113 protein-coding genes and 1 tRNA gene (1 of these 114 running past the window's edge) are annotated in these 115,343 nt (G+C 34.4%); 97 read left to right on the top strand and 17 right to left on the bottom strand.

The genetic code is table 11. The features are described from left to right. The 7 genes from murC to IEV84_RS00540 all read left to right on the top strand — a co-directional run. Nucleotides 1-336: the final stretch of a UDP-N-acetylmuramate--L-alanine ligase gene (gene murC, locus IEV84_RS00570; RefSeq protein WP_188492932.1), read on the top strand. The gene continues 1,017 nt to the left of window position 1, outside the view; 336 of the gene's 1,353 nt are visible here — the last part of the coding sequence; the start codon falls outside the window, past its left edge; its stop codon occupies nt 334-336. Further along, entirely contained in the window at nt 320-1,045 is a 726-nt protein-coding gene (locus IEV84_RS00565) for a cell division protein FtsQ/DivIB (protein ID WP_188491406.1), read from the top strand. The genes murC and IEV84_RS00565 overlap by 17 nt, the downstream gene beginning before the upstream one ends. Nucleotides 1,046-1,051: 6 nt before the next feature. Beyond that, nucleotides 1,052-2,437 (top strand): cell division protein FtsA, encoded by a 1,386-nt coding sequence (ftsA, locus tag IEV84_RS00560; protein ID WP_188491404.1) that lies wholly within the window; start codon nt 1,052-1,054, stop codon nt 2,435-2,437. Nucleotides 2,438-2,489: 52 nt separating this feature from the next. After that, nucleotides 2,490-4,472 (top strand): cell division protein FtsZ, encoded by a 1,983-nt coding sequence (ftsZ, locus tag IEV84_RS00555; RefSeq protein ID WP_188491402.1) that lies wholly within the window; start codon nt 2,490-2,492, stop codon nt 4,470-4,472. A 145-nt stretch (nt 4,473-4,617) separates the two neighbouring features. Beyond that, complete coding sequence (locus IEV84_RS00550; protein ID WP_188491400.1) at nt 4,618-5,067, top strand: GatB/YqeY domain-containing protein; 450 nt, start codon at nt 4,618-4,620, stop codon at nt 5,065-5,067. Between the two features lie 85 nt (nt 5,068-5,152). Further along, a tRNA-Arg gene (locus tag IEV84_RS00545) sits at nt 5,153-5,226 on the top strand. Nucleotides 5,227-5,313: 87 nt separating this feature from the next. Beyond that, nucleotides 5,314-6,120 (top strand): zinc-dependent peptidase, encoded by an 807-nt coding sequence (locus IEV84_RS00540; protein ID WP_188491398.1) that lies wholly within the window; start codon nt 5,314-5,316, stop codon nt 6,118-6,120. A 38-nt stretch (nt 6,121-6,158) separates the two neighbouring features. On the opposite strand, the gene IEV84_RS00535 is transcribed toward IEV84_RS00540, so the two are convergent. From IEV84_RS00535 to gcvP, 6 genes are all read right to left on the bottom strand, one after another. Continuing rightward, nucleotides 6,159-6,920 carry an ABC transporter ATP-binding protein gene (locus tag IEV84_RS00535; RefSeq protein ID WP_188491396.1) on the bottom strand — a complete coding sequence of 254 codons (762 nt, stop codon included), beginning with the start codon at nt 6,918-6,920 and terminating at the stop codon, nt 6,159-6,161. Next, nucleotides 6,917-7,666, bottom strand: coding sequence for an MlaE family ABC transporter permease (locus IEV84_RS00530; RefSeq protein WP_188491394.1), 750 nt, complete (start codon nt 7,664-7,666; stop codon nt 6,917-6,919). Before IEV84_RS00530 ends, IEV84_RS00535 begins: the two co-directional genes overlap by 4 nt. Before the next feature lie 69 nt (nt 7,667-7,735). After that, on the bottom strand, nt 7,736-8,584 hold the full coding sequence (locus tag IEV84_RS00525; RefSeq protein WP_188491392.1) for a glycosyltransferase family 2 protein: 849 nt from the start codon (nt 8,582-8,584) through the stop codon (nt 7,736-7,738). Between the two features lie 88 nt (nt 8,585-8,672). Then, complete coding sequence (locus tag IEV84_RS00520) at nt 8,673-9,194, bottom strand: methyltransferase (protein ID WP_188492930.1); 522 nt, start codon at nt 9,192-9,194, stop codon at nt 8,673-8,675. Between the two features lie 280 nt (nt 9,195-9,474). Then, a complete protein-coding gene (locus tag IEV84_RS00515) occupies nt 9,475-10,533 on the bottom strand; it encodes a 3-oxoacyl-ACP synthase III family protein (protein ID WP_188491390.1) in 1,059 nt (352 codons plus the stop codon). 244 nt (nt 10,534-10,777) lie between these two features. Further along, entirely contained in the window at nt 10,778-13,627 is a 2,850-nt protein-coding gene (gene gcvP / locus IEV84_RS00510; RefSeq protein ID WP_188491388.1) for an aminomethyl-transferring glycine dehydrogenase, read from the bottom strand. Between the two features lie 137 nt (nt 13,628-13,764). Between gcvP and IEV84_RS00505 the strand changes: the two genes are divergently transcribed. Both IEV84_RS00505 and IEV84_RS00500 read left to right on the top strand, forming a co-directional pair. Continuing rightward, a complete protein-coding gene (locus tag IEV84_RS00505; RefSeq protein ID WP_188491386.1) occupies nt 13,765-14,577 on the top strand; it encodes a UbiA prenyltransferase family protein in 813 nt (270 codons plus the stop codon). 63 nt (nt 14,578-14,640) lie between these two features. Continuing rightward, on the top strand, nt 14,641-15,519 hold the full coding sequence (locus IEV84_RS00500) for an RES domain-containing protein (RefSeq protein WP_188491384.1): 879 nt from the start codon (nt 14,641-14,643) through the stop codon (nt 15,517-15,519). Between the two features lie 46 nt (nt 15,520-15,565). Here IEV84_RS00500 and IEV84_RS00495 read toward each other — a convergent pair whose 3' ends face one another. From IEV84_RS00495 to IEV84_RS00480, 4 genes are all read right to left on the bottom strand, one after another. After that, nucleotides 15,566-17,593: a M3 family metallopeptidase gene (locus IEV84_RS00495; protein WP_188491382.1), complete on the bottom strand. Its 2,028-nt coding sequence runs from the start codon at nt 17,591-17,593 to the stop codon at nt 15,566-15,568. A gap of 95 nt (nt 17,594-17,688) precedes the next feature. Continuing rightward, nucleotides 17,689-18,171 (bottom strand): 5-(carboxyamino)imidazole ribonucleotide mutase, encoded by a 483-nt coding sequence (gene purE, locus IEV84_RS00490; protein WP_188491380.1) that lies wholly within the window; start codon nt 18,169-18,171, stop codon nt 17,689-17,691. 68 nt (nt 18,172-18,239) lie between these two features. Next, nucleotides 18,240-19,397 carry a 5-(carboxyamino)imidazole ribonucleotide synthase gene (locus IEV84_RS00485; RefSeq protein ID WP_188491378.1) on the bottom strand — a complete coding sequence of 386 codons (1,158 nt, stop codon included), beginning with the start codon at nt 19,395-19,397 and terminating at the stop codon, nt 18,240-18,242. A 56-nt stretch (nt 19,398-19,453) separates the two neighbouring features. Beyond that, nucleotides 19,454-20,002, bottom strand: coding sequence for a hypothetical protein (locus IEV84_RS00480; RefSeq protein ID WP_188491376.1), 549 nt, complete (start codon nt 20,000-20,002; stop codon nt 19,454-19,456). Between the two features lie 99 nt (nt 20,003-20,101). On the opposite strand from IEV84_RS00480, the gene hpt reads away from it, so the two are divergent. The 4 genes from hpt (at nt 20,102) to obgE (ending at nt 23,664) form a co-directional block, all read left to right on the top strand. Further along, complete coding sequence (hpt, locus tag IEV84_RS00475) at nt 20,102-20,632, top strand: hypoxanthine phosphoribosyltransferase (protein ID WP_188491374.1); 531 nt, start codon at nt 20,102-20,104, stop codon at nt 20,630-20,632. Between the two features lie 28 nt (nt 20,633-20,660). After that, nucleotides 20,661-21,233 carry an adenylate kinase gene (locus tag IEV84_RS00470; protein ID WP_188491372.1) on the top strand — a complete coding sequence of 191 codons (573 nt, stop codon included), beginning with the start codon at nt 20,661-20,663 and terminating at the stop codon, nt 21,231-21,233. A gap of 115 nt (nt 21,234-21,348) precedes the next feature. Continuing rightward, nucleotides 21,349-22,572 (top strand): hemolysin family protein, encoded by a 1,224-nt coding sequence (locus tag IEV84_RS00465; protein ID WP_229732603.1) that lies wholly within the window; start codon nt 21,349-21,351, stop codon nt 22,570-22,572. A gap of 90 nt (nt 22,573-22,662) precedes the next feature. Continuing rightward, entirely contained in the window at nt 22,663-23,664 is a 1,002-nt protein-coding gene (gene obgE / locus IEV84_RS00460) for a GTPase ObgE (protein ID WP_188491368.1), read from the top strand. A 69-nt stretch (nt 23,665-23,733) separates the two neighbouring features. Here the strand turns inward: obgE and IEV84_RS00455 are convergent, their stop codons facing one another. Then, nucleotides 23,734-30,315: an alpha-2-macroglobulin family protein gene (locus tag IEV84_RS00455; RefSeq protein WP_188491366.1), complete on the bottom strand. Its 6,582-nt coding sequence runs from the start codon at nt 30,313-30,315 to the stop codon at nt 23,734-23,736. A gap of 121 nt (nt 30,316-30,436) precedes the next feature. Next, the gene (locus tag IEV84_RS00450) at nt 30,437-31,429 is read right to left on the bottom strand and encodes a glycosyltransferase family protein (protein WP_188491364.1); all 993 of its coding nucleotides are present in this window, start codon (nt 31,427-31,429) and stop codon (nt 30,437-30,439) included. Between the two features lie 141 nt (nt 31,430-31,570). Here IEV84_RS00450 and IEV84_RS00445 point away from each other — a divergent pair, with 141 nt between their 5' ends. The 5 genes from IEV84_RS00445 (at nt 31,571) to IEV84_RS00425 (ending at nt 35,970) form a co-directional block, all read left to right on the top strand. After that, the gene (locus IEV84_RS00445; protein WP_188491362.1) at nt 31,571-32,269 is read left to right on the top strand and encodes a tetratricopeptide repeat protein; all 699 of its coding nucleotides are present in this window, start codon (nt 31,571-31,573) and stop codon (nt 32,267-32,269) included. 32 nt (nt 32,270-32,301) lie between these two features. Next, nucleotides 32,302-33,657, top strand: coding sequence for a UDP-N-acetylmuramate--L-alanine ligase (locus IEV84_RS00440; protein WP_188491360.1), 1,356 nt, complete (start codon nt 32,302-32,304; stop codon nt 33,655-33,657). A 76-nt stretch (nt 33,658-33,733) separates the two neighbouring features. Continuing rightward, nucleotides 33,734-34,426, top strand: a complete 693-nt coding sequence (radC, locus tag IEV84_RS00435) for a RadC family protein (RefSeq protein ID WP_188491358.1) — start codon at nt 33,734-33,736, stop codon at nt 34,424-34,426. Between the two features lie 8 nt (nt 34,427-34,434). Then, entirely contained in the window at nt 34,435-35,124 is a 690-nt protein-coding gene (locus IEV84_RS00430) for a YjjG family noncanonical pyrimidine nucleotidase (protein ID WP_188491356.1), read from the top strand. A 78-nt stretch (nt 35,125-35,202) separates the two neighbouring features. Next, nucleotides 35,203-35,970 carry a hypothetical protein gene (locus IEV84_RS00425; protein WP_188491354.1) on the top strand — a complete coding sequence of 256 codons (768 nt, stop codon included), beginning with the start codon at nt 35,203-35,205 and terminating at the stop codon, nt 35,968-35,970. Between the two features lie 122 nt (nt 35,971-36,092). On the opposite strand, the gene IEV84_RS00420 is transcribed toward IEV84_RS00425, so the two are convergent. Beyond that, nucleotides 36,093-37,370 (bottom strand): replication-associated recombination protein A, encoded by a 1,278-nt coding sequence (locus tag IEV84_RS00420; RefSeq protein ID WP_188491352.1) that lies wholly within the window; start codon nt 37,368-37,370, stop codon nt 36,093-36,095. Nucleotides 37,371-37,540: 170 nt separating this feature from the next. Between IEV84_RS00420 and IEV84_RS00415 the strand changes: the two genes are divergently transcribed. Further along, nucleotides 37,541-38,317, top strand: coding sequence for a rhomboid family intramembrane serine protease (locus tag IEV84_RS00415; protein ID WP_188491350.1), 777 nt, complete (start codon nt 37,541-37,543; stop codon nt 38,315-38,317). A gap of 136 nt (nt 38,318-38,453) precedes the next feature. Here the strand turns inward: IEV84_RS00415 and rlmB are convergent, their stop codons facing one another. The 4 genes from rlmB to IEV84_RS00395 are packed head-to-tail and all read right to left on the bottom strand — an operon-like array spanning nt 38,454 to nt 45,060. Further along, complete coding sequence (gene rlmB, locus IEV84_RS00410) at nt 38,454-39,188, bottom strand: 23S rRNA (guanosine(2251)-2'-O)-methyltransferase RlmB (RefSeq protein WP_188491348.1); 735 nt, start codon at nt 39,186-39,188, stop codon at nt 38,454-38,456. A 60-nt stretch (nt 39,189-39,248) separates the two neighbouring features. Further along, entirely contained in the window at nt 39,249-40,142 is an 894-nt protein-coding gene (locus IEV84_RS00405; protein ID WP_188491346.1) for a BT_2262 family domain-containing protein, read from the bottom strand. Between the two features lie 15 nt (nt 40,143-40,157). Further along, nucleotides 40,158-41,861, bottom strand: a complete 1,704-nt coding sequence (locus IEV84_RS00400; RefSeq protein ID WP_188491344.1) for a SusD/RagB family nutrient-binding outer membrane lipoprotein — start codon at nt 41,859-41,861, stop codon at nt 40,158-40,160. Nucleotides 41,862-41,871: 10 nt separating this feature from the next. Beyond that, nucleotides 41,872-45,060: a SusC/RagA family TonB-linked outer membrane protein gene (locus IEV84_RS00395; protein ID WP_188491342.1), complete on the bottom strand. Its 3,189-nt coding sequence runs from the start codon at nt 45,058-45,060 to the stop codon at nt 41,872-41,874. A 252-nt stretch (nt 45,061-45,312) separates the two neighbouring features. Between IEV84_RS00395 and rpsL the strand changes: the two genes are divergently transcribed. From rpsL to IEV84_RS00005, 78 genes are all read left to right on the top strand, one after another. After that, complete coding sequence (gene rpsL, locus IEV84_RS00390) at nt 45,313-45,696, top strand: 30S ribosomal protein S12 (protein ID WP_007136570.1); 384 nt, start codon at nt 45,313-45,315, stop codon at nt 45,694-45,696. A 115-nt stretch (nt 45,697-45,811) separates the two neighbouring features. Next, nucleotides 45,812-46,288: a 30S ribosomal protein S7 gene (gene rpsG / locus IEV84_RS00385; protein ID WP_012022493.1), complete on the top strand. Its 477-nt coding sequence runs from the start codon at nt 45,812-45,814 to the stop codon at nt 46,286-46,288. A 10-nt stretch (nt 46,289-46,298) separates the two neighbouring features. Next, entirely contained in the window at nt 46,299-48,455 is a 2,157-nt protein-coding gene (fusA, locus tag IEV84_RS00380) for an elongation factor G (protein WP_188491340.1), read from the top strand. Between the two features lie 11 nt (nt 48,456-48,466). After that, entirely contained in the window at nt 48,467-48,772 is a 306-nt protein-coding gene (gene rpsJ / locus IEV84_RS00375) for a 30S ribosomal protein S10 (RefSeq protein ID WP_007803605.1), read from the top strand. Between the two features lie 156 nt (nt 48,773-48,928). Further along, nucleotides 48,929-49,546 carry a 50S ribosomal protein L3 gene (gene rplC / locus IEV84_RS00370; protein WP_066329372.1) on the top strand — a complete coding sequence of 206 codons (618 nt, stop codon included), beginning with the start codon at nt 48,929-48,931 and terminating at the stop codon, nt 49,544-49,546. Further along, nucleotides 49,546-50,175: a 50S ribosomal protein L4 gene (rplD, locus tag IEV84_RS00365; RefSeq protein WP_066329370.1), complete on the top strand. Its 630-nt coding sequence runs from the start codon at nt 49,546-49,548 to the stop codon at nt 50,173-50,175. Before rplC ends, rplD begins: the two co-directional genes overlap by 1 nt. Before the next feature lie 6 nt (nt 50,176-50,181). Then, nucleotides 50,182-50,472: a 50S ribosomal protein L23 gene (rplW, locus tag IEV84_RS00360; RefSeq protein WP_188491338.1), complete on the top strand. Its 291-nt coding sequence runs from the start codon at nt 50,182-50,184 to the stop codon at nt 50,470-50,472. Nucleotides 50,473-50,481: 9 nt separating this feature from the next. Continuing rightward, nucleotides 50,482-51,306, top strand: a complete 825-nt coding sequence (gene rplB, locus IEV84_RS00355; RefSeq protein WP_188491336.1) for a 50S ribosomal protein L2 — start codon at nt 50,482-50,484, stop codon at nt 51,304-51,306. 6 nt (nt 51,307-51,312) lie between these two features. Then, nucleotides 51,313-51,591, top strand: a complete 279-nt coding sequence (gene rpsS / locus IEV84_RS00350; protein ID WP_024981511.1) for a 30S ribosomal protein S19 — start codon at nt 51,313-51,315, stop codon at nt 51,589-51,591. A gap of 6 nt (nt 51,592-51,597) precedes the next feature. Continuing rightward, nucleotides 51,598-52,008 carry a 50S ribosomal protein L22 gene (rplV, locus tag IEV84_RS00345; RefSeq protein WP_071183843.1) on the top strand — a complete coding sequence of 137 codons (411 nt, stop codon included), beginning with the start codon at nt 51,598-51,600 and terminating at the stop codon, nt 52,006-52,008. Between the two features lie 6 nt (nt 52,009-52,014). Next, entirely contained in the window at nt 52,015-52,764 is a 750-nt protein-coding gene (gene rpsC / locus IEV84_RS00340) for a 30S ribosomal protein S3 (protein ID WP_188491334.1), read from the top strand. 18 nt (nt 52,765-52,782) lie between these two features. Next, nucleotides 52,783-53,208: a 50S ribosomal protein L16 gene (rplP, locus tag IEV84_RS00335; RefSeq protein WP_188491332.1), complete on the top strand. Its 426-nt coding sequence runs from the start codon at nt 52,783-52,785 to the stop codon at nt 53,206-53,208. A 13-nt stretch (nt 53,209-53,221) separates the two neighbouring features. Then, nucleotides 53,222-53,413 carry a 50S ribosomal protein L29 gene (gene rpmC / locus IEV84_RS00330; RefSeq protein ID WP_035659227.1) on the top strand — a complete coding sequence of 64 codons (192 nt, stop codon included), beginning with the start codon at nt 53,222-53,224 and terminating at the stop codon, nt 53,411-53,413. Nucleotides 53,414-53,429: 16 nt separating this feature from the next. Continuing rightward, the gene (rpsQ, locus tag IEV84_RS00325) at nt 53,430-53,687 is read left to right on the top strand and encodes a 30S ribosomal protein S17 (protein ID WP_024981515.1); all 258 of its coding nucleotides are present in this window, start codon (nt 53,430-53,432) and stop codon (nt 53,685-53,687) included. Nucleotides 53,688-53,689: 2 nt separating this feature from the next. Continuing rightward, the gene (rplN, locus tag IEV84_RS00320) at nt 53,690-54,058 is read left to right on the top strand and encodes a 50S ribosomal protein L14 (protein WP_026714640.1); all 369 of its coding nucleotides are present in this window, start codon (nt 53,690-53,692) and stop codon (nt 54,056-54,058) included. Nucleotides 54,059-54,069: 11 nt separating this feature from the next. Further along, nucleotides 54,070-54,384 carry a 50S ribosomal protein L24 gene (gene rplX, locus IEV84_RS00315; protein WP_188491330.1) on the top strand — a complete coding sequence of 105 codons (315 nt, stop codon included), beginning with the start codon at nt 54,070-54,072 and terminating at the stop codon, nt 54,382-54,384. Nucleotides 54,385-54,386: 2 nt separating this feature from the next. Then, nucleotides 54,387-54,938 (top strand): 50S ribosomal protein L5, encoded by a 552-nt coding sequence (rplE, locus tag IEV84_RS00310; RefSeq protein WP_071183841.1) that lies wholly within the window; start codon nt 54,387-54,389, stop codon nt 54,936-54,938. 3 nt (nt 54,939-54,941) lie between these two features. Next, nucleotides 54,942-55,211, top strand: a complete 270-nt coding sequence (gene rpsN, locus IEV84_RS00305) for a 30S ribosomal protein S14 (RefSeq protein ID WP_071183840.1) — start codon at nt 54,942-54,944, stop codon at nt 55,209-55,211. Between the two features lie 72 nt (nt 55,212-55,283). Next, nucleotides 55,284-55,682 (top strand): 30S ribosomal protein S8, encoded by a 399-nt coding sequence (gene rpsH, locus IEV84_RS00300; RefSeq protein ID WP_188491329.1) that lies wholly within the window; start codon nt 55,284-55,286, stop codon nt 55,680-55,682. An 18-nt stretch (nt 55,683-55,700) separates the two neighbouring features. Continuing rightward, nucleotides 55,701-56,243 (top strand): 50S ribosomal protein L6, encoded by a 543-nt coding sequence (gene rplF, locus IEV84_RS00295; protein WP_188491327.1) that lies wholly within the window; start codon nt 55,701-55,703, stop codon nt 56,241-56,243. Between the two features lie 11 nt (nt 56,244-56,254). Next, complete coding sequence (gene rplR / locus IEV84_RS00290) at nt 56,255-56,605, top strand: 50S ribosomal protein L18 (RefSeq protein ID WP_071183838.1); 351 nt, start codon at nt 56,255-56,257, stop codon at nt 56,603-56,605. A gap of 3 nt (nt 56,606-56,608) precedes the next feature. Next, the gene (gene rpsE, locus IEV84_RS00285; RefSeq protein WP_085949269.1) at nt 56,609-57,133 is read left to right on the top strand and encodes a 30S ribosomal protein S5; all 525 of its coding nucleotides are present in this window, start codon (nt 56,609-56,611) and stop codon (nt 57,131-57,133) included. 11 nt (nt 57,134-57,144) lie between these two features. Continuing rightward, nucleotides 57,145-57,327, top strand: a complete 183-nt coding sequence (gene rpmD, locus IEV84_RS00280) for a 50S ribosomal protein L30 (RefSeq protein ID WP_026707002.1) — start codon at nt 57,145-57,147, stop codon at nt 57,325-57,327. A gap of 11 nt (nt 57,328-57,338) precedes the next feature. After that, nucleotides 57,339-57,791 carry a 50S ribosomal protein L15 gene (gene rplO, locus IEV84_RS00275; RefSeq protein WP_188491325.1) on the top strand — a complete coding sequence of 151 codons (453 nt, stop codon included), beginning with the start codon at nt 57,339-57,341 and terminating at the stop codon, nt 57,789-57,791. A 13-nt stretch (nt 57,792-57,804) separates the two neighbouring features. Further along, nucleotides 57,805-59,151 carry a preprotein translocase subunit SecY gene (gene secY, locus IEV84_RS00270; protein WP_188491323.1) on the top strand — a complete coding sequence of 449 codons (1,347 nt, stop codon included), beginning with the start codon at nt 57,805-57,807 and terminating at the stop codon, nt 59,149-59,151. Nucleotides 59,152-59,154: 3 nt separating this feature from the next. Next, nucleotides 59,155-59,370: a translation initiation factor IF-1 gene (gene infA / locus IEV84_RS00265; protein ID WP_026714631.1), complete on the top strand. Its 216-nt coding sequence runs from the start codon at nt 59,155-59,157 to the stop codon at nt 59,368-59,370. An 11-nt stretch (nt 59,371-59,381) separates the two neighbouring features. Then, nucleotides 59,382-59,498: a type B 50S ribosomal protein L36 gene (ykgO, locus tag IEV84_RS00260; RefSeq protein WP_002987490.1), complete on the top strand. Its 117-nt coding sequence runs from the start codon at nt 59,382-59,384 to the stop codon at nt 59,496-59,498. 2 nt (nt 59,499-59,500) lie between these two features. Continuing rightward, entirely contained in the window at nt 59,501-59,875 is a 375-nt protein-coding gene (gene rpsM / locus IEV84_RS00255; RefSeq protein WP_128195184.1) for a 30S ribosomal protein S13, read from the top strand. Between the two features lie 8 nt (nt 59,876-59,883). Next, nucleotides 59,884-60,267 carry a 30S ribosomal protein S11 gene (gene rpsK / locus IEV84_RS00250; protein ID WP_026714629.1) on the top strand — a complete coding sequence of 128 codons (384 nt, stop codon included), beginning with the start codon at nt 59,884-59,886 and terminating at the stop codon, nt 60,265-60,267. Nucleotides 60,268-60,356: 89 nt separating this feature from the next. Then, nucleotides 60,357-60,962 carry a 30S ribosomal protein S4 gene (gene rpsD / locus IEV84_RS00245; protein ID WP_066329343.1) on the top strand — a complete coding sequence of 202 codons (606 nt, stop codon included), beginning with the start codon at nt 60,357-60,359 and terminating at the stop codon, nt 60,960-60,962. A gap of 21 nt (nt 60,963-60,983) precedes the next feature. After that, entirely contained in the window at nt 60,984-61,976 is a 993-nt protein-coding gene (locus IEV84_RS00240; RefSeq protein ID WP_071183834.1) for a DNA-directed RNA polymerase subunit alpha, read from the top strand. 62 nt (nt 61,977-62,038) lie between these two features. Next, entirely contained in the window at nt 62,039-62,518 is a 480-nt protein-coding gene (gene rplQ, locus IEV84_RS00235) for a 50S ribosomal protein L17 (protein WP_188491321.1), read from the top strand. 182 nt (nt 62,519-62,700) lie between these two features. Next, complete coding sequence (gene carA, locus IEV84_RS00230; RefSeq protein ID WP_188491318.1) at nt 62,701-63,801, top strand: glutamine-hydrolyzing carbamoyl-phosphate synthase small subunit; 1,101 nt, start codon at nt 62,701-62,703, stop codon at nt 63,799-63,801. Nucleotides 63,802-64,020: 219 nt separating this feature from the next. Beyond that, complete coding sequence (gene eno, locus IEV84_RS00225; RefSeq protein ID WP_066329339.1) at nt 64,021-65,313, top strand: phosphopyruvate hydratase; 1,293 nt, start codon at nt 64,021-64,023, stop codon at nt 65,311-65,313. A gap of 156 nt (nt 65,314-65,469) precedes the next feature. Beyond that, nucleotides 65,470-66,747, top strand: a complete 1,278-nt coding sequence (locus tag IEV84_RS00220; protein ID WP_188491316.1) for a citrate synthase — start codon at nt 65,470-65,472, stop codon at nt 66,745-66,747. 85 nt (nt 66,748-66,832) lie between these two features. Then, nucleotides 66,833-67,768 (top strand): citrulline utilization hydrolase CtlX, encoded by a 936-nt coding sequence (gene ctlX, locus IEV84_RS00215; protein ID WP_188491315.1) that lies wholly within the window; start codon nt 66,833-66,835, stop codon nt 67,766-67,768. A 39-nt stretch (nt 67,769-67,807) separates the two neighbouring features. Then, nucleotides 67,808-68,173, top strand: coding sequence for a CoA-binding protein (locus IEV84_RS00210; protein ID WP_188491313.1), 366 nt, complete (start codon nt 67,808-67,810; stop codon nt 68,171-68,173). 107 nt (nt 68,174-68,280) lie between these two features. Continuing rightward, complete coding sequence (recR, locus tag IEV84_RS00205) at nt 68,281-68,901, top strand: recombination mediator RecR (RefSeq protein WP_188491310.1); 621 nt, start codon at nt 68,281-68,283, stop codon at nt 68,899-68,901. A gap of 69 nt (nt 68,902-68,970) precedes the next feature. After that, nucleotides 68,971-69,759: a polysaccharide biosynthesis/export family protein gene (locus tag IEV84_RS00200; RefSeq protein ID WP_188491308.1), complete on the top strand. Its 789-nt coding sequence runs from the start codon at nt 68,971-68,973 to the stop codon at nt 69,757-69,759. Nucleotides 69,760-69,776: 17 nt separating this feature from the next. Beyond that, nucleotides 69,777-72,236: a polysaccharide biosynthesis tyrosine autokinase gene (locus IEV84_RS00195; RefSeq protein WP_188491306.1), complete on the top strand. Its 2,460-nt coding sequence runs from the start codon at nt 69,777-69,779 to the stop codon at nt 72,234-72,236. 354 nt (nt 72,237-72,590) lie between these two features. Next, complete coding sequence (locus IEV84_RS00190; RefSeq protein WP_188491304.1) at nt 72,591-73,574, top strand: SDR family oxidoreductase; 984 nt, start codon at nt 72,591-72,593, stop codon at nt 73,572-73,574. Between the two features lie 76 nt (nt 73,575-73,650). Further along, nucleotides 73,651-74,019: a four helix bundle protein gene (locus IEV84_RS00185; RefSeq protein ID WP_188491302.1), complete on the top strand. Its 369-nt coding sequence runs from the start codon at nt 73,651-73,653 to the stop codon at nt 74,017-74,019. Between the two features lie 98 nt (nt 74,020-74,117). Further along, the gene (locus IEV84_RS00180; RefSeq protein ID WP_188491300.1) at nt 74,118-75,509 is read left to right on the top strand and encodes a UDP-glucose 6-dehydrogenase; all 1,392 of its coding nucleotides are present in this window, start codon (nt 74,118-74,120) and stop codon (nt 75,507-75,509) included. 704 nt (nt 75,510-76,213) lie between these two features. Further along, complete coding sequence (locus tag IEV84_RS00175) at nt 76,214-76,678, top strand: UpxY family transcription antiterminator (protein ID WP_188492928.1); 465 nt, start codon at nt 76,214-76,216, stop codon at nt 76,676-76,678. 280 nt (nt 76,679-76,958) lie between these two features. Beyond that, the gene (locus IEV84_RS00170) at nt 76,959-78,248 is read left to right on the top strand and encodes a nucleotide sugar dehydrogenase (RefSeq protein ID WP_188491298.1); all 1,290 of its coding nucleotides are present in this window, start codon (nt 76,959-76,961) and stop codon (nt 78,246-78,248) included. A gap of 151 nt (nt 78,249-78,399) precedes the next feature. Beyond that, on the top strand, nt 78,400-78,747 hold the full coding sequence (locus IEV84_RS00165; protein ID WP_188491296.1) for a four helix bundle protein: 348 nt from the start codon (nt 78,400-78,402) through the stop codon (nt 78,745-78,747). Nucleotides 78,748-78,838: 91 nt separating this feature from the next. Beyond that, on the top strand, nt 78,839-79,843 hold the full coding sequence (locus IEV84_RS00160) for a mannose-1-phosphate guanylyltransferase (RefSeq protein WP_188491294.1): 1,005 nt from the start codon (nt 78,839-78,841) through the stop codon (nt 79,841-79,843). Nucleotides 79,844-79,851: 8 nt separating this feature from the next. After that, nucleotides 79,852-80,898: a dTDP-glucose 4,6-dehydratase gene (gene rfbB, locus IEV84_RS00155; protein ID WP_188491292.1), complete on the top strand. Its 1,047-nt coding sequence runs from the start codon at nt 79,852-79,854 to the stop codon at nt 80,896-80,898. Nucleotides 80,899-81,186: 288 nt separating this feature from the next. After that, the gene (locus IEV84_RS00150; RefSeq protein ID WP_188491290.1) at nt 81,187-83,610 is read left to right on the top strand and encodes an SLBB domain-containing protein; all 2,424 of its coding nucleotides are present in this window, start codon (nt 81,187-81,189) and stop codon (nt 83,608-83,610) included. 108 nt (nt 83,611-83,718) lie between these two features. Then, nucleotides 83,719-84,774, top strand: coding sequence for a Wzz/FepE/Etk N-terminal domain-containing protein (locus tag IEV84_RS00145; RefSeq protein ID WP_188491288.1), 1,056 nt, complete (start codon nt 83,719-83,721; stop codon nt 84,772-84,774). A gap of 1 nt (nt 84,775) precedes the next feature. After that, nucleotides 84,776-85,810 (top strand): flavin reductase family protein, encoded by a 1,035-nt coding sequence (locus IEV84_RS00140; protein ID WP_188491286.1) that lies wholly within the window; start codon nt 84,776-84,778, stop codon nt 85,808-85,810. A gap of 98 nt (nt 85,811-85,908) precedes the next feature. After that, nucleotides 85,909-86,685 (top strand): glucose-1-phosphate cytidylyltransferase, encoded by a 777-nt coding sequence (gene rfbF, locus IEV84_RS00135; RefSeq protein WP_188491284.1) that lies wholly within the window; start codon nt 85,909-85,911, stop codon nt 86,683-86,685. Then, entirely contained in the window at nt 86,670-87,770 is a 1,101-nt protein-coding gene (gene rfbG / locus IEV84_RS00130; protein WP_188491282.1) for a CDP-glucose 4,6-dehydratase, read from the top strand. The genes rfbF and rfbG overlap by 16 nt, the downstream gene beginning before the upstream one ends. Next, nucleotides 87,763-88,650 carry an NAD-dependent epimerase/dehydratase family protein gene (locus IEV84_RS00125; protein ID WP_188491280.1) on the top strand — a complete coding sequence of 296 codons (888 nt, stop codon included), beginning with the start codon at nt 87,763-87,765 and terminating at the stop codon, nt 88,648-88,650. Before rfbG ends, IEV84_RS00125 begins: the two co-directional genes overlap by 8 nt. A 15-nt stretch (nt 88,651-88,665) precedes the next feature. Further along, a complete protein-coding gene (gene rfbH / locus IEV84_RS00120) occupies nt 88,666-89,970 on the top strand; it encodes a lipopolysaccharide biosynthesis protein RfbH (RefSeq protein WP_188491278.1) in 1,305 nt (434 codons plus the stop codon). A 119-nt stretch (nt 89,971-90,089) separates the two neighbouring features. Continuing rightward, a complete protein-coding gene (locus IEV84_RS00115; RefSeq protein ID WP_188491276.1) occupies nt 90,090-91,277 on the top strand; it encodes a glycosyltransferase family 4 protein in 1,188 nt (395 codons plus the stop codon). A gap of 1 nt (nt 91,278) precedes the next feature. Further along, on the top strand, nt 91,279-92,829 hold the full coding sequence (locus IEV84_RS00110; RefSeq protein WP_188491274.1) for a lipopolysaccharide biosynthesis protein: 1,551 nt from the start codon (nt 91,279-91,281) through the stop codon (nt 92,827-92,829). A 58-nt stretch (nt 92,830-92,887) separates the two neighbouring features. Then, nucleotides 92,888-93,766: an alpha-1,2-fucosyltransferase gene (locus tag IEV84_RS00105; protein WP_188491272.1), complete on the top strand. Its 879-nt coding sequence runs from the start codon at nt 92,888-92,890 to the stop codon at nt 93,764-93,766. Between the two features lie 6 nt (nt 93,767-93,772). After that, entirely contained in the window at nt 93,773-95,062 is a 1,290-nt protein-coding gene (locus IEV84_RS00100; protein WP_188491270.1) for a glycosyltransferase family protein, read from the top strand. A gap of 62 nt (nt 95,063-95,124) precedes the next feature. Continuing rightward, complete coding sequence (locus IEV84_RS00095; protein ID WP_188491268.1) at nt 95,125-96,138, top strand: glycosyltransferase family 4 protein; 1,014 nt, start codon at nt 95,125-95,127, stop codon at nt 96,136-96,138. Nucleotides 96,139-96,141: 3 nt separating this feature from the next. Then, nucleotides 96,142-96,957, top strand: coding sequence for a glycosyltransferase (locus tag IEV84_RS00090; RefSeq protein WP_188491266.1), 816 nt, complete (start codon nt 96,142-96,144; stop codon nt 96,955-96,957). Nucleotides 96,958-96,964: 7 nt separating this feature from the next. Next, nucleotides 96,965-98,071: an EpsG family protein gene (locus IEV84_RS00085; RefSeq protein ID WP_188491264.1), complete on the top strand. Its 1,107-nt coding sequence runs from the start codon at nt 96,965-96,967 to the stop codon at nt 98,069-98,071. A gap of 6 nt (nt 98,072-98,077) precedes the next feature. Beyond that, nucleotides 98,078-99,187 carry a glycosyltransferase gene (locus IEV84_RS00080; protein ID WP_188491262.1) on the top strand — a complete coding sequence of 370 codons (1,110 nt, stop codon included), beginning with the start codon at nt 98,078-98,080 and terminating at the stop codon, nt 99,185-99,187. Nucleotides 99,188-99,189: 2 nt separating this feature from the next. After that, nucleotides 99,190-99,780 (top strand): DapH/DapD/GlmU-related protein, encoded by a 591-nt coding sequence (locus IEV84_RS00075; protein ID WP_188491260.1) that lies wholly within the window; start codon nt 99,190-99,192, stop codon nt 99,778-99,780. Further along, nucleotides 99,765-100,598 (top strand): 2OG-Fe(II) oxygenase, encoded by an 834-nt coding sequence (locus tag IEV84_RS00070; protein WP_229732549.1) that lies wholly within the window; start codon nt 99,765-99,767, stop codon nt 100,596-100,598. The genes IEV84_RS00075 and IEV84_RS00070 overlap by 16 nt, the downstream gene beginning before the upstream one ends. Nucleotides 100,599-100,620: 22 nt before the next feature. Then, nucleotides 100,621-101,439 (top strand): glycosyltransferase family 2 protein, encoded by an 819-nt coding sequence (locus IEV84_RS00065; protein WP_188491258.1) that lies wholly within the window; start codon nt 100,621-100,623, stop codon nt 101,437-101,439. Further along, nucleotides 101,440-102,333 (top strand): NAD-dependent epimerase/dehydratase family protein, encoded by an 894-nt coding sequence (locus IEV84_RS00060; RefSeq protein ID WP_188491256.1) that lies wholly within the window; start codon nt 101,440-101,442, stop codon nt 102,331-102,333. Nucleotides 102,334-102,352: 19 nt separating this feature from the next. Then, nucleotides 102,353-103,468, top strand: a complete 1,116-nt coding sequence (gene gmd, locus IEV84_RS00055; protein ID WP_188491254.1) for a GDP-mannose 4,6-dehydratase — start codon at nt 102,353-102,355, stop codon at nt 103,466-103,468. A gap of 392 nt (nt 103,469-103,860) precedes the next feature. Further along, on the top strand, nt 103,861-104,793 hold the full coding sequence (locus IEV84_RS00050; protein WP_188491252.1) for a GDP-L-fucose synthase family protein: 933 nt from the start codon (nt 103,861-103,863) through the stop codon (nt 104,791-104,793). A gap of 14 nt (nt 104,794-104,807) precedes the next feature. After that, on the top strand, nt 104,808-105,782 hold the full coding sequence (locus tag IEV84_RS00045) for an MraY family glycosyltransferase (protein WP_188491250.1): 975 nt from the start codon (nt 104,808-104,810) through the stop codon (nt 105,780-105,782). A gap of 388 nt (nt 105,783-106,170) precedes the next feature. Continuing rightward, complete coding sequence (locus IEV84_RS00040) at nt 106,171-106,464, top strand: GIY-YIG nuclease family protein (protein ID WP_188491248.1); 294 nt, start codon at nt 106,171-106,173, stop codon at nt 106,462-106,464. Between the two features lie 668 nt (nt 106,465-107,132). After that, nucleotides 107,133-107,558: a cupin domain-containing protein gene (locus tag IEV84_RS00035; RefSeq protein WP_188491246.1), complete on the top strand. Its 426-nt coding sequence runs from the start codon at nt 107,133-107,135 to the stop codon at nt 107,556-107,558. Next, nucleotides 107,551-108,690 carry a DegT/DnrJ/EryC1/StrS family aminotransferase gene (locus IEV84_RS00030; protein ID WP_188491244.1) on the top strand — a complete coding sequence of 380 codons (1,140 nt, stop codon included), beginning with the start codon at nt 107,551-107,553 and terminating at the stop codon, nt 108,688-108,690. Before IEV84_RS00035 ends, IEV84_RS00030 begins: the two co-directional genes overlap by 8 nt. Nucleotides 108,691-109,387: 697 nt before the next feature. Next, nucleotides 109,388-109,936 carry a dTDP-4-dehydrorhamnose 3,5-epimerase gene (gene rfbC / locus IEV84_RS00025; protein ID WP_188491242.1) on the top strand — a complete coding sequence of 183 codons (549 nt, stop codon included), beginning with the start codon at nt 109,388-109,390 and terminating at the stop codon, nt 109,934-109,936. Nucleotides 109,937-110,140: 204 nt separating this feature from the next. Further along, nucleotides 110,141-110,899 carry a hypothetical protein gene (locus IEV84_RS00020; RefSeq protein WP_188491240.1) on the top strand — a complete coding sequence of 253 codons (759 nt, stop codon included), beginning with the start codon at nt 110,141-110,143 and terminating at the stop codon, nt 110,897-110,899. A gap of 166 nt (nt 110,900-111,065) precedes the next feature. Then, nucleotides 111,066-111,932, top strand: coding sequence for a dTDP-4-dehydrorhamnose reductase (rfbD, locus tag IEV84_RS00015; protein ID WP_188491238.1), 867 nt, complete (start codon nt 111,066-111,068; stop codon nt 111,930-111,932). A gap of 140 nt (nt 111,933-112,072) precedes the next feature. Next, on the top strand, nt 112,073-112,945 hold the full coding sequence (gene rfbA, locus IEV84_RS00010; RefSeq protein ID WP_188491236.1) for a glucose-1-phosphate thymidylyltransferase RfbA: 873 nt from the start codon (nt 112,073-112,075) through the stop codon (nt 112,943-112,945). Between the two features lie 176 nt (nt 112,946-113,121). Further along, nucleotides 113,122-115,089: a polysaccharide biosynthesis protein gene (locus IEV84_RS00005; RefSeq protein WP_373282882.1), complete on the top strand. Its 1,968-nt coding sequence runs from the start codon at nt 113,122-113,124 to the stop codon at nt 115,087-115,089. The last annotated feature ends 254 nt before the right edge of the window (nt 115,090-115,343 follow it).

The following is a 115,343-nucleotide window of genomic DNA, read 5'->3' as shown; positions in this document are numbered from 1 at the left end:
GAATTGTATCCAAATAAAAAAGTTATGGCTGTTTTTCAGCCGCATCTTTTTAGCAGAACCAAAGATTTTGCCGATGATTTTGCAAAAAGTCTCTCGCAATTTGATGAAGTGTTGTTGATGGATATTTATCCGGCACGTGAGTTGCCTATGGAAGGAGTGACTTCGGAGTGGTTGTTTTCTAAAATAGATAATGAAAATAAAAAATTAGTTTCAAAAGAAGATTTGATAGCAACTATGTTGAAAAGTGATGCCTCAATTATGGTTACGATTGGAGCAGGTGATATTGGCGAAATGGTGGGAGCAATTAAAACAGCTTTAAATGAAAAAAATATTTAATTGGACAACTATCAGGTTAATCCTAATGTTTGGATTAGTAATTTTCCTTTTTTCGTTTACTTCTAAGCGAAATGAGAAGCGAAAATTAGCTAAAATCGACGTTGTTTTTGTAGGAGAAAACAATCTTTTTGTCAAGGAAGAAACGGTTAATAAATTGTTAATAGAAAATATGGGCGACCCATTAGCTATTGAAAAAGATAAATTAGATTTGAATAAGCTGGAAGGAAAGCTGAATTCAAATGCGATGATTGACGAATCAGATGTTTTTGTTAGTATTAATGGTGTTCTTAAAGCGGTTGTTAAGCAAAAGACTCCTGTAGCCAGGGTAATTAATGGTTCGGAATCTTTTTATATTGATTATAAAGGTGGTAAGATGCCACTTTCTGATAATTTTACCGCCAGAGTTCCGCTGGTTTCAGGGGATATCAATAAAGGTAATAAAGAAAAATGGACTCGTTTATTACGTGTGATTTATGAAGATGATTTTTTGAGAAAAAACATCATTGCAATTGAGATTATGCCGAATGAAAGCCTAAAAATGTTCAATAGGAATTATGATTATCTGATTGATTTTGGCAGTATGATGAATTTTGAGACAAAATTTAAAAATTACAAAGCCTTTTTTCAAAAAGCAGTTTTAGATAGTACATTGTATAAATATAAAAAGATTGACCTTAGGTTTACAAAACAAGTAGTTTGCACTAAATAATAGAAAATGGAAAAAGAGAATATTGCAGTAGGTCTAGATATAGGGACAACCAAAATCGTTGCCATGATAGGCAAGAAAAATGAGTATGGTAAGTTGGAAATTTTGGGAGTTGGAAAATCCAAAAGTCTAGGTGTGGCCAGAGGAGTGGTAAATAATATTACACAAACCATTCAGTCTATCCAGCAAGCAATAAATGATGCGGAAACAAATTCAGGTTACAAAATTAAAGATGTTGTTGTAGGGATTGCAGGACAACACATTCGTAGTATTCAACACACTGATTATATCAGCAGAAGCAATCCTGAAGAAGTAATTGGAGGAAACGATATTCAATTATTAATTGATCAGGTTAATAAATTGGCTATGTTGCCTGGGGAGGAAATTATTCACGTTTTACCTCAGGAATTTAAAATCGACGGACAATCGGAAATTAAAGAACCTATTGGAATGTATGGAGGACGATTAGAATCCAGTTTCCATGTGGTGGTAGGTCAGGCATCTTCTATAAGAAATGTAGGTCGTTGTATTCAGAGTTCAGGTATTGAATTGTCAGGATTGACTTTAGAGCCATTAGCTTCATCAGATGCGGTTTTAAGTCAGGAAGAAAAAGAAGCCGGAGTTGCCTTAATTGATATTGGAGGAGGAACAACTGATTTGGCAATCTTTAAAGATGGTATTATTCGTCATACGGCTGTAATTCCTTTTGGAGGAAATGTTATTACTGATGATATCAAAGAAGGTTGTTCTATTATAGAAAAACAGGCTGAATTATTGAAAGTAAAATTCGGTTCGGCTTGGCCGGGAGAAAATAAAGACAACGAGATTGTTTCTATTCCGGGATTAAGAGGAAGAGAGCCAAAAGAGATTTCGTTAAAAAACTTGTCTAAAATTATTCACGCCCGTGTAGTAGAAATAATTGAGCAGGTTTTCACTGAAGTTAAAGCTTACGGACACGAAGATCCAAGAAAAAAGCTAATTGCAGGAATTGTACTTACCGGAGGTGGAGCTCAATTGAAACACATCAAACAATTAGTAGAGTACATTACCGGAATGGATACGAGAATTGGATATCCAAATGAGCATTTAGCGGGTAATTCAGACGAAGAGTTCTCTAGTCCATTATATGCAACAGCTGTAGGATTAGTGATGAACAGTATTGCTAATAATACGCAAAGTGCCGTTAGAAAAGAAGAAGTGGTTCCGCAAAGAACTGTTTTTTATCGTGAGCCGGTTGTGGAAAGGGTAGAGCGATTCGAACCAGAAGTAGAAGAGGTACAAACGCAAGTCCCCGTTTATTCTAAAAATGAAGAGTCAACAGGAGAAAAGATTAAGAGATCTTTCTTTGATAGATATGTTGACAAGATTAAAGATTTTTTAGATAACGCAGAGTAGTAAGACAGAAGAATAAAGCACAAAAATATATTAATATCAAATACCAAATAATATGACGAGCAACTCAGAATTTGGAAGTATTTCATTTGATTTACCAAAAAATCAATCAAATGTAATCAAAGTAATAGGTGTAGGTGGAGGCGGAAGTAACGCAATCAACCACATGTTCAAGCAAGGAATCAAAGGAGTTGATTTTATTGTTTGTAATACTGATTCGCAGGCACTACAAAATAGTGGTGTTCCTAATAAAATTCAATTAGGTGTCAATCTAACTGAAGGTCTTGGTGCCGGAGCTAATCCGGATGTAGGACAGCAATCTGCTATAGAAAGTATTGCTGATATCGAAAAGATGTTAGACCGTGGTACTAAGATGGTTTTTATCACTGCCGGAATGGGTGGAGGTACAGGAACCGGTGCTGCGCCAGTAATTGCTCAACTGGCTAAAGAAAGAGAAATCCTTACGGTAGGTATTGTGACTTTGCCTTTTACTTTTGAAGGAAAAGTGCGTCAGGAACAAGCCCTTATTGGTATTGAAAAATTACGTAAGCAAGTCGATTCTTTGATTGTTATCAATAACAATAAATTAAGAGAAGTGTATGGGAATCTTGGTTTTAAAGCAGGATTCTCCAAAGCGGATGAAGTTTTGGCAACTGCCTCGAGAGGGATTGCTGAAGTAATTACGCATCACTATACGCAAAATATCGATTTACGTGATGCTAAAACGGTATTAGCTAACAGCGGAACAGCTATTATGGGTTCGTCTGTTGCTTCAGGTGAAAACAGAGCTAAAGAAGCAATTATCGCTGCTTTAGATTCTCCATTATTAAATGATAACAAAATCACAGGAGCCAAAAACGTATTGTTGCTCATCGTTTCTGGTTCTAACGAAATTACCTTAGATGAAATTGGTGAAATTAATGACCACATTCAAAGTGAAGCAGGTTATAACGCTAATATCATAATGGGAGTTGGTGAAGACGAATCATTAGGAGATGCCGTTGCAGTGACTATTATCGCTACCGGATTTGATATTGAACAACAAAACGGAATTGTAAATACAGAACCTAAAAAAATCATACACACTTTAGAGGATGAGCAAAAAAGTGTTCATAATCTAACGAATAATCCGGTTGCTACTTTTGATTTGAATATCGATAAACCTGTAAATGCTGTAGCGGATAAAGTGGTTTTTGAATTAATCGATGAAGAAGAGGAAGAAAAAATTGTAGCTCCTGTTGTAGTGCCGGCTCCTGTTGTAGCTGAAACTCCTGTAGCTCCAGTTCCGGGAAACGAAGAATTGATGGCAATATCTGAATTTATTAAAAATATAGATGTTACTTTCGAAATTGTTTCTCCAATAAAAGAAGAAGAATTTACATTTTCTGCTCCAAAAGTAGTTGAAGAAGTAAAACAACCAATTTTCGAACAGCCAAAAGCAATCGAAAAACAGGAACAAACATCTATTTCATTTGATTTGCCACTTTTTAAATCAGAACCAGTTCAGGAAAAAGAAGAAAAAGTGTTGTTTGAATTGACAAATGAAACTAAAGAAATCAAAGTAAACCAAGCAGTTCAATTTGTGCCTGTAACGGAATTGTCTGATAACGGAATTATCAAATATTCTTTGGAAGAATATATGGAAGCTGAGAATGAGCTGACTTCTGAGCCGGTGGCAAAAGTAGTTGAAGAAGTTATTCCTGAAGAGTTAAATATTACTATGAAAAAAGTAGAATTAGCTCCGGAAGATTTTTCTAAAGCAGAAGATATTTCTCCTATTGAAATGACAATCGAAGAAACTTTACGTTTAAGAGCTGATGAAAGAAGAAAAAAATTAAAAGAATTCAATTATAAGTTTCACAACAATGTTTCTAAGATTGATGAGTACGAAAAAGAGCCTGCTTACAAAAGATTAGGTATCGATATTTCAAACAGTCAAACGAATAATGCTAATTCAAGAATCTCTGTTGGAACTGATAGTAACAACGATTTACAGTTGCGTTCTAATAATTCTTATTTACATGATAATGTAGATTAGCGAACTTAATTTCATAGATAATAACCCGAAAATTACATTTAGTTTTCGGGTTATTTTTTTTAACTTCGCACAAAATTTGAGTTCAGCTTGACTTTTTTTGAATAGCAAAAGAAAGCCTTAAGGCTAATTAATAAAATATACACAAATGAGTTTATCAGTAAAAATCATGGACGAGATGAAAACCGCCATGAAAGCTAAAGATACAGTAGCATTAGAATCATTAAGAGCCATTAAATCAGAATTACTTTTAGCTCAAACGGCTTCTGGTTCTAAAGAAGAGATTTCGGAAGAAGAAGAAATTAAGTTGTTACAACGTTTGGTGAAAACCCGTAAAGAAAGTGCCAGAATTTTTACAGAACAAAATCGTCCTGATTTAGCTGAGCCAGAATTAGCTCAGGTGGCTGTAATAGAGAAGTTTTTACCAGCTCAATTGAGTGAAGCGGAAATAGAAGCTGTAATTGCTAAAATCATTGCCGAAACAGGTGCTTCAGGAATAGCATCTATGGGAAAAGTAATGGGAATAGCTTCTGCGCAATTAGGAGGAACTGCCGAAGGCAAAACAATCTCTACTATTGTAAAAAAATTATTGGTATAATAATTTAAATTTCAAAAAAGAAATTCCAAAATCCAATGACAAGTTTTGGAGTTTGGAATTTTAAAAATGGAATTTTTTATATTTTGGCTGCGTAGTTCAACTGGATAGAATATCAGATTTCGGCTCTGAGGGTTGCAGGTTCGAACCCTGCCGCGGTCACATTATAAAGCTTTAAAAATAATCAAGTCAAATGGGTTGTTTTTGAAGCTTTTTATTTTAAATTGTATTGAATTTAAAATCAATTTGATGGAGCTAAATACGGTGTTTCAATTTCTGGTTGTTCTTATTTTTGGGATATTAGCGCTTCTCTTGATTGTGTTTAGAATTGTCGAACCTATTTATGTTTTAGCTTTCAAAAAACCGTTGTTTTTGCATGTCTATCCTTTTTCTAAAAAGCTGAATGACGAACAAAAAGAAATTCTAAAAAATAATTTTCCTTTTTATAATCGACTTACTCCCAAAAAGAAAAGTTATTTTGAGCATAGAGTTAAAGAATTTATAAGGAAATATGAATTTGTAGGTAAGGATATAGCAATTACCGAAGCGATGCAAATACTCATAGCTGGAACTTATGTAATGCTGACTTTTGGATTACGAAAATACCTCATTGGGTTGTTTACAAGAATAATTATTTATCCGTCAAGTTATTATTCGTCTTCAAATGATGCTTATCACAAAGGGGAATTCAATCCCCGGATGAAGTCGGTAGTTTTTTCTTGGGAAGACTATGTTTTAGGTCATCAGACTGCAAACGATAATCTTAATTTAGGTTTGCATGAATTTGCTCATGCTCTGCACTTTCATTGTATGAAAAGTAATGATTCCAGTGCCGCTGTTTTCTATGATGAATTTAATAAGATAACGCGCTATTACAATGATGAGGAATTAAATGCTCAATTGCGTTCTAAAGGCTATTTTAGACTGTACGCTTATCAAAATCAATTTGAGTTTCTGGCAGTGATTTTAGAACATTTTTTCGAAACTCCGGAAAAATTTAAAAAGCAACATCCGGAATTATATCATAATGTATGTGTTATGATAAATTTCAAATAGTGTTTTTGGACTATTGATTTTGGTGTCGTCTTAAAAGGTTATTCTTTCAAATGTGCTTCACGTACTTTTTTAAACAAATTAGAGGAATAAACAAATGCAACAACGGCTTCGTTATCGGTTCTGAAAATTTCTTCTTTGGTTCCTTCCCAGGCTTTTAAACCGTTTTTTAAGAACAGGATTTTTTCGCCTATTTCCATAACCGAATTCATGTCGTGCGTATTAATTACTGTAGTGATATTGTATTCTTCAGTGATTTCTTGGATAAGATTATCAATCAAAATAGAGGTATTAGGGTCTAATCCTGAATTAGGTTCATCACAAAACAAATATTTCGGGTTGTTCACGATGGCACGGGCAATAGCAACACGTTTTTGCATACCACCTGAAATTTCAGAAGGTAACTTTTTGTGTGCGTCAATTAGATTGACTCTTTTTAAAACAAAATCAACTCTGTCATCAATTTTTGCCTTATCGTCTTTGGTGAACATTCTTAGTGGGAAAGCCACGTTTTCGGCAACAGTCATTGAGTCGAATAGAGCACTTCCCTGAAAAACCATTCCGATTTCAGTTCGCAATTCTCTTTTTTCATCAGCATCCAAATCCGAATAAATCCGACCGTCAAAGGAAATCGTTCCTACTTCGGGTTGATGAATTCCAAGTAAACTTTTTAATAATACTGTTTTTCCGGAACCACTTTGTCCAATAATAAGATTGGTTTTTCCTGTTTCAAAAACAGTGCTCACTCCTTTAAGGATCTTGCTGTCGCCAAATGATTTCTCTATGTTTTTTACCTCTATCATGACCCTAGTAATAACTGAGTTAGTATATAATTAAAAAGAATGATGGAAACTGATGTCCAAACGAAGGATACGGTACTTGCTTTACCTACTTCTAATGCGCCGCCTTTCATGTAATAACCGTGAAAAGAAGGAATTGTGGCTAATAACATCGCAAAGATGATGGTTTTGATGAAAGCATAAGTGATATGAAACGGGATGAATTCCATTTGTGCACCTGAAATAAAATCGGTACTTGAGGTAAAACCTCCGTAAACACCGGCAATCCAGCCTCCCAGAATTCCTAAAAACATACTGATTCCAATAACAAACGGATACAATAGCAAAGCAATAATTTTAGGGAAAACCAAATAATTTAACGAATTTACTCCCATTACCTCCAGTGCGTCAATTTGTTCCGTAACACGCATCGTGCCTATACTTGAGGTGATAAACGAGCCCATTTTTCCGGCCATAATTACCGAAATAAATGTAGGTGCAAATTCCAGAATTACCGATTGACGTGTGGCAAATCCAATAAGGTATTTTGGGATCAACGGATTGGTTAGGTTTAAAGCAGTTTGGATAGAAACTACACCTCCCACAAAGAAAGAAATGAAGGCAACAATACCGAGTGAACCAATGATTAAATCGTCTATTTCTTTAAAGATAAGATTACGCATTACAGACCATTTGGTTTGTTTGTTGAAAATCTCTTTAAGCATCAGAAAATATCTTCCTATTTGCGATAAATATCGAATGAGCATCATAGTTTTTTGAATATGGGCTAATTTACGAAATTAGTTATGAGTTGTGGGTTATGAGTTGTCTGTTTTTCCTTAGAAAAGTTTTTCTTTCATCTTTTTTAAGCGATACTGACGAATAAATTTTGCCTGTTCTGCGTTAACCATAAGTGGTTTTTTCTCTGCTTTGGCTTTTAGAAATCCCTGGATGTAATCAAAAAACAGCAAAGGTTTCTTTTTCATAAAACACAACTTAGCCGAAGCAATCGAAGTAATCAAAAATCCGTAACCCAAGGTGTAAAAAGCTTCACCTTGTTTGTAACGGGCTGTTTTGTTGTAATTGGCTCCTGTAGGTTTTAGATGTTTTACTTGTAGAGATTCATCGGTAACTACTTTCCATTTGTAAAATTTACAAAGTAATTCGTCTACAGTATCCCAACCCATTTGCGCTTTTAAGCCGCCAATTTGTTTGAAAGTTTCTTTTCGATAAGCTTTCAAGGCTCCGCGAATGTGGTCTTTGTCGGTTAGGTTTTCTAAAACCCAATCTCCGTTTTTTTCGATATAACAAAATCCACCCACCATCCCAATTGTAGGATCAGAGTTGAAATGTTTAGTTATTGTTTCGAAATAGTTATTTGGAAAAATAAGGTCGGCATCGAGTTTTACAATAACATCATAATCTTCGTCCAGAGTTTCAAAACCTTTTTGAAAAGCCTGAATTACTTTGCTTCCCGGTAAATGAATCGCACTTGATTTTTTTTCTACCAATGTTATAAAAGGGTTGTCTTTGGCGTAAGCCAAAACGATTTCGGCAGTTCTGTCAGTAGAATTATCATTCACAATAACGACTTTTTTAGGTAAAAGTGTTTGTGAAATCAGCGATTCTAAAGTCAGAGAAATAAATTCTTCTTCGTTATGAGCAGGAATGACTATGTAGTAGTTCATGTTTTTTGAATAAAATTCCAATTTTTCAAAATTGCAAATCCCAAATCCGTGTTAAGTTGGAATTTGGAATTTTGTTTTTGAGATTTGCTTATGCTTTTTCAGCGTAAACAATATAATATCTTGGTGTGAAATAACGCAACAAAGGTCTGAAACCAAATTTCTTTACCGGATGCGTGAATTTTTCTCTGGCAGTTATTTTCCATCCTGTTTTTTCTAACAGCCAGTCCAATTGCCAGTCTTCAAATTCGTGGTAATGCCTGTCCCACATATCGGTTTTACTGCGATAAGCCGGAGAAAACCAAAGGCGTAACGGAATTGAAATTAGCAATTTGTCGCATTTTACATTTTCTAAAACAGTGTAAGGATTTAATAAATGTTCGAAAATTTCGAAAGCGGTAAAAACAGTGTAAGATTCCGTTTGTAAAGCGGTTTGGTCTTTATCCAAATCTTCTCCGGTAGTGTTTTTTACCTGATAGCCATTTTCTTCCATGATTTTAGAAAACGGATTAGGAACTCCTAAGTCGAAAATAGTTTCAGTTGTTGAAACGTGTTTTTTTAAAAATTCTAAAGTGTGTTTGAATCTTTTATTAGGAAATGTTTTTTCGTACATAGTCATTGCGAGGAACGAAGCAATCTCTCGTTCTATATCTAAGTTAAGTTTTGTATTAGAATCACATTGTTATCAGGATTCTGAGTGCAAATGTACAAAGATATATTGCTTTCTGAGTGTTTTTTATACCGCAAATTCGCAAATTATAAAACACTTAAGAGGTAGAATAATTAGCGAATTTGTGGTTAAATATTTTATGCTTTCTATTTGTAATTAATAAAAAAAATCCGCAACTTGAATAATTTCAGGTTGCGGATTTATTATAATTTGATTCTAAAAATTAGTATCTGTAAACAAAAGCATTGATATTCATTCCGGCTCCAACAGAAGCAAAGATTAGAATGTCTCCTTTGTTGATTTCGTGATCTTCAATTTGATTATTCAGGATAAGGTCAAAAAGCGTTGGAACCGTAGCCACACTACTGTTGCCTAAATCGTGAATACTCATCGGCATGATGTTAACAGGAGCGGCTTTGTCATACAATTTGTAAAAACGGTCTACAATAGCTTCGTCCATTTTTTCATTGGCCTGATGAATCAGGATTTTTTTAACATCATCTATAGCGATTCCGCTTTTGTCTAAACAGCTTTTCATAGCCGCCGGAACATTGCTTAAAGCAAACTCATAGATTTTTCTACCATACATTTTGATGTATTTAGTATTTTGGTCTAAGCCCGGATGATATGATTTTCCGTAGAATAAAAATCCTGCTTCTTCTTCAGTAAAAGAGGCGGTTTCGTACGAAAGCATTCCGGTTTCATCGTCAGAAGCCTCTATGATAGTAGCTCCGGCACCGTCAGAATAAATCATAGAATCACGGTCGTGATCGTCAACAACTCTCGAAAGTGTTTCGGCACCAATAACCAAACAGCGTTTAGCCATTCCTGATTTGATAAAAGCATTGGCCTGCAATACACCTTCAACCCAACCCGGACATCCAAAGATAAGATCGTAAGCTACGCATTTAGGATTTTTAATTCCTAATTTGTTTTTAACACGACTGGCTAAACTAGGAATCATATCTGATTGAACTGAACCAAATTTCACATCACCAAAATTGTGAGCAAAAATAATATAGTCGATAGTTTCAGCATCAATTCCTGCATTTTCAATCGCTTTTTGTGAAGCTAAAAAAGCAAGGTCAGAAGTGTTGTAATGACTTTCGGCATAACGTCTTTCTTCGATTCCTGTTATCGCTTTGAATTTTTTAATAATAACTTCATTCGATTGTTTAATTGGAGTACCATCTTCATTTAGAAATTGATGAAGTTCGAAGTATTTGTCAGAAATGATTCTTTCGGGAATATAACTTCCTGTTCCGGTAATTTTTATTTTCATTAGATTGTTTCTATTAAAAAAAGATAGCAAAGAAATAATATTTCAAAAACATCAACGAAATATTGCTGCTATATATTGGGCAAAATTACAGATATTTTTCAAAGAATTTTTAAAATCTGCTGCTTTTAATTTGTGATTTCATATTCTCGTTTGAATAAAAATGAGTTAGTGCTGTAATTTTTTGTTTGTTAAAAAAAATGCCCCGTAAGAATAAACGAGGCATTTTATATAATAATTTTTGTTTTTAGCTTTCCATATAAGCCTCAATTGGCGCACAAGAACAAACTAAATTTCTGTCTCCAAAAGCATCATCGGCTCTGCGAACAGAAGGCCAGAATTTGTTTTCGGCGATATAATCCAATGGGAAAGCAGCTTGTTCTCTGCTGTATGGGAAATCCCAATTTTCAGTAGTCAACATCGCTAAAGTATGCGGTGAATTTTTCAATACGTTGTTTGAATCTTCGATAGAAGCTGCTTCGATTTCTTTTCTAATCGAGATCATAGCATCACAAAAACGGTCTAATTCTTCTAAGTTTTCACTTTCAGTAGGCTCAATCATTAGAGTTCCTGCCACCGGGAACGAAACCGTAGGTGCGTGGAAACCATAATCCATTAAACGTTTAGCGATATCCGTAACTTCAATTCCTTTTTGTTTGAAAGGGCGGCATTCTAAAATCATTTCGTGAGCCGCACGACCCATTTCTCCTGAATATAAAGTTTCGTAATGACCGCTTAATTTTTCTTTGATATAATTGGCATTCAAAATAGCGTGTTCCGTAGCTGATTTTAATCCTTCGGCACCAAGCATTTTGATGTAGCCATAAGAAATCAAACATACTAAGGCAGAACCCCAAGGAGCAGCTGAAATAGCGGTAATCGCATTTTCTCCTCCGGTAGGAACCACAGGATTCGTAGGTAAGAACGGAGCCAATTGTGGCGCTACGCAAATAGGTCCAACTCCAGGTCCACCACCTCCGTGAGGAATAGCGAAAGTCTTATGTAAGTTCAGGTGACAAACGTCAGCTCCAATAGTTGCAGGATTTGTCAATCCTACCTGAGCATTCATATTAGCACCATCCATATAAACCTGACCGCCGTTATCGTGAATGATTTGAGTGATTTCTTTAATAGCACTTTCGTAAACACCGTGAGTTGAAGGATACGTAATCATTACACAAGATAAATTGTCTTTGTGTAAAATGGCTTTTTCGCGTAAATCCTCAACGTCAATATTTCCGTTTTCCAATGTTTTGGTAACTACTACTTTCATTCCAGCCATTGCAGCTGATGCCGGATTTGTTCCGTGAGCCGAAGCTGGAATTAAAGCGATATTTCTGTGGTGATCGCCACGAGATTCATGATACGCCTGGATAACCATTAATCCTGCATATTCTCCTTGCGCACCAGAGTTTGGTTGTAAGGTTGTAGCAGCAAAACCGGTAATTTCGTTTAAGTATTCTTCCAGTTTAGCCAGCATTTTTTGGTATCCTTTTGCCTGATCTAATGGTGCAAAAGGGTGGATACTATTCCAGCTTGGAGAACTCAATGGCAACATTTCAGCTGCAGCATTTAGTTTCATTGTACAAGAACCTAGCGAAATCATCGAGTGATTTAATGCCAAATCTTTACGCTCCAACATTTTGATATAACGCATCAAAGCAGTCTCTGAATGGTATTTGTTGAAGACCTCATGTTGTAAAAATGTAGAAGTTCTGATTAAACTTTCAGGGAAATGAATGTTTTCAGATAATTCAGTAATTGTAATTGTTGCTAATTCTTTTGCGGCAGCAAAAATAGAAACCACTTTGTTTAAATCAGCAAAACCGATGGTTTCATTCAGCGAAATCGAAACTGAATTTTCGTTTGGATAAAAGAAATTCACCTCATTTGCTTCGGCAATTTCTCGTATTTTTTTAGCATCCGCTTTTAAAACGATGGTGTCAAAGAAAGCAGTATTGGTTTGTTCGAAACCTAATTTTGCTAAGGTATTTGCCAAAGTTACCGCCGAAGCATGAACTTTATTAGCAATATATTTTAATCCTCTTGGACCGTGATAAACGGCATACATACTTGCCATTACCGATAATAAAACCTGTGCGGTACAAATATTAGAAGTCGCTTTATCACGTTTAATGTGTTGCTCACGTGTTTGTAAAGCCATACGCAAAGCACGGTTTCCATTGGTGTCAACCGTTACCCCGATGATTCTTCCCGGCATAGAACGTTTGTATTCTTCTTTGGTAGCAAAATAAGCAGCGTGAGGACCTCCATAACCTAACGGAATTCCGAAACGTTGTGTTGTTCCAAGAACTACCGCAGCACCCATTTCTCCCGGAGGAGTTAATTTTGCCAAACTTAAAATATCAGCGGCAACAGCTACTTTGATGTTGTTTTCAGCTGCTTTAGCAATAAAATCAGTATAATCGTTTACCTGACCAAATTTCCCAGGGTATTGTAAAATAGCTCCGAAAAATTCAGAAGAGAAATCGAAATCTTCGTGGTTTCCTACTACTAATTCTACTCCAATTGGTGTAGAACGGGTTTGTAAAACGGATAAAGTTTGCGGAAGAATTTCTTCAGACACAAAGAATTTACAAACATTGGCTTTTTTTTGTTCTCTTGTTCTTACATCCAACAATAAAGCCATAGCCTCAGCTGCTGCAGTACTTTCGTCAAGAAGTGAAGCATTTGCAATTTCCATTCCGGTTAATTCGATAACCGTAGTTTGGAAATTCAAAATGGCTTCCAGACGACCTTGGGCAATTTCAGCCTGATAAGGTGTGTAAGCTGTGTACCATCCCGGGTTCTCAAATACATTTCTTAAGATAACCGAAGGAATAATAGCCTGATTATAACCTAAACCAATGTAGGTTTTGAACATTTTATTTTTACTTCCTAAAAGCGTAATATGTTTTAAATATTCATATTCCGTCATTTCAGGATCTAAATTTAGGGGAGCTTTTAGACGGATATCATCCGGAAGTGTCTCATAAATAAGTTGTTCTATTGAGTCAACTCCGATTGTTTTCAACATGTGTTGTAAGTCTGATTCCTCCGGACCTATGTGTCTTAAAGCAAAAGCGTCTGTTTTCATGTAGCTATAAAAAAGGTTCTATTTTTCGTGGCGCAAAAATAAACATAATTCCGCTTTAAATCATTGTTTTTTAGGATTGATTTTGTTTGCTCAAAAGGAATTTATAAATATTCTTTGCAAATGATTAATTTTGTTAGATGATTCGTATTCAAGCCCTTTTTGATTTTTATCTTAAATCCAGTATTCATGTAGCATTTTCGGTTTATGCTTTGGTACGGATGACGCAATTTATGTTCGAAATTCCGTATGATAAATCCATAGCGTTTTTTTCTTTTTTCGGAACTATTGTTGGATATAATTTTGTCAAATACGATGCTTTGGCCAGAGCCAAAAAAAGAATGATGCGCAATGAATTGAAAATGATTGCAGTGTTGAGTTTGTTTTCGTTTGTAGGTGTTGCTTATTGTTTCTTTCAATTGCAACCGATAACACAATTGGTATCTGTTGGAGTGCTGGCTTTGACAATGCTTTATACATTGCCTTTTTTTCCAAATCGGAAAAATGCCCGTAACTGGGCAGGTGTTAAGATTTATATTGTTTCCTTATGTTGGGTTGGAGTAACATTGGTTTTACCGTTAATCAATGCTCATGTTGATTTAGGTGTCGATTTTTATCTCAAATGCGTACAGCGTTTTATACTGATTTTTGTATTGATTCTTATTTTCGAAATTATCGATTTGGCTAATGATGATCCGCATTTACAAACTGTGCCTCAACAAATAGGGGTGAAGCGGACAAAAATCTTAGGTTTATTATTGCTGTTCCCTTTTTATTTTTTAGAATTTTTTAAAACTAATTTTATCCAAAAGCAGTTGGTAGTTAATTTGGTTCTGGTTGTAACGCTGTCACTTTTTTTAATTTTTTCGAATACTAACCGTTCTAAATATTACACTTCTTTTTGGGTAGAAAGTATTCCTGTTTTTTGGTGGCTGATGGTTGTTTTTCTGTGAAAACAATTAAATGTTAGTTAATAGATTTTTTGAGTGTTGAAGAAGTGATAATTTGTAATGAAAATGGATTTTCAAAAATTAATAGAAGGTAGCAGGTATAAAGATTTGGCGATTTTGAAAGAAGAAATTAGTCAAGTAATGTTAGACAAGAGATATAAGACAGAAATTTTTACAAATTTTACATTTAATGGTTTTTACAGAGCAAGAGTACATAATCATTTAGAAGGGAATTTTGATAAAAACGGAGTTTTACATAAGTTTACTAATGAAACCGAATTTTGGAATCCACCTTCATCGAATGTGAAAATGGGAAGATGTAATGCTGATGGAGAAAGTATTTTTTATTGCTCAAGTGATTTTGTAACTGCAGTACTTGAGGTTAAGCCAAAAGTAGGAGATTATATTACAGTTGTTAATTTTAAAAGCTTCTATATTGAAGAAGTGCCACAATTTAGAATTAATCCAATTGGTAAAAATTATTTGATGAAGATTTCCAGTCTTCAAAATTTATTTGGTGGATATGTATTGGATGAGGGTCAAAATGAAATTGAAAGTTTTTTAGATGAATTATTTCATCAGAATGTTGATGAGAATGATATATATAAATATAAGTTAAGTGTCGCGATATCTCATATTTTTATGACTGATGGGACAAATATTAAGAAAGATATTTTTAAAACGGATGGATTGTTGTATCCTAGTATTGTTAGAAATCAAGAAAGTTATTGTTTTGCTCTTAAACCATGGTGGGTACATTGTTTTTTTAAAATTTCAACAATTCAAACAATTCAAATTATTGAAAAAGGGAATGATTTTTTAAAACTTAAGTTATTGAGAAATGGTTGGGTTAAAGGAGAGAAAATATATCCAGCAGATTTATTTGATATTGAATGGATGACTCCGCCAATCAGACTTGAAAATACAGAAAGAATTGAATTTTAGTTCGTAAAAAAACCGAAGCATTTCTACTTCGGTTTATATCTAAAATCTAAATCAATCCTGCTCTTTTTAATAAAGCTTCCGGTTTTGGTTCCTGACCTCTAAAGCGTTTGTATAAAATCATAGGGGCTTCAGTACCTCCTTTTGAAAGTACGTTTTCTTTGAATTTGTCAGCGATTTCTTTGTTGAAAATACCGTTTTCTTTGAAATATTCAAAAGCATCGGCATCCAGAACTTCCGCCCATTTGTAGCTGTAATATCCTGATGAATAACCACCTTGAAAGATATGTGAAAAAGCCGTACTCATAGCATTTTCGGCTACATCCGGATATAGTTGCGTACTCTTAAATTGTTCCGTTTCGAAAGCTTTTAAGTTGGTAATATTAGTTGGATCCTGTCCGTGCCATGCCATATCTAGTAATCCAAAACTCAGCTGGCGTAACGTAGCCAGTCCTTCTTGGAAACTTGCGCTTTCTTTGATTTTTTCTACATATTCCTGTGGAATCACTTCTCCGGTTTGATAATGCGTGGCAAATAAGGCCAAAGCTTCCGGCTCATAACACCAGTTTTCCATTACCTGGCTTGGTAATTCTACAAAGTCCCAGAATACTGAAGTTCCCGATAAACTTGGATACGTTGTGTTGGCAAGCATTCCGTGTAAACCGTGACCAAATTCGTGAAACAAAGTCGTAACTTCATTAAAAGTTAGTAACGATGGTTTGGTTTCTGTTGGTTTTGTAAAGTTACAAACGTTAGAAATATGCGGTCTTTCGTTTACGCCATTTTTTATAGATTGCGATTTAAACGAAGTCATCCAGGCACCGTTGCGTTTTCCTTTTCTTGGGAAAAAATCAGCGTAGAAAATAGAAACCAGATTGTTGCTTTCATCGGTTACCTCATAAGTCATTACTTCGTCGTGGTATTTGTCGATGTCAAATACTTCGGTAAAAGTCAGTCCGTATAATTTTCCGGCAATGTCAAAAGCTCCGTTAAGAACTTTTCCCAATTGAAAATAAGGTTTTAATTTTTCGTCGTCTAAATTAAAAAGCTGTTGTTTTAATTTTTCAGAATAATAAGCGCCGTCCCATTTTTCCAACTGTTCAATTCCGTCCAATTCTTTTGCGAAAGCAGTTAGTTGGGCAAATTCTTTTTCGGCAGCAGGCTTGGCTTTCGCCAATAAATCATTTTCAAAAGCCATCACTTTTTCCGGGCTTTCAGCCATGCGTTCTTCTAAAACAAAATGCGCATGAGTTTTATAACCTAATAAATTGGCTCTTTGCTGACGCAGTTTTACAATTTTTAAAACAATTTCTTCGTTGTTGTATTCGTTATCTTGAAAACCTTTGGAACCAAAAGCAATTGCCATTTTTTTACGCAATTCGCGATTATCGGCATAGGTCATAAAAGGCAGGTAACTTGGATGATCTAAGGTGAAAATCCAGCCTTCTTTTTCCTCGTGCTTAGCCAAAGAACGAGCAGCTTCTATAGCACCTTCCGGTAAACCCGATAAGTCTTTTTCGTCTGTAATATGCAATTGAAAAGCATTGGTTTCAGCCAAAACATTTTCGCCAAATTGTAAACTCAATTTAGAAAGTTCTTTGTCGATTTCGCGTAATTCCGCTTTTTTATCTTCGGCTAAATTAGCTCCGTTTCTGGAAAAACTTTTGTATTTTTTGTCTAAAAGAGTGGTTTGTTCAGTGTTTAAATTTAAGCTGTCTTTTTGCTCGTAAACGGCTTTTACTCTTGCAAACAAATCGGCGTTTAGTGTAATGTCATTTCCGAATTCAGATAGCAAAGGTGAAACTTCCTGAGCTATTTTTTGCATTTCATCATTAGTTTCAGCTGAATTCAAATTGAAGAAAATACTCGAAATTCTGTCCAAAATAGCTCCCGAATAATCCATCGCTTCGATGGTGTTTTCAAATGTTGGCGCTTCAGGATTGTTTACTATGGCATCAATTTCGGCTTTTGCCAAAGCAATTCCTTCCTGAAAAGCAGGCAGGTAATCTTCGTTTTTTATTTGCGAAAAAGGTGCTGTATTGTGTTTAGTATCGAAATATTTGGTTAAAATACTCATGTAGGTAGTTTTTAAATTGATAAGTGTTCAGCTTTTAGCGTTCAGACCAAATAGAACTGAATACTAAAAACTGAACACTGAATACATTTTTTTATTTATTTCAAACTTTCAGAAGCTTTGATAACCGCTTCTTTAAGGCTTTCTTTGTAAGCTACAATTTTGTTTAATACTTCTGTATTAGCACTTCCGATAATTTGTGCGGCTAAGATTCCGGCATTTTTAGCTCCATTCAAAGCGACTGTTGCAACAGGAACACCACCCGGCATTTGTAAAATTGATAAAACCGAATCCCAACCATCGATGGAATTGCTTGATTTTACAGGAACTCCAATAACTGGAAGCGGTGACATTGAAGCAACCATTCCCGGTAAGTGTGCTGCTCCACCAGCTCCGGCAATAATTACTGAAATCCCTCTTTTGTGTGCGTTATTGCTAAAATCGAATAGTTTTTCAGGTGTACGGTGAGCCGAAACAATATCAACTTCTGTTTCGATTCCAAATTCTTTTAATATGTTGATGGCATCCTGCATAACTGGCATGTCAGAGATACTTCCCATAATTACGGCTACTTTGCTCATGTTTTTATGTTTATTTGATACAGATTTCACGAATTTAATCTGTGATAATTTGTGAAATTCGTGTCTGATTATTTCTCACTAATTACTCTAATTGTATTTTTTACATCCTCAGCAATTTTTCTTGCTTCGGTCATGTTTTCATTGACAATTGTTACGTGTCCCATTTTTCTGAAAGGGCGTGTTTCTTTTTTACCGTAAATGTGTGGTGTAACACCGTACCAGCCTAATATTTTCTCGATGTTTTTGTACACTACATTTCCTGCGTAACCTTCTTCGCCTACAAGGTTTACCATAATTCCGGCGACTTTGCTATCGGTATTTCCAAGAGGTAAATCCAAGATGGCGCGCAAATGATTTTCAAATTGCGAAGTATAACTGGCTTCGATAGAATAATGACCTGAATTGTGCGGGCGGGGAGCCACCTCGTTAACAATAATTTGGTCGTCATGTGTTTGGAACATTTCAACGGCCAAAAGTCCTACGTGGTTGAAGTTTTGAGAAACGTTCAAGGCGATTGCTCTGGCTTTTTCAGCCACTTTTTCGTCTATTCGGGCAGGACAAATTACATATTCCACCTGATTAGCTTCGGGATGAAACTCCATTTCGACCACAGGATAAGTTTTAATTTCGCCTGAAGGGTTACGACAAACGATAACCGCTAATTCATTTTTAAACGGAATCATTTCTTCGGCAATACATTCTACATTTGGCAGGTTTTCTAAATCGGAAGCCTGACGGATAATTTTCACTCCATTTCCGTCATAACCAAATTCAGTGCATTTCCATACAAATGGCAATTTTAACTTAGAATCTAAAAAGGAAACAACCAGACTTTTTAAATCATCAAAACGTTTGTAAGCCGCTGTTGGGATGGAATGTTCGGTGTAGAAATCTTTTTGTGTTCCTTTATTTTGAATCTTTCTCAGTGTTTTTGGCGAAGGATATACTTTTAAACCTTCTTCTTCCAACTTTTCTAAGGCTTCTAAATTCACCAATTCAATTTCGAAAGTCAAAACATCAACCTTTTTTCCAAATTCATAAACGGTATCAAAATCCATTAAGTCACCTTTGAAAAATTGGTTGCAGGCTATTCGGCTTGGAGCCTCATCGCTCGAATCCAAAACGTAGGTTTGTATGTCAAATTTTCTGGTGTCAAATAAGAGCATTTTACCTAATTGTCCGCCTCCCAGAATTCCTAATTTAAAATCAGAAGAAAAATAATTCATTGTGTCGAAAGTTTATTGGCAGCAAAGATACTTTTAAATGATTGAATAGGAAAATGCTATTTTATTTTCTTCAAAATATCCTTAGAAACTGCTTTGTAAGCCGCAGTATGTGCGCTGAAATCTTTAGTTAAAATGGTTTCTAATTCGGGATGAATCCAATCGTATTCTTTTCCTAAAAGTTGTAAACTGCGCATAGCATAGACTTTTGAAGCTACTTTAGTATCGGTAATTAGCCAGTCAAAATTAATTTCGATGAGTTCCTGACGCTGTTCTTCGGAAAAATGGATTTCATTTTTAGCAATTTTATAATGCGCTTCGATGAGTAAAAAGATAATTTTTGACAGTGGTCTGATGGCACTTTCGTTAGTGAGTATTTTGCTTTTGGAACAAATTAAATTCAGGTGCTTTTGAAACCAGTTTGGTTTTTCATAGAAAATTAATTCTATTATCCAGCAGGCTTTGTAATGGTCGGGATTTTGAATTTCGAAACAAATTGACATTAAATCATCCATGAGTTCAGGACGTGCTATGATAAAATTGGCGGCGGTCTGTCGGCTGTTTTTATACCCGGTTGTTTGCGTAATGATTGTGCTTAATTCACTCATGGTTTTTGAAGTATGAGCCTTAAAAGTACAAATTAGAAATCAATTGCTGAACTCAAATTCCAATTCAGTATCTTTGCCCATTATTTCAAAATAAAAATAATGATTCAGCTTCACGATAAAGAATTTGTTCCGTTTATTTCTGCCGAAGAAATTGACTTTGCCATAAAGAAAATGGTGGCTCAGATTGAAGATGATTTTGTTGATGAAGTTCTGGTTTTTATAGGTGTTTTGAACGGTTCCTTTATGGTGGTTTCTGATTTTGTAAAAAGTTATAAAAAACCTTGTGAAGTAAGTTTTGTGAAAATGGCTTCTTATGAAGGGATGTCTTCAACCAATGAAGTGAAAGAATTAATCGGTTTGAATCAGGATTTAACAGGACGTTCGGTAATAGTAATCGAAGATATTATTGATACCGGACATACTATTGTTGAATTGAAAGCTTTGTTTAAGAAACAAAATCCGAAACATTTTAAAATAGCGACTCTTTTTTTTAAGCCAGAAGCCTATAAAAAAGAAGTGAAAATTGATTATGTAGGAATTCAGATTCCGAATAAATTTATAGTAGGTTTTGGTTTGGACTATGATGGTTTAGGACGAAATTTACCGGAAGTATATCAGTTAAAAGATTAAAATCATTAAATAAAAATTTAAAAAGTTTATGACTAACATTGTTTTATTTGGGAAACCAGGAGCTGGAAAAGGAACTCAGGCAGAGTTTTTAAAAGAAAAATACAACTTGACTCATCTTTCAACAGGTGATATTTTTAGATTTAATATCAAAAATGAAACAGAATTAGGAAAACTGGCGCAAACCTATATTAACAATGGTGAGCTTGTTCCTGATGAAGTAACCATTAAAATGTTGCAAAGTGAGGTAGAAGCTAATCCGGATTCAGCAGGTTTTTTATTCGATGGTTTTCCAAGAACAATTGCTCAGGCTCAGGCTTTAGATGCTTTTTTAGCGACTAAAAATGAAATTATCACGGCTACTGTTGCTTTGGAAGCTGATGATGAAATTTTGGTAGCAAGATTGTTAGAAAGAGGAAAAACTTCCGGAAGAGCTGATGATCAGGACGAAGAGAAAATTCGTAACAGATACCAGGAATACAATGAAAAAACGGCTCCGCTTATCGATTTTTATAAAGGTCAGGATAAATTTTATGCAGTAAATGGTATTGGTTCTATTGCCGAAATTACGGAGCGTTTAAGTAATGTAATTGATAATTTGTAAAAGTTTATAGTTTATGGTTTGTAGTTTTTACAGGCAACACATCATAAACAACTAACAAAAAAACATGGAGCTATTTATAATTCTTTTTTTGATTCTACTTAACGGACTTTTTTCGATGTCTGAAATTGCACTGATTTCGGCAAGAAAATCAAGGTTGGAAAGTTCTGCTAAAAAAGGAAATAATAGTGCGCAAATAGCACTGGATTTGGCCAATTCGCCAAATAAATTTTTATCAACGGTTCAAATTGGAATTACGCTTATAGGTATCTTAACGGGTATTTATAGTGGAGATAAAATTACTGAGGATGTAGAAACTTTTGTTGCTACATTTGAATTATTAAAACCGCAGGCACCTACTATTGCAGTTGGGATTGTTGTTGTTGTTTTAACTTTTTTCTCCTTAGTTTTAGGAGAATTATTGCCCAAAAGAATTGGCTTGAATTACCCAGAATCGATTGCCAAGGCAGTTGCCATGCCGATGAAAATAGTTTCTATTGTTACAGCACCATTTATTTGGTTGTTGACGCATTCGACAGAATTTTTATTAAATATTCTTCAGATAAGACCAACAGCGGATGGGAAAGTAACGGAAGAAGAAATCAAAGCCATTATCAAAGAAGGAACTGAGGTTGGTGAAGTTCAGGAAATCGAGCAGGATATTGTGGAACGCGTTTTTCACATTGGAGACCGAAAAATAAATTCTTTAATGACCCATAGAAAATCGGTGGTGATGTTACCATTAGAATCTGATAAAAGTCAGGTGAAAGAATTTATGCTGAAAGAATTGCATTCTTTTTATCCGGTTTACAAGGATAATTATGATGAAATTGTTGGAGTGGTAAGTCTTAAAAATATTTTTGCAACTATTGATAAAGACGATTTCAATTTGCCGGAAATATTGCATGAAGCTCCTTTTTTAATGGAATACACCACTGCTTATAATGCATTGGAGAACTTTAAAAAAACAGGTATTCATTACGCAGTTGTAGCTGATGAATACGGAATTTTTCAGGGAATAATTACGCTGAATGATATTTTGGAAGCTCTGGTAGGAGACGCATCCGATTTTTATAAAGAAGATTTTCAACTGATACAAAGAGAAGATGGATCGTGGCTGGTTGACGGACATTATTCACTACATGATTTTCTGACTTATTTTGAGTTGGACGAATTGTTGAGTGATTATGAAGTGACCACTGTTAGCGGATTAATTATGACCGAATTGTCACATATTCCTAAACAAGGGGAAAAGTTGGTGTGGCATAAATTTGAGTTGGAAGTTGTTGATATGGATGGGGTGAAGATTGATAAAGTGATGGTGAAAGCAATTAAGAAATAGTGTTCAGTATTCTGTTTATAGTATTCAGTAATCACTGATCACTGATTACTAAAAACTGACCACTGACCACTGAAAAAAAAAAAAAAGAAAATGACAGAAGGTAACTTTGTAGATTACGTAAAAATATATGTTTCTTCCGGAAAAGGAGGAAAGGGTTCTACGCATTTACACAGAGAGAAATTTATTGAAAAAGGTGGACCTGACGGAGGCGATGGAGGTCGTGGAGGACACGTTATTCTAGTGGGGAATAAAGGACTTTGGACTTTGTTTCACCTGAAATTTGCCCGACATATTAAAGCCGGTCACGGTGGAGACGGAGGTGGAGACAGAAGTACCGGAGCTGATGGTGAAGATAAGATTATCGAAGTGCCGTTAGGAACGGTAGTGAAAGATAAGGAAACAGGTGAGGTCTTGTTTGAAGTGACTGAACATGGAGAAAAGAAAATTCTTTGTAAAGGAGGAAAAGGAGGTTTAGGAAACTGGCATTTTAGAAGTTCAACAAATCAAACGCCGCGCTATGCTCAGCCAGGATTACCTGGATTAGAGATGGATGTGATTCTGGAGTTGAAAGTGTTGGCTGATGTTGGTTTAGTAGGTTTTCCAAATGCCGGAAAATCGACTTTGCTTTCAGTTTTGACTTCTGCTAAGCCAAAAATTGCCGATTATCCGTTTACGACTTTAAAACCTAATCTGGGAATTGTTGCTTACAGGGATTTTCAATCGTTTGTAATTGCCGATATTCCGGGAATTATTGAAGGAGCAGCCGAGGGGAAAGGTTTAGGACATTATTTCCTGCGTCATATTGAAAGAAATTCGACCCTGTTGTTTTTAGTTCCTGTGGATACGCCGGACATCAAAGCTGAATATGACATTTTGGTAAACGAATTGACCAAATACAATCCTGAAATGCTCGATAAAGAACGTCTTTTAGTAATTTCTAAATGCGATATGTTGGACGACGAATTAAGAGCAGAGTTAAAAGCGGAATTAGATGTGTCTTTTAAAGATATTCCTTATCTGTTTATTTCTTCTGTTGCTCAACAAGGTTTGACAGAATTGAAGGATAAACTTTGGAAAATGTTGAATGAGTAAGATTTTTTTTAAATGTATAACCCTTTCAGAGTTCAAAATTCTGAAAGGGTTTTTTGTATATTGATATTTTTATTTCACCTGAACTCTGATTCCTTTAGTATGACTTGAAAATTCGGGAGCATACATACTTTGTATAGTCGTTATCCCATTTGAGAAATCTCCACTGTTGTTCACTCTTATATCATATTCTATGACATAAGTGCCTTTGTTGATGTTGCCAAAAAAGAAATGGGTAGCGGCATCTTTTGAACTTTTATAAAAGGCAATACCATTTTTATAATCGTAAGAAGATAACACATCGACAGGTTCAAAACAGGAAGCTCGTAGGTCTTTTAAGTGAACAAATTCCATGTTTTCTTTGGCAGTTATAATTAATCTTACTGTAACCAAATCTCCAATTTTTAGCCGATTTCCATTCGTGATTTTTTGTAATTCTTCTCCCTTGTCATTGTTTTTCTTCAGATATAATTCTTTTGATACAGAAAGTGCATTTGAATTATCGGTTTTTATTTTATCCAAATCTTCAAAATATTGCCAATATACTCCACCGTATCCGGGAACTTTTGATTTATTTTGAATCGTTATCGTTGCCATTTCTTTTTTTATTTCATCAGCTTTCCAATTGAGTTTTAAATAACCCGTTTCGGCTTCTTTTTCGTTCTCAGCTAATTTTTTGGTCAATATTTTTTCATTTCCAATTTTGAAAATAGTATTGTCTTTTACACTTAACCAGTCTGTACCTTGCATTAGTAAAGCATATACAGCTTCGGTAGTTGCCTTAGTTGTTGGCCAGTTTTTAGTTTGTTTGTTTTTTAATAACCAAACTTTCATTGCATCAACAGATTTGTTGTCGTTTGTAATTTCTGCGAAAGCTTCTATAAGTAAGGCTTGGATTTCAATAGGAGCCTGATACCAATACCAGCCTGATTTGTTTGCAATCCAATGCATTCCCCAGTCTTCATTGTTTGAAGCTGTTTCTTTTAAACTTTCGACAATTTTCTTAGCTGAAGCAGTTTCTCCAAAACGATGTAATGCTAAAGCTGCCATTCCTTTTTCGTAAAGCGAATAGTTTAGCCAATCTTTTTTAGCGATTTCAAGATATAATTTGCTTACTTTTTTCAAAGTATCCGAAAGGGGGTAATTTTTTAAATAGAAACTACGTGTGTACAAATAATGTAAATCGGTATTTGGATTAATCCAAATTAGTTTGTCAGTTGACTTTAGATTTTTAGTTCTGGCTTTATGGTATTTTAAGAATTTATCATCTAAAAACGGAATTCCTTTTTTAGAAATTTCAGCAACTTTTGTATCCGTTTCTTTATTACGGATTAGTTTTGATAAATGCCCTAAACCTGCCAGAATATGACGGCTAATGTATTCGTTTTCTCTGTCGCCATCAAACCAGGCAAATCCTCCTGAAGCACTTTGCTTTTGTTTCAACTTTTCAAAAGTAGCTTCTTGCGAGTTTTTCATTTTTTCTAGATCAAATAACAGAGCCAGTTTTTGCTTCTTTTCGGCTTCACTTTTAGTATCATTTAACCAAGGTGTTTCGGCAAGAATAATCGATTTTAATTCTTCGTTTTCTTCTAATTTATATTTGTCTTTTGCTTTCCATGATTCAAAAATAGTAGCAATTTTTGGATTACTATTGATAATTTCGCCAGCTAAGGCATTGGCATAAAAGCGAGCAAAAGTCTGTTCGGCACATTCATGCTCGTATTCCATTAAATACGGTAAGGATTGAATGGCTAGCCAGGTAGGGTTTGAAGTGTATTCTAGTGTAAACTGATGATTGCGTAATGTGGTAGAATTATTATTTTTTAGATTTTCAAATGTGTATTGTTTCTTAGAATTTTCTCGCACCCAAACAGGAATACTTTCAGTAACGAGCATATTATTAGTTAAAACGGGAAGTATGTTTTCCTCGCCATCTGAATAATTTCCAGCTTTTGCTACAATTTGATATTGCACGCCTTGTAATCCTTCGGGAATAGTAATTTTCCATGTCGCTGTTGTATTTCCGAAAGCTGTAATATTAAAATTTCGAATATTTTTTACGTTAAGCATTTTATTGTCGATAGGCTGCATAGTCGTGGCATCAAAAAACTGTAATTGAGCAATTCCTGTTTTGGATTGATTGCTCATATTAGCAATTTTGGCACTAATAACAATTGTATCTTTTTCTCTAAGAAAACGAGGGAAATTAGGTAAAAGCATAAGTTCTTTTTGAGTTATGACGCTTTTTTCTAAATAAGTCGAAACGGCATTTTTGTTATGTGCCAATAAACGCAGTTTCCAAGAAGTTAAGGCTTCAGGTGAGGTAAAATTGAAAGAGATTTTTCCTTTTGAGTCTGTTTTTAGATGAGGATAGAAGAAAGCCGTTTCTGAGAGATTTTTTCTTGCTGTTACTTGTGTTAAGGCTTCCAAAGATTTTTTTGTTGTGATAATGATGACACCATTTTCGCCTTTGCTTCCGTAAAGAGCAGTGGCTTTGGAATCTTTTAAAACATCCATAGAAACAACATCAGCAGGATTTAGCGTTTTAAAGATTTCTTCTGAGGCAATTTCTCCATCAATTACATATAACGCGTTATTGTTGCCTAAAATAGAAGAACTACCTCTAATTTGTAAACCAGCTACTTTTCCTTGTAAAGCTTGTTCTAATTGAAGATCTATTCCAGCAGTACTATAAACCGCATCGTCAACTTCTTCCAGTACTACTCCGTTTTTTTTATTTTTATTGTTTCTTGGTCCGGAACCTGCTGGAGCTACACTTATAATAGCATCAGGATCTCCTTGTATTGTAGTTACTGCACCGGTTAAATTTTGTTTCCTTTGTGTTCCATAACCTACTACAATAACTTCATTGAGTACATCGTCTACTTCGCCTAAACTTATTTGTATGATTTTTTTATTTCCAACAAGAATTTCCTGAGTTTTATAACCTATAGTGGAGAAAACTATTATTTCGTTTGGAGCAGCTTCAATTTCAAAGTAACCACTATGATTAGATGTTATGGTTCTTTGAGTTCCTTTTATTGCAATAATTGCCCCTGCAAATGGAGCTCCATATTGATCTGTGACTACTCCCGAAATCATTGTAGCATTGGCTGGCTTTTTTGTTTTTTTATTCAGTTGTTTTAGGTATTCATATTGTTGGTGATATGGATTTGAATTATTGAAATTAAACCCAAACCAAATTAATTGGGTATTCTCACTAGTTATTGTTGGTAGGTATGAAGGTTTGTTTAAATTTCCAATAGTACTATATAACTTGTCGAAACCTAGTGCCGATTTGTAATTGCCATAATTGTAATTATATTCATGAAATGCTAAACCATTCCAATTTATTTTTGTGAATTGATCTAAAGAACTGTCGTACATTGAAGCTAAAACTTCGGATTCTTGTTTAGTATCATTAGCTTTCAGCTGAAACGACCAGTTCTCATTGTTTCCTGGTTGTATTTTGTTTCTAAAATTTTCAACAGTAAATTCCAGTTTACCTTCTTTCTCTTTTTCCAAAAAGATTTCGATTCCATCTCTAAAAGGATTGTTTTCAAAAATACTTTGGAAGCTTATTTGGATTGCATTTTCAAATTCTTTCAGCAAAGGAATTTTGATAAGAGTTTCGTTATTTTGCAAATGAAAAGTATCTTCAAAAAATGTTTTTTGTTTATAATTTCCTGTGGCATTGATATAAAGTTCCGGGATAACCGAAAGTAGTTTTATAAGAACAAAACCATCTTTTTTTGGATTTGCATTAATTTGTGTTGCTGTAAATAATTTGCTTAAATTGTATTTGTCATTACTTTGTATTAAGCGGAAATTAGATTGAGTTGTAATGTTGTTGTCGAAAGCATCTTTTGCCGAAAAAACTACCTTATAATCTCCGGATTTATAATTTGAAATAAAATCAAGCAGTAGATTTTTATCTGTTTGCGTATCTATTTTTTTAGAAAAAACTAATGTTTGCGTCAGGCTGTCGGCAACTGTTTTTATATTGTTTTCGTAAGGAAATAATCGTTCAAATTCTTCATTAGAAATTCCGTCAATTTCAGGTTTTTCCCAAATTCTTGGTTTGAATTTATCGATTAAAGGTCTAATAAAATAAATTTTAATTTCGCCTTTGGTTGCTAAAAAATTACCGTTGAGATTAGTACTTGAAGGAATAATTTCGTTTTTATTTTTGGTTTCTATTTGTTGAGGAATAGTTGTGCCCAGAATCAAATCATGATAACCTACTTTTACAGTCGAATTTGCAGAATGTGTTTCGCCATTAATATCGGTTACTGAGGCTTTAATGTGATATTCGAAAATAGGTAAGTTTTCTTTTTTGAAGTTTTCAACCGGTTCCGCTTTAAAATCAATTTTGAATTTCCCGGAAGCATCTGTCCTGGTTTCTGCAATTGTAATATTTTTAGACTTTCCGTTTCTTAGATGATAACCTCTATTCGTAAATTCATACGTATAAATGCTGACTTCATATTTAACGGTAGCATCACTGATGGAACTTCCTGCAAAGGCTTTAGCAATACCATTAACAGTTACATCTTGATTGACCTGATAAGATTGGGTTACAGGGTCAAAACGAACTTCAAATTTTGGACGTTTGTATTCTTCGACTTTAAAACTAATTTGAGAATTTTGAAAAGTTATCTGATCCCAAAACGGATGTTCGTCAATATCTTTATTGTAAACTATATCTTTTTCATAGTCATCAGGTTCATAAGCTTCTATTCTGAAATTACCCGTTAAACCCGTTTTTGGCAATACAAATTCTCCTGAAAAAGAACCAAATTCATTCGTGGTAATTTCAAATTCTTTAAAAGTATTGTGGTTGACATCTTTTACTATAATTTTAAAAGAAGTTTTTGCCACAATTGAGTTTACATTGTCTTTTTTCTGAAAAGCAATTCCTTTGTAATAGACCGTTTGTCCAGGACGATAAATTGCACGGTCTAAATAGAACTCAACTCTTCCTTTATCTTTTTCTTGAATTGTCGGATTGTATTCATTATTGTAAGCTACATAATAATTCGAAACTGAAAGGCTATCCTGTTCTTTAATAAATAAAATTGTTTCATAATTGTTTCGGTTTTTCTCTTTGGAATAAGATGCTGTACCATTTGCATCAGTTTGTATTGTTGTATTTTCCAGCTTAATATTTACTTTTTCCAATGGTTTTCCAGTTTTTCGATCTGAGACTTGGAAATAGCGGATAGTATCTTTTTGAGTAGCTAAAACAGCAATATTAGAAACAGTAATGGTTTCGTAAGCGAATGCTTTTTTATCTTTTATATCCGAATCACTTTCAAAATAAACTAAATAACTGCCTGTTTTGAGTTGGGGTAAAACAACTTCAGTAGTGTATCCAAAATAATCTTTTTTGTTTAAAAGACTATAGTTTTTAGTTGCTACAGGGTTTTGCTTTTGGATAATTATATCAACTACGCTGTCTTTTATAAATTGTTGTTTTCTAAATAATTCTAATTGGTTTTGATTGATTTTGTAAAATGAAATGTTGACTTGATTTATGTTTTTGTAACTAATTAGAGCTCTGGTGTTTTCGTCAGAATAGCTTTGTTTAAGCATTTGAATATTCAGAGATTTTGAATCAATAACTTGTTTTTTTTGAATGGCGAGTTTGTAAGAATTAGAAAAATTATTTACACCAATGATACTGTCTAATATTGTTATTGCTTGTGTATTGTAATCAGGATGCGTTTCTTTTGATGCTAAACTGCTTAAAATTGCCGCTTTTTCTAGTTGAATTTTTTGTATTATAAGACTGTCTTTGCTTTGTTTTTGTAAACGATTTAAAGTCTTTAAGAGAGTCTCATTATTCTCCGTTAAATAGTTTTTACAAAATAAAATGCGCTCCAGTTGGTTTTCTAAAGAAGAATTGTTTAGCTCCTTTTTTTGTAATAATAGTAACGTTTTTTGTAGATTTTTGTCAGTAACAAAATCGAAATTGATTTTTGTAAAAGCTTCTGAATTTCCCCATAAATCATTTTGTAAAGCAATGAAATCCTCTTTTTTAATGCTCCATCGCTCTATTTTTGAAGTGCAAAAACTAATGTTTTCTTGTAATAAATACTCAAATAAATTTTCAGTTTTGAATTTTTTTTCATTGAAATAATCAAAAACAGCTTCGTAATTTATTAAGGGAGTGTTTTTTAAGATGTTTTGGTTAGTTAATGTCTGATTTAAGGCTGAATTAATTTCAGTAGTAAAATCGTTTTCCGTCCAAGTCATAAATTGCTCATTTATGCTTAAGGTATTTGTTCGGTTTCGAATAGTGTGATTGTTTCTGTTAAAATAATCATTCAGACATTTGGTATAGACTAAATTCAAAATCGCTTTTGAAGGAATTGAGACTAGGTTAATATCCGTTTTAATATTGTTGATGATTTTGGTTTGTGCATTTTCATCAAGTACTTGCAGGTATTTTGATTGATAGAAAAAACATTTTATAATTTGAGGTTCATTTTTTTGACTAACTGCTTTTTTGTATATTTCATCGACTAGTTTACCAGCCGATTTTATTTTTCCTTCTTTTTCATAGGTTATAACTTTATTCCAGTTTTTTTGGAAGTTTTGCGCAAAAACGGATGCTGAAATAAATACCAGAAGTAAGAAAAGCTTTTTCATAAATGACTATTTTTAACTTTGTGTGATTTGCTATTTGAAGCAAAAAGAGTGTTAAAAATAGATTTTTAATTTGAATAAATAGTTGGTTTTGTAAGTTTATTTTTGGTTAAAAATGTATTTTCTATTGTTGTCGATACGTGTCAAATAAATATTGTAAAGTCTCAGGGATGTTATTAGCAATCATTTTCGGGTAAACCACAGTAGCGTTTAACCAGTTTTCAATAACGGAATCAAAATTTTGTCCGACTTCATAAACCACAGGAACGCCCATTTTTTTCAAGGCAGCAGCATTGCATTCCTGTTCGTAATGACTGCGAATAGGGATACTTAGGATTTTCTTTTTCAGATATAAAGCTTCGGCCGGAGTTTCAAAACCGCCACCGGTGATAATGCCTTCACAGCAAATCAGGCTTTCGTTGAATTTTTTTTGGTTTACAGGAAAATAGGTGATGTTGCCTATGGTGTGTTTGAATTCTATTCCCTGTAAAAACCAATGAAATTGTACGTCTTTCACTTTGTTAAAAGCTTTTTCGAGACAATCTTTATCGAAAGAAGGCAGGTAAACCGTAATGTGTTTTAAATTGGAAGGTTCAGCCTGAACAATTTCATCTTTGATGATGGGAGGGAGAATAAAAGAGTCGTATTTTTCAAAATGCAAACCAATGTTTTTAGGAGAAGGTGCATAATGTTTCAAAATCATTTCGCCCATTACGCTCTTTTTTTCAGGTCTTGGAGTATTGGTTGAAATAAAACTCGCCTGATGTCCTAATTGCACCGAATGTACTTTTTGCATCTTACAGGCCAGCGAAGTGATGGAGTCAAAATCGTTGATAATAACATCATATTTTTTTAACGGCAACATGTCGGCATCTTTGTAGATTTGGCGTGGTTTGATGTTTTTAACAATATCCCAATAATTCAAACCGCCACATTTGCTGTAATGCAGGCTACAACCTTTGCTTTTATATTTTATAGGTAATTTAATGTCTAAACTGGCGTTGTTGCCACTTAAAAAGAAATCGACTTCACCAAATTTTTGCAGATAAGGATACAATTGAGTCGCTCTGCTGATGTGTCCGTTTCCTGTTGCCTGAATGGCGTAGAATATTTTCATATTTCCAAAATTTTCATACTACGAAAGTATTTGTTTGATGTTAGGATAAGGTTTTTTAAAGATTGCTATTAGGTTACTATTTATGGTTTTTATAAGAGATAAAATTTTTAAAATCCTTTTTAATTTCCTTATTTTTGGAAAATGAAACACATTCTGCTGCTATTTTTTTTGTTCCCAATGTTGGTTTTTTCTCAGATGAATTTTGAGAAAGCGCAGCAATTATTTGAAGAAGGTAAATTAGAACAGGCTAAGCCTATATTCGAATCTCTTCTGAAAAAAAATCCATCCAATATAAAAATCATCGAATATTTAGGAGATATTGCCGGACACAGTAAAGACTGGGATGAAGCTTTAGTGTATTATGGAAAACTTAAAAAAGCCAAGCCTTCTGAAGCTAATTTTTATTTTAAATACGGTGGTGTTTTAGGGATGAAAGCTCTGCAAGTGAATAAATTCAAAGCTTTGGGTATGATTGATGAAGTGCGGACAAATTTTGAAAAAGCTATAGAATTAAATCCCAAACACATCGAAGCCAGATGGGCTTTGATAGAACTTTATCTTCAGTTGCCGGGAATTTTGGGCGGAAGTGAAAAAAAAGCAATTCAATATTCAAACGAATTATTGCAAATTTCAGCTGTTGACGGTTATTTGTCCCGAGGTCATATTGAAGAATATTTTAAAAGATATGCAAAAGCAGAACAGCATTATAAAAAAGCAATTGCTGTGGGAAATTCGAAGAAAACCTATCAAAAATTGGCAAATTTGTATGCCAATAAAATGAAATCACCCGATAAAGCGCAAGCGGTTTTAGAAGAATTTAAAAAGAAAAACGACAATTAAGGAAATTAATTTACGCATAAGCGATAACTAATATGAAAACACATTTTATAGCTATTGGCGGAAGTGCCATGCACAATCTGGCTTTAGCGCTACACAATAAAGGATATCAGGTTACAGGAAGTGATGATGCAATCTTTGAACCTTCAAAATCACGTTTAGAGAAAAAAGGTATTTTACCGGCCGAATTGGGTTGGTTTCCTGAAAAAATAACCGCCGATATTGATGCAGTAATTTTAGGAATGCACGCTAAGGCGGATAATCCGGAATTGTTGAAAGCCCAGGAATTAGGCTTGAAAATCTATTCCTATCCAGAGTTTTTATACGAACAATCTAAAAATAAAACCCGCGTAGTTATTGGTGGTTCTCACGGAAAAACAACCATAACGTCTATGATTTTGCACGTGATGCATTACCATGATATTGAAGTGGATTATATGGTGGGTGCGCAATTAGAAGGCTTTGATACGATGGTACATCTTACCGAAGAAAATGATTTTATGGTTTTGGAAGGTGATGAGTATTTGTCTTCGCCAATTGACAGACGACCTAAATTTCATTTGTACCAACCCAATATCGCATTAATTTCAGGAATTGCCTGGGATCATATCAATGTGTTTCCAACGTATGAGAATTATGTAGAGCAGTTTGAAATTTTTATTGAGAAAATTACCAATGGCGGAATTTTAGTTTACAATGAAAACGATTCCGAAGTGAAACGAGTGGCTGAAGCAGCAACAAATCCAATTCGAAAAATAGCTTATCATACACCAAATTATAAAGTAGAAAACGGAACAACCTTATTAGAAACTCCTGAAGGTGATATGCCAATAGAAGTTTTTGGAGCGCATAATCTGAATAATTTGGCGGGAGCCAAATGGATTTGCCAAAACATGGGTGTTGATGAAGCTGAATTTTATGAGGCAATTGCCAGTTTCAAAGGTGCGTCAAAACGATTGGAAAAAATTGCCGAAAGTAAAAACAAAGTAGCTTATAAAGATTTTGCTCATTCACCATCTAAAGTAGCTGCAACCACAAAAGCAGTGAAAGAACAATATCCTGACAGAACTGTGGTTGCTTGTTTAGAATTGCATACTTACAGCAGTTTGAACGCCGAGTTTTTAAAAGAATACGAAGGTGCTTTGGCTTATGCCGATACCGCTGTGGTTTTTTATTCTCCTGATGCGGTAAAAATTAAACAATTGGAAGAGGTGACTTATGAGCAAATTGCAAAAGCATTCAATCGTGAAGATTTGATTATTTACACTAATCCGGCTGAATTCAAAGAGTATCTGTTCAATTTGAATTTAGATAATTCTGCTTTATTGTTGATGAGTTCAGGTAATTATGGCGGATTGAATTTTGATGAAGTAAAAGGTTTGATTGAGTAAGAAGCTCATGTTTGTGGTTAAAAGATTTAGTACTATATTTACTATATGTGAGTTGCTGTAAACTAAATCTTTTGCTATGGAAAATAATCATTTCCCTATTACCAATTGGTCTGAAGACGATAAGCCAAGAGAAAAATTGATGCTCAAAGGTAAAGCTGCTTTGAGCGATGCGGAGTTAATTGCTATTTTGATTGGTTCCGGAAGCAGGAATGAATCGGCGGTGGATTTAAGCAAGAGAATACTTGCCAGTGTTAATGCTAATTTGAATGCTTTAGGAAAGTTGTCGATGGCTCAGTTGATGAATTTTAAAGGCATTGGCGAAGCAAAGGCTATTTCGATAATTGCAGCGATGGAATTGGGGAGAAGAAGAAGAGCAGAGGAAGCGGTTGAATTAACTAAAATAACTTCGAGTAAAATAGTTTTCGAAATCATGCAGCCCATTATTGGCGAATTGCCTCATGAGGAATTTTGGATTTTATATCTGAATAATTCTAATAAAGTAATTTCGAAAACACAAATCAGTATAGGCGGAATTACAGGGACTTTGGTCGATGTCCGTTTGGTTTTTAAAATGGCATTGGAGAAAGGGGCAACAGCTTTAATTTTGTGTCACAATCATCCTTCGGGAGCTTTAACACCAAGTGATGCAGATAAGCAAATTACTAAGAAATTAAGGTTGGCTGGCGATAGTCTGGATGTTAAAGTTTTGGACCATTTGATTGTGACTGAGACAAAATATTATAGTTTTGTAGATGAAGGAATATTTTAAAAGCAAAAATGAGAATTGATACTGTAAAAGATGTGTTTTTTGATTTAGATCATACGCTTTGGGATTTTGACAAAAATTCGAAAATAACCTTCGAGAATATTTTTACCCGAAATCATCCCGCTGTTGCAATTGATATATTTATCGAAAATTATATTCCGATCAATCAGGCTTGTTGGAAATTGTATCAATATGATAAAATTACACATCAGCAATTGCGTTATGATCGGTTAAAATTATCGTTTGATGCGATTGGTTACGAAATTTCAGATGCCGAAATTGATCTTATTTCGCAGGAGTATATTGATTTACTGACCGAAAATAATCATCTGTTTGACGGGACTTTTGAGATTTTGGAATATTTGAATAAGAAATACAGATTACATGTTATTACCAATGGTTTTGCACATGTACAGACTAAAAAAATAAATAATGCGAATTTAAAACCGTATTTTGCTACGGTTACCAATTCGGAGATGGCAGGAGTTAAAAAACCAAATCCTATTATTTTTGAGTATGCTTTGGATTTGGCGAAAGCCAAAAAAGAAAGCAGTATCATGATTGGCGATTCCATCGAAGCGGATGTTTTAGGAGCGTTAGAAGCCGGAATCGATGCTATTTATTTTAACGAAACAAAACAAGCTGTGCCTCATGATATTAAACAAGTTAACCATTTATTAGAACTTAAGAATTATTTATAACTGCTTATTTGATTTTTGAAGCAACTAATCGAACGAGATACAATCTAATTACTATAAACTAACAAAAAAATACCGAATATGAAAAAACAATTGCTATTACTTTTATTACTTGCTTCCAGTTTTGGATTTGCACAATCCTTAAACGATTATAAAACCGTAATTGTACCTTTGAAATATGAATTCTTAAAATCAGAAAACCAATATCGAATTGCAACTTTGTCTAAGTTTAATTTGAATAAAATTGGTTTTGATGTCTATTATTCAAATCAGGTTGTTCCAAATGAAATCAACCGATGTGCCGTTTTGAGTTATGATATTGTAAAAGAGAGTGGTTTTTTGACAACAAAATTATACGTTACTTTTAAAGATTGTTATGGTAAAATTGTTTATCAATCAGAAGTAGGTACGAGTAGAGAAAAAGAGTTTCAATTGGCATATACAGATGCTCTAAACAAAGCTTTTGCGTCAGTTTATGAATTGGAATATCAATACAATGGCGGAGCAAATGTTGTTGTAGAAGAGAAAAAGGAGAAACTGGAAAAAGTTGAGAAGACTGAAAAAGCTGAAAAAGCTGAAAAAGTGGAAACAGCACCGCAGTCAGTACCGGCTGTTGTTATTGATCCCAACGAATTGCTTTTTGCACAACCACTTGCCGGAGGAAATTATCAGTTAATTGACAGTAAGCCAAGTGTTGTGATTAAATTGTATAAAACTTCCGATGCTAATTCGTTTTTAGCACAAAAAGGAAATCAGCAAGGGGTTTTGATTAAAAAAGAAAACCAGTGGTTTTTTGAATACTATCAAAATGATCAATTGGTTTCAGAAAAAATAAACGTTAAGTTTTAGTTCTCATTTCAGTCCCGATAACTATCGGCATAAATTTCAGATTTCAGATTAAGGATGTTAATCATCTAGCCTGGAATCTGATTTTTTTTTTTTTTACTTCTAACTCCCTGCTTTCAACTTCTTCAATAACCATATTTGTCTTTCCATCGGTTTTTTAGAAATTCCCTCGTCGAATTTTCTCTGGAATTATTTCCAGGAACATAGATGGGAGTGTTTTTAATTTCCTCTGGTAAATATTCCTGTTCAGCAAAATTATTAGTATAATCATGTGAATATTTATAATCTTCGCCGTATCCTAGTTCTTTCATTAATTTGGTTGGCGCATTTCGCAAATGTATTGGAACCGATAAATCTCCGGTTTGTTTTACAATTTGTTGCGCTGTATTAATTGCCACGTAGGAAGCATTGCTTTTAGGAGAAGTTGCCAAATAAATAGCGCATTGACTCAGTAAAATACGGCTTTCGGGATAACCAATAGTAGTTACCGCCTGAAACGTATTATTGGCCATAATTAAAGCGGTAGGATTGGCGTTTCCGATATCTTCACTGGCAGAAATCAATAATCTTCGGGCAATAAATTTCACATCTTCACCACCTTCAATCATTCGGGCAAGCCAATACACGGCTCCATTTGGGTCGCTGCCGCGAATGGATTTGATAAAAGCCGAAATAATGTCATAATGCTGTTCGCCGCTTTTGTCATATAAAACCGTGTTTTGTTGTACCAATGCAAAAACACGATCATTAGTAATAATTATTTCGTCTTCAGCGGAAGCGTTTACGACCAATTCGAAGATATTCAATAATTTGCGTCCATCGCCGCCGGAAAGTCTTAGTAAAGCTTCGGTTTCTTTTAATTGGATATTTTTCGTCTTTAAATAAGTATCCGTTTTCATTGCGCGTTCCAAAAGGGATTCTAAATCGGCTTTGGTAAACGCATTTAAAATATACACCTGACAACGTGAAAGCAAGGCGGGAATTACTTCAAAACTTGGGTTTTCGGTTGTAGCACCCACAAGCGTAATCCAGCCTTTTTCGACCGCGGCTAGCAGGGAATCCTGTTGCGATTTGCTAAAACGATGAATCTCATCAATAAATAAAATGGGATTTTTAGCGGTAAAAAGTCCTCCACTTTGCTTGGCTTTTTCAATCACGTCCCGAATGTCTTTTACACCCGAATTGATGGCGCTTAAGATAAAAAAGGGACGCTGTGATTCCTGCGCAATAATTTGAGCCAAGGTGGTTTTTCCTGTTCCCGGTGGTCCCCAGAAAATTAAGGACGGAATAATTCCTTTGGCTATTTGTTGTGTCAAAGAACCATTGGGTCCAACCAAATGCAATTGGCTGATGTATTCGTCTAATTTTTGAGGTCGTATGCGTTCTGCCAGTGGTGCTTCCAAGGTGATTTTAGATTTTAGATTTTAGAGTGAAGATTTGAGGGATTACAAATTTATGACATTTCTACTTTCAAATAAACAAATACCTGAATTAACAATTAATGAGTTATGACAAAATAGCATTATATTGTATTTGGTTACAAAATTGATTGAATTGTTTTAAAGAAATCAAAATGGATAAGAATTTCAAATTTACAAACGCAGTTATTGGACTGCCACTTTTTTTTGTGTTGTTCCTGTGGTTTGTGTATTGGCTCGAAATCCGTTTCGATTTTGACTTTGTTGAAAACGGAATCTATCCCCGCACTTTTTCAGGATTACAGGGCGTAATTTTCAGTCCGTTTATTCATTCCGATTTGAATCATTTGTATAATAATTCTATTCCACTTTTGGTTTTGTTGGCCGCTTTGCAGTTTTTTTATTCGAAATTGTCTTTTAAAGTTATTGTTTATGGAATTCTTTTTTCAGGGATTTTAACCTGGATGATGGGGAGGGAAAGTTATCATATTGGAGCCAGCGGATTGATTTATGTTTTGTTTGCGTTTATTTTCTTTAAAGGTATTATGACCAGATATTATCGCTTGGTTGCTCTTTCTCTTGCTGTGATTATGATGTATGGCGGAATGATCTGGTATGTTTTTCCTGAGGTAGATAATACTGTTTCCTGGGAAGGGCATTTGGCTGGATTGATTACTGGTTTTGTTTTGGCAGTTTTATATCAAACGCCTGAGTTTAAAAAAGTACCCAAATACGATTGGGAAATGCCCGATTATAATCCGGCGGAAGATAAATTCATGCAGCGTTTTGATGAAAACGGAAATTTTGTTAATCTACCAAAAATAGATATTGATGAAGAATTGGATGGTTTTTCGAACTATTATAGTTCAAATCAGGAAGTAAATTATGAAATTGTGCCAAAAGAAAAAAACGAATCAGAACAGGAGTCTTGATTCGTTTTTTATTTTATTTTTTATGATTTTCTGTTTGTTGTTTCAATACAAAAAAAGGAACGCAGATTAAACGGATTTTAGCAGATTGTTACAGATTTTTTTAAAATCTTAATCTAGAATCTGCAACCTAAAATCTTTAGCTTCTTTGTCTTACGGCTTCGTATAAGAAAGCGCCACAGGCAACTGAAACGTTCAAAGAGCCGATTGTTCCAAACATAGGAAGTTTAGCTTTCTCATCCACAATTTTCAATACTGAAGGATTTACTCCTCGATCTTCAGAACCCATAATAATAGCTACGGCTTCGTTTAGATTTACATTATAGATAGTGTCTTCTGTTTTTTCAGTAGCAGCAACGGTTTTAATCCCGCTTCCTTGTAAAAGAAAAATAGCATCTTTAATATGTTCAACTTTACAAATAGGAATGTTGAAAATTGCGCCGGCAGAAGTCTTTACAGTGTCGCCATTTACAGGTGCTGAACCCGATTTTTGGATGATGATTCCGTTTACTCCGGTACATTCGGCAGTTCTGATAATAGCTCCAAAATTACGGGCATCTGAGATTTGATCTAAAACCAAAAACAATGGCGTTTTGCCATTTTCCATAACGGTTTCAATTAATGTTTCTAAATCAAAAAACGAAATAGGAGAGATAGAAGCTACTGCGCCCTGATGATTGTTAGGGGTTAGTTTGTTTAGTTTTTCAACGGGAACATAAGAGAAGTTGACATTTGCACGTTTCATGACTTTCATTAAGTCTTTCATCAATTCGCCTGAGGCTTCTTTTTGAATGTACACTTTGTCTATTGTAGTGCCAGCCTGAATTGCTTCAATAATGGCTCTAATTCCGAATATTTGATGTTCTTTTTCCATGGCGCAAATATATAAAAAATAGGAGGAACAATTTGTTCCTCCTATTTTTTATATAATTAACTAAATTTTAGTTAAAATTGAATCTCCAAAATCTCCAAAATCATTGGTCCAGTGTATGCTTATTGTTCCATTAGGATTGACTGTTCCTGTATAGTTTACAATAGAGCCAAACGGATCTTCAAATTCGCTGGAAATTGATCCACATATATCGGTAAAATCACTTTCTACATCAAATGTTAATCCGTAAATATCATACCAATAAATATAAAGTCCGCCAAAACTATCTGATATTGTGTAGTTACCTCCTCCATTATCTGTAATAGTGACTGTGTATGGATGATTTGTAACAGGATTGTTTGTAACAACACCACTGTCTGTGGATTCTCCAGAAGTCAAAACAGAATAAGTACCTCCAAGATCAGACGGGCAGGAAACATTGTAAGTTTGAAAGACTTTGTACAAATTAGAAGTTGCAATGTTTGAACTGAAATTATTAGTTCCATCGTCATTCATTATTTTTAAAACTGTTCCGTCTTTTAGAGTTATGTCGGCTGAAATAATTAATTGGTCACCTGTAGCAAAATCTTCTGAGGTGTTCAGGTTTTCAAAAGCATCATACAAGTCATTACGGTTAAGATTAAATGTTACGGGAAATGTAGTAATGTTTTCAGCCAGTGTTGCTTTAATTATTGTTCCGTCAGATTTAATGTACAGACCGATGATGTTCATTGAAGAAATTTTGCCAATGGCTAAATCAACTGAAAAACCTAAATTGATTTCCTGATTGTTTTGAACAGCAACTAAGTCAATAAAACTATCGCTGTCGGTCAGTTTTTGAATATTAGGTAGTGCGCCTTTTTGTGTACTTATTTTGGAATCTCCTCCGTCGTTTTCACAACATGGGAGTAAAAATAATAAGCATAGTATTGTGATTATATGTTGTATCTTTTTCATGACTTCTGATTTTTATTAATTATCCCAAAAGATTTTATATGTTCCAGGTATTTTTTGTGCCGGAGCATTTTTATTTACATTTAGTTCGCTTTGCGGCCAGAATAATGAAAGTGGGTATGCGGTGTTGAGAACAGTTTCGGAATCAACTAACGGATATTCATCGCCATTGTCTAATTGATATTCTGGCGTAGTTGAATTAGGATTTGCAAATATTGGGAAGCCAGTTCTTCTATAATCAGTATATTGATCCATTGGGTCTCCAAAAGTAGCAACCCATTTTTGAGTCATGATGATTTCCAATTTTTTATCATCGTTACCACCGTTGAATTCGGTAATGATTTTGTTAATAAAAGTCTCCACTTCATTAGAGCCAACAAGTACAGGTATTCCTGTTTGTTTGGTCTCGCTATTAGCTACTACGACTACCTGGTCCACTTTAGCAAAACTAGCTTCCATTGCTTCTTGTAGTTTTGCAGCGGCATTTCCTGTGAGTTTTCCTTCTTGAATTAATTCGGACTGAATGTATAAAAACTCGTCATAGGTTAGTATTCTGTGAGGTGCTACACCGCCTGCTTTTGTAGCGTCCATAGTTTCTCCTTCTCCATCATCATATCTTCCTCCGCATGGAAAAATACCCGGGTAGGTGTTTGAATTTTCAGTGCTAAAGTCTCTCCAGGGACCCTGACTACCAAAACGGATGCTGAAAAATCCGGTAGTAGCATCCCAATAATCGGCTTTTGGGTCGCCGGTATCTGTGTCAGCCAGTTCCGGGTATTCTCCGGCTTCAAGTTGGTTGTAGAAATAATATTTAATTCGTGGATCCGGATTGTCATTGTGTATGTTCGGATTCATTCCCATAAGTATTTCATAGAACCATGGACTCATGTATGTACCAAATTGAGTGCTATTATATGATTCTAAAAATAATTTATTTCTTTCATCTGTTGGTGAGATGTTTTTAGTGTGTTTGAATTCGAAATCATCATCAATAGACTTGAAAAAGTTGTTTTCGGCAATTAAAGCGTCAAATCCTTCTTGGTCAAAGTCGGCTGTTAAGCGGGTTTGATTGTAGAGCTTTAATTTGAAGGTATTAGCAAATCGAATCCATTTTTCGGTATCTCCGCCATAGAATAAATCATCAGCTTTGGGTTTTGCACCGAGTTCACTTTTTAGATTTGTTTTAGCGGTTTCAATTAATTCAAATAAGGAATTATAAATTTCCTTTTGATTATCAAATTTAGGAGCTATAATACCGTTTTTAAGTTTATTGGCTTCTGAATAAGGAACATCTCCCCATAGATCTACAGCAACCGACATCAAATAGACCTTTTGCATTTGCGCAATTCCTACATAAATCAAATCTTCCGATTCCTGAGCCTGAGCAATAAGGGTTTCTATGTTTGTAAGTGTTAAGTAAAGATTTTGCCAGTCATTTTGAAGACCAACATTGTTTACTTTGGCTCCATATTGATCTTGTTCTTCCCTTGCTGTCATTTGGTGTGTGTAAACTTGCAAGACGCTGCCGGAGTTGTCTAAAAAGTTAGTGTTATTATTTAGATCTACCTGTGTGCCTGTAAGTAAGAAACTCAATGGAGCAGTTGTTGGGTTGTCTTTGTCGGTGTTAACATCCATGTAGTCATTACAACTTAAAAAGAGTATCGAACTCAATAATACCACAATTTTTGAGGTATTTTGTTTTGATTTTATTAGTAGTTTCATGATGTTCTTTTTAGAAGGTTAAGTTTAATTTTAGTCCTAGTCTTTTTGCTGTAGGTGCTGATGTGACTTCAACTCCTTGCAGTCTGTTTGAGCCAAAACTAGTTACTTCAGGATCAAAATTGGTGTATTTTGGTACGTTTGGAGCAAAATACCAAAGATTACTGCCTAATATGCTTAAGCTTGCTTTGTCTAAAAATGATTTTTTTAATAATTGTGAAGGGAAATCGTAGGTTAGGCTGATTTCTCTTAATCTAAATACAGTTCCGTCATAAACATTAGCTTCATCAACACTGTTGATTGCAAATGTATTTCCGTTTGTTCCTGGAGAAAAATACAAATCATTCATTGTGATTTGAGTCGTATTAGGAATTTTTTGATCGTTACTGTCTAATATAGGCGTACCATCCGTATTTCCTAAATAACCAGGTATTATATAAGTATGTTCTCTGTCTTCGGTATCTCTTGTTACCCCTCTTCCTAACAGACTTTCTATAGTTGAAGAATGAATATCGCCTCCTTGTTTCCAGTCAAATTGAGTTCTTAAGCTTAAATTTTTATATTTAAAAGTATTGATGAAACTCATTTTGAAATCAGCATTTGGATCGCCAATGATCCCTGTTTCGGTAGCTGCCAGAATACCTCCGCTTGAAGGATCAATTAAATAATTTCCTTCGTTATCTCTGGCAAATTTGGTTCCGTAAAAGGTGCCAAAAGCTTCTCCCTGGATAATGTAGCCTACCTGGTCAATGTCTATTGGGCTTCTGTCCAGACCATCTGAAATTTTGGTTACTTTATTTTCGTTTTTGGTAAAAGTAGAATAAAGTGTCCATTTGAAATCTTCTGTTTTAATGGGTACAAGGGTTAATCCTACTTCTATACCTTTATTTTGCATTTCACCTACATTGGTGTTGTAAGATAGAAAACCACTGGAAACAGGAACACTAACTTCGGTAATTAAGTCTGTGGTTCTTTTTTTGTACAAACTAAAATCCAGTGCAATGCGTCTGTTGTAGAATTCTAAATCAGCACCTATTTCATATTCCTGAGTGAACTCAGGTTTTATTTGTTGATCAGACAAAAAAGTGTTGTTGCCAATTACGGGATTCCCATTGTATGCGTCTCCGATTAATAAAGTTGAATTTAAAAATTCGGCTGCGGCATCATTACCTACTTTGGCATAGCCCCCGCGAAGTTTAGCAAATGTTAGGACTTTGCTGTCTATTTTTAAAGCATCGGTTACAATAAGTGAGCCACTTACAGATGGATAAAAATAAGAGTTGTTGTTAACAGGAAGTGTAGAAGAGAAATCATTACGTCCTGTTGCGTTTATGAAGAAGAAATCTTTGTAAGAGAAAGTAAGGTCGGCAAATATCCCGGCATTTCTTTTTGTATCGCCTTCATCATAAAGGCTGGAAATGTTTTTAGTGTTTCTCATATTAAATATATCAGGCACAATAAATTCTTTTCCTAAATAACTTGTCCTGCTTGTTTTTGTTTGCAGAATGTTATTTCCCAGTATGGCTGTCAGGCCAATGTTTTTTGATAATTGGTAGTTAAAATTGATTAATAAGGTAGATTCAATGTCTTCGTTATTGAAATTCTCCGTTTTTAATACTCCAATTCCGCCGTAAGCCAATGATCCTATGTCTCTAATTTCCTGACGGTTTAAATCGTATTTGTTGAAACCCATACGATACGAAGCCGAAATGTGTTCGTTGAATTTGTAATTCATATTAACACCTGCAACTGTTCTGTTAGTGTTGGTAATGATTTTATCGTGTTTCCAGGACCATAGAGGGTGGTCAAATTGGCGACCGTTTGGCGTAACTGATTCTCCTGTTTCTGGGTTTTCATAAGGCAGGTTTAAGTCCCAGTTTCTGGCTATAAACAGAGTTCTGGCAAATGAAGGAGCTACTGCTTCGTCAATAAAAGAGTCGTCTCCAAAGAATCCTCCGATTTGTTTGGTGTCCGAAAAACTCATGTTGCCTCCAATGGTAAATTTATCCGAAAGGTTGAAATTACCACCAATAGAAATTGAAGTTCTGTCGTAGGTATTGTAAGGTATGTATCCGTTTTGGTTCAGGTTAGAAATTGTGGTGTTAAAACTACCGTCTTGGCCGGTGTAGTTAAAGCCTAAAGTGTTGTCAGCAACAAGTCCTGTTCGGAACAAATCTTTTACATTGTTTGGTTTTGCTTTGTAAGGAACAGTTGGCCCTAATTCAGGGGATACAGCTAATACAGTTGCCCAGGTAGGAATGGTTCCGTCATCATTTAAATTGTAAAGGACTCCGGCTTTTCCAAAAGCAGGTCCCCAAGATCCGTTTGATCCTTCGCTGTATTTAAAATTAGCGCCTGCTCCGTATTTGTTTTGATAATCGGGAAGATTGGCAATATTTTCGAAATAAATACCTGAACCAAAAGTTACGGTGGATTTATTTGTTTTAGCTGATTTGGCAGAACCTGACTTCGTTGTGATAACGATAACACCGTTTACTGCTCTTGAACCATATAATGCTGATGCAGCGGCACTTTTAAGAACGTTTATAGAAGCAATATCGTTTGGGTCTAAAGTTGATAATGCCGATTCGTATGCTCCACCTCCGGTAGATTGATTGGATGTGGTAACGGAGGTGTTGTTGTAGGTTACTCCGTCAACAACAATAAGTGGTTGGGTGTTTCCTGTAAAAGTATTAGTCCCTCTTATTGTAATTTGATTGGCTGCACCGGCAACTCCGCTGGAAATATTTACGTTAACACCGGCTACTTTTCCTGATAGGGAACGTATTAAATCAGGTTCGGAGTTTTCTGTGATTTCTTCTGTTTTTATGGAACTTACAGAGTAACCGAGGTCTTTAGGATTTCTTTTTATCCCAAAAGCAGTAATAACTACTCCCTCCAGTTCAATGGAATCGTCTAAAAGTTTTACTGAAATTGTTGTTGAATTAGCTGGTATTTCTTGGGTTTTCATACCAATGTAGCTAAAAATTAAAGTTTGTGTAGGTGCAACTTTAATGTTGAATTTACCATCAAAATCAGACTGAGTGCTGGTTTGTGTTCCTTTTACTAAGATGCTAACTCCGGGTAGTGGCATTCCTGAGTTGTCTGAAACAGTTCCAGTTACGAGTCTTTCCTGTGAATAAGAAAGCTGTGTTATTATTGCTGTTAAAAGCAATAATATTACTTTGAGTTTTGGTTTCATTTTTGATAATTTGGGTTCTTATTAGCAAAAATCTTAAATTATTGTTAATTAACCTAATATTTCTGCTTCTTTTTGACTTGAACTGGGAATTTATTGTGGTTTTAATGGGGGATTTGTTCGTTAGAAAAGATAGTGATGATAATCTTGTTGAAAATTAATGAATTAACATTTGTAGAGTAAAAAATAATTTATACATTTGCAACCCCGTAAAAAGCGGGATTTATATTTACATAATAATTTTTAGTATTAATTATGCCAACAATTCAACAATTAGTAAGAACAGGAAGAACTCAGATAACTAAGAAGAGTAAATCGGTTGCTTTAGATTCTTGCCCTCAACGAAGAGGAGTTTGTACGCGTGTTTACACTACTACACCAAAAAAACCAAACTCAGCGATGCGTAAAGTAGCGCGTGTACGTTTGACAAATGGTAATGAAGTGAATGCTTACATCCCTGGTGAAGGTCACAATCTACAAGAGCACTCGATAGTATTAGTTAGGGGTGGAAGGGTAAAAGATTTACCAGGAGTTAGATACCACATCGTTCGTGGTGCGCTTGATACATCAGGTGTTGCTGGAAGAACGCAAAGAAGATCTAAGTATGGTGCTAAACGCCCAAAAGAAGCAAAAAAGTAATTTAAAACGTTAAGAGTTCGAGGTTAGGAGTTGAGGGTTAGGATTGAGACATGAGTTAAAATCTCTAACACTAACATTTAACGGATAACCCATAACTTTTTATTAAAAAAAAGACATGAGAAAAAGAGCGGCAAAAAAGAGACCACTTTTACCAGATCCAAGGTTTAATGACCAACTGGTAACGCGTTTTGTGAACAACTTAATGTGGGATGGTAAAAAATCTACGGCTTTTAAAGTTTTTTATGATGCTATTGATATCATTGAGACTAAAAAGCAAAATGACGAGAAAACTTCGTTAGAAATTTGGAAAGATGCTTTAACTAACGTTATGCCTCACGTAGAAGTACGTAGTCGTAGAGTAGGTGGAGCTACATTTCAAATTCCAATGCAAATTCGTCCAGACAGAAAAATTTCTATGGCAATGAAGTGGTTGATACTTTATGCTAGAAGAAGAAATGAAAAGTCAATGGCTCAAAGGTTGGCTTCTGAGTGTTTAGCTGCGGCTAAAGAAGAAGGAGCTGCTGTTAAGAAAAGAATGGATACTCACAAAATGGCAGAGGCTAATAAAGCTTTCTCTCACTTTAGATTTTAATTCGTAAGAAATGGCTAGAGACTTAAAATATACAAGAAATATAGGAATTGCTGCTCATATTGATGCTGGTAAGACAACAACTACTGAGCGTATTCTTTTTTATACTGGTAAATCACATAAAATTGGTGAGGTACACGATGGTGCTGCAACAATGGACTGGATGGCACAAGAGCAAGAAAGAGGTATTACTATTACTTCAGCTGCTACAACTTGTGAGTGGAATTTTCCAACTGAGCAAGGTAAATTATTGCCAGAATCATTACCATATCACTTTAATATTATTGATACTCCTGGACACGTTGACTTTACTGTAGAGGTAAACCGTTCTTTACGTGTATTGGATGGATTGGTTTTCTTGTTTTCTGCTGTTGATGGTGTTGAGCCACAATCAGAAACTAACTGGAGGCTTGCTGATCAGTATAGAGTTCCTCGTATGGGATTCGTAAACAAAATGGACCGTCAAGGTTCTAACTTCTTGGCAGTTTGTCAACAAGTTAAAGATATGTTGAAATCAAATGCTGTTGCTATTACTTTACCAATTGGTGAAGAAAATGATTTCAAAGGGGTAGTTGACTTAGTGAAAAATCAAGCTATTGTATGGCATGATGCAACTCAAGGGGCTACTTTTGATATTGTTGATATCCCTGCTGATATGGTGGATGATGTAAAACACTATCGTTCTATTCTTATCGAAGAGATTGCTACTTATGATGAGAATCTTTTGGATAAATACATGGAAGATGAAAACTCAATCACTGAGGAGGAAATCAACAATGCATTGAGAGCTGCTACTATGGATATGGCTATCATTCCTATGATTGCTGGTTCTTCTTTTAAAAACAAAGGAGTTCAATTCATGTTAGATGCGGTATGTAAATACTTGCCGTCTCCAATGGATAAAGAAGGTATCAAGGGTATTCATCCGGATGATGCTGAATTATTAGAAGAAGATCAAACTCAAATCTTGCGTAAGCCAGATGTTAAAGAGCCGTTCGCTGCTTTGGCATTTAAAATTGCTACTGACCCATTCGTAGGTCGTTTGGCTTTCTTCCGTGCTTATTCAGGACGTTTAGATGCGGGTTCTTATGTTTTGAACACTCGTTCTGGAAACAAAGAGCGTATTTCTCGTATCTACCAAATGCACGCTAATAAACAAAATCCAATCGAATATATTGAGGCTGGAGATATTGGGGCTGCTGTTGGATTTAAAGATATCAAAACTGGAGATACATTGTGTGATGAAAAACACCCAATCATTCTTGAGTCTATGAAATTCCCTGCGCCGGTAATTGGTATTGCTATTGAGCCTAAAACTAAGGCTGATGTAGATAAAATGGGTATGGCTTTGGCTAAATTGGCTGAGGAAGATCCAACGTTTACTGTTAGAACTGATGAGGCTTCAGGGCAAACAATTATCTCAGGTATGGGTGAGCTTCACTTGGATATCTTGGTAGATCGTATGAAACGTGAATTCAAAGTTGAGGTAAATCAAGGTGAGCCTCAGGTGGAGTACAAAGAAGCGTTTACAAAATCTGCTCAACACAGAGAGGTTTACAAGAAACAATCTGGAGGTCGTGGTAAATTCGGTGATATCGTATTTAGAGTTGAGCCTGCTGATGAAGTTGATGGTAAAGTTCCAGTTGGATTACAGTTTGTTAATGAAGTAAAAGGAGGTAACGTTCCTAAAGAATATATTCCTGCTGTTGAAAAAGGTTTCAGAGAAGCTATGAAAACAGGTCCTTTAGCTGGGTACCAAGTTGATAGTTTAAAAGTGACTTTGTTAGACGGATCTTTCCACCCGGTGGATTCTGATGCTCTTTCTTTTGAATTAGCTGCAAGAATGGGTTATAGAGAAGTTGCTAAAGCTGCTGGAGCTGTTATTCTTGAGCCAATCATGAAAATGGAAGTTATTACACCTGAAGAAAACATGGGAGATATCGTAGGTGATATTAACCGTCGTAGAGGTCAGGTTAATGACATGGGTGATAGAAATGGTGCGAAAACTATTAAGGCTGATGTGCCTTTATCAGAAATGTTTGGATATGTAACTACATTGAGAACATTGTCTTCTGGTAGAGCTACTTCTACAATGGAATTCTCTCACTATGCAGAAACGCCTTCTAATATTTCAGAGGCAGTAATCAAAAAAGCAAAAGGAAACGCTTAATCTTTAAGAAAATGAGTCAAAAAATCAGAATAAAATTAAAATCTTACGATCACATGTTGGTAGATAAGTCTGCTGAAAAGATTGTAAAAACGGTTAAGACTACCGGAGCAGTGGTAACAGGGCCAATTCCTTTGCCAACTCACAAAAAATTGTTTACAGTATTGCGTTCTCCGCACGTAAACAAAAAAGCTAGAGAGCAATTTGAAGTAATGTCATATAAGAGATTAATTGATATTTATTCATCTTCATCTAAAACTATCGATGCTTTAATGAAATTAGAATTACCTAGTGGAGTTGAAGTAGAAATCAAAGTTTAAGTTTTTTTTCAAGAGTAAATTAGAGCACTTCGTTTAAGTGAAAAGTTTTTTTGGATTGTGTGTAAATAAGTTATACTTTTGCACCACTTTTTAAAAACAGCTTCACTTAAACGATTGTGTTCTGTTTTTATATTTAATAATTAATAATTAATATTTATGTCTGGGTTAATTGGTAGAAAAATCGGCATGACTAGTCTTTTTGATGAGAACGGGAAGAATATTCCTTGTACTGTTATTGAGGCAGGTCCATGTGTTGTTACCCAAGTCAGAACCAACGAGGTTGACGGGTATGAAGCGTTGCAACTTGGTTTCGATGACAAAAACGAGAAACATTCCACAAAAGCGGCTTTAGGTCACTTTAAAAAAGCTGGAACTGTTGCTAAGAAAAAAGTCGTTGAATTCAAAGATTTTGCAACTGAACAAAAATTAGGAGATCTTATTGATGTTTCTATTTTTGCTGAAGGAGAGTTTGTAGATGTACAAGGTGTGTCTAAAGGTAAAGGTTTTCAAGGTGTTGTTAAACGTCACGGTTTTGGTGGTGTTGGTCAGGCAACTCATGGTCAGCATAACCGTTTAAGAGCGCCAGGTTCTGTAGGAGCTTCTTCTTATCCATCTAGAGTATTCAAAGGAATGCGTATGGCTGGAAGAATGGGAGGAGAAAATGTAAAAGTTCAAAACCTTAGAGTTTTAAAAGTAGTGGCTGATAAGAACCTACTTGTTATTAAAGGATGTGTTCCTGGTCATAACAACTCTTATGTAATCATTCAGAAGTAATGGAAGTAAAAGTATTAGATTTCAACGGAAAAGATACTGGAAGAAAAGTTCAACTTTCTGATTCAGTATTCGCAATTGAACCGAATAATCACGCAGTGTACCTTGATGTTAAGCAATATCTTGCTAATCAAAGACAAGGGACGCACAAGGCTAAAGAAAGAGCTGAAGTTGCGGGATCTACTCGTAAGATTAAAAAACAAAAAGGAACAGGTACTGCTCGTGCAGGATCTGCTAAATCACCTGTTTTTAAAGGTGGAGGAACTATTTTTGGACCAAGACCAAGAAGTTATTCATTCAAATTGAATAAAAGCTTGAAGCGTTTGGCTAGAAAATCAGCGTTCTCTATAAAAGCTAAAGAGTCAAATATTATCGTTCTTGAAGACTTTAATTTTGAAGTTCCAAACACTAAAAATTTCATTAACGTTTTGAAAGCTTTAGAGTTAGAAAATAAAAAATCTCTATTTGTGTTGGGTAATACCAATAAAAATGTATATTTGTCGTCACGTAATTTAAAAGCGTCTAACGTTGTAAGTAGTTCAGAACTAAGTACTTATGATATTTTAAATGCTAATAATTTAGTGCTTTTGGAGAGTTCTTTGGAAGTAATTGAAGAAAATTTAAGTAAATAATAGGAGATGAGTATCATAATTAAGCCTATAGTAACGGAAAAAGTAACCAAAGAAAGTGAAGTTTTAAACCGTTTTGGATTTGTGGTTAACAAAAAAGCTAACAAAGTTGAAATTAAGAAAGCTGTTGAGGCTGCTTATGGAGTGACTGTTGTTAGTGTTAATACAATAAATGTAAGACCGGACAGAACTACTAAATACACTAAAAGTGGTTTAATCAGTGGAAAGACAAATGCAATCAAAAAAGCAATTGTTCAAGTACAAGAAGGAGAAACAATTGATTTTTACAACAATATCTAAGATATAACAATGTCAGTAAGAAAATTAAAACCTATTACCGCAGGTCAGCGATTTAGAGTTGTGAATGGTTATGACGCCATTACAACTGATAAGCCGGAACGCTCTTTGATAGCGCCGATAAAAAACTCTGGAGGTAGAAATAGTCAAGGAAAGATGACCATGCGTTACACGGGTGGTGGTCACAAGCAAAGATATCGTATCATTGATTTCAAAAGAACTAAAGATGGAATTCCAGCTACAGTGAAATCAATCGAGTATGATCCAAACAGAACTGCTTTTATTGCTTTATTAGCTTATGCTGATGGAGAGAAAACTTATATTATTGCTCAAAATGGATTGAAAGTTGGTCAGAAATTAGTTTCTGGTGCTGATGCTCAACCAGAAATTGGTAATACTTTACCATTGAGTAAAATTCCTTTGGGAACTGTAATCTCTTGTATTGAATTACGTCCAGGTCAAGGAGCTGTAATTGCTCGTTCAGCTGGAACATTTGCTCAATTAATGGCAAGAGATGGAAAATATGCTACAATTAAAATGCCTTCTGGAGAAACAAGATTGATCTTGTTAACTTGTTCGGCTACAATTGGAGCAGTTTCTAACTCTGATCATCAATTAGTGGTATCTGGTAAAGCAGGTAGAACAAGATGGTTAGGTAGAAGACCAAGAACAAGACCAGTAGCGATGAACCCTGTTGATCACCCAATGGGAGGTGGTGAAGGACGTTCTTCTGGAGGTCATCCACGTTCAAGAAACGGAGTACCAGCTAAAGGTTATAGAACTCGTTCTCCGAAAAACCCGAGTAGTAAGTATATCGTAGAACGTAGAAAGAAATAATAAGATATGGCACGTTCATTAAAAAAAGGACCTTTCGTTCATTATAAATTAGAAAAGAAAGTTGAAGAGAACATTGCAGGTGGAAATAAAGGAGTGGTTAAGACTTGGTCTAGAGCTTCTATGATTACTCCTGACTTTGTTGGACAAACTATCGCAGTTCATAACGGTCGTCAATTTGTACCGGTTTACGTTACTGAAAACATGGTAGGACACAAATTAGGAGAATTTTCACCAACTAGATCTTTTAGAGGTCATGCTGGAGCAAAAAATAAAGGTAAAAAATAAGAAGCAATGGGAGTTCGTAAAAGAGAAACAGCAGATGCGAGAAAAGAGGCTAATAAGTCTATTGCTTTCGCGAAATTGAATAACTGCCCTACTTCACCTAGAAAAATGCGCTTAGTAGCGGACTTGGTAAGAGGTCAGAAGGTAGAAAGAGCACTTAACATTTTAAGATTCAGTTCTAAAGAAGCTTCAAGGAAATTAGAAAAACTATTATTATCTGCAATCAACAACTGGGAGCAAAAAAATAGTGAAGGTAATTTAGAAGAAGCTGGATTATTTGTTAAAGAGATCAGAGTAGATGGTGGAATGATGTTAAAAAGACTTCGTCCAGCTCCGCAAGGTCGTGCACACAGAATTAGAAAACGTTCTAATCACGTAACAATCGTGTTAGGAGCTATTAATAACACACAAGCAAATTAATACAAGATGGGACAAAAGACAAATCCAATTGGAAATAGACTTGGTATCATCAGAGGATGGGACTCAAACTGGTATGGTGGAAATGATTACGGCGATAAATTAGCTGAAGATCACAAAATCAGAAAGTATGTACATGCTCGTTTATCAAAAGCTAGTGTATCTAAAGTAATTATCGAGAGAACTTTGAAGCTTGTAACCGTTACTATCACTACGGCTCGTCCAGGTATCATTATTGGTAAAGGCGGTCAAGAGGTAGACAAGTTGAAAGAGGAACTTAAGAAAGTTACTGACAAAGAGGTTCAAATCAACATCTTTGAAATTAAAAGACCTGAGTTAGATGCTTATTTAGTTGCAACAAGCATCGCTCGTCAAATCGAAAGCCGTATTTCTTACAGACGTGCAATTAAAATGGCTATTGCTGCTTCTATGCGTATGAACGCTGAAGGTATCAAAGTTTTAATTTCTGGTCGTTTGAATGGTGCTGAGATGGCGCGTTCGGAAGGTTTCAAAGAGGGAAGAATTCCTTTGTCAACTTTCAGAGCTGATATTGATTATGCACTTGCTGAGGCGCATACTACTTATGGTAGAATGGGTATCAAAGTGTGGATCATGAAAGGTGAGGTTTACGGAAAGAGAGAGCTTTCTCCTTTAGCTGGAATGGACAAAAAACAAGCTAGTGGAAAAGGTGGAGATGCTCCTCGTGGAAAATCTAACTTTTCAAAAGGTGGAAAACCAGACGCTCGTAAAAGAAAGTAATTTTTAAATTAAAGAAAAATGTTACAGCCTAAAAGAACAAAATACCGTAAGGTACAAAAAGGTAGAATGAAAGGGAACTCTAATAGAGGGCACGAACTTTCAAACGGAATGTTTGGTATTAAATCTGTTCATGAAGATGGTATGTTTCTTACTTCACGTCAAATCGAGGCTGCGCGTATCGCTGCAACTCGTTACATGAAAAGAGAGGGACAATTATGGATTAAAATATTTCCAGACAAACCAATTACTAAGAAACCTCTTGAGGTACGTATGGGTAAAGGTAAAGGTGCCGTTGAATATTGGGCAGCTGTTGTTAAACCCGGAAGAATTATGTTTGAAGTAGGAGGAGTTCCTTTGTCAGTTGCTAAAGAGGCGTTACGTCTTGCAGCTCAAAAGCTTCCTGTAAAAACTAAATTCGTTGTTGCTAGAGATTTCGAAGCATAATCTATATTATATTATGAAACAATCAGAAATAAAAGGTCTTTCTGCAGCACAGTTGCAAGAAAATCTTAGCCAGGCTAAGAAAACTTATGCTGACCTAAAATTGGCTCACGCAATATCTCCAATTGAGAATCCACTTCAAATTAGAAGTTTGAGAAGAACAGTTGCTAGATTAGCTACAGAGCTTACTAAAAGAGAATTGCAATAATTGTAATCTGCGAAAGATGGAAAAAAGAAATTTAAGAAAAGAAAGAATTGGTGTTGTGACTTCTAACAAAATGGATAAATCTATTGTTGTTGCACAAGTTACTAAAGTAAAACACCCATTATATGGTAAGTTCGTATTGAAAACAAAGAAATTTGTTGCACATGACGAAACAAACGACTGTAACATTGGAGATACTGTAAGGATTAGCGAAACGCGTCCTTTAAGTAAGTCAAAATGTTGGAGATTGGTTGAAATCCTAGAAAGAGCTAAATAATTATGGTACAACAAGAATCAAGACTAAAAGTAGCAGATAACACAGGAGCTAAAGAAGTTTTAACTATCCGTGTTTTAGGAGGTACTAAAAGAAGATATGCCTCTGTTGGTGATAAGATTGTAGTATCTATTAAAGATTCAACTCCTAACGGAAACGTTAAAAAAGGAGCTGTTTCAACTGCAGTTGTTGTACGTACCAAAAAAGAAGTGAGAAGAGCTGATGGTTCTTATATCCGTTTCGATGACAATGCATGTGTTCTTTTGAACGCTGCAGGAGAAATGAGAGGAACTCGTGTATTTGGTCCGGTAGCAAGAGAACTTCGTGAAAAACAATTCATGAAAATTGTATCATTAGCACCAGAAGTGCTTTAATTCGTTATAAGATGATAAAGCTAAAAATAAAATCAGGCGACGTTGTAAGAGTAATTGCTGGAGATCACAAAGGTGCTGAAGGTAAAGTTTTACGTGTTGACCGTGAGAAAAACAAAGCGATTGTTGAAGGTGTAAACTTGGTTTCAAAACACACGAAGCCAAGCGCAAAAAACCCTCAAGGTGGTATCGTAAAGAAAGAAGCTCCTATTCAAATTTCTAACATCTCTTTGATTGATCCTAAAACTAAGGAAACAACAAGAGTAGGTGTAAGAGTAGAAGGAGATAAGAAAGTAAGATTTTCAAAAAAATCTAATCAAGTACTATAGTAATGGCGTATATACCTAGATTAAAAGAGGAATATAAGAGTAGAGTAATCTCTGCTCTTAAAGAAGAGTTCGGATACACAAACGTAATGCAAGTTCCTAAACTTGAAAAAATCGTTTTGAGCCGTGGAGTTGGTGCAGCTGTGTCTGATAAAAAACTAATTGACTATGCAGTTGATGAGTTGACTAAGATCACTGGACAAAAAGCAGTTTCTACAATTTCAAAGAAAGACGTTGCGTCTTTCAAATTGAGAAAAGGAATGCCAATTGGAGCAAAAGTTACTTTACGTGGAGAAAGAATGTATGAGTTTTTAGATAGACTTATTACTTCTGCTTTACCACGTGTAAGAGATTTTAGTGGTATCAAAGCTACTGGATTCGATGGTAGAGGTAACTACAACCTTGGAGTTTTAGAGCAAATCATTTTCCCTGAAATTGATATTGACAAAGTAAACAAAATTTCAGGAATGGATATTACTTTTGTTACTACTGCTCAAACAGACAAAGAAGCAAAATCATTATTGACTCAATTAGGTTTACCTTTTAAAAAGAACTAAGACATGGCAAAAGAATCAATGAAAGCCCGTGAGGTTAAGAGACAAAAAACGGTAGAAAAGTATGCTGAGAAAAGAAAAGCTTTGATAGAGGCTGGAGATTTCGTAGGTTTGCAAAAATTACCTAAAAATGCTTCGCCAGTTCGTTTACACAATCGTTGTAAATTAACAGGAAGACCAAGAGGGTACATGCGTCAATTCGGTATTTCACGTGTGACTTTCCGTGAAATGGCTAATAGTGGATTGATACCAGGAGTTAAAAAAGCCAGCTGGTAAAAAATGAATTTTAATTGGTTAAAGGTTCAATGAGAGAGACTCAAAGAAAACCATAGCCGCAAATTAATAAATATGAATACAGATCCTATTGCAGATTATTTAACGCGAGTTAGAAACGCTGTGGCTGCAAACCACAAAGTTGTTGAAATTCCGGCATCTAATCTAAAAAAAGAAATAACTAAGATCTTATTTGATCAAGGTTATATCTTGAGTTACAAATTTGAACAGGACACAGTTCAAGGTTCAATCAAAATTGCTTTGAAGTACGATAAAGATACTAAAGAGCCTGTAATTAAAGATATCCAAAGAATTAGTAAACCAGGTTTACGTAAGTATGCAGGTGCTGCCAAATTACCAAGAATCCTTAACGGATTAGGAATTGCTATTGTTTCTACATCAAAAGGTTTGATGACTGGAAAACAAGCTAAGCAATTAAATGTAGGTGGTGAAGTAATTTGTTACGTATACTAATTTTAAAGACTAAATAAGATGTCAAGAATAGGTAAAAGCCCAATTGTAATCCCTGCTGGAGTAACTGTAGAAGTTAAAGACGGTATCATTACAGTAAAAGGAAAAAATGGTCAACTATCACAGGAGTTTTCGGATGTAACTGTTACAGTTGAAGGTGATCAGGTTCTAGTTGAAAGATCATCTGATCACAAAGATCAAAGAGCAAAACATGGTTTATATAGATCTCTAATCAACAATATGATTGTTGGAGTAACTGAAGGATTTACTAAATCATTAGAATTGGTAGGGGTAGGTTACAGAGCTTCTAATCAAGGACAAAAATTAGATTTGGCACTTGGATTTTCTCACAATATTGTTTTAGAAGTTGCTCCTGAAGTAACTGTTGAAACTATATCTGAAAAAGGTAAGAACCCAATTGTAAAATTAACATCATTAGATAAACAACTTTTAGGAGCTGTAGCTGCGAAAATCAGAGGTTTCCGTAAGCCTGAACCATACAAAGGAAAAGGTGTTAAATTTGTAGGTGAAGTATTAAGAAGAAAAGCAGGTAAATCAGCTTAAAAAATAAGATTATGTCATTAACAAAACCTGAAAGAAGACAGAGAATCAGATTCAGAATCAGAAAAACGATAAGTGGTACTGCTACTAGTCCAAGGTTATCTGTATTTAGAAGTAACAAAGAAATTTACGCTCAATTGATTGATGACGTAAACGGAGTTACATTATTGTCTGCTTCTTCAAGAGAGAAAGAAATAGGAAAAGGTACTAACGTTGAAGTTGCAGCTGCAGTTGGAAAACTGGTTGCAGAAAAAGCGTTAAAAGCCGGGGTTGAAACAGTAAAATTCGATAGAGGAGGATACTTATACCACGGTCGTATTAAATCATTAGCAGAAGGCGCAAGAGCCGCTGGACTTAAATTCTAATATATTATGTCTAAATACAAAAATGTAGAATTAGTAAAACCAAGTGGTCTTGAACTTAAAGATCGTCTGGTAAGTGTTAATCGTGTTACTAAAGTTACAAAAGGTGGTAGAGCATTTGGTTTTTCTGCTATTGTAGTAGTAGGTGATGAAAACGGAGTAGTTGGTCATGGATTAGGAAAATCTAAAGACGTTTCTGAAGCAATTGCGAAAGCAGTAGAAGATGCTAAGAAAAACTTAGTTAGAATTCCTTTGAATGGTCAATCAGTTCCTCACGAACAAAAAGGTAAATTTGGTGGTGCACGTGTATTTTTAATTCCTGCTTCTCATGGTACAGGAGTTATTGCTGGTGGAGCTGTTCGTTCAGTTCTTGAATCAGTAGGTATTCACGATGTATTGTCTAAATCTCAAGGATCATCAAATCCTCACAACGTAGTGAAAGCAACTTTTGATGCTTTATTACAAATGAGAAGTGCTCACACCGTTGCAAAACAAAGAGGAGTATCTTTAGAAAAAGTTTTTAAAGGTTAATCAAGGAAATTATGGCTAAATTATTAGTAAAACAAGTTAGAAGTAAAATCAACTGTCCGCTTGATCAAAAAAGAGGATTAGAGGCTTTAGGACTACGTAAAATGGGTCAGGTTGTAGAACATGATTCAAACCCTGCAATCCTTGGGATGATAAACAAAGTTAAACACTTAGTTTCTGTTGAAGAAGCTAAATAACAAATACTGTTATGAATTTAAGTAACTTACAACCAGCTGAAGGGTCAACACACAATCAAAATAAAAGAGTAGGTAGAGGAGAAGGTTCTGGAAAAGGTGGTACTGCTGCACGTGGACACAAAGGAGCAAAATCTCGTTCTGGATATTCTAAAAAGATTGGTTTTGAAGGAGGACAAATGCCACTTCAAAGACGTGTTCCTAAGTTTGGTTTCAAAAACATCAATCGTAAAGAATACGAAGGTGTTAATCTGGATACACTTCAATTATTAGTAGATAATGGCGTAGTTACCGATACTGTTGCAATGGCAGATTTCGTAGCAAATCGTTTGGCTACTAAGAATGAAATTGTTAAGATTTTAGGAAGAGGAGAATTGAAAGCTAAATTAAAAGTAACTGCTCACAAATTTACTGCTACTGCAAAAGCTGCTATTGAAGCTGCTGGTGGAGAGGCTGTAACAATATAATTTTTCAATTAGTATGAAGAAATTTATTGAATCATTAAGTAATGTTTGGAAAATCGAGGAATTAAAAAATAGAATCCTAATGACCTTAGGACTGCTTTTAGTTTATCGTTTTGGAGCTCACGTTACTCTTCCGGGAATTGACGCTACACAATTAAACAGCCTTGCTGGTCAAACCGAAAACGGTCTTGGGTCCATCTTGGATATGTTTACTGGAGGAGCTTTTTCTAAAGCGTCAGTTTTTGCTTTAGGAATTATGCCTTATATTTCTGCATCTATCGTTGTACAGCTAATGGGAATCGCTATTCCTTATTTGCAAAAATTACAAAGTGATGGAGAAAGTGGTAGAAAAAAGATTAATCAAATTACACGTTGGTTGACTATTGTTATTACATTAGTACAAGGTCCTACGTACATTTATAATCTTTACAGAACTCTGCCAGGAAGTGCATTTTTATTAGGTTTTAATTCTTTTGAATTCTTATTTTCTTCAGTAATTATCTTAGTTACAGGTACAATTTTTGCCATGTGGTTAGGAGAAAAGATAACTGATAAAGGAATTGGTAATGGTATCTCACTGTTAATTATGGTGGGTATCTTAGCAAGATTTCCTCAAGCATTTATTCAGGAATTTACAACTAGAGTTACTAATAACAACGGTGGACCAATGTTGTTAGTAATTGAAATAATTATTTGGCTTTTAGTTATCATTGCATGTGTGTTGTTAACTATGGCTATTCGAAAAATACCAGTTCAGTATGCTCGTCGTACTGCTTCTGGTGATTTTGAACAAGATATGTTAGGTGGAAATAGACAATGGATTCCTTTGAAGCTTAATGCTGCTGGGGTTATGCCTATCATTTTTGCTCAGGCAATTATGTTTATTCCTGCTGCTGTAGCAGGATTGTCAAAATCCGATGCTTCACAATCTATTGTAGGTGCTTTTAGTAATATGTTCGGTTTTTGGTATAATTTTGTTTTTGCAACTTTAATTGTTGTATTTACATTCTTTTATACTGCAATTACAGTTCCTACTAATAAAATGTCAGATGATCTTAAAAGAAGTGGTGGTTTTATTCCTGGTGTTAGACCGGGGGCTGAAACTTCTGATTTTCTAGACAAAGTGATGTCTTTGATAACTTTTCCAGGTTCTTTATTTCTTGCTCTAATAGCTGTGTTCCCAGCCATAGTTGTAAGTCTTATGGATGTTCAACAATCTTGGGCAATGTTTTTTGGAGGTACCTCGTTAATTATTATGGTAGGTGTTGCAATTGACACAATTCAACAAATCAATTCATACTTGTTGAACAAACATTATGATGGTTTAATGAAAAGCGGAAAAAATAGAAAAGCAGTAGCTTAATTTATGGCAAAACAATCAGCAATAGAACAAGACGGATCAATCATTGAAGCATTATCTAATGCAATGTTCCGTGTAGAATTAGAGAATGGACATGTTGTGATTGCTCATATTTCGGGAAAGATGCGTATGCATTACATCAAATTATTACCTGGTGATAAGGTGAAACTGGAAATGAGTCCTTACGATTTGTCAAAAGCAAGAATTACTTATAGATATTAAAGATATTCACAATGAAAGTAAGAGCATCAGTAAAAAAGAGAAGTGCCGAGTGCATTATCGTACGTAGAAAAGGAAGATTATACGTAATAAACAAAAAGAATCCTAGATTTAAACAAAGACAAGGATAATTATGGCAAGAATAGCAGGGGTAGATATCCCAAAAAACAAGAGAGGTGTTATTGCACTTACCTACATCTTCGGATTAGGAAAAAGTAGAGCTATTGAGATTTTAGAGAAAGCTCAAGTTAGCCAGGATAAAAAAGTTCAAGATTGGAATGATGACGAAATTGGAGCAATCCGTGAGGCAGTATCAGCTTTCAAAATTGAAGGAGAATTGCGTTCAGAAGTATCTTTAAACATCAAACGTTTAATGGATATTGGATGTTACAGAGGAATTCGTCACAGAACTGGTCTTCCGTTAAGAGGACAAAGAACTAAAAACAACTCTAGAACTAGAAAAGGTAAAAGAAAAACTGTTGCTAACAAGAAAAAAGCAACTAAATAATAAGTAATATGGCTAAAGCAACTACAAAAAAACGTAAAGTTATCGTTGAATCAACGGGAGAAGCTCATATTTCTGCTACCTTCAATAACATCATCATTTCTTTGACTAACAAAAAAGGTGAAGTTATTTCTTGGTCTTCAGCTGGTAAAATGGGTTTCAGAGGTTCTAAAAAGAACACTCCATATGCAGCTCAAATGGCCGCAGAAGATTGTAGTAAAGTAGCTCTTGAAGCTGGATTGAAAAAAGTTAAGGTTTATGTAAAAGGACCAGGAAACGGACGTGAGTCTGCTATCCGTTCTATTCATAACGGTGGAATCGAAGTGACTGAAATTATAGACGTTACTCCAATGCCACACAACGGTTGTCGTCCTCCAAAGAGACGTAGAGTTTAATATTAAATTTAAGTATAACTAGGTAGAAAAACGATTATCGAAGGATATGACCTGAATTCATAATCTCTACCTTAATTAATTCATTAGAAATGGCAAGATATACTGGTCCTAAAACTAGAATTGCTCGTAAATTTGGCGAAGCAATTTTCGGAGATGACAAATCTTTCGAAAAAAGAAACTACCCTCCTGGACAACACGGGATGGCTAAAAAAAGAGGTAAAAAATCTGAGTACGCTATCCAGTTAATGGAAAAGCAAAAAGCTAAATATTCTTATGGAATTTTAGAAAAACAATTCAGAGGTTTATTCAAAAAAGCATCAGCTACTAAAGGTGTTACTGGTGAGGTTCTTTTACAATTATGTGAGGCAAGATTGGATAACGTAGTATTCAGAATGGGTGTTGCTCCTTCTAGAAGAGGTGCTAGACAATTAGTTTCTCACAGACATATCACTGTTAATGGTGAAGTGGTAAACATTCCTTCTTACCACCTTAAACCTGGTGATAAAGTTGCTGTTCGTGAAAAATCTAAATCTTTAGAGGCTATCGAACGTTCTTTATCTAATTCAAGTCAAGTTTATGAATGGATTACTTGGAACAATGATACTAAAGAAGGTACTTTCGTAGCTGTACCGGCTAGAATTCAAATTCCAGAAAACATTAAAGAACAATTAATCGTAGAGTTGTACAACAAATAATAATTGACTTAGTCGAAATTTATGGCAATATTTAATTTTCAAAAGCCCGATAAAGTTATCATGATCGATTCAACCGATTTTGAAGGTAAATTCGAATTTAGACCTTTAGAACCTGGTTATGGATTGACTGTTGGTAATGCACTTAGAAGAGTTTTGCTTTCAGCATTGGAAGGGTATGCAATTACATCTGTTCGCATAGAAGGTGTAGATCATGAGTTTTCTACTATTTCAGGAGTTGTTGAAGATGTTACCGAAATTATCCTTAATCTAAAACAAGTACGTTTCAAACGTCAAATTGAAGATATCGATAATGAATCAGTTTCTATTTCTGTTTCAGGTAAAGATCAGCTGACAGCTGGTGATTTTCAAAAATTTATTTCAGGTTTCCAAGTTTTGAATCCAGAATTGGTTATCTGTAATTTAGATTCTAAAATCAAATTAAACCTTGATTTAACAATCGAGAAAGGTAGAGGATATGTTCCTGCTGAAGAGAACAAAAAACAGAATGCTGCAATTGGAACCATATTTACAGATTCTATTTTTACTCCGGTAAAAAATGTAAAATATGCTATTGAAAACTTCCGTGTGGAGCAAAAAACAGATTATGAAAAATTAGTTTTTGAAATTAAAACTGACGGTTCTATTAATCCAAAAGATGCTTTGACTGAAGCTGCTAAAGTTCTAATTCACCATTTCATGTTGTTCTCTGACGAAAGAATTACACTTGAGGCTGATGAAATTGCACAGACAGAATCTTATGACGAAGAGTCATTACATATGAGACAATTGCTTAAAACTAAGCTTGTTGATATGGATTTATCTGTTAGAGCCTTAAATTGTTTGAAAGCGGCTGAAGTTGATACACTTGGTGATTTAGTATCGTTCAATAAAAATGACCTAATGAAATTCCGTAATTTTGGTAAAAAATCTTTAACTGAGCTAGATGAACTTGTAGCGGTTAAGAATTTAACTTTCGGAATGGATTTAGCAAAATACAAACTAGATAAAGAATAATTTACTTCATATTTTGCTCTCCATAGCGGATTGAAGCAAGATGAAGTTAAAATAAATTGGTCATGAGACACGGAAAAAAATTCAATCACTTAAGCAGACAGACTGCACATAGAAAATCTATGTTGGCTAATATGGCTTGTTCTCTTATCGAGCACAAACGTATTAACACTACTGTTGCTAAAGCAAAAGCGCTTAAACAATTTGTTGAGCCGCTTATAACAAAATCTAAAAATGATACGACTCACAACCGTCGTATTGTTTTTGCTAACTTACGTAGCAAGTATGCTGTAACTGACTTGTTCAGAGATGTAGCTGCTAAAGTTGGTGACCGTCCGGGTGGATACACTCGTATCATTAAAGTTGGAAATCGTTTAGGAGATAATGCTGATATGGCAATGATCGAATTAGTAGATTTTAACGAACTTTACAACGGAGGTAAAAAAGAAGTTAAAAAAGCAAAAAGCCGTCGTGGTGGTAAAGCTAAGAAAACAGAAGAAGCTCCTGCTGCAGAAGCTGATACTAATGCAGAAGCTGCTGAATAATTATGAAGATAATCATTCAATAAAATCAAGGATAAGCTATTTATTTAGTTTATCCTTTTTTTTTGATTTTTTGTTACATAAAACAGGCTGGTGAACCCTCTCCTTTTGAGATTTAAAATAATTTTTAAAATTGTTGCTTTCACTGCTTTAATGAATTAAATTTGCACCATATTTAAAAACAAATGAAATACACAACACGAAAAAGCGCCGTTCTATTGTTAAGTGACGGAACTATATTCCACGGAAAATCTATCGGAATCAGCGGAACCACTTTTGGTGAAGTTTGTTTTAACACAGGAATGACTGGTTATCAAGAAATTTTCACTGACCCATCTTATTTTGGACAAATCATGGTGGCAACTAACCCTCATATTGGAAATTATGGGGTTAATGACAATGAAGTAGAATCAAACGGAATTAAAATTGCTGGTTTGGTTTGTAAAAATTTCAGTTTTAACTATTCCAGAGTAGATGCTTCAGGAAGTTTAGAGGATTATTTTGCAAAACATGATCTAATCTGTATCTCTGATGTAGATACTCGTGCTTTGGTAAGTTATATTAGAGAAAATGGAGCAATGAACTCTGTAATTTGTACAGATGGTACTCCAATTGAAGAATTAAAAGCGGCTTTGGCTAAGGTTCCGGACATGAAAGGTTTGGAATTGGCTTCTAAGGTTTCAACTAAAGAGCCTTATTTTTATGGAGACGAAAATGCTAAGTATAAAGTTTCAGCTTTAGATTTAGGTATTAAAACTAATATTCTTCGTAATCTGGCTAAAAGAGATTGCTATATTAAGGTGTTTCCTTATGATTCATCTTACGCTGATTTAGCGTCTTTCAATCCAGATGGTTTCTTTCTTTCAAATGGTCCTGGGGATCCTGAGCCATTGGATGGAGCTATTCAGGTGGCAAAAGAAATTTTGGCAAACAATAAACCTTTGTTTGGGATTTGTTTAGGACACCAGGTAATTGGTTTGGCAAATGGAATATCTACTTATAAAATGTTTAACGGTCACCGTGGAATTAACCATCCTGTTTCTAATTTGATTACAGGTAAAGGAGAAATTACTTCTCAAAATCACGGATTTGCTGTAAACAGAGAAGAATTAGAAGCTAATGCGGATATGGAAATTACGCATCTTCACTTAAATGACGGAACTGTAGCAGGTATGAGAATGAAAAATAAAAACTGTTTTTCAGTGCAATACCACCCGGAAGCAAGTCCTGGTCCACATGATTCTTCTTATTTATTTGATCAGTTTGTAGAAAATTTGAAAAAATAAATTTTTGATATAAAGTATATTGAGCAGGCTAAACTTTTTTGTTTAGCCTGCTTTTTTTTGTCGAATGGCTTGGTTTGCTTCTTAAATTGTAAACTTTATTTTAAATTATGTTTAAAAAATGTTTTTATAACGTTTTCGTTGATAACGAATGAAAAAAATAGTGCTTTGTTTGAAAAACTTAGAATATATTTGTATCCGAAAATTTAAAAACTAAGTAATATGAGTATTATTATCAAAATTCATGCAAGACAAATTCTTGATTCAAGAGGTAATCCTACTGTAGAGGTAGATGTAATTACAGAAAATGGTGTTTTAGGTAGAGCTGCTGTACCTTCTGGAGCTTCAACTGGAGAGCACGAAGCTGTAGAGTTACGTGATGGAGGAAAAGCTTTTTTAGGAAAAGGAGTTTTAAATGCAGTGAACAATGTTAATACTGTTATTGCTGAAGAACTTGTTGGTACTTCTGTTTTCGAACAAAACTTAATCGATCAAATGATGATTGATTTAGATGGTACTCCAAACAAATCTAAATTAGGAGCTAATGCTATTTTAGGAGTTTCTTTAGCTGTTGCTAAAGCTGCTGCTGCTGAATTAGGATTACCTTTATACAGATATGTAGGTGGGGTTTCTGCTAATACATTACCTGTGCCAATGATGAATATCATCAACGGTGGTTCTCACTCTGATGCTCCGATTGCATTCCAGGAATTCATGATTTTCCCGGTAAAAGCTACTTCTTTCTCTCACTCTATGCAAATGGGTACTGAGATTTTCCATAACTTGAAAAAAGTATTACACGATAGAGGTCTTTCTACAGCTGTAGGTGATGAAGGAGGTTTTGCTCCAAACTTAGCAGGTGGTACTGAAGATGCTTTAGATACTATCAAATTAGCAGTTGAAAAAGCGGGTTATTCTTTTGGTGACGAAATTATGATTGCTTTAGACTGTGCTTCTGCTGAGTTTTATGTAGATGGTAAATACGACTACACTAAATTTGAAGGAGAAACTGGAAAAGTAAGAACTTCTGCTGAACAAGCTGAATACTTAGCTGAGTTAACTACTAAATACCCAATTATCTCTATCGAAGACGGTATGGATGAAAATGACTGGGAAGGTTGGAAATTATTAACTGAAAAAATTGGTGATAAAGTTCAATTAGTAGGTGATGATTTGTTTGTGACTAATGTTCAACGTTTGTCAACTGGTATTGAAAAAGGAATTGCTAATTCAATCCTTATTAAAGTAAACCAAATTGGTACTTTGACTGAAACTATTGCAGCAGTTAATATGGCTAAAAATGCAGGTTATACTTCAGTAATGTCTCACCGTTCAGGAGAAACTGAAGATAATACAATTGCTGACTTGGCAGTAGCTTTAAACTGTGGTCAAATTAAAACCGGTTCTGCTTCACGTTCTGATCGTATGGCTAAATACAATCAATTGTTAAGAATTGAAGAAGAATTAGGAAATACTGCTTATTTTCCTGGATTAAAAGCATTCAAAATAAAATAAGAATAGCAGATTGTTATTTTTTAAAAGCCGTTCATTTAAAATGAATGGCTTTTTTTTTGAAATTTAACAATATCACTGCTTTTTTCCCTTTTTAATTAATGTTATTATCCTTAGATTTGGTACATTATTAAGTGTAAAGATTTATTTCAAATTATTATGTCAAAAACAGCTATATTAGAAATTGATGGCAAGAAGTATGAGTTTCCTGTTATTAAAGGAAGTGAGAACGAAGAAGCAATCAATATTAACAAGTTAAGAGATTTAACAGGGGCAATTACAATTGATCCAGGTTTCAAAAATTCAGGTTCTTGTACTAGTGGAATTACTTTCTTAGATGGGGAACTGGGGATTTTACGTTACAGAGGATATGCTATTGAAGATTTAGCAGACAAAGCTAGCTTTTTAGAAGTTTCTTATCTTTTAATTTTTGGTGAATTACCAACAGCTGCTCAATTGGAACAATTTGAAACAGATATCAGAAAGCATACCTTAGTAAATGAGGAGATGAAAGGTATTATTGATGGTTTTCCTAAAACGGCTCACCCAATGGGCGTTTTAGCGGCTTTAACTAGTGCTTTAACTGCTTTCAATCCAAAATCTGTAAATGTTGAGAACGAAAAAGAATTGTACCAGGCAGTTTGTAAAACTATGGGTAAATTCTTAGTTATTGCAACATGGACTTACAGGAAATCTATGGGTTATCCTTTGAATTATTATGATAATACTAAAGGATATGTAGAGAACTTTATGAGATTAATGTTCGAATTGCCTACAGAGCCTTATAAGTCAAGTTCAGTTGTAATTGATGCTTTAGATAAATTATTTATTTTACACGCCGACCACGAACAAAACTGTTCTACTTCTACAGTAAGAATGGTAGGTTCTTCTCATGCAGGTTTATTTGCTTCTATTTCTGCCGGAGTTTCTGCTTTATGGGGACCTTTACACGGAGGTGCTAATCAGGCAGTTCTTGAAATGTTAGAAGAAATTCACCAAAATGGTGGAGATACCGAAAAGTATTTGGCTAAAGCTAAAGATAAAAACGATCCATTCCGTTTAATGGGATTCGGACACAGAGTTTACAAAAACTTCGATCCGCGTGCTAAGATTATCAAAAAAGCAGCTAATGAAGTTTTAGGAACTTTAGGAGTTGATGATCCAATTTTGGAAATAGCTAAAAAATTAGAAGCAGCAGCTTTAGAAGATGAGTATTTCAAAGCAAGAAATTTATATCCAAACGTAGATTTTTATTCTGGAATTATCTATAGAGCGTTAGGGATTCCTACTGATATGTTTACAGTAATGTTTGCTATTGGAAGATTACCGGGATGGATTGCACAATGGAAAGAAATGCGTGAAAACAAAGAACCTATTGGAAGACCAAGACAGGTTTACACTGGTGCTCCGTTGAGAGAATTTAAAAAACCGGTATAATTAAAATTATAACAAAGTAAAAGCTTCACTGAAAAGTGGAGCTTTTTTTTATCTTTGAAAGTTAGAATAAATAAAAATTTAATAAATGAAACAAGTTACAGATTCGGTTTTGATGATTCGTCCGGTGGCTTTTCGAATGAATGAGCAAACAACAGTAAATAATTATTTTCAAGAGGAATTGAGCGGAATGTTGCCAGCAGCTATAAACGCTAAAGCGCAACAGGAATTTGATGCTTTGGTAAGTCAGCTTCAGGAAGTGGGAGTGGAAGTTGTTGTGGTAGATGACACTCCGGTGACCGATACGCCTGATAGTATTTTTCCAAATAACTGGATTTCGTTTCACGATAATGGGGATGTGGTTTTGTATCCAATGTTTGCTGAGAATCGGAGAGCCGAACGCCGTGAAGATATTTTGGATATTTTAGAAGAAAAAGATTTTGTAATTGAAAATGTAGTTGATTTTACTTCGGCTGAAGAAGAGGGGATTTTTCTTGAAGGAACTGGTAGTGTCGTTTTGGACAGAGTGAATTCAATTGCTTATTGTGCTTTGTCTCCAAGAGCTAATGAGGAACTTTTTATTGAATTCTGTGAAGATTTTGATTATGCGCCGGTTATTTTTGAAGCTTTTCATACGGTTGATGGACGTAAGGAGTTGGTTTATCATACCAATGTGATGATGAGTGTAGGAGAACATTTTGCTGTAATTTGCGCTGATTTGATTGAAGATAAGCAGGAACGCAAAATGGTTTTGGAGAATTTACGAGCCAGCGGAAAAGAGGTTGTTTTAATTAATGAGCAACAAGTGGCGCATTTTGCCGGAAATGTGCTGGAGGTTTCAGGGACTAATGATAAAAGATATATTGTGATGAGCACCGCTGCGATGGAGTCGTTGAGTGCTGTGCAAAAAAAGCAGTTGGAGAAATACGGGACTATTTTGAATGCTAATTTGCAAACAATTGAAAGCTGTGGTGGAGGAAGTGCCCGATGTATGATGGCTGAGATATTTTTGCCTAGAGACTAGCTGGTTTTATTTTAGTACTTTTGTGAAAAATAATTCGAAATGAAAAATAAAAAAACTTTGGTTCTTGGAGCCTCTGCTAAGACTCATAAACCAGTGTTTAAAGCAATTGAACTGCTTGTTGAAAAAGGACATTCGGTTTTAGCGATTGGTCAAAATACAGGAGAAGTGGCAGGAATTAAAATTAGGACTAAAGCCATTCCTTTAAAAAATATTGATACTATTTCTTTGTATTTAAATCCTAAAAATCAACGGGACTATTATAATTATATCGTCGAAGCACAGCCTAAACGCGTGGTTTTTAATCCGGGAACAGAGAATCCGGAGTTGTACCAGCTTTTAGAATTGAATAATATCAAAGTGGATGTGGCTTGTACGTTGACTTTATTGGTTACTAATCAATATTAATTTTTGTAATTTAAGAGAAATATCAAAGCCATTTTTGTAAAGAAGATGGCTTTTTCATTTTAGGGATTTGTAATTATTTCAAAAAACAAATTGTTACATTTGCAACTATGGAATTTTCTTCAAAATTATTAGAAAAAGCAGTCAATGAAATCTCGCAATTGCCCGGAATCGGCAAGCGAACGGCTTTGCGGTTAGTGTTGCATTTGTTAAAACAGCCTAAGGAACAAACCGGTTTTTTAACTCAGGCTTTAGTTGCTATGCGTGAGGAGATTAAATTTTGCGAAAGCTGTCATAATATTTCAGATACAGCAATTTGTGAAATTTGCAGTAATACCGGGAGGAATCATCAATTAGTTTGCGTTGTCGAAGATATTCGCGATGTGATGGCAATTGAAAATACGGGGCAATTTAAAGGGGTATATCATGTTTTGGGAGGGAAAATTTCGCCAATTGACGGAGTGGGACCCAGCCAGTTAAAAATTAGTACTTTGGTCGAAAAAGTGAAATCGGGGAAATTGAGTGAAGTTATTTTTGCACTGAGTTCTACGATGGAAGGGGATACCACTAACTTTTATATTTATAAACAAATTGCCGATTCGGGAATTATAATTTCAACCATCGCACGCGGAATTGCTGTAGGAGATGAATTAGAATATGCTGATGAAGTTACTTTAGGAAGAAGTATTTTGCAGCGTTTGCCTTTTGAAAAAGCTATAAAAAATAATTAATTGGTTTAACACAAACGATGCTTTTAATATAATAAATGAAAAGCTATATTTGTTATCTAAAATAATAAAATGGGTAAGTATCTATTTGGTTTATTACTAAGTATTAGTGTGTTGTTTTCTTCCTGTATTTCAACAAGGGATTTGGTTTATTTGCAAAATAAAAACGAAACTAATGCTGAAACATCCATTTCGGCAGTGGTGTCTAAGCCTTATCGCCTGCAATCTAATGATGTTTTAAGTATCAGTATTAAGGCCAATGATCCTAAGTTAGTTGAGATTTTTAGCACTACAAGCAGTGGAGAATCCGGTAAATCCGAAGCTGCTTTGTATTTTAGTGGTTTTACAGTGGATGATCACGGGAATATCAGAATGCCTGTTTTGGGAGAATTAAACGTAATAGGTTATACTCTGGATGAAGTCAGGCAACGTATTGAAAAACAATTGTTAGCCGAATATTTTAAGAAAGAAGCTAATATTTTTGTGATAGTAAAATTGGCTGGTTTTCGTTACACTATTAATGGCGAAGTAGGAAGCACGGGTACTAAAACCTTGTTTCAGGAGCATGTTAATATTATGGAAGCTATTGCTAATTCAGGAGATATAACTCTTTTAGGGAATAGAAAAGCAGTGACCATTATACGGAAAACACCAACAGGAAATGAAATGCACAATATTGATTTGACCAATGCTAATGTGGTGAATTCGCCTTATTATTATTTGCAACCGAATGATTATATTTATGTAAAGCCACTCAAGCAAAAAACCTGGGGAACGGGTAAAACAGGGATAGAATCTTTAGGTACCATTTTAACATTGATTTCTTTAGGAACAACTGTTTTGTTATTATTAAAAAGATAAAAACACATTTTAAATAAATGTTAGATATAAAAGATTTTTCCATTTTTGAAAACCAGGTTAGTTTTGACTTCAAAGGTTTACTGATAAAAATACTGAGCTATTGGAAATGGTTTTTAATTAGTTTGATCATTACCTTCACTATTGCTTATCAGGTAAATATTCGTAAAGAGAAAATTTACGAAATGGGAACTTTGATATCCGTAAAGGAAGAAAATAATCCGTTATTTACTTCTAATACCAGCTTGACTTTCAACTGGGGTGGTGTTTCAGATCAAATGCAAACCATCTTGACTACTTTGCAATCCCGATCTCATAACGAATTAGTGGTTGATCAATTACAGTTTTATATCGATTATCTGGTACAGGAAAAGTACAATATGGTGGATGCTTATGGAGCTGTTCCGTTTTATGTGGCTATTGACAAAAACAAAGGACAGCTTTCGGGGGCTTTGATTGCTATTCAATTTTTAAGTGAATCGGAATATCAAATTAAAATTACTTTCGAAGGGAATTCGGCTTCATTAATTACCTATTCTGACAATTCGTACGGTTCTACAGCGGTGGCTGTTGGTGATTTTGTTAAAAAATACAAAGTAGGCGAACAGGTCTCTCTGCCGTTTTTACATTGGAAATTAGAAATAAAAGACAATCCTGGAAATTATAAAGGCAAAGAATACTTTGTAAGATTCAACGATTTTAATGCCGCAGTTTCGCGTTACCGGGGAATTAATGTTAGTGCTGATGAGAAAGGAGCTTCGATACTCAGTTTAAAATTACAGGGAACCAATAAGGCTAGAATGGTGGAGTATCTCAATGCCACGGTCAATATGCTCATGAAGAGTCAGTTGGATAAAAAAAATCGATTTGCAACTAATACCATTGCTTTTATTGACAGTACTCTTGTGGCTATGGAATCGCAATTAAAGACTGCCGGAGAAGAATTAAAGTCTTTTAAGAAAGGAAAAGACGTTTTTAATATTGAAGACGGAGGAGCTAAATTTTCGGATAAAATTCTTCAGTATGATCTTGAAAAAGATGCTATTGTTCGAAAAATAACCTATTACAATTCGCTTAAGGCTTATTTAAAAAACAGTGTTGATTATTCCAGACTTCCCGCTCCATCAGTGGCAGGAATTGAAGACCCTAATATTGTGGCTAATATATCGAAGTTGATAGCGCTTTCTACGCAGCGTTCGGAAATGGCTTATGCGGTAAAAAGCGATAAGATATTCCGGGATTTTGACAATCAAATGGAAGCGGTTAAAAGTGTTTTATTAGAGAATATAGCTTCCGCAAAAGCGTCGCTGCAGTTTGACTTAGGATTGGTAAACAGCAAAATCAATCAGGCCGAAGGCAATATTAAACAATTGCCTGATGATCAACAGGAGTTGGTTAAAATAAAGCGAAAATACGATTTAAGCGATAATATTTACAGCACCTTTCTTCAAAAAAGAAGCGAAGCTGATATTGTTAAAGCAGCTAATTTATCTGATATTCATTTTATAGATCCCGCTAAAGATGTGGGAGGCGGATTGATTGGACCTAATTCTTCTGTCAATTATGTTTCGGCACTTTTTCTGGGAATCTTAATTCCGTTGCTTTTTATTTTTGTGCTTTTTTTTATAAATAATTCGGTTCAAAATGCAGAAGATGTTAGTAAACAAACCCAAATTCCGTTAATTGGAGTGGTAGGAGTGTATAAGGAAGAAGGAGAATTAGCCGTTTTTGATAAGCCTAAATCTGCTATGTCCGAATCTTTTAGAGCCATACGGTCTTCGTTGCAGTTTTTGTATAAAAAGCAGCATGTTGAAGGAGCTAAAACGCTTATGATAACTTCTTCAGTTAGTGGGGAAGGGAAGACTTTTTGTTCGATTAATATTGCAACCGTTTTTGCGCTAAGCGAAAAGAAAACAGTAATTGTTGGATTGGATTTGAGAAAACCGAAATTGTCTCAGGAATTTAATTTGTCGAATGATGTTGGTGTGGTAAACTATTTAATTAAACAAAAAAGTTTAGATCAGATAGTCAATAAAACAGCGATTCCTTATCTGGATGTTATTCTTTCGGGACCGGTTCCACCGAATCCTTCGGAGTTAATTATTGGCGAAGCTATGGCAGAGTTGATGGAGGATTTAAAGAAACAATACGATTATATTATTCTCGATACGCCTCCTGTTGGTTTGGTTTCCGATTCTTTGGAATTAGGGCAATATGCTGATGTGACTTTGTATATAGTACGCCAAAATATCACCAAGAAAGAAATGATTCCGTTATTAAATAATCGTGTAAAACGCGGCGAAATGAATAATGTGAGCATTATTCTGAACGGTTTTGAAAATAAGGCAAAATACGGATCGGCTTATGGCTACGGTTACGGCTATGGCTACGGTTATGGTAATTATTCGAATGGCTATCACGAAGAAGAAAAACCGAAAGGATGGATTGCAAAGTGGAAGGAAAAGATTAGAAAGGTTTAGTGCATGTTTTAGATTTATTAAAAAAAAGAAATTTTCTTTTCCCCTCCCTAAAGGGCAATGTCATTAAGTTAAGGATACGTCTGTTCGAGTTGGCTTACAATTTGCGATAGAAAATCGTAAGCCAGTATCGAGAACTCTAGTTTAAACAAGACTTCTCGATACAATTTTAAATAATAAAGCTACCGCATTATTATTTAAAATCACTCGAAGTGACGACAAAAAGCTTAACTTAATGACATTGCTCTAAAGGGTGGAAAATTTCTTAAGACGCATCAGAAATTCATTCTTTTGGAATTGGGGGGATTAATTTGATGAATTTTAAATAGGTTCTAGGTGGCAAATTTTAAATAGAAAATGAGAGAAATAACAAAATATACCATTTTGATAACAGGTGGAGCTGGTTTTATTGGTTCCAATTTGTGCGAGTATTTTTTGTCCAAAGACAATAAAGTGATTTGTCTGGATAATTTTGCTACAGGACATCGTCACAATTTAGCAGCTTGTATGGACAATCCAAACTTTCTTTTGGTTGAAGGAGATATACGGAATATTGAAGATTGTAAAAAAGCAGTTCAGGGAGTTGATTATGTGTTGCATCAGGCGGCTTTGGGTTCGGTTCCGCGTTCTATAAAAGATCCTGTTACTACGAATGATGTTAATGTTTCGGGTTTTTTGAATATGCTTCAGGCGGCTACAGAAGCGAAGGTTAAGCGTTTTGTATATGCAGCCAGTTCTTCTACTTATGGGGATTCAGTTGGATTGCCAAAAGTCGAAGAAGTTATTGGAAAACCGCTTTCGCCCTATGCGATTACCAAATATGTGAACGAATTGTATGCAGAGATTTTTAGTAAGACCTATGGAATAGAAACGATAGGTTTGCGTTATTTTAATGTTTTTGGAAGAAAACAGGATCCTAATGGAGCTTATGCGGCGGTAATTCCGAAATTTGTCATGCAATTGATGAATCACGAAAGTATTACGATTAACGGGGATGGGAATTATTCCCGTGATTTTACCTATATCGACAATGTGATTCAGATGAATGAATTGGCGATTTCGACAGATAATACGGAGGCGGTGAATACTGTTTATAATACCGCTTACGGAGACAGGAATACGCTGAATGATTTGGTGGGTTATTTAAAAGAATATTTGAGTAGTTATGATTCTGAAATTGCTAATGTGGGAGTGATTCACGGTCCTAACAGAGCAGGTGATATTCCGCACTCATTAGCAAGTATTAATAAGGCAAAAGAATTGTTGGGCTATAATCCGCAGTATTCTTTGCAGGAAGGATTAAAGATAGCAGTTGATTGGTATTGGGATAATTTGAGATAGAGTTGTGAGTTGTCGGTTCTCAGTTGTGAGTTGACAGTTTGAAAAGCAATATTATTATCATTAAACTTGGAAGTAGGTGAAAAGTTATAAAGATTTAGATATTTATACCATCGGAATGGAATTGTTTTACAAAACTCATTCTTTATCTATGCAATTGCCTAAATATGAACTTTATGAATTGGGAAGTCAAATTAGAAGGTCTTCCGATTCTGTAGTGACAAATATTGTGGAGGGATATGGGCGTAGAAGGTATAAAAATGATTTTATTAAATTTTTGGTTTACTCTCACGCAAGTAATTTAGAAACACTTAATCATATTGAAAAGATAGTCAATTTGTATCCTTATTTGGCTGATGATATTAAAATGCTTTATGAAGGATATGATGTTTTGGGAGCCAAAATTTTTTCTTTCCTGAAGTACGTAGAAGAACATTGGAAAATATAAATATGTTGTCAGTTTTGGGTTGTCAGTTAGTAGATAACGATAACAGATAACCCAAAATTGACAACCCACAACCGATAACTGATAACAGAAAAAAATAAATGAAAATTACAAAAATTTGTTGCATTGGAGCTGGCTATGTTGGAGGGCCTACAATGGCAATTATAGCACAAAAATGTCCGCAGATACAGGTAACGGTAGTGGATTTGAATGAAGAAAGAATTGCGGCCTGGAATGATGCAGATGTTAATAATATTCCAATTTACGAACCGGGGCTTTCTGAAATAGTGAAGGAAGCAAGAGGACGGAATTTATTCTTTTCTACAGCAGTGGATCAGGCAATCGATGAAGCGGAGATGATTTTTATTTCGGTGAATACGCCAACAAAAACCTACGGAAAAGGAAAAGGTATGGCGGCCGATTTAAAGTACATTGAGTTGTGCGCCAGACAAATTGCCAGAGTTTCCAAAAGCAATAAGATTGTAGTAGAAAAATCGACTTTGCCGGTGCGAACTGCGGAAGCAATAAAAAGTATTTTAGATAATACCGGTAACGGAGTGAAATTTCAGATTCTATCCAATCCTGAGTTTTTAGCCGAAGGAACAGCAGTGCAGGATTTATTGCATCCGGATCGAATTTTAATTGGTGGTGATACTACGGCAGAAGGACAAAAGGCCATTCAGGCATTAGTGGATGTGTATGCGAATTGGGTTGCGGTTGATAAAATTCTGACTACCAATGTTTGGTCTTCGGAATTGTCAAAACTGACTGCCAATGCTTTCTTAGCACAAAGAATCTCTTCCATCAATGCGATGTCTGAACTTTGTGAGAAGACCGGAGCTGATGTCAATGAGGTAGCGAGAGCTATTGGAATGGACAGCCGAATCGGACCTAAATTCCTTAAAGCTTCGGTAGGTTTTGGAGGCTCTTGTTTTCAAAAAGATATATTGAATTTGGTTTACATAGCTAAGTCGTATGGTTTGCAGGAAGTAGCCGATTATTGGGAGCAGGTGATTATTATGAATGACCACCAAAAAAGACGTTTTTCAGATACTATTGTGAAAACACTTTATAATACGGTTTCTGATAAAAAGATTGCTTTTTTAGGTTGGGCTTTTAAGAAAGATACCAATGATACACGGGAATCAGCGGCTATTTATGTGGCTGATGATTTGATTAATGAAAATGCGAAAATAGCAGTTTATGATCCTAAAGTATCAAGAAAAAAGGTGTTAGCCGATTTGGATTATTTGCAAACAAGAACAGCTGATGAAAATGCGAAAAGCATCTTGTCGTTTGAAAATCCTTATGAGGCCTGTTCGAATGCTCATGCGGTAGCAATTCTTACTGAGTGGGACGAATTCGTTGCTTACGACTGGCAAAAAATCTACGATGCAATGCAAAAACCAGCTTTTGTTTTTGACGGAAGAAATATTTTAGACAAAGCGGTTTTGGAGAAGATTGGTTTTGTATATCAGGCGATAGGCTCTTAAAACTAGATTGTAAATTGGTCTTGACGGATTTGGATGTAATTGGTTCTCGATATAAATTTTCAGAAAAAGCTGTTTGCATTTTTTGAAAATCCACTCGAACTGACGAGGTGATGAACTGATGTCTGTTTTCGTCACTTCGAGTGTTTTTGGCTTAAAAGTGTTTCAATTGAAGCGGGGTTTAATAAGCCAAAAATGTATCGAGAAGTTTTGTGTGCAGGATGGTTCTCAGCTCAAACTTACGGGAAAACTAAAAATTTTAAAGTGAGGTGTTTTTAAAAAGAGGGAGATTAGTTCACTTTAAAAATTACTCTAGCTGACGGTTGATGACCTTATGACGTTTTTGCTAAAAATAGTTCTCGATACAATTTTTAAAGCGGTTCTTTTTGTTAAAGATGAAAATTAGTTGGCTTTAAAAATCACTCGAACTGACGCTAAGTTGTAACTAACTGACGGTTTGTAGTCTGGTATCTGCTTCGTCACTTCGAGTGTTTTTATGGAGTGAAACGGAATAAAACGTATCGAGAAGGTTTTATAACAGAATTGTTCTCGATGCCAATTTTTTGAAAAAGCTGTTTGTGTTTTCTTAAAATCTACTCGAACTTACGCTAAGCTTTAAAGAACTGACAAAATTTACAGTCAAAAAACAATTTCAGCCAAGGGTATATTAAGAACTTTATATTTCTATTTCAATGCAGAAAGAAAAAATGAATTGGTATGTGGTTTACACAAAACCGAAGTGGGAAAAAAAAGTAGCAGAACAACTGATCCAAAGGGGTATTGATTGCTATTGTCCTTTGGTTACTCAAATAAAACAGTGGTCGGACAGGAAAAAAAAGGTAGAAGTGCCTCTTTTTAATTCCTATATTTTTGTCCGCTTAGCTGAAAAAGACCGGAATTTAGTTTTTCAGTCATCAGGGGTGGTTCGTTATCTTTTTTGGCTGGGAAAGCCGGCAATTGTAAGGGATGATGAAATTGATACCATTCAGAAATGGCTTAGTAACCCGGATCAGTATGAAATTGCTGTTACTTCGATACAGGTAGGAGATAAGTTAATCTTAGAATCAGGGCCTTTTAAGTCTCAGGAGGCGATTGTTCAGGAGGTCAATAAGAACAATTATGTTTTGGTATTGGAATCTATGGGTTGTGTTTTGAAGGTTAAAATGAAATAAGAGGGGATTTTTCCTTTTTTTGTTTTTATTAAAAATGGAAAGAAAGTTCTTATGTTGTTGTTTGTCTGGTTTTTAATGCCTTTTAACCGTAGCTTTTTGGTTGTTAATGTTTTTAATTTATTATTTTTCTTTCAAATTTTAAATATTTATAGGAATTCAGCTTTTTGTCGTTTATATTTGCAGGCGAAAAAAAATTGGATTTCTGCCCCATTTTATGTGGGTTGGAACCGCGAAGCGTTGGAGTATATTCTCGTATTTCAGCTAAAAATAGTATAAATCAATGGATTGTAGTTTGAAAATAGCAGTTATCGGTTTGGGTTATGTGGGCTTGCCATTGGCTCGATTGTTTGCTACAAAATACGCTGTTGTAGGATTTGATATTAATGAAAAACGGATAGAAGAACTACGTTCAGGGATTGATACTACTTTTGAGGTGGAAGCAGTTGCTTTGAAATCGGTTTTAGTTTCAAATGAGGAAATTAAAAAACAAAAAGGACTGTACTGCAGTTCTGATTTAAAAGACATAGCCGACTGCAATTATTATATTGTAACGGTACCAACTCCTGTCGATAAAAACAATCGTCCTGATTTGACTCCTTTGTACAAAGCCAGTGAAACTGTGGCAAAAGTTTTGAAAAAAGGAGATATTGTCATTTATGAGTCAACTGTTTATCCTGGGGTTACAGAGGAGGAATGTGTACCCGTTTTGGAAAGAATATCAGGATTGCAATTTAATGTTGACTTTTTTGCAGGCTATTCTCCTGAGCGAATCAATCCGGGTGATAAGGAACATACTGTAGATAAAATTCTGAAAGTTACTGCAGGTTCTACTCCTGAAACAGGAAAAAAAGTAAATGAATTGTACCAGTCTGTAATTACTGCCGGAACACATTTAGCCCCATCTATAAAAGTAGCCGAAGCAGCCAAAGTAATCGAAAATTCCCAACGAGACATTAATATTGCTTTTGTCAACGAATTGGCTAAAATATTCAATTTAATGGATATTGATACCCAGGCGGTTTTAGCAGCAGCAGCAACCAAATGGAATTTTTTACCATTTAAGCCGGGATTAGTTGGCGGGCATTGCATCGGGGTGGATCCTTATTATTTGGCACAAAAAGCACAGGAATTAGGCTATCATCCTGAAATTATATTGGCAGGACGACGATTGAATGACAGCATGGGTGATTATGTCGCGGCACAAGTGGTCAAATTGATGATTAAAAAAGGAATTTCGGTTAATGGAGCCAGATTATTAATGCTTGGAATTACTTTTAAAGAAAACTGTCCTGATGTTCGCAATACTAAAATAGTTGATGTGATTAAAGCATTGCAGGAATACGGAATTTCAGTTACCACATTTGATCCGTTAGCGAATCCAGATGAAGTGAAAAAAGAATATCAGCTAAGCACAACAAGTCTGATACCACAAGAGAAATTTGACGCTATAGTACTAGGAGTAGCGCATACTTCTTTTTTAACTATGGATTTGTCAACACTTCGAAAACAGAATAGTATTATTTATGATGTTAAGGGGATTTTAAAGGCTAATGTGGATGGAAAGTTGTGATAGTCGTCCATCGAAAATCGTCCATCGAAAATCGTCCATCGTCTATCGAATAGCGAACAACGAATAGCGAACAACGAAAATTGTCCATCGTTGATTGAACAACGAACAACGGCCATCGAACAATGACTATCTAACAAGGAAAAACGAAACAATGGAAGCTAATTTAGAAGTTTGGAAAGTTTCTCACCAATTGGTATTGGAAGTCTATAAAATAACCCAAAGGTTCCCTGAATCAGAACGTTTTGGTTTAATTAGTCAGGTCAGAAGAAGTGCTTCCAGTGTGCCAACTAATATTATTGAAGGACAAGCAAGGCAATATAAAAAAGAGTTTATCCAGTTTTTGTATATATCAAAAGGATCATTAGAAGAAACTAATTATCATTTATTTTTGTCAAAAGAACTTGGTTACATTTCTGATAATGATTATAAGTTGTTGTTTGACTTATGTAATAGGATTAAAATGATGTTATATAAATTGATTAAGTCGCTTCAGGTTTAATCGTTAATCGTTCATCGTTTATCGTCCACCGACTATCGAACAACGAAAAATGAACAGCGAATAACAACCATCGAATATCGAACAACGAAAAATGAAAAAACACAATATTATACATGTTATCCTTACCGGAGGAGTAGGGAGCCGTTTATGGCCTTTGTCGCGTAAAAGCAGACCTAAACAATATTTAGAAATATTTGAAGGAAAGTCTTTGTTTGAATTAACAGTAGAGCGTAACAGTGCTATTGCTGATAAGGTCATTGTAGTAGGAAATACCGATAATTGTCATTTGAGCAGAGCTATTTTAGAAAAGAAAAATGTACCTTATCTGGATATTGTTGAATCTACGCCAAGGAATACCGCTGCAGCCATTGCTTTTGCAGCTTTAGCAGCTGATCCGGATGATATTTTAATAGTTACCCCGATGGATCACATTATCGAAAAGAAAGAGCTTTACGATGAGGCAGTAAATGAAGCCATTCAAAAAGCATTAAAGGGGCATATTGTTACTTTTGGAATTGTGCCTACCAAACCCGAAACCGGTTATGGCTATATAGAGTCTAAAGGTGAAAATGTATTGTCATTCAGGGAAAAACCCAATTTGGAGACGGCCAAAAATTTTATTGCCAAGAAGAATTTTTTATGGAATAGCGGGATGTTTTGCTTCAAAGCCGGAGTCTTATTGGATGAATTGAAACATTTTCAGCCTAAAGTCTATAAAAAAGCGAAAAAAGTCTGGGAGCATAATCAGGATGGGAAATTAGACCTGGACTTGTCATTGGAAATCCCGTCTATCAGTGTGGATTATGCCGTGATGGAGCGTTCTAAAAAGATAAAAGTAATACACTCTCAGTTTCTTTGGTCTGATTTGGGTTCTTTTGAATCGGTTTATGATTATTTATTGTCTAAAGGACATCCCGTGGATGAAAATGGTAATATGGTAATAGGGGTTCAAAATTTTACCGCTTTCATAGGTATGAAAAACACCATTTTGGTTGCTACTGAAAATGCTAATCTGGTTTTGCAAAAAGAGTATTCACAGGATGTGAAGGATTTGTATAATGAGTTAGAAACACAAAATTCAGAATTATTAAATTAATAAATAAGATGAAGAAAATTTTGATAACGGGTGGAGCCGGATTTATCGGATCGCATGTAGTAAGACGTTTTGTTACGAAATATCCGAAATACCACATTTATAATTTAGATGCCCTTACTTATGCAGGGAACCTGGAAAATATTAAAGATATCGAAAATCAGCCTAATTATACTTTTATCAAAGGAGATATCGTTGATGCCACTTTTATAAACGAACTTTTTTCAGAGCATTATTTTGACGGCGTATTGCATTTGGCAGCAGAATCTCATGTTGACCGTTCTATCGAAGATCCGTTGGCATTTGTAAAAACCAATGTTATCGGAACCATGAATTTACTGAATGCTGCAAAAAATCAATGGAAAGATAATTTTGAAGGCAAACGATTTTATCACATCAGTACTGATGAGGTTTATGGTTCTTTAGGGGCTGAAGGACTTTTTACAGAAACGACTCCTTATGATCCCAATTCTCCCTATTCGGCTTCAAAGGCAAGTTCCGATCATTTCGTGAGGGCTTATGGGGAAACTTACGGCTTGCCTTATGTTTTAACCAATTGTTCTAACAATTACGGTTCCTATCATTTTCCTGAAAAATTAATTCCGCTTTTTATTAATAATATCATCAATAATAAATCCTTACCGGTTTACGGAGATGGTAATTATACCCGTGACTGGCTTTTTGTTGAAGACCATGCTATCGCCATTGATTTGGTATTTCACGAAGGTAAAAATCACGAAACTTATAATATTGGTGGTTTTAACGAATGGAAGAATATCGATTTGGTGAAATTATTATGCCAGATTATGGATCAAAAATTAAGCAGGGAAGCCGGTACTTCGGAGCAATTGATTACTTATGTAAAAGATCGTCCGGGACATGATTTGCGTTATGCTATTGATGCTTCTAAGATTAATAAGGAACTGGGTTGGAAACCTTCAGTGACTTTTGAAGAAGGTTTGGAAAGGACCATTAATTGGTATCTGGATAATGAGGCATGGCTTCAGAATGTAACTTCCGGTGCTTATAAGGATTATTATCAAAAACAATATTCATAAGCAGTATCATCAGTTAATTCGGCAGCCGTCAGTTCGAGTTTTTTTATAAAATAGCGGTAGCATTTTTATAAAAATGTATCGAGAACGATGGTTTACGATAGGCTTCTCGATACGCTTCGCTACTCGAAGTGACGTTCTCATTTTTCGGAAAATTTACTAGAACTGCTTCGCCTGTTCGCTTTCAGCTCGGGTGACGAAAAATAAATAATCTAAATAAATTACCCTTAGGAGGTATTCCTAAAATAAAAATTCTGTTTCGAATTTTGTAATCGAAAAAAAACATTTAAAATGAAAAAAATAACGGCTGTCTTTTTATTCTTTTTTACATTTTTATTTAGTTATCAGTCCCATGCTCAGGATATACTTAAATCCAATGATTTGAGCACGGTAAAAGTGGATTATTTATCGGATACTGATATTGCCAAAATAAAGGCGCAGTTACAAAGTAATAATATGACTATTGAACAGGCTGAACCGATGGCTTTATCAAAAGGCATGAGTGTTACTGAATTTGCAAAATTAAAGGCTAGATTAAACGGAGCTTCAGGAACTGCTTCAACTACAAAGAATACGGACAGCAGTAATGGGAAGGGAACTAATTCCGGACGCACTCAGGAGAAAATTGTCAATAAGAAAGTAAAGGATACTGTAAATGCTTTGATATTCGGTTCGGAGTTGTTTGATAATCCAACCTTGAATTTCGAACCCGATTCGAATTTGGCTACTCCGGTAAATTATATTTTAGGTCCCGGTGATGAATTACAGGTGAGTGTGTATGGCGTACAGGAATTTAATGCGAGTATTCCCGTAAGTGTGGAAGGGAAAATTGCCATTCAGTATGTAGGCCAAATTTCAGTGGCAGGCATGTCTATTGAAGCAGCTACCCAAAAAATAAAAGCAGCTATTGCCAGAGTATATAGTACCGTGCCATCGGGGCAGTCTCAGGTAAGCGTTAGTTTAAGCCGAATCCGAACCATCAAGATTACGATAGTGGGTGGAAAACAGCCGGGGAATTATTCGATATCTTCTTTGGCAACAGTTTACAATGCTTTGCATTTGGCCGGAGGTCCGGGTAAAAACGGCAGTTACCGTAACATCGAATTGATCCGAAATAATAAGGTCTATAAAAATATCGATATTTATCGCTTTTTGGTTAAAGGTGATCAGTCTGATAATGTAACTTTGAAAGAAAACGATGTGATTCGCATTCCGGTTTATACCCAAAGAGTTACTGTGGAAGGTCAGGTAAAACGTCCCGGGATTTTTGAGATGAAAAGAGGAGAGAAATTTTCCGACTTGTTGAATTTTGCTTCAGGCTTTAATGAATTCGCTTATACGGCATCTGTAAATGTTATCCAAAAAACAGGAAAAGAGTTTAAGGTTAAGGATATTAGTGAAAAAGAATTCGCTTCTTATACGCCGCAGTCAGGCGATGTTTTCAGAGTTACTAAAATTTTAAACCGATTTGAAAACCGTATTAAAATCGAAGGGGCTGTTTTTAGACCGGATTATTATTCTTACAATGAAGGCATGCGAATTTCGGATTTGATTCAAAGAGCCGAAGGTTTAAAGGAAGATGCTTATACTAAAAGAGCCCGAATTATCCGTTTGAAATCGGACTTAACAACTGAAATAGTCAATGTCGATTTAGCTGCTGCTTTATCGGGAGATGCGAATGCGGATATTGCTTTGAAAAGGGAAGATGAGGTAACCATTTATTCTGTTTTGGATTTCAAGGAAGAGTATAAAGTTACGATTGATGGTGAGGTAAAAAATCCGGGAGAATACGAATATGTTGATAATCTAAGTTTGAATGATTTAATTGTTCAGGTGGGCGGATTAACCGGTTCTGCTTCTAAAAAAGTAGAGATTGCCCGAATGATCAAATCGGATGAAATCGATGATGCTAATCCAAAGCGTATTGAACTGCTTGAATTCGAAATTACAGCCGACAACAACGAGCAGGTAAAGAACTTTGTTTTGAAACCCTTTGATGTGATTAATATCAGAAGAATGGCTGTTTACGAAAAGCCGCAAATGGTTAAAATTAGCGGTGCTGTCGTTTATCCTGGGAAATATGTGTTGGCTAATAAAAAAGAATCGGTTTATAATGTCGTGATGCGTGCAGGAGGATTAAGCCCTGTTGCTAATATAGATGGGATGAAGATTCTAAGACCCATCAAGCAGGAACAAATTGACAAAATTGAGAGTATCGATTTGAATTTAGCTAAAAATGATACGCTGAAAGATAAATTCGTAAAAAAATTAAAAGAAGAAGCAAAATTTGCCGTAATCCCTTTAGACTGGAAAAAAATTGAGAAAGACAAAGAACATTACTCTAATGTTACTTTATTTCCAGATGATGAAATAGTGGTTACAACCTTCAATGAAGGGGTTAAGGTGACCGGAAATGTATTGTTGAACTCTGAAATTCCGTATCGCAAAGGAAAGTCATTCCAATATTATTTAAGTTCAGTAGGTGGTGTAGATGCAAAAGGATGGAAAAAGAAAGCCTACATTATTTATCCAAATGGGAAAGCCGATGTTACGGGTTCTTTCTTGTTTTTTAGATCTTATCCTAAAGTTTTACCCGATTCTCAAATTGTAGTACCGGAAAAACCGGAACGCAAGAAATTAAGTGCCGGCGAATGGGTTGGTTTTGGAAGTGTGATTTCCAGTTTGGCATTGTTAATTATTACCGCTTTTAAGTAGAAATTCAGTTGTCGGTTGTGAGTTGTCTGTTGTCAGCGACAGTTCTAAACAATCCAAAACTGATAACTCACAACCGATAACCGACAACTGATAACTGATAACAAAAAAATGAACGAACAAAACGACGAAATATCCTTAAAGGAATTATTACAAAAAGCAAGGGAATGGTTTGACTATTTGCTTTCGCAATGGAAGATTATTGTGTTAGCAGGAATTGTAGGAGCCGCTTTAGGATTAGCATATTCTTTTGTCAAAAAACCAGTCTATACGGCGACCCTGTCTTTTGCCTTAGAAGATGAAAAAGGTGGCGGTCTAGGAGGCGCTTTAGGATTAGCCAGTTCTTTTGGTATTGATCTAGGAGGCGGTGGAGGTAGTATGTTCACGGGTTCTAATTTAACTGAATTGTTCAAGTCAAGAGCAATGGTAGAAAAAACTTTGCTAAGTCCCGTTGTTGTAGACGGTAAGACTATTTCTCTGGCAGAGATGTACATTCAAAATAATGAATGGCGAAAAGGATGGGAAGAAAAGTCTAATCTTGCAAAACTTCAATTTTTACCCCATGCCGATCGTCAAAAATTCACCCGTGTTCAGGATAGTATTATGGGGAGCATTTATACTAATTTATCAAAATCTGCTTTGTCAGTAGCTCAAAAGGATAAAAAGATCTCCATTATCAATATTGATGTTGCTTCTGAGAATGAATTGTTTTCTAAATATTTTTGTGAAGCTTTAGCGAAGGAAGTATCTGATTTTTATATTGATACGAAAAGCAAGAAATCCCGTGAAAATATGTTGATTTTAGAACGTCAGACTGATTCTATTCGTCGCGAACTCAATGGAGCGATTACCGGAGTGGCGGTGGCCAATGACAATACCTTTGGATTGAATCCCGCGATGAATGTGAGGCGTGCGCCTTCGGCTAGACGACAAGTCGATGTTCAGGCGAATACAGCAATTTTGACTGAGTTGGTGAAGCAAACCGAATTAGCCAAAGTAACCTTGCGTAAAGAAACGCCATTGATTCAGGTAATTGACCGACCGATTTTGCCTTTGGCAAAGGAGAAATTTGGAAAAGCAAAAGGAATTGTCTTGGGCGGTATTTTGTCCGGTTTTTTAACAGTACTGCTGTTGATTATTAGAAAAATCTTAAAATCAATAGTATAGTATGAATACATATACACTTAAAGTTATTGAAATCAGGAAGGAAACTGAAAATACAGTTACACTTTGTTTTAAGCAACCGGGATTAAAAAAAATAAAATATTTAGCAGGGCAATACCTTACCTTGATTTTTAGAATTAATGGTAGACGTTATTTGCGCCCCTATTCTTTTTCATCAGCTCCTGGGGTGGATTCTTTTTTGGAAGTTACTATTAAAAGAGTACCGAATGGGCTTGTTTCTAATTATATTAATGATGTAGTAGCAATTGGTGATGCTATTGAAGTATTACAACCCATTGGCGATTTTGTCTTTCCTGTTGAAAGAAAGATTAAGCATGTTTTTTTATGGGGAGTGGGAAGTGGGGTAACTCCATTATTTTCGTTGTTGAAATTTATTTTAAACGAAGAATCTTTATCAGCAACTCAGGTACATTTAGTTTATGGAAATCATAATGTTGAGAGTTCTATTTTTTGGGATACTTTACATATTTTGCAGCAGAAATTTTCGGATCGATTGCAAATCACTCATTTTCACACACGATCTCAGCAAAAAGAAAATACCGCTATCAGTATTTTAGGTAGAATAGAGCCTCAGCAAGTACTGAAAAATTATGATTCAGATATGATCAAAGAGAGTTTGCACTACATTTGCGGACCATCGGATTTAAAAAATAATATTAAGACAGTTTTAGCAAAATATGATTTGCCTAAAGAAAATGTATTTATAGAAGATTTTGAGTTGGTTAAAGATCCAAAAGATTTTATTGGAATTGAAAGCAGAAGAATTATTTTAAATTTTGAAAATAAAGAGACTGAATTGGAAGTTACAAAAGGGAAAAGTATTTTAGAGGCGGCTTTAGATGCTGCAATAGAATTGCCTTATTCTTGTCAAACAGGAAATTGTAATACTTGTAAGGGACAATTAAAATCTGGGGAAACTAAAATGATAGGAATACAAGAACGTGAAGATCTTTTAGAAGATGAGTATTTGCTTTGTTGTACTTACCCTTTATCTGATAATGTATATATTGAAGTATAAATTTATGAAATCGCCATTTAAAATAAGTTTGCCTAAGCAAACAAAAATGAAGAAAGGCGATAACATACATGACCGCTAAAAAAATAAATTTTTCATATATGAAAGTAGTAATTTTTGCTGGAGGTTTTGGAACCCGATTAATGGAAGAAACCGAAGCTAGACCCAAACCCATGGTAGAGATTGGGGGCAAGCCTATTCTTTGGCACATATTAAAAATGTACGAGCAGCATGGTTACAATGAGTTTGTAATTTGCTTAGGATATAAAGCTACTTACATTAAAGAGTATTTTTATAATTATTATTTGCATAATTCAGATGTTACTATCGAATTGGCAAACAATAATATAAATGTCCATTTTTCGGAAACAGAATCGTTTAAAGTTACTTTGATTGATACAGGATTACATACGAATACGGCAGGAAGATTAAAACGGATTCAAAAGTATGTAAAGGATGAGACTTTTATGTTGACTTATGGCGACGGGGTTGCGGATGTCAATTTAAAAGCACTTTATGATTTTCACTGTTCTCATGGACGTTTAGCCACATTGACCAGCGTTCAAATACCAGGTCGATTTGGAAATTTAGATATTAATGAATCCGGTGAAGTGGGGCATTTTGAAGAAAAACCAATGGGAGACGGCATGTGGATTAATGGTGGTTTTTTTGTATTAGAGCCTGGTATATTCAAGTATTTGGATTATGAAGTAGAGGATGTACAATGGGAAAAAGGACCTTTAGCTGCTATTGCAAAGGATAATCAATTGGCAGCATATAGACATCATGGTTTTTGGAAATGTATGGACGCATTAAGAGATCGTATTGAATTAGAGGAAATGTGGAATTCAGGTAATGCTAAATGGAAAACATGGTAGATTCTTCTTTTGATAGTTTGCAAAAAATATATAAAGATAAGAAAGTATTTTTGACTGGTCATACAGGTTTTAAAGGCTCTTGGATGCTTAAAACTTTATCGATCTTGGGTGCTGAGGTTAAAGGCTATGCATTAGAACCGCATACCCAAAATGATTTATTTTGTTTAATACAAGGGAACCAAATTTGTGATTCTGTTATAGCCGACTTGCGTGATAAAAAAAGACTGGAAGAAGAATTGGTTTCTTTTCAACCTGATTTTGTTTTTCATTTAGCAGCTCAGCCTCTAGTGAGATTGTCTTATGAAATTCCTGCCGAAACTTTTGAGGTCAATGCGATAGGAACGGCTAATGTTTTGGATGCTGTGCGTCTTCTTGAAAAACCCTGTTCGGTGGTGCTGATTACAACGGATAAAGTCTATCGCAACAATGAATGGTTATATCCGTATCGCGAAAATGATCGATTAGGAGGCTATGATCCCTATAGTGCCAGTAAAGCTTGTACGGAATTGGTGATTGATTCCTACCGAAACTCATTTTTTAATAGCAATAATTATAACCAGCACCAAAAAGGTATTGCAGTGGGAAGAGCAGGGAATGTCATTGGTGGAGGAGATTGGTCAAAAGACCGTTTGATACCAGATATTGCAAGAGCTTTTGCGATTGAAAAACCAGTAGTTATTCGTAACCCACAATCGGTGCGACCATGGCAACACGTTTTAGAACCTGTGATTGGCTATTTGCTTTTAGGAGCAAATTTATCCGATAAACCATTACAATTTAGTCAAGCCTATAATTTTGGACCTCAATTGTCGGATGCATTGCCGGTAGAAGAAATGCTCCAACTAGCAATACAGAGTTGGGGAAAAGGAGAATATATCGTTGAGCAACTAGAAGGACAGCCTCACGAAGCGGGTTTGTTGAAACTGGATATAAGCAAAGCGATTGCCGAATTACGATGGCAACCAAAAATGAATGCCCAACAAGCGGTGAGTATGACGATGGATTGGTATAGTGAGTTTAATACGAACAAAAATAACATTGTAGATTTTACAAAAACACAGATAAACAGTTTTTTGAATGAATAAAATTTTATTAACTGGAGCAACAGGTTTTTTAGGAAGTAAAATTTTAATAAGATTAGTTGATTCAGGGTACAATGTTATTGCTTTAGTTCGTAAAGAGTCTAATTTGTCTAGAATTCAAGATGTCAATAGTAGTTTTGAGTTATTTTATGTTGATGAAAAACTAAATAATTTGAATGAATTGTTTGAGAAACATAATATAGATACAATTATTCATACCGCAACTGAATATGGGAGAAATTTGAAGGCTTCTGATGTTCTAATGACGAATATAATTTTTCCAATTAGATTGATTGAAAATGGTTTAGAACATGGTTTGAAATCATTTATTAACTCCGATACTTTTTTTGGAAAATCTGAATTTTCCGATTTGTCTTATCTGAATGAATACACAAATTCTAAAAAATATTTTTTAAATTATTTATTTAGCAAAAGGAAAGAAATTAAAGCTGTTAATCTAAGATTAGAACATATCTTTGGCGAATTTGATTCCGAGAATAAATTTGTAACTGAGGTTTTGCATAAGTTATTAAAATCTGAAAATGAAATTTTATTAACAGATGGAACGCAAAAAAGAGATTTTGTTTATATAGAGGATGTAGTAAATGCTTACTTAAAAGTACTTAATAATATTGACTCAATTGCTAGTGTTACCGAGTTTGAAGTCGGAAGAGGGGAGTCAGTAGCTGTTCGTCAATTTGTTGAATTAATGGCAGAGCTAACGAAATCAAAATCAAAATTAGTTTTTGGAGCAATTTCAAGTAGAAAAGGGGAGATTCAAGATTCAAAGGCCAATATTGGTCCCTTATCTAAATTAGGTTGGAAGCCAAATTATAATTTGAGAACAGCGATAGCAAAAATGATAGAATTAGAATTACGATAAATACAATTTTTAAATATGTTAAAAAATATACAAGACGCTTCTCTACAAGATAGTCTGAGAGCAATAGCAAAGGCAAAAACCACTCAGCTAATTATACCGGGTGAAAATTATATTCCCGTAACAGGAAAAGTACTAGATGAGGAAGATATTTTATTGGGGGTAGATGCAGCTTTGGATGGTTGGTTGACAGCGGGTCGTTTTGCCAATACTTTTGAAGCAGATTTTGCTGCTTATTTTGGGGCGCACAAAGCATTATTAGTAAATTCAGGATCTTCGGCTAATTTGGTGGCATTTTATGCTTTGACCTCTCCAAAGTTGGGAGAAAGAGCAATTAAACCAGGCGATGAAGTAATTACGGTGGCAGCAGGTTTCCCAACTACCGTGAATCCAATTATTCAATTTGGTGCCATCCCCGTTTTCATTGACGTGGATATCGCAACCCATAATGTGAAATCAGACATGATTGAAGCAGCGGTAAGTGAAAAAACCAAAGCAATTATGATTGCACACTCTTTAGGAAATCCTTTTGATTTAGATGAGGTGATGCGTGTGGCTAAAAAATACAATTTATGGGTAGTGGAAGATGATTGTGATTCGCTTGGGGCTACTTATAAAGGGCAAAAAACGGGAACTTTTGGGGATATTTCGACTTTCTCGTTCTATCCAGCTCACCACATAACTATGGGTGAAGGTGGAGCAGTATTGATTAATAATCCTGAGTTATCCAAATTAGCTGAAAGTTTCCGTGACTGGGGCCGCGATTGTTATTGTGAGCCAGGGAAAGATAATACTTGTGGCTGTCGTTTCGGTCAACAATTAGGAACCTTGCCTTATGGCTATGATCACAAATATACCTATTCGCACATTGGTTTCAATTTAAAAGTTACCGATATGCAGGCTGCTTTTGGTGTATCTCAAATCAAGAAAATTGACCATTTTGTACAACGTCGTAAGGAAAATTACGCAGCATTGTATGAAAGAATGAAAGAATTTGAAGAGGTTTTTATATTACCTGAACCTACTCCAAATTCAGAACCATCTTGGTTTGGATTTTTGTTGACTTTGAGAGAAGGCGATGCCGCAGATCGACACATGTTAGTACAGCATTTGGAGAAAAATAAAATCGGAACTCGATTGTTATTTGGTGGTAATTTATTGCGTCAACCTGCCTATGCTAATATTGAACACCGAGTAGTTGGTACTTTAGAAAATACTGATACTATTATGAATCAGTCGTTTTGGTTAGGAGTATGGCCTGGATTAAATGAATCACATTATGATTATATCGCCAAAGTTATTCGAGAGTATTTGGATTCGTAGTCGTAAATAGAATGTCCTAATATTGGTAAAAAGGTAAGGATAAATGTACGTATGATTGAATTTTATATAGTCGGTCAAGAAATTGATAGTATTTTAGAATTTTAAAATAAATTTACTGAATGAATATATTACTAGTTTGTGAATCGTCCCATCTTTATGAATCTGGTGGAAGAGTGGTAAGGTACATAACTCAAATCTTAAAAAGGGACGAAAACAAAGTAAAATTAATTGTCTTATCTGAAAAAAGAGATGATTATAATTTGGATAATTTCTATAACGAAAATGAAGTTATATTTCTTCCGGTTAGACAAGGTCTTTGGAATAGATTTAGTCGTTTATTAGTTACAACTAAAGAGATAAGAGAATTTACTGATATAGTAAATAATTTCCAGCCTGATGCGATTCATTTTGCTTCCTTTGATCATACAAAACCTTCCCAGTTTTTAACGGTCGCAAAAAATTCACAAGCAAAAGTAATTTTACAACCTTGGACAATGCATTTCTACTGTACTCAAGGGTTTGGTTTTAGAAATGGTAAACAATGTAGCCTTTGCGCCAATGGTAATTATTGGAAGGCATTGTCTAACAAATGTACTACAATACGAGCAATCCCTAGTTTAATAGAAAAAAGTATCACTCATAAAAAGGCACTTAAAGCAGACCTGTTTTTATCTAGTAATAGTGCATTGGATTCTATTTTGAATCGTTATGGTGTAGCTACAAAAAAAATTCAAAGATTTCCAATTGCATTTGATTACACTTTCCTAAAAAAGCAATCAGAACAAAATGAAGAGGATTATTTTATTTTCTATGGACAAGCTAATGCACATAAAGGATTACAGGTTTTGATGGAGGTTTTTTCCAAATTACCTGACTTAAAACTTAAGATTTATCCAATGGCATATTTATCTCCGGATTTTTCTAGATATAAAAATATTGAAATTATTAATGGCGTAAATTGGCAAAATGGACTAAGTACTGCAATTTTAAATGCAAAAGCAGTTTTAATGCCTTCATTGTGGTCAACTTCGACTGAGTATGCCTTATGTGAAGCTTTATTAATGAAAAAACCAGTTGTTATTTTTAATGTTGGAGTTCATAAAGATATTTTTAAAAACAGAGTAAATGCAATGGTAGTAGAACCAGATGATATAAAATCATTTTCTGAGGCCATTGTTGAATTAGATCAAAATAATGAGTTGAGAAATTATATAGCCGAAAGCGGTTATAAAACTTTGCTTGACATTAATAATCCTAATAAATTATATAAGCAATTAATTAGTGGTTATTTACCAAAAGAATCATAGTTTGAAAACAAATCAACTATCAAAGAAAAAGGCAGCTATAATTAACCTTGTTTTTAATTATGCAAATGCTTCATTTGCAATAATCAATGGGTTAGTTTTAGTGCCATTATATTTAAAATATTTTTCGGTTAGTACTTATGGTTCCTATTTGTCATCTGGGAATATAGTAGCAATGCTGGGGTTGCTAGAGGGTGGGATGTCTTTTGTTTTGACTCAAAAGTTATCTAGCAGTTATGCGCAAAAGGATTTTAAAAGTTTTTCAAAAATTCTTGGTTCAGGATTGCTAATTTCTATTTCAATTGTAATTTTACTAATCATTATTGGTGTAGCATTTTTTCCTTTTATTTCTGACTGGGTTAAGGCAGAACCTAATGAATATAGGAATATTCAGTTTGCATTTCTTTATTCTGCTATCGGAGCTGGTTTAAACATTTTATTTCATAATATCTCTTCGGTGTTTCAGGCGTTATTGCGCGTTAGTGTTAGTGGATTTGCCAATATTATTTCAATTGTAATAGGGTTGGCAGTAACACTTTTAGGTTTGAACTTTGGCTTGGGAGTAGTGGCAATTCCTCTTGGAGTGTTAATGAGGGCTTTAATAGGTGTTCTTATCTTAAGTTTTGCACTTGTTAAAATTTTGGTCAAAGAAAGTTTTCCTCGTATTGATATTGATATATTGGATTGTAAGTTGTTAATACGTTCAGTACTCCCTATGTTTGGTGGAGGAGTTGCTAAGTCATTAGTCACAAACAGTCAGCTACTAATTATAACTAGTTTTATAAACCCGACCGCATCTGCTGTTTATTTTATTACGGGAAGAATATACCAAGTGTGCGATTCTTTTCTTGCACCAGTGGGGTCATCAATTTTCTCCAGTATATCGCAAATTGTAGGCGAAGGTGATAAAGATTCTGTAAAAAGAAATATAGTCAATGTTTTCTATATTTTTAATGTTTTTTCGATTTTTATCTTATCAGCTAGTTTTATTTTAAATTCTAGTTTTGTTTCGATTCTACTTGGAAATGATAAATATGGGGGTACCCTTTTGTCAATATTGTTGTGTGTTAATATGCTGTTTTACACTCGTTTTAATTTTTTGAGTGTGAATCTATATGCTTTGGGAGTTTTTGGGAAAACGGTTTTATTTGATATAATTGGAGGTGTAATGCGTCTAATTATTATATTTTCTCTAATAGAATATATTGGATATATTGCTTTGCCAATTGCAGAGTTTTTATCGACAACAATATTATATGGTTATTTTATTAATAAATTGTTGGTAAACAAAATAGAATTAAGGGGTAAAGAAATACTTGAATTTGTCTTTTCCGGAAGTACTTTATTTTTTATTGTTTTTAGTATCTCATTTTTGTGGATTTATTTCTTGCCCAAAATCGACAATTGGTTAAGTTTTGCCGTTTTTTCCGGATTGATTGGAATTTCAAATGTTGTATTAATAGTAATTTTTTCAAAAGAGATAAAAGAAATGTTTTTAAAAGTTTTAAGTAAATTAAATTTTATAAAGTACAAAAAGTTAAATGGTGTTCGTTAAATACTAGCTTTTTTTAGGATATGATAAATATGATAAAAGAAAGACAAGGAAAATAGGGATGGATGTAATAGTTATATTTAATGGTTTAGGCAACCAAATGTCTCAATACGCCTTTTATTTACAAAAGAAGAGCATCAATAAATCAACTCATTTTATTTCATTTTGTAGAGATCATAATGGATTCGAACTTGATTCAGTTTTTAAGATTACTTCGACAGATTTTATGATTAAAAAATTACTGTATATTTTATTTAGAATATTACTAACAGATAAAATAAAAGTAGTTACTATACCATTGAAAAGAATATTAAAGATTCTTAATTGTAAAATTGTTCGAGAAGATTTTGATTATAGCTTTAATGAAGATTATTTGAAAGCCTCAAAAGGGATTACATTTTACTATGGGGGTTGGCATACTGAAAAGTATTTTTTTAATGAAAAAGAGGCATTGCTGTCGGCTTTTAAGTTTGACGATGTAGAAGAAGCAGAAAATATTGAGCACAGTAAGATTATCGCCAATTGCAATTCTGTATCTATACACGTAAGAAGAGGTGATTTTCTTAATTCGGCGAATGTAAATCTATTTGGAGGAGTTTGTACCAAAGAGTACTTTCAAAAAGCTATAAGTAACATAGAAAGTAAAATTGAGACCCCTCATTTTTTTGTATTTTCAAACGACATGGAATGGGTAAAACAAAATTTATCGATTTCGACAGTGACTTATGTAACGTGGAATACAGGTAAAAATTCTTGGAAGGATATGTATCTTATGAGTTTGTGTAAGCATAATATAATTCCTAATAGTACTTTTAGTTGGTGGGGCGCTTGGTTAAACAAGAATCCTCAAAAAATTATTATTTCACCCTCTAGATTTTTAAATAACGATAAACATACTGATGTCTACCCAGAGTCTTGGGTTAAAATTTCAGATTATTAATAGATAATGAAAAAAGCGGCGTTTACAATTTGTGCAAAAAATTACATTGGTTTAGCACTAGTGCTTGAAAAATCGATTAAAAAATTTAATTCGGATATTGAGTTTTTTATTTTTGTTGCTGATGAAATTCATAAAGAAGATAATATCCTTGATCTTCCAAAAAATGTTATTGTAGCAAAAGATGTAGTTGGAATTGAACCTCAAACTTGGAACCAAATGAGTTTCAAATATGACTTAACAGAATTTTGTACTTCTATTAAGCCATCTTGTTTTAAATACATATTTGAAAAACATAACCCAGACAGTTGTATTTATTTTGATCCAGACATTTTAGTATATAATTCTCTAGATTGCATATATGATAATTTAGTCGAAAATTCGATAATGGTTACACCTCATATTACAACTATTGAAACAAAATATACTGGAAAGTTAAATGAAAGAAGTTTGTTTTATTCTGGGATGTTTAATTTAGGTTTCTTAGGACTTAAAAATGATGATAGTGCCAAAAGGATGTTAGATTGGTGGGAAATTCGATTAGAGGACAGATGTTTTCAAAATATGATGGAAAATTATTTTACTGATCAAAAGTGGATGGACTTTTTGCCTTCTTTTTTTTCTAAAGAATTATTAATTTCTTCAAATTTAGGATTAAATGTTGCTCCTTGGAATTTTTATGAGAGAGAAATTATATATGAATGCGACGAGTATTTAGTCAAGAATAGAATTAATACTTCAGAAAAAAATACATTTCCTTTAACCTTTATCCATTTTTCAGGCTTTAATTATAAGTTTTTGATTGATGATAAGGTAACCCAAGCAAATATTAAAGACCTAGAAATTTATTCAGATTATAAACAGCCAATTGATATATACATAGAATATTTGAAAGAAAGTGATTTTCTAAAATATAGTAAACTAAAATACAGTTATGGCAGTTTTTCTAATGGGATACAAATATCTGTTATTTATAGAAAACTCTTTAGAAGGTTATTTGAAGATGGTAAAATTGATTCTGATCCCTTCGAATCATCGAACGTTTTCTATCAGCAGCTGAAAAAAAATAAGATATTAAAAGAAAACATGGTTGTTAATGATAAAGTTTCAGTTAATAATTATGATAATGTAGAACGAAAAACTATTCTAATTAATAAAATGCTGAATTATTTTTTTAAAATAATTGGAGCTAATAGATTTTTTCTTCTAACAAGACTTATGAGGTTATATTCGAAAACTGAAAATCATGTTTACTTAATAGACAAATCATATTTTAAAAATTTTAAAATTAGAAATTAGATAAATACTTTTTCAATAAGAAACGATATAAACATTAGAGAAGTTTTACTTTTCAAAAAATAATGGAATTACAAAAACAAAAAAAAACAGTTTCAATATTTTTTCGATCAGAAGGTATTGATTATAGTATTGAAAGGATTTTTGATTCTATAATACCAAAATTAGACTCAAGTCTCACTACAAAAAACTTTTATGTTCCTTATTACCGAATTAAATTAAATTACATTTTTAAAAATTTAATTTATTGTAAAAGAAATAAATCAGATGTTAATCATATTACTGGAGTAATACACTATTGTTCGTTTTTACTTCCTTATTCCAAAACAATTATTACTATACATGATTTAATTTCGGTAGAGCAGGGCAGAGGTTTAAAAAAAATTTTTTTTTGGTTTTTTTTCTTCTACCTACCTATAAAAAAGTGCAAGTATGTTACCTGTATTTCTGAATCAGTTAGAAGTTCTTTGATTAAATATAAATGTTGTGATCCTTCCAAAATAATTGTAATTCCTAATCCAGTTTCAGACTCATTTGTTTTTACCCCAAAAGAATTTAATAATGAAGAACCACGTATTTTGCATATTGGTACTAGACCAAATAAAAATTTAATTAATGTAATAAAAGCCTTGTCTGAAGTACCATGCCATTTAATAATTGTTGGTAAACTTGGAAAGTTAGAAGAGGATCTTTTAAAAGAGTGTAAGATTAAATATACAAACAAGATAGATTTAACTAATGAGCAGATTCAGAAAGAATATATAGAATGCGATATTGTTAGTTTTCCTAGTGTTTATGAGGGATTTGGCGTTCCAATATTAGAAGGTCAGGCAGTTGGTCGCCCAGTTTTGACATCAAATATTTTACCAATGAAAGCTGTAGCCGGAGAAAATTATTTTCTTATAGATCCTTTTGATGTAGGAAAAATTTCTGAAGGATTTAAAAAGTTAATAAATAATACCGATTTACGAAAAGAATTAATAGAACTTGGGTTAAAAAATGTCGAAAAATATAATGTAGAAGCAATTGCACAAATGTACTCGGAGTTATATTCGAAAGTTTTAACTTCAAATAACTAATTTATGAAAATTTCAGCGGTAATCATATCATTTAATCCAAATTGCAACTTACTATTTCAGAATATTAGTTCTTATAAAAATAGTGTAGATGAAATAATAGTAGTTGATAATTCAACTGATTGTGCTAAAAAAAAAGAAATTAAAACTTTATGTAATGATAACGAGTTTGTTTATCATGATATGAACGGCAATAAGGGTATTGCAGCTGCACTGAATATCGGATTTGAATATACTCAGAAAAACAAAAGCGAATGGGTACTAACCATGGATCAGGATAGCTGTTTTTTAACAGATTTTACAGGATATAGAAATTATATAAATTCTAATGATTGTACTAACCTTATTGCTTTAATACCGGCTTATGCTTATTATAATGATACAAACACTGAAAATAAAATATTATCTGATCCCATTATAGCTCCACAATCTGGAAATTTGGTAAAATTATCAAATTATATTAAGCTTGGGCCCTATAATGAAGATTACTTTATTGATTTTGTAGATTATGAATATTGTCTTCGTGCAAGATTAAAAGATATGGGAATTAAGGCCATTAGCAGTGTAATATTAAATCATGAACCTGGTGTTCAAAATTCAATATCTATTTTGGGATTTAATTATAAGTATTTCGAAGCCTCACCAATTAGATATTATTATGTAGTTAGAAATGGCTTGAAAACGGCATTAAATTATAAAAATGCTCAATCACTATTGATAGTACTTAAAACGATAGCAAGGGTTTTCTGTATTGAAAAACAAAAAACAGAAAAAATTAAATTTATTTTTAAAGGAGGCTTTGATTTTCTAAAATCTATTTAAAAAAGTAATGGAAATCTATATATGTACAATTGTACTTATTTCTTTATTTGCTCTTGTTGAACTTCGTTGTAAATTAACAAATGTTGAATATAAATTTATGTATTCAATTTTATATGTTCTTATAGTTCTGCAAATTGGATTAAGATGGGAAACAGGTACAGATTGGATGTCGTACTATAATAATTTTCAAGATACGGTAGATATTGATATAGTTTTAGTAAATAGTGTTATAGGATTTGAAATAGGGTATGGTTTTTTTACCTTTTTAATTCGTAGTTTAACAAATAACTATACAATTTTTTTGCTTTTTCATGCGATTATTTATTATTATTTAATATTCCAAGCAAATAAAAAATTAAGTCCATTCCCATTTTTGTCTTTACTTTTATTTTATGTTACAAATATTGGTGTTTTGGGATCAAATAGACAATTACTTGCTTTGGCAATCTGTTTGTATTCTTTAAAATTTGCAATTGAAAGAAAAGCAGTCAAATTTTTTATTCTAGTTTTTATTGCATTTTTATTTCATACAACAGCAATCATTTTTATTGTATATTATTTTTTATATAGAGATCTTAAAAAATATCAAATTATTTCAGTTTTATTGTTAGCATTTATAATTGGAAAAACATCTTTACCCAATGTGCTTTTTTCAGGCGTTGGTAATTTCTTGGGAGGTGCATCACTCTCAAAAGTGGATGTTTATTCAGAAATTGGAACTGGCGGTGATAGTTTAACTTTAGTTGGTTTAATTAGAAGATTACTTTATTTTATACTTTTTTTTGTAAATTATGATGCTATAGTATCTAAGTTTAAAGAGTATAAAATATTATTTAATGGATTTCTATTTGGTTTATGTTTTTACTTTTTGTTTTCAAGTTCTTTAACAATATTAGTGAATAGAGGAAGTTTGTATTTTAATGTTATGGAAGTGTTTTTGATTGCTAGCCAATTGCTTTTATTTACTGTAAAAGCTGATCGGAAATATATTGTGCTAATAGTGTTTGCCTATTCGATTTATTTATTTTTTCAATCAATATCCGTTTATTCTGATTTATTTTTACCCTACAAGGGAATTTTTATTAACACGGAATATAAAAGAAATCTATATTAAAAATATATGAAAAAAACATTGGTTGTTTCTGCTGTGAATTTTTTTGAAGGCGGACCACTTTCGATATTAAATGATTGTTTAAGTTATCTTAATGATGATAAAGATAAAGAGTATAATATTTTAGCCCTAATCCATAAAAAAAATATTATAGATATTTCTAAATATCCTAATGTTGAATTTATTGAATTTCCGAAATCCAGAAAATCGTACTTTTATAGAATATATTATGAATATTACTATTTTAAAAAGATTGCCATAAATAAGAACGTTGATTTTTGGCTCTCTCTTCATGATATGACCCCGAATGTTGGTAATGTTCCACAAGCTGTTTATTGTCATAACCCTTCACCTTTTAATTCGGTAAATTTTTCAGATCTTTTAATTCAACCCACACAGTTTTTTTTTAGTCTATTCTATAAATATCTATATAAAATAAATATAAGAAGAAACAAATATATCATTGTACAGCAATTATGGATGAAAATAAAATTTGCAGAAATATTTGACCTCAAAAAAGATTCTATAATTATAGCCAAACCTCAAGTACCAATTGTTCCAGAAAAATATTTGAAAAATTTAAAGAAAACTGAGATTACAACTTTTTTTTTCCCCACTTTTCCTAGACCTTTTAAAAATATTGAGATTATTTGTGATGCCGTTAAAATTCTTAATAAAAAAGGCATTTATAATTTTGAAGTTAAAATTACAGTTAACGGAACAGAAAATAAATATGCAGCAAATGTGGTGAAAAAATATAAGGAAATTTCTAATGTAAAATTTATTGGTTTGATTTCAAGAGAGAAAGTTTACGAATTTTATAGTTTAGTAGATTGTTTAATATTTCCTTCTAAACTAGAGACATGGGGGCTGCCAATCTCTGAATTTAAACAATTTAATAAACCAATTATAGCATCAGATTTGCCTTATGCAAAAGAAACCGTAAGTAAATTTGATAGTGTTAATTTCTTCAATCCAGAAGATGCAGAAGAATTATCAAAATTAATGTTTAATGTTATTAATGATAAGTGTAAATTCGATCAAACAAAATTAATAAATTATGAAGCTCCTTATGTTGAGAAATGGGATGAGTTATTTGAAGTTATTTTAAAGGATTAAATATGTTAAATAGATACGGCTTTTTAGGATCAATAAGACTTGTTGTTTCTCTAATCTATACAAAAATATTTTTTTATAAAGCTAGATTAATAAGATTGCCTTTTGATATTCGAAATAGAAGATTTATTAAAATAGGTAGAAGGTTTACTGCAGGTTTTGGCTGTAGAATTGAAGCTTTTCCACTTGATAAAAATGATGAATATTGTATAACCATAGGAGATAATGTACAGATTAATGATTATGTACATATTGGTGCTGTTGGTAATATAACAATTGGTAATAATGTTTTGATGGCAAGTAAAATTTATATATCAGACCATAATCACGGGAATTATGATGATCTAATAAGCGATCATCCAATGAGCATTCCAGAAGAAAGAAAGGCTATATGTAAACCTGTAGTGATTGGTGATAATGTTTGGCTTGGAGAATCAGTATGTATTTTACCAGGAATAACCATTGGTGAAGGATGTATAGTTGGAGCTTTATCGGTAGTTACTAAATCGATACCTCCATATTCAATTGCAGCTGGGAATCCTGCTAAGGTTGTTAAAAAATATGATTTTGAAATCAATAAATGGATAAAAGTTTAAATATGAAATTAAATAGAAAGTATTTGGCAGACTTAATTTTGGATAAATTAATTGCTAATAAGGAAGAATTGAGAAAAGAATTTAACCAGGTAGGACGAATCAACTCATGCGTAATTGATGATTTGTTACCTGAAGAAGTGGCAAAAGAAATTTATGAAGCATATCCATCACCTGAAGAGATGGCTTTACATAAATCATTGCGTGAGAATAAAAGAATTGCTGCTCAAATGGATTTGTATAATCCAATTTTAGAAGAAGCTGTATATGCTTTTCAAGATGATAGAATTGTCAAAGTAGTTGAGGAAATAACAGGTTTAAAGGAAATGATACCTGATGAACATTTGTATGCTGGAGGAATAAGTTTGATGTCGACAGGTAACTTTTTAAATCCACACTTAGATAATTCACATGACAATGGTAGAGAAAATTATAGAGTTCTTAATTTATTGTATTATGTCACCCCGGACTGGGATATCAATAACGGAGGTAATTTGGAACTTTGGGATAACGGAATGAATAAGTCTCAAAGAGTTATTCATTCTAAGTTTAATCGTTTAGCACTTATGATTACGAATAAAACATCAATACACTCTGTTAGTAAAGTAACAGCAATAGGTAAAAGATGTTGTGTTTCAAATTACTACTTTTCAAAGAAACCAGCTGAAGCAACAGAATATTTTCATGTTACTTCATTTTATGGTAGACCAGAAGAAGGTGTGAAAAATATTTTTTTAAGAGCGGATGCTTTTTTAAGACAAGCTGTTAGAAAAATTACAGGTAAAAGAATAGTAGAAACTAAACATATTTATAAAAAGTAATTTTAATATTAATTTAGTTCTTATGGTTGTCAGTGCATCAATTGTTTTGTATAATACAAGTTTTGAGGAATTATTAAAAACAGTTGAGAGTATTTTTTATGGTGGGATAGATTTACAACTTTTTTTAATTGATAATTCCCCAATTGAAGATATAAATATATCTGATTTGGTTACAGATTCTAGAATTAAGTATTTTCATAATCCTTCTAATCCAGGTTTTGGCGCAGCTCATAATATTGCAATTAAAAAAGCAATTGAAATTGGTTCAGAATATCATTTTATAATTAATCCGGATATTTATTTTGAGGGTGATGTGATTACACCTATGGTTGAGTATATGAAGAATGATGTTGCAATTGGAATGTTGATGCCTCAGGTTTTAAATGTTGATGGAAGTGTTCAGCATTTGCCTAAATTGTTGCCAAGTCCGCTAAGTATAGTGAAAAGAAAAATAAAAAAACCAACTGGCATTTATCAAAAATTTATTAATGAATATGAGTTACGTCAGATTCCTAAAGATCAAATATATAATGCACCTGTACTTTCTGGTTGTTTTACCTTGTTAAACCTTGATGCGATCAAACAAGTAGGGATGTATGATGATGCTTTTTTTATGTATTTTGAGGATTGGGACTTATCCCGAAGAATGCATCAAAAATATAAAACCATTTATTATCCAAAAGTTTCAGTGGTACATGAATATGAATCGGGAGCTAATAAAAGCAGTAAGCTGTTTAAGATTTTTATAAACTCTGCAATTACCTATTTTAATAAGTGGGGGTGGTTTTTTGATAAGGAAAGAGTTGAGATAAATAAAAGAGCTTTAGCTCAGTTTAAGTAAATGAAAGTAACCATTACAGGGGCGTCAGGATTTGTTGGTCAGAATCTTCAGGATTATTTAAAAGTGACTTATGAAATAGATACTCTAAGTGTTCGATTTCTGGAAGATCAGACTATTAAACTTGAAACAGATGCCATAATTCACCTTGCAGGTAAAGCTCATGATTTGAGGAAGGTGTCCAATCCACAAGATTATTATGAAGCCAATTTTGAATTAACCAAACAATTATTTGATGCTTTTTTAGATTCTGAATCAAGTGTTTTTATTTTTATGAGCACAGTGAAAGCAGTTGCAGATAAAGTGGATGGAATTTTAACAGAAGGAATTGTTCCAAATCCTAAAACACATTACGGAATCGCTAAACTACAGGCAGAACAATATATTTTATCTAAGAAATTACCAACTGGTAAAAGAGTGTATATATTTAGACCCTGTATGATTCATGGTCCTGGAAATAAAGGAAATCTGAATTTATTGTACCAATTGGTGGTTAAAGGCATACCCTGGCCACTGGGCGCTTTTGAAAATCAACGTTCTTTTTTGAGTATTGAAAATTTATGTTTTGTGATTAAAGAGTTGTTGCGAAATGAAACGATACCTTCAGGCATTTACAATGTGGCAGATGATGAATCATTATCAACCAATGAATTGATAGAATTATTAGGAACGAGTTTAGGAAAGAAAAATAGGATATTAAATTTGTCACCAAAGAGGATTAACTTACTGGCTAGATTGGGAGATTTTTTCCATTTACCTTTGAATTCAGAACGTTTGCAAAAGCTAACTGAAAATTATGTGGTCAGTAATGAGAAAATAGCTACTGCTTTAGGGAAATCACTTCCTGTAAATGCAAAAGATGGATTATTGAAGACTTTCAAGTCATTTAGAAAATAAAGATATAAAGAAATAAAAAATGAAAGTAGCCCTTATCACAGGAATTACAGGTCAGGATGGTTCGTATCTGGCCGAATTATTATTAGAAAAAGGATATATGGTGCATGGAGTGAAGAGAAGAGCTTCTTCTTTTAATACTCAAAGAATCGATCACCTATACCAGGATTTGCATCAGGACCATGTGAATTTTAGATTGCATTATGGTGATTTAACTGATTCTACTAATATCATTCGAATTATTCAGGAAGTACAACCTGATGAGATTTATAATTTAGGAGCCATGAGTCATGTTAAGGTGTCTTTTGATTCTCCGGAATATGTGGCTAATGTGGATGGTATTGGTACTTTAAGAATTTTAGAAGCGGTACGTATTTTAGGTTTGGAAAAGAAATGCCGTATTTATCAGGCTTCGACTTCTGAATTGTATGGTGGTTTAGCAGAGAATAAAAACGAAAAAGGGTTGTATGATGAAAACTCACCATTTTATCCGCGTTCCCCTTATGGAGTAGCTAAAATTTATGGTTTCTGGATTACGAAAAATTACCGTGAAGCCTATAATATGTATGCCTGTAATGGAATCTTGTTTAATCACGAATCACCTCGCCGAGGTGAAACTTTCGTAACCCGCAAAATTACGATGGCAACTGCTGCTATAGCTTTAGGTGAACAAAATTGCCTATATTTAGGGAATCTGGATGCACAACGTGATTGGGGACATGCCAAAGATTATGTAGAGGCGATGTGGCGTATTTTACAACAGGATGTTGCAGAAGATTATGTTATTGCGATGGGAGAAACGACCTATGTGCGTGATTTTGTCAGAATGTCTTTTGCGGAAGTGGGAATCGAAATTGAATTCAGAGGAGAAGGGGTAAACGAAAAAGGCTATGTAGCTTCTTGTGCTAACCCTGCTTATCAGTTGGAAATAGGGAAGCAGGTGATTGCCGTTGACCCGCAATATTTCCGTCCGACTGAAGTGGATTTGTTGATTGGAGATCCAACGAAATCGAAAACCAAATTAGGATGGGTTCCTCAATATGATTTAAAAGGATTGGTGGAAGAAATGATGGCTTCTGATTTGGAGTATGTTCAAAGAGAAAAGATATTAAAGGAAGTGAGATTGGGTGTTAAGTAGTAATTTTAGTGCTTGAATCTCGACTAGGCTACCAATGAATAAGTAAAAAAATGTACTTTAAAATTTAGTAATAACATTATATCAAATTTAATTCTTCTTTTGTCTTGATACAAAAGAAGCAAAAAATCAAGGCTAGAATCCTCGTCGGTCAAATTAGTTTTTGAATCCTAAAAGAAAAAAACTCGCTCCGTTTCACTATGCTCAAACAGTTTTTCTTTTTTCGGATTCTTCAAACATTTGACACTCGACTGCGGATTCGAAGGCCGGAAATTAGTGCTATTTTGAAATAACTATTTTAAAACGTCATTTCACATTGTTCTTAGCTTACCAAATTAATTCTCGATTTGAAGAACAATGCATAAATATACTTTGAAATATTTGTATTATAAAAAATGGATAAACAAGACAAAATATATATTGCAGGTCACCGCGGAATGGTGGGTTCTGCTATTTTAAGAGCTTTAGAAGCACAAGGATATAGTAACTTTTTGTTACGAACTTCATCTGAGCTGGATTTAAGAAATCAAGAAGCAGTGGCTGATTTTTTTGCAGAGGAAAAACCCGATTATGTTTTTTTGGCAGCAGCCAAAGTTGGAGGGATTGTAGCCAATAATACTTTTAGGGGGGATTTTATCTATGAGAATTTGATGATTCAGAATAATGTAATCCATCAGGCTTATGTAAATAAGGTAAAAAAACTAATGTTTTTAGGCTCTTCCTGCATTTATCCCAAAATGGCACCACAACCTTTAAAAGAAGATTATTTGTTAACGGGACTTTTAGAGCCGACAAACGAACCTTATGCTATTGCTAAAATTGCAGGGATAAAGATGTGTGATGGCTATCGCTCACAGTATGGCTGTAACTTCATTTCGGTAATGCCTACCAATTTATACGGTCCTAATGATAATTACGATTTGAAAAATTCCCATGTTTTGCCGGCGATGCTGCGTAAGTTCATTACAGCTAAGCGCAATGGCGAGGCTTCTGTGACTATATGGGGAACAGGAACTCCTAAAAGAGAATTTCTACATGCGGATGATTTAGCGGCTGCCTGTTTGTATTTAATGGAAAATTATGATGAAGAAGGATTGGTCAATATTGGAGTTGGTGAAGATATTTCCATTTTAGATTTGGCTATTTTGGTGAAAAAAATAGTTGGTTTTGAAGGGGAAATTCTGACGGATACTTCTAAACCAGATGGTACACCTCGTAAATTGATGGATGTTTCTAAATTAAGCAGTCTGGGCTGGAAAGCAAAAACTTCTTTGGAAGAAGGTATTCAGAAAGTTTATGATGAAATTAAAGATACTAATTGGGAGTAAACTCGGGATAAATAATGGAATACACATTACTGGGAATTGTTTTAATGATTTTGATGCTGCTTTATTTTAAAGTAGCAGATCGTTTTAATATTATTGACAAACCCAATCAGAGAAGTTCACATACTGAAATAACCTTAAGAGGCGGCGGAATCATTTTTTGGTTTTCCGCCTTGCTTTATTTTGCACAACACATTCCAACTAATTATTTTTTCTTTACAGGAATTACATTAGTGAGTTTGGTCAGTTTTTGGGACGATATTAAAAGTTTATCCAATAAAATAAGAATCTCGATTCATTTTTTGGCAATCACTGTGCTGTTTTTAGATTTGGAATTGTTTCATTTAATCCCTATCTGGGGTGTAGTAATAGCCTATGTTTTTTCTATTGGTTTAATCAATGCTTATAATTTCATGGATGGCATTAATGGCATTACTGGTCTTTACACCTTGACGGTAATGGGCTCTTTGTTATATGTGAATAACAAAATTCAGCTTTTTACAGATGGAAGTTTTATAAAATATGCGATGTTGGCAAGTTTGGTATTTTTGTTTTTTAATTACAGAAAAAAAGCCAAATGTTTTGCCGGAGATGTGGGAAGTATTGCCATTGCTTTCTGGATAATTTATTTGGTTTTAAAACTGATTTTGAAAACCAATTCTTTAATCTGGCTTTTGTTTTTAGCAGTTTATGGTGCTGATGCGGTTTGTACCATTTTGCATCGCCTTTATCTAAAACAGAATATTTTTGAAGCGCATCGACTGCATTTGTATCAGGTTTTAAGTAATGAATATAAAATACAACACAGATTGGTTGCTTTGTATTATGCCTTAGTTCAGGCCGGAATTTCATTTTTGGTTATATCGCTTTATCAAAAAGTTGAAGACATAATTTTGTTTGCTATTGTTGTAATTCCTTTACTTTTAGTCTATAGTTTAAAATTTTATTTGTTAAAAAAGAGTGATTCTCAACTCGAACTGACGAGGAGATAAACTGAGGTTCCGTTTCCGTCACTTCGAGTAGCGAAGCGTATCGAGAAGTCTTGTTTGCAAAATGGTTCTCGGTTCTCGATACAATTTTTAAAGCGGATGATTTGAATTAATAATGAATATTGTTTCAGCTTTAAAAATCACTCGAACTGACGTTCCGTATTCGTCACTTCGAGTGAATTTTCAGAAAATGCGAATAGCTTTTCAGAATCCCGAAGTTTCGGGAGTATCGAGAAGTTTGGTTTCAGAATAGTTCTCGATACTTCGAACCCATTTTCTATCGCAAATGAGTTCTCAACTTGAACTGACGTTCCGTTTTCGTTACTTCGAATAGAGAAGTGTATCGAGAAGTTTTAGGAAGTATCGAAAGTACTTAAATAAAAGAAATGAGATGAAACAGTCTTTTGTTTATATTTTAAAATGTTCTGATGGGAGCTATTACACAGGTGTTACGAGTAATCTGTCGGCTAGGATGTTTAAACATAATTCAGGGTTTTACCCCGATTGTTTTACTTTTAACAGGAGACCGTTAGAATTAGTTTTTTATTGTGAGTTTACGGATATTAATTTAGCAATTGAAAAGGAAAAACAAATTAAAAAATGGTCTAGAGCTAAAAAAGAAGCATTAATTAATGATGATTTTGATGAGTTGGTTAATTTGGCAAAAAAGAGTTTTGGAAAGTAATAATTCTCGCTTAAGGGAATGTCACTTCGAGTAGCGAAGCGTATCGAGAAGTAGTTTTGTTTACTAAAAGGTTCTCGATACTTCGAACTCATTTTCTGTCGCAAATGAGTTCTCAACTCGAACTGACGTTCCGTATTCGTCACTTCGAGTGAATTTTCAGAAAATGCGAATAGTTTTTCAGAATCCCGAAGTTTCGGGAGTATCGAGAAGCTTTGTTTACTAAAAGGTTCTTTATACTTCGAACTCATTTTCTGTCGCAAATGAGTTCTCAACTCGAACTGACGTTCCGTTTTCGTCACTTCGAGTGAATTTTCCGAAAATGCAAATAGCTTTTTCGGAAAAATTAAAGCATACATAAAGCATACATAAAGCATACATAAAGCATACATAAAGCATACATAAAGCATACATAAAGCATACATAAAGCATATATGGTTCATTAATTTAAAATGTGAACACAAGACAAACAAAGATTTTCAATATTTGATGTTAAATCAGTATATCAGCAGTAATTTTTTAACGCAAAGCATATAAAAATAATTTGCGACCCGAGCGATAGCGAACAGGTAAAGCAATCTTTGGTAGTCATTTAGCCATACAGCTTGTAAAAAATAATTAGTGTCCCGATAGCTATTGGGACAGTTGACCCACAACTAGATAAAAAAAATATGAATCCGAAAATAATTCAGGGTGGCAATTTCTCAGATCATCGGGGAAGTATTTCTTATGTAAATGATTTTAGTTTTAAGGAAATCGAAAGATTTTACATTATTAGTAATTCCGATGAAAACCCTATTCGTGCCTGGCAGGGGCATAAACTGGACGCCAAGAATTTTTATTGTTTAAATGGGGCTTTCAAAATTCATTTTGTAAAAATTGATAACTGGGACAATCCTTCAAAAGATTTAGTAATAGAAACTGTTGAGATGTCGGAATCAGACAGCAAAATAGTTCATATTCCGGCGGGATATGCCAATGCAATAGAATCATTGGAATCTCATTCCAAATTACTGTCATTTTCAACTTTGCCATTGGCTGATGTAAGCGAAGACGATGTTCGTTATCCTTCGGATTATTGGGTGTTAAATGGATAATAAAAGGGTTTTTCTTTCGCTTTCTCAACAAAGTGGTTTTGAGCAGGAATACGTTCAAAAAGCTTTAGAGACTCATTGGATCACTTCGGGCGGACCCAATGTGGATGCCTTTGAGGATGAACTGGAAAAATATTTTGGAAGTGACAATTTTGTTACGGCGTTAAATTCGGGAACTTCTGCTATTCATTTGGCTTTAATATTATTAGGGATAAAATCCGGAGATGAGGTAATTTGCCAAAGTCTGACCTTTTCGGCTTCAGCCAATCCTATTTTGTATCAGGGGGCAACTCCAATTTTTATTGATAGTGAAGCCGATACCTGGAACATTTGTCCAAAAGCTTTAGAAGGAGCGATAGAAGATAGAATAGCCAAAGGTAAGAAGCCGAAAGCAATAATCGCTGTTCATTTGTATGGAATGCCTTATAAAGCAGATGAAATTCACACAATTGCTGACCGTTATGGAATTCCGGTTATTGAAGATGCTGCCGAAGCTTTGGGAAGTTCTTACAAAGGGCGAGCATGCGGGACTTTGGGCACTTTTGGGGTTTTGTCTTTTAATGGAAATAAAATTATTAGCACTTCCGCAGGCGGTGCTTTAATTTCCGATTCAAAATTATTAAAAGAAAGAGCCATTTTCTATGCCACTCAATCGAAAGAGGATGCGGTACATTACGAACATTGCCATATTGGTTATAATTACAGAATGAGCAATATTTGCGCCGGAATAGGTCTTGGTCAGTTAACCGTTTTGAATGAAAATGTTGGAAAAAGGAGAACGAATCATTTTTTTTACAAAAGCATTTTTGAAACGATTGAAGATGCAGTACTTTTGGAGGTTTCAAATGAAGCTGTTTTTTCAAATTATTGGTTGAGTACTATTTTAGTAAAACCTAATACTGAAAAAAAAAGAGATAGGGAAAGTTTAAGGCTGGCTTTTGAAACAGCAAACATTGAGAGCCGTCCGCTTTGGAAACCGATGCATTTGCAACCCATTTTTTCAGGTTATCCGTATTATGGAAATAAGGTTGCGGAAAGTTTGTTTGAAAGAGGATTGTGTCTGCCTTCGGGATCTCATCTTAGTGAGGATGATAAAAATAGAATTAAAGAAGTGATCATTAATTTCTTTGAATAATAATTGGAACCAATATGTTGTTGCGTCACTTCGAGTAGCGAAGCGTATCGAGAAGTTTTGTTTGCAAAATGGTTCTCGGTTCTCGATACAATTTTTAAAGCAGATGCTTTGATTTAATAATGAATATTGTTTTAGCTTTAAAAATTACTCGAACTGACGGTGTGGAGGATTGACGTTCTGTTACGTCACTTCGAGTAGCGAATTGTATCAAGAAGTCTTGTTTAAATCTGAGTTCTCGATACTTCGAAACCATTTTCTGTCGCAAATTGGTTTTCAACTCGAACTGACGTTCTGTTTTCGTCACTTCGAGTGAATTTTCAGAAAATGCGAATAGCTTTTCAGAATCCCGAAGTTTCGGGAGTATCGAGAAGTCTAGTGTACAAAATAGTTCTCGATACTTCGAACCCATTTTCTGTCGCAAATGAGTTCTCAACTCGAATTGACGGTGCGGTGAACTGACGTTCCGTTTTCGTCACTTCGAGTATTTTGGCTTGATAGTTTTTCTTTTGAGATTAGGATTTAAATAAGCCAAAATGTCCCGATAGCTATCGGGACGAGAAGCCTTGTGTAAAAAATAGCTTTCGATACTTCGAACCCATTTTCTGTCGCAAATTGGTTTTCAAGTCGAACTGACGGAGTGGTAAACTGACATTTTTGATAATTTCACCCAACGGAATAATAAGAATAAAATATTAATATGAAAATTGAAGAAACATTTATAAAAGATTTGGTGGTAGTCGAGCCAACTGTTTTTGGAGACGAAAGAGGTTATTTTTTTGAGTCCTATAGTAAAACTAAATTTGAAGATTTAGGAATTCATATCGATTTTGTTCAGGACAATCAGTCTTTTTCTAAAAAGGGGACATTAAGAGGATTGCATTACCAAAATCCGCCTTTTGCTCAAACCAAACTAGTTCGGGTGCTGGAAGGTGAAATTATTGATGTTGCAGTGGATTTACGAAAAGACTCTCCTACTTTCGGAAAATCGTTCAGTATTTTATTATCTGCCGAAAATAAAAAGCAATTACTGGTTCCTCAGGGATTTGCCCATGGTTTCTCAGTAATTAGTGAAACAGCTTCTGTTATGTACAAATGCGATCAGTTTTATAACAAAGCTTCTGAAGGCGGAATTAAATTTGACGATCCCTCATTACATATCGACTGGGGAATGGATTTGAAAGACGCTATTGTTTCTGAGAAAGACCAAATTCTGCCGTTTATTGCGGATTGTAATAGTCAGTTTTGAGTTATCGGTTGTCAGTTATCAGTTGGGAGTTGTCTATTCTCGGTCCCGATAGCTATCGGGATGGGTTGTGAATCCGTTTTTGGAAGACATCGTTTTTGCTTCAATTTGATAATAAGGTTCCAAAACGCATCAAAACGCATTAAAACGTATTGAAAATCTTGTTAAAAGTAAAAGATTTTATTTGTACTTTTGTCAGAAAAAGATATGGCAAAAGCATTTGGTCCTGTCCGACTTGTAGGTACACTTGACGATTTGAATTTTTATATGTCGGCTGATGGCAATATTGCCAGGGTGAAAGGAAAAACCGGCAATACGAAAAAAAGTTTTAGGGAGAATCCTATTTTTACTCCGGTAAAAGAGCACAGCAAAGATTTTGGGCGCTGTGCCAAAAAGGGAGCCGTTTTCAGACGTTTGGTTAAGCCTTTTTATGATTGTGCCAAAGACGGATCGATAGCCGGCAGAAGTCATCAGTTGTTGCATGCCATCATTAAAGAGGATACAGCACATGAACGCGGACAAAGGCAATTGCATATAGGATTACGGTCGGCAGCGGCTTTGGATTTTTTGGTTGGTTTTGAAGGGAATAAGGGAAGGCCGCTTGTTAAAGTTTTAAAAAGAAAGGTCGTTTTTAACTGGATTAGACGGGAAATTAATCTTAAAACAATTCACCCTTTGCGCCACCTAGATTGGCCTGATGAGGCTACCCATGTCCATCTTCAACTTGCCATCTCGAATTGGAATTGTGAAGCGGATACTTTTGAGACGTCTTACAGTAATGCTATCGTTTTGTCAAAGGAGGCAGGACTTACTAAGTTGGCTTTTGAACAGGAAGCTTTAGAAAATAAGGATTTGTGGCTTGCTTTTATCCATATTAGGTTTAGTAGCCGACTTTATAATAGTGTGAAGGTTTTGCCGAATAGGTGGAATACGACGACGCTTATCGGATGTAGGTGGGGAGAGTAGTAAGTTGAATTTCTTTTCTTACCCTATCCCTAAAGGGGAAAAGAAATTAAGACGTGATTACTTATTGAATACGTTAGAATTTTCGGCTTCCGCCGCGGCAGATTGCGGAAAACAAAAAAAATAGTAATTCGTTTCAATTCGGATTAATTCGTAAAATTAGAAATAAATGAAAAAAATACTAGTAACAGGAGCCAATGGTCAATTAGGTTCTGAGCTTAGAAAATTATCAGAACAGGAAAAACAATTCGAATGGGTTTTTACCGATTGGCAGGAATTGGATTTGTGTGATTTGGAAAATTTAGCGGCTTCAATTGCTATAATTAATCCTCAAATTATTATCAATTGTGCGGCGCATACTGCGGTGGATAAAGCCGAATCAGAAGTAGAATTATCGGATGTGTTGAACCATCAGGCAGTGGGAATTATGGCTCAATGGAGTCAGGCTCATAATTGTAAATTGATTCATGTATCAACGGATTATGTTTTTGATGGGAATTCGGCTGTTGCTTTGACTGAGGAAGCAGCAACCAATCCAATTAATGTATATGGTGTTACTAAATTAGCAGGTGAAAAGGCTTGTTTAGCAGCCAATCCGGAGGCAGTTATCATCAGGACTTCCTGGGTGTATTCCAGTTTTGGGAACAATTTTGTGAAAACCATGTCCCGATTGATGGAGGAAAGAGACAGTCTGAATGTAGTGAATGACCAGATAGGCAGTCCTACCTATGCAGCTGATTTGGCACAGGCTATTGTAACGATACTCAATCATCCGAATTGGCAGGCAGGAATCTATCATTTTTCGAATGAAGGTGAGATTAGCTGGTACGAATTTGCTTTGGCTATTCAGGAAATCGGTGGATTTGATTGTGCTGTTTCGGGTATTCCGAGTTCAGCCTATCCTACTCCGGCCAAGCGTCCGGCCTACTCTTTACTGGATAAAACAAAAATTAAACAGGTTTATGATGTAGCAGTACCAAATTATAAAGAAAGTTTACAAAAATGTATGGAGTTGTTGCGAATTAAAACGAATTAGAGCGAATTAGAGCGAATTTTAAAACGAATTTTATTAATGGACTCTGATAGCAAAATACTTTATAAAAATAAACAAATGTAATAATGTTGTGAGTTGTCGGTTTCTTTAACTGATAACTGATAACTGATAACTGAAAAAAAATGAAAGGAATTATATTAGCAGGTGGTTCAGGAACCAGATTACACCCTTTAACTCTGGCTGTAAGTAAGCAATTAATGCCGGTTTATGATAAGCCGATGATTTATTATCCATTGTCAACTTTGATGATGGCAGGGATTCATGAAATATTGATTATTTCTACTCCTCATGATTTACCTCATTTTCAAAAACTATTAGGCGATGGAAGCGCTATAGGTTGTCAATTCAGTTATGCTGAACAAGCTGTTCCCAATGGATTGGCTCAGGCCTTTGTTATTGGTGAAGAATTCATCGGAAAAGATAGTGTAGCACTGGTTTTGGGCGACAATATTTTCTTTGGAGCCCATATGCAGGAGTTGTTACAATCCAATAGGAATCCTGACGGAGGAGTCGTTTTTGCTTACCATGTTTCAGATCCGGAACGTTATGGAGTAGTGGAGTTTGATAATGAGCTAAAAGCAATCTCTATTGAAGAAAAACCATTGGAACCTAAATCCAATTATGCAGTTCCGGGATTGTATTTTTATGATAATTCGGTGGTGGAAATTGCGAAAAATATTAAGCCCAGCGCGCGTGGTGAATATGAAATTACCGATGTCAATAAAGCTTATTTGGAAAAAGGAGATTTAAAAGTAGGAATCCTTAGCAGAGGAACAGCCTGGCTGGATACGGGAACTTTTAACAGTCTGATGCAGGCCGGACAGTTTGTGCAGGTTCTTGAGGAACGTCAGGGATTAAAAGTGGGCTGTATTGAAGAAATTGCATGGAGACAGGGGTTTATCACAGATAAACAACTTAAAGCTATAGCTGAACCTTTGAAAAAATCAGGCTACGGTGAGTATTTACTGGGCTTGTTGAAACATAAGAGTTATTAGTCCCGGTAGCTATCGGAATAGGTTGTGTGTGGCGTTATATGATATGGATAATACAAAAGACCATAGATTTCAGATTTGTTTTAATTTGAAATTATAAAGAGTGGAATAATTTTTTTTTAACTTCATTATATCCTAATTTTGAAGTCGTAAAATTACAAACGTAAAAAGAGTATATTTTGAGTAAGTATATAAAGTCTGATTCTGAATCATTTACCTCAGGTTTTTTTTCTAAAGGAAATTTAAGGTTTAATATTCGTAATTTAAGTTATTTGCCCAGATGGATTATCTTTATGATAGATTTGTCAATTTTGATAGTTTCCTTCTTTTTTACGAAGGCGATTATCAATGGAGTAGGTTTGCACTTTGTTAATTTTCCCAACAAGGTACCTTATGTAAGTTTGCTTCTGGGATTTAATGTTTTTACATTTTGGATTTTTCGTACTTATGCCGGAATTATCAGGCATTCATCCTATGTGGATGCTATTAAGCTGTTATTCTCTCAAATTTCGGTTTTAGTTTTTTTTGTTTTTATCAATTTTGTTTTCCAATTTTTTTATGGATTTAAAATATACTTAAATACTGCGCTTTTCATTAATATGGTGCTGTCTTTTTGTGCCTTATTTTTGTATCGGGTTGTAGTCAAACAGGTTTTTGAACATTATTTTTCGGAAAGGAATGATGTTAAATTACCACGTACTTTAATTTACGGAACTGATGCCAATGCGCTTTCGGTTGCCAAGGCTCTAAAATTAGAAACTCCGAGCCGTTTTAAAATTGTAGGTTTTGTAGATAGAAACAGTCAGAATTCATCCAAGCGAATGATGGATTTGCCTATTTTAATTCAAAAGAAAAAATTACCTACCCTGATGCGTTCGGTAGGAGCGGAAAGTTTAATTATTGCCGATAAAAGTCTTTCTAAAGAAGAACGATTGGTTATAGTAGAGCAATGTTTGGAGTTCAATTACAAAGTATATATTGTTCCTTTAATTACCGATTGGGAAAATCAAAAAGAAATTTCTCAAAAAGTAAAAAGTATCCAAATTGAAGACTTGTTAGAGCGAAAACCTATTGTATTGGATGGAAAATCTATTTCAAAACAATTAAAAGATAAAACTATTTTAATCACGGGAGCTGCCGGTTCTATAGGTAGCGAAATAGTAAGACAGGTAATGCTTTACAAGCCCGAAAATATTATAGCGTTGGATCAGGCCGAAACCCCTTTGCATAATTTATCTTTAGAATTGGCTAATCTTGGTTTGCAGGACAAACTGATAACTACAGTGACAGATATAAGAAATAAAGATGCTGTGGATGCTGTTTTTAAAAAATTTCTGCCCGATGTAGTCTTTCATGCAGCAGCCTATAAACATGTACCTTTAATGGAAGAAAATCCTTCTCAGGCGATTTTAACCAATGTAGAAGGAACCAAAATTGTAGCCGATTTATCCTGTCAGTACAAAGTGAAGAATTTTGTAATGGTTTCTACCGATAAGGCGGTTAACCCGAGTAATGTTATGGGAGCAAGTAAGCGCATTGCCGAGAAATACGTACAATCGCTGCAGCTAAAATCGATTGCTGAGAAAAATTTTAAACACACTAAATTCATCACCACCCGATTTGGTAATGTATTAGGTTCTAATGGTTCTGTTGTGCCTTTGTTTACCAAACAAATTGCTGCCGGTGGTCCTATAACTATAACGCATCCGGATATTATCCGTTATTTTATGACCATTCCCGAAGCTTGCCAGTTAGTTCTGGAAGCCGGAGCAATGGGAAAAGGAGGTGAGATTTACATTTTTGATATGGGTAAACCGGTAAAGATTATCGATCTGGCTCGAAAAATGATCAAATTAGCCGGTTTTGTTCCCGATGAAGACATTAAAATCAAGATTGTAGGTTTGCGACCGGGAGAAAAATTATACGAGGAATTGCTGAACGATACCTCAAAAACAATCCCTACGCACCATCATAAAATTATGATTGCCGAAGAAGTTCAGGAAGAATTCGAAATATTGCACGATGAAATTGAAGAACTGATTACGATTGCTAATTTTCATAAAAAAGAAGCTATTGTAAGCAAAATGAAAAAAATAGTACCTGAATTCAAGAGTATGAACTCGGCCTATGAGGTCTTAGATAAATAAAATTTGCTCTCAAAGTTTGTGGTGTCTTTTTAAACCGTAAAGATTTGAAAGATTTCCGCAAAGTTCACTCAGGAATTTAAAATCAAACATTATAAAAATAATTTGTGTCCCGATAGCTATCGGGATTGTGGCTAAAAAAATTACCGTAATTTTTTTAAACCATTAAGAAATTTAGCTTATTAAGTTTTGCTTTTTTTTTACCGCAAAGATTTGAAAGATTACCGCAAAGATTTCTCATCTGTTTACTGATATGC

Origin of the sequence: Flavobacterium palustre (genome assembly GCF_014639535.1) — a bacterium.
In the GTDB taxonomy this organism is placed as follows: Bacteria; Bacteroidota; Bacteroidia; order Flavobacteriales; family Flavobacteriaceae; genus Flavobacterium; species Flavobacterium palustre.
The sequence above is the reverse complement of the archived record's forward strand: the minus strand, read 5'-3'. Positions and strand labels throughout refer to the sequence as shown.

Excerpts from the sequence above, each read along its gene's own strand:
- IEV84_RS00565 (WP_188491406.1), top strand. The coding sequence starts at position 320 with ATGAAAAAAATATTTAATTGGACAACTATCAGGTTAATCCTAATGTTT.
- ftsA (WP_188491404.1), top strand. The coding sequence starts at position 1,052 with ATGGAAAAAGAGAATATTGCAGTAGGTCTAGATATAGGGACAACCAAA.
- ftsZ (WP_188491402.1), top strand. The coding sequence starts at position 2,490 with ATGACGAGCAACTCAGAATTTGGAAGTATTTCATTTGATTTACCAAAA.
- IEV84_RS00550 (WP_188491400.1), top strand. The coding sequence starts at position 4,618 with ATGAGTTTATCAGTAAAAATCATGGACGAGATGAAAACCGCCATGAAA.
- IEV84_RS00540 (WP_188491398.1), top strand. The coding sequence starts at position 5,314 with ATGGAGCTAAATACGGTGTTTCAATTTCTGGTTGTTCTTATTTTTGGG.
- IEV84_RS00535 (WP_188491396.1), bottom strand. The coding sequence starts at position 6,920 with ATGATAGAGGTAAAAAACATAGAGAAATCATTTGGCGACAGCAAGATC.
- IEV84_RS00530 (WP_188491394.1), bottom strand. The coding sequence starts at position 7,666 with ATGATGCTCATTCGATATTTATCGCAAATAGGAAGATATTTTCTGATG.
- IEV84_RS00525 (WP_188491392.1), bottom strand. The coding sequence starts at position 8,584 with ATGAACTACTACATAGTCATTCCTGCTCATAACGAAGAAGAATTTATT.
- IEV84_RS00520 (WP_188492930.1), bottom strand. The coding sequence starts at position 9,194 with ATGTACGAAAAAACATTTCCTAATAAAAGATTCAAACACACTTTAGAA.
- IEV84_RS00515 (WP_188491390.1), bottom strand. The coding sequence starts at position 10,533 with ATGAAAATAAAAATTACCGGAACAGGAAGTTATATTCCCGAAAGAATC.
- gcvP (WP_188491388.1), bottom strand. The coding sequence starts at position 13,627 with ATGAAAACAGACGCTTTTGCTTTAAGACACATAGGTCCGGAGGAATCA.
- IEV84_RS00505 (WP_188491386.1), top strand. The coding sequence starts at position 13,765 with ATGATTCGTATTCAAGCCCTTTTTGATTTTTATCTTAAATCCAGTATT.
- IEV84_RS00500 (WP_188491384.1), top strand. The coding sequence starts at position 14,641 with ATGGATTTTCAAAAATTAATAGAAGGTAGCAGGTATAAAGATTTGGCG.
- IEV84_RS00495 (WP_188491382.1), bottom strand. The coding sequence starts at position 17,593 with ATGAGTATTTTAACCAAATATTTCGATACTAAACACAATACAGCACCT.
- purE (WP_188491380.1), bottom strand. The coding sequence starts at position 18,171 with ATGAGCAAAGTAGCCGTAATTATGGGAAGTATCTCTGACATGCCAGTT.
- IEV84_RS00485 (WP_188491378.1), bottom strand. The coding sequence starts at position 19,397 with ATGAATTATTTTTCTTCTGATTTTAAATTAGGAATTCTGGGAGGCGGA.
- IEV84_RS00480 (WP_188491376.1), bottom strand. The coding sequence starts at position 20,002 with ATGAGTGAATTAAGCACAATCATTACGCAAACAACCGGGTATAAAAAC.
- hpt (WP_188491374.1), top strand. The coding sequence starts at position 20,102 with ATGATTCAGCTTCACGATAAAGAATTTGTTCCGTTTATTTCTGCCGAA.
- IEV84_RS00470 (WP_188491372.1), top strand. The coding sequence starts at position 20,661 with ATGACTAACATTGTTTTATTTGGGAAACCAGGAGCTGGAAAAGGAACT.
- IEV84_RS00465 (WP_229732603.1), top strand. The coding sequence starts at position 21,349 with ATGTCTGAAATTGCACTGATTTCGGCAAGAAAATCAAGGTTGGAAAGT.
- obgE (WP_188491368.1), top strand. The coding sequence starts at position 22,663 with ATGACAGAAGGTAACTTTGTAGATTACGTAAAAATATATGTTTCTTCC.
- IEV84_RS00455 (WP_188491366.1), bottom strand. The coding sequence starts at position 30,315 with ATGAAAAAGCTTTTCTTACTTCTGGTATTTATTTCAGCATCCGTTTTT.
- IEV84_RS00450 (WP_188491364.1), bottom strand. The coding sequence starts at position 31,429 with ATGAAAATATTCTACGCCATTCAGGCAACAGGAAACGGACACATCAGC.
- IEV84_RS00445 (WP_188491362.1), top strand. The coding sequence starts at position 31,571 with ATGAAACACATTCTGCTGCTATTTTTTTTGTTCCCAATGTTGGTTTTT.
- IEV84_RS00440 (WP_188491360.1), top strand. The coding sequence starts at position 32,302 with ATGAAAACACATTTTATAGCTATTGGCGGAAGTGCCATGCACAATCTG.
- radC (WP_188491358.1), top strand. The coding sequence starts at position 33,734 with ATGGAAAATAATCATTTCCCTATTACCAATTGGTCTGAAGACGATAAG.
- IEV84_RS00430 (WP_188491356.1), top strand. The coding sequence starts at position 34,435 with ATGAGAATTGATACTGTAAAAGATGTGTTTTTTGATTTAGATCATACG.
- IEV84_RS00425 (WP_188491354.1), top strand. The coding sequence starts at position 35,203 with ATGAAAAAACAATTGCTATTACTTTTATTACTTGCTTCCAGTTTTGGA.
- IEV84_RS00415 (WP_188491350.1), top strand. The coding sequence starts at position 37,541 with ATGGATAAGAATTTCAAATTTACAAACGCAGTTATTGGACTGCCACTT.
- rlmB (WP_188491348.1), bottom strand. The coding sequence starts at position 39,188 with ATGGAAAAAGAACATCAAATATTCGGAATTAGAGCCATTATTGAAGCA.
- IEV84_RS00405 (WP_188491346.1), bottom strand. The coding sequence starts at position 40,142 with ATGAAAAAGATACAACATATAATCACAATACTATGCTTATTATTTTTA.
- IEV84_RS00400 (WP_188491344.1), bottom strand. The coding sequence starts at position 41,861 with ATGAAACTACTAATAAAATCAAAACAAAATACCTCAAAAATTGTGGTA.
- IEV84_RS00395 (WP_188491342.1), bottom strand. The coding sequence starts at position 45,060 with ATGAAACCAAAACTCAAAGTAATATTATTGCTTTTAACAGCAATAATA.
- rpsL (WP_007136570.1), top strand. The coding sequence starts at position 45,313 with ATGCCAACAATTCAACAATTAGTAAGAACAGGAAGAACTCAGATAACT.
- rpsG (WP_012022493.1), top strand. The coding sequence starts at position 45,812 with ATGAGAAAAAGAGCGGCAAAAAAGAGACCACTTTTACCAGATCCAAGG.
- fusA (WP_188491340.1), top strand. The coding sequence starts at position 46,299 with ATGGCTAGAGACTTAAAATATACAAGAAATATAGGAATTGCTGCTCAT.
- rpsJ (WP_007803605.1), top strand. The coding sequence starts at position 48,467 with ATGAGTCAAAAAATCAGAATAAAATTAAAATCTTACGATCACATGTTG.
- rplC (WP_066329372.1), top strand. The coding sequence starts at position 48,929 with ATGTCTGGGTTAATTGGTAGAAAAATCGGCATGACTAGTCTTTTTGAT.
- rplD (WP_066329370.1), top strand. The coding sequence starts at position 49,546 with ATGGAAGTAAAAGTATTAGATTTCAACGGAAAAGATACTGGAAGAAAA.
- rplW (WP_188491338.1), top strand. The coding sequence starts at position 50,182 with ATGAGTATCATAATTAAGCCTATAGTAACGGAAAAAGTAACCAAAGAA.
- rplB (WP_188491336.1), top strand. The coding sequence starts at position 50,482 with ATGTCAGTAAGAAAATTAAAACCTATTACCGCAGGTCAGCGATTTAGA.
- rpsS (WP_024981511.1), top strand. The coding sequence starts at position 51,313 with ATGGCACGTTCATTAAAAAAAGGACCTTTCGTTCATTATAAATTAGAA.
- rplV (WP_071183843.1), top strand. The coding sequence starts at position 51,598 with ATGGGAGTTCGTAAAAGAGAAACAGCAGATGCGAGAAAAGAGGCTAAT.
- rpsC (WP_188491334.1), top strand. The coding sequence starts at position 52,015 with ATGGGACAAAAGACAAATCCAATTGGAAATAGACTTGGTATCATCAGA.
- rplP (WP_188491332.1), top strand. The coding sequence starts at position 52,783 with ATGTTACAGCCTAAAAGAACAAAATACCGTAAGGTACAAAAAGGTAGA.
- rpmC (WP_035659227.1), top strand. The coding sequence starts at position 53,222 with ATGAAACAATCAGAAATAAAAGGTCTTTCTGCAGCACAGTTGCAAGAA.
- rpsQ (WP_024981515.1), top strand. The coding sequence starts at position 53,430 with ATGGAAAAAAGAAATTTAAGAAAAGAAAGAATTGGTGTTGTGACTTCT.
- rplN (WP_026714640.1), top strand. The coding sequence starts at position 53,690 with ATGGTACAACAAGAATCAAGACTAAAAGTAGCAGATAACACAGGAGCT.
- rplX (WP_188491330.1), top strand. The coding sequence starts at position 54,070 with ATGATAAAGCTAAAAATAAAATCAGGCGACGTTGTAAGAGTAATTGCT.
- rplE (WP_071183841.1), top strand. The coding sequence starts at position 54,387 with ATGGCGTATATACCTAGATTAAAAGAGGAATATAAGAGTAGAGTAATC.
- rpsN (WP_071183840.1), top strand. The coding sequence starts at position 54,942 with ATGGCAAAAGAATCAATGAAAGCCCGTGAGGTTAAGAGACAAAAAACG.
- rpsH (WP_188491329.1), top strand. The coding sequence starts at position 55,284 with ATGAATACAGATCCTATTGCAGATTATTTAACGCGAGTTAGAAACGCT.
- rplF (WP_188491327.1), top strand. The coding sequence starts at position 55,701 with ATGTCAAGAATAGGTAAAAGCCCAATTGTAATCCCTGCTGGAGTAACT.
- rplR (WP_071183838.1), top strand. The coding sequence starts at position 56,255 with ATGTCATTAACAAAACCTGAAAGAAGACAGAGAATCAGATTCAGAATC.
- rpmD (WP_026707002.1), top strand. The coding sequence starts at position 57,145 with ATGGCTAAATTATTAGTAAAACAAGTTAGAAGTAAAATCAACTGTCCG.
- rplO (WP_188491325.1), top strand. The coding sequence starts at position 57,339 with ATGAATTTAAGTAACTTACAACCAGCTGAAGGGTCAACACACAATCAA.
- secY (WP_188491323.1), top strand. The coding sequence starts at position 57,805 with ATGAAGAAATTTATTGAATCATTAAGTAATGTTTGGAAAATCGAGGAA.
- infA (WP_026714631.1), top strand. The coding sequence starts at position 59,155 with ATGGCAAAACAATCAGCAATAGAACAAGACGGATCAATCATTGAAGCA.
- ykgO (WP_002987490.1), top strand. The coding sequence starts at position 59,382 with ATGAAAGTAAGAGCATCAGTAAAAAAGAGAAGTGCCGAGTGCATTATC.
- rpsM (WP_128195184.1), top strand. The coding sequence starts at position 59,501 with ATGGCAAGAATAGCAGGGGTAGATATCCCAAAAAACAAGAGAGGTGTT.
- rpsK (WP_026714629.1), top strand. The coding sequence starts at position 59,884 with ATGGCTAAAGCAACTACAAAAAAACGTAAAGTTATCGTTGAATCAACG.
- rpsD (WP_066329343.1), top strand. The coding sequence starts at position 60,357 with ATGGCAAGATATACTGGTCCTAAAACTAGAATTGCTCGTAAATTTGGC.
- IEV84_RS00240 (WP_071183834.1), top strand. The coding sequence starts at position 60,984 with ATGGCAATATTTAATTTTCAAAAGCCCGATAAAGTTATCATGATCGAT.
- rplQ (WP_188491321.1), top strand. The coding sequence starts at position 62,039 with ATGAGACACGGAAAAAAATTCAATCACTTAAGCAGACAGACTGCACAT.
- carA (WP_188491318.1), top strand. The coding sequence starts at position 62,701 with ATGAAATACACAACACGAAAAAGCGCCGTTCTATTGTTAAGTGACGGA.
- eno (WP_066329339.1), top strand. The coding sequence starts at position 64,021 with ATGAGTATTATTATCAAAATTCATGCAAGACAAATTCTTGATTCAAGA.
- IEV84_RS00220 (WP_188491316.1), top strand. The coding sequence starts at position 65,470 with ATGTCAAAAACAGCTATATTAGAAATTGATGGCAAGAAGTATGAGTTT.
- ctlX (WP_188491315.1), top strand. The coding sequence starts at position 66,833 with ATGAAACAAGTTACAGATTCGGTTTTGATGATTCGTCCGGTGGCTTTT.
- IEV84_RS00210 (WP_188491313.1), top strand. The coding sequence starts at position 67,808 with ATGAAAAATAAAAAAACTTTGGTTCTTGGAGCCTCTGCTAAGACTCAT.
- recR (WP_188491310.1), top strand. The coding sequence starts at position 68,281 with ATGGAATTTTCTTCAAAATTATTAGAAAAAGCAGTCAATGAAATCTCG.
- IEV84_RS00200 (WP_188491308.1), top strand. The coding sequence starts at position 68,971 with ATGGGTAAGTATCTATTTGGTTTATTACTAAGTATTAGTGTGTTGTTT.
- IEV84_RS00195 (WP_188491306.1), top strand. The coding sequence starts at position 69,777 with ATGTTAGATATAAAAGATTTTTCCATTTTTGAAAACCAGGTTAGTTTT.
- IEV84_RS00190 (WP_188491304.1), top strand. The coding sequence starts at position 72,591 with ATGAGAGAAATAACAAAATATACCATTTTGATAACAGGTGGAGCTGGT.
- IEV84_RS00180 (WP_188491300.1), top strand. The coding sequence starts at position 74,118 with ATGAAAATTACAAAAATTTGTTGCATTGGAGCTGGCTATGTTGGAGGG.
- IEV84_RS00175 (WP_188492928.1), top strand. The coding sequence starts at position 76,214 with ATGAATTGGTATGTGGTTTACACAAAACCGAAGTGGGAAAAAAAAGTA.
- IEV84_RS00170 (WP_188491298.1), top strand. The coding sequence starts at position 76,959 with ATGGATTGTAGTTTGAAAATAGCAGTTATCGGTTTGGGTTATGTGGGC.
- IEV84_RS00165 (WP_188491296.1), top strand. The coding sequence starts at position 78,400 with ATGGAAGCTAATTTAGAAGTTTGGAAAGTTTCTCACCAATTGGTATTG.
- IEV84_RS00160 (WP_188491294.1), top strand. The coding sequence starts at position 78,839 with ATGAAAAAACACAATATTATACATGTTATCCTTACCGGAGGAGTAGGG.
- rfbB (WP_188491292.1), top strand. The coding sequence starts at position 79,852 with ATGAAGAAAATTTTGATAACGGGTGGAGCCGGATTTATCGGATCGCAT.
- IEV84_RS00150 (WP_188491290.1), top strand. The coding sequence starts at position 81,187 with ATGAAAAAAATAACGGCTGTCTTTTTATTCTTTTTTACATTTTTATTT.
- IEV84_RS00145 (WP_188491288.1), top strand. The coding sequence starts at position 83,719 with ATGAACGAACAAAACGACGAAATATCCTTAAAGGAATTATTACAAAAA.
- IEV84_RS00140 (WP_188491286.1), top strand. The coding sequence starts at position 84,776 with ATGAATACATATACACTTAAAGTTATTGAAATCAGGAAGGAAACTGAA.
- rfbF (WP_188491284.1), top strand. The coding sequence starts at position 85,909 with ATGAAAGTAGTAATTTTTGCTGGAGGTTTTGGAACCCGATTAATGGAA.
- rfbG (WP_188491282.1), top strand. The coding sequence starts at position 86,670 with ATGGAAAACATGGTAGATTCTTCTTTTGATAGTTTGCAAAAAATATAT.
- IEV84_RS00125 (WP_188491280.1), top strand. The coding sequence starts at position 87,763 with ATGAATAAAATTTTATTAACTGGAGCAACAGGTTTTTTAGGAAGTAAA.
- rfbH (WP_188491278.1), top strand. The coding sequence starts at position 88,666 with ATGTTAAAAAATATACAAGACGCTTCTCTACAAGATAGTCTGAGAGCA.
- IEV84_RS00115 (WP_188491276.1), top strand. The coding sequence starts at position 90,090 with ATGAATATATTACTAGTTTGTGAATCGTCCCATCTTTATGAATCTGGT.
- IEV84_RS00105 (WP_188491272.1), top strand. The coding sequence starts at position 92,888 with ATGGATGTAATAGTTATATTTAATGGTTTAGGCAACCAAATGTCTCAA.
- IEV84_RS00100 (WP_188491270.1), top strand. The coding sequence starts at position 93,773 with ATGAAAAAAGCGGCGTTTACAATTTGTGCAAAAAATTACATTGGTTTA.
- IEV84_RS00095 (WP_188491268.1), top strand. The coding sequence starts at position 95,125 with ATGGAATTACAAAAACAAAAAAAAACAGTTTCAATATTTTTTCGATCA.
- IEV84_RS00090 (WP_188491266.1), top strand. The coding sequence starts at position 96,142 with ATGAAAATTTCAGCGGTAATCATATCATTTAATCCAAATTGCAACTTA.
- IEV84_RS00085 (WP_188491264.1), top strand. The coding sequence starts at position 96,965 with ATGGAAATCTATATATGTACAATTGTACTTATTTCTTTATTTGCTCTT.
- IEV84_RS00080 (WP_188491262.1), top strand. The coding sequence starts at position 98,078 with ATGAAAAAAACATTGGTTGTTTCTGCTGTGAATTTTTTTGAAGGCGGA.
- IEV84_RS00075 (WP_188491260.1), top strand. The coding sequence starts at position 99,190 with ATGTTAAATAGATACGGCTTTTTAGGATCAATAAGACTTGTTGTTTCT.
- IEV84_RS00070 (WP_229732549.1), top strand. The coding sequence starts at position 99,765 with ATGGATAAAAGTTTAAATATGAAATTAAATAGAAAGTATTTGGCAGAC.
- IEV84_RS00065 (WP_188491258.1), top strand. The coding sequence starts at position 100,621 with ATGGTTGTCAGTGCATCAATTGTTTTGTATAATACAAGTTTTGAGGAA.
- IEV84_RS00060 (WP_188491256.1), top strand. The coding sequence starts at position 101,440 with ATGAAAGTAACCATTACAGGGGCGTCAGGATTTGTTGGTCAGAATCTT.
- gmd (WP_188491254.1), top strand. The coding sequence starts at position 102,353 with ATGAAAGTAGCCCTTATCACAGGAATTACAGGTCAGGATGGTTCGTAT.
- IEV84_RS00050 (WP_188491252.1), top strand. The coding sequence starts at position 103,861 with ATGGATAAACAAGACAAAATATATATTGCAGGTCACCGCGGAATGGTG.
- IEV84_RS00045 (WP_188491250.1), top strand. The coding sequence starts at position 104,808 with ATGGAATACACATTACTGGGAATTGTTTTAATGATTTTGATGCTGCTT.
- IEV84_RS00040 (WP_188491248.1), top strand. The coding sequence starts at position 106,171 with ATGAAACAGTCTTTTGTTTATATTTTAAAATGTTCTGATGGGAGCTAT.
- IEV84_RS00035 (WP_188491246.1), top strand. The coding sequence starts at position 107,133 with ATGAATCCGAAAATAATTCAGGGTGGCAATTTCTCAGATCATCGGGGA.
- IEV84_RS00030 (WP_188491244.1), top strand. The coding sequence starts at position 107,551 with ATGGATAATAAAAGGGTTTTTCTTTCGCTTTCTCAACAAAGTGGTTTT.
- rfbC (WP_188491242.1), top strand. The coding sequence starts at position 109,388 with ATGAAAATTGAAGAAACATTTATAAAAGATTTGGTGGTAGTCGAGCCA.
- IEV84_RS00020 (WP_188491240.1), top strand. The coding sequence starts at position 110,141 with ATGGCAAAAGCATTTGGTCCTGTCCGACTTGTAGGTACACTTGACGAT.
- rfbD (WP_188491238.1), top strand. The coding sequence starts at position 111,066 with ATGAAAAAAATACTAGTAACAGGAGCCAATGGTCAATTAGGTTCTGAG.
- rfbA (WP_188491236.1), top strand. The coding sequence starts at position 112,073 with ATGAAAGGAATTATATTAGCAGGTGGTTCAGGAACCAGATTACACCCT.